We start from the raw sequence: 115,343 nt of genomic DNA, 5'->3' as shown, positions 1-115,343 counted from the left end.
TGAAGAATGTGAAATCGCCGACGAAATCGACGAGCCACTGGACGCACACACTGCGCGTGTCGAGATCGAAGTACGAGATGAAGAAAAGCGGTGCATTGCCGCTTCCATCGGCTGTCGCCGGAGGCGCCGGCGGACGCCCAGGGGGCGCGCCATGTCCAGAATGGACCAGGAGCCGGGGAGGAGAATGGACAATGCGCCCGGCAGCCGGGGAAAGAGTCGCCACTGTCACCGCCCGACTCTACCTCCACCTCCCAAGAGACGGGCAGATGCGTAACCACCCCATCTCATAGCGCGGAACCTTTACACACCCCGTCCCCTTCCGCCGATCATGTCCATCTCTTGAAGGTCGGGCCAAGACGCTCACCGTGCACTGGCGGTGACACACATGTTCACCGGGCGCGGCTCTCCACCGCCGGCCACGTGCTGCGGTGATCGGCGCCAGGTCGGCGGGTCGTGGTACGGCGATGCCGGCGCCGACTACGGCGCTCAAACCGGTGAACGCTCCTGGACGGCACACCAGGCAGTCCCTCTTCGGAGCGGCCGACCCTCCTGTCCGATCCAGCATGTATACGGCGTACACAGGGAGCGTATACGGTGTAGACATGACGGAAGGACAGACCGCGGGACGCATCGCGGCGGCGGCGCGGGCGATTCTGGTCGAGCGGGGGGCCGATGCCGTCAGCATGCGGCGGGTGGCCGAGGCCGCCGGCATCACGCCCATGGCGATCTACCGCCACTACCCGAACAGGGACGCGCTGCTGCGGGCCGTCGCCGAGACCTCTCTCCGTGACCTGGCCCAGCACTGGGGCGGGCGCAGCCGGGGAGACGACTGGGACGGCCGGATGTTCGGCCTGCTCGACGACTTCCTCGACTTCGCCCTCGGCACCCCGCACCTGTACACGTTTCTGATGACGGAGGAGCGGGACCAGGCCCGCCGCTTCCCCGAGGACTACCGCAGCGGCGACGCACCCCCGTTCAGCCAGATCGTCCGGGGCATCGAGGAAGGGATGCGCCTGGGAATCCTGCGGCCGGACGACCCCCTGGAGGTGACGCTGGCCCTCACCGCGCAGACCCAGGGCCTCGTCCAGCTCTATCTCGGCCGGCGCATCGGCATGTCAGAAGAGGACTTCCGCTCCCTGTGCGAGCGCTCAGCGAGAAGGATGCTCAATGGACTCACCTCTTAGCGCACCAGAGAACACCTCCCAGGAAGCCGCCCGAACGAGTCCGGAACGCGTAGACGCCGGTGGAGGGACGATCCGTTCCGCCTCCTCGGCGAGTGGCGCCTGGTCGTGGGCGGCCGCCGCGTGCTCGGCGGTGCTGCTGTACCTCGGCACCGGCCTGTCGCCCGTCGCGGCGCTGACATGGATCGCGCCCCTGCCGATCTTGCTGATCGCCCCGAGGGTGACCGCCCGCCGGGCCATGGCGCTCGCGTTCCTGGCCTACCTGGCCGGCAGCGCGAACAGCTGGGACTATTTCCTGCGCCCGCGCCCCTCCCTCGCCGTCCCGCTGCCCGCCGCCCTGAGCATCCTCATCGGCGGCTCGGTCCTGTTCGCGGTGGCGGTGCTGCTCTTCCGCGCCCTGCTCGTCCGGGGCCACGCCGTGCTCGCCACGCTGGCGGTCCCCGCCACCTGGGTCGGCGTGCTCTACCTCACCTCGCTGGCCAGCCCCTCGGGCGTCATGGGCACCCTGGCCACGACACAGGCCGACGTCACCACCGTGGTGCAGATCGCCTCGGTGACCGGGTTCTGGGGCGTCGAGTACCTGGTTCTGCTCGTGCCCGCCGCGATCGCCGCCTGTTCCGCCACCGGCATCCCCGTCATCGCACGGCTGCGCGCCGGGGCCGCAGGGCTGGTGATATCGGCCCTCGCACTCGGATACGGGACGTTCCGCCTGCACGACTCGCCCGCCGCCGCGAGCTCGCGACACGTCGTCGTCCTCGCCCGGGATCAGGGCCACTGGGCGACCGATGTCGCGACTCCGGAGGGGCGCGAGCTGGTCGCGGCCTACGCGGAGCGCATCGCGGGCCTTCCGGAGGGATCCGGGATCGTGGTGCTGCCCGAGGCGGGGTTCGCCGCCGACGACGCGAGCCTTCCCGCCCTCGTCGGCCCGATGGAACGGGCGGGCCGCGCCCGGGGGGCCGACATCGTGATCGGCCTGCTCCACACCACAGGGGGAGTCCGGTACAACTCCGCGCTCGCCGTCCCGGCGGGCGGCGGCGCCCCGGCCGAGTTCCACAGGTGGAACGCCGGGATGGATCAGGTGAGCCGGACCGGCCACGACCTCGCCTACCTGCCGGGCACCCCCTGGGCCGGGATGGTGGTCTGCGGGGACGTCAACTTCCCCCGCCCCACCCGCGACTACGCCGCCGCCGGGGCCCGGCTGCTGGCCGTCCCGGCCTCCGACGAGGACGTCGACGGCTGGCAGCACAGCCGTACGGCGCTGCTGCGCGGCGTGGAGAACGGCCTGGCCGTGGCCTGGTCCGACCAGCGCGGCGTGCCGATGATCTCCGACTCGTGGGGACGGGTGCGCGCCGAGACCAGGACCAGACCCGACGCCGGCCCCGACTCCTTCGCCATGGCCGCCGCCACCGTCCCCGCCGGCCCGGGAGCCACTCCCTACACCCGCTTCGGCGACTGGTTCCCCTGGCTCTGCCTCCTCACCACCCTCGCCGCCTCGCTCTTCGTCGTGGCCGCCAGGCTGCGTGAGAGGCCACAGCGGGCTTGACCTTGCCACCGGCGTCAACCTCTAGCATCGTCCGGTCCGGACGCCCCGGACCGCGTCGGACGCCGAGCGGCGATCGACTCGTTCCGCCCCTCCGGGAGTGACCTGTTGAGCACCTCGCCCACCGCCGACGACCGCGCATCACTGCTCGACCACGACCGCCGCTTCTTCGACGCCCTGGTCGCCGCCGACGTCACCGGATTGGCGTCCCTGCTGGCGGAGGACTTCGTCATGGTCGCCGTCGGCGACGGCGCCGTGGTGACCAGAGACGACCTGCTGACCGCGGTCTCGACCGGAGCGGTGCGGTTCCCGGTCATCGAGTCCTTCCCCGGCGAGGCCGTCGTCCGGCGCATCGGCGGCACCGGCATCGTCGTGGGCCGGACCGGGATGAGCTTCACCGGCCCGGACGGCGCCCCGTTCACCGCGGACAGCCGCTACACCCACGTCTTCACCACCACACCCACCGGCGGATGGCACCTCATGTCGGCCCAGGGAACCCAGATCAAGCCGCCCGTGGCGGGGTGACGCGGAAGGGACTGCGAACCCGCGCCTCCCCCCCATGGCCGGATCAGGCGAGTGCGGCGGCGCGTTCCTTGGCCGCCAGCAGCACCGTGAGAGCGGTGTCGAGCTCAGCGGGATCGATGCCCTCGAAGGCGGCGTCGGTGACCTCGCGCGAATGCGCGTACACGGTTGCGAAGTGGTCGTCGCCGGCTTCGGTCAGTTCCGCTGTAGCGGGGGAGTTCTCGGGCCGGTATGCGACGTGGCCCGCCGCGGCGGCGCGCTCGAGCACCCGGAGGGTGTCCGCCTCGGCCAGGTCCATGCGCTGGTCGAGCTCCTTGGCCACCTCGTCGATGGGCAAGGGAACGTCCTTCTCCTTCAGCAGGGTCAGGAGCATCTGGGTGGGGAAGTCGGAGTCGAGGTCCGCGAGGGCGCGACGGTGCAGCTTGCCGATCAGGCGCGCGGTCTCGCCGAGCGCGCGGCCGAAGCTGGGGCGCGATTGGGGGTTCACGGTCATCTGAGTCTCCTTGTGATGTGCCGGTCGAACGGGAAGGGATGGACCACAGCACTCGACCGCCCTTATGGGAGGCCTCATCATTGATCGCCCTAATGATGGTGTGACCAATGATGGTATGGCCAACACTACAGGACATTGATGGTGCTGCCAACATTCGGTTACGCTGGCGAGGTGAACAGCACCGCGAACCCGACCCCCGCCCGGCTGCGCACCCTTCCGAGCTGGGTGATCAATCAGACGGCGATCGCGGCCAATCGGCTGACCGACCGCGCACTGGCCGGCACGGGTTCCCGCCGGCACCACTTCGCGATGTTGGCGGCCCTGGACGAGCTCGGCCCGTCCAGCCAGGCCGAACTCGGTCGATGCACCGGGATCGACCGCAGCGACGTGGTGGCGGTGGTCACCGCGATGGCCGAGCGAGGATTTCTCGAGCAGCGTCCCGACCCGGCCCATGGCCGGCGCAATATCGTCACGCTCACTCCCGCGGGTAAGGACCACCTGGAAATGCTCAGCGCCCTCCTCGCCGACGCCCAGAACGAACTACTGCACGCCCTCTCCCCGGCGGAATCCAGAACGATCGTCGAGCTGCTCACGCGAGTCCTCGACAGCCGCTGACCGTCACGAGGACGCCGCGTCGCGCTCCGCGACGTCGCCGCTCCCCCGCTCGTATCTCACCTCGAACCAGACCGTGCGCCCGGCGTCGCCCTCGCACACGTCCCACCGCTGCGAGATGTGCTCGACGAGCATCAACCCTCGGCCGCCCTCTCCGAGCGTTTCGCCGCAGACGCGCGGCGCGGACCCGCCTCCGGCGTCCACCACGTCGACGTGGACGAAGTCATGGCGGTCGGCGATGGCGAGGGTCACCTTTCCACCGTTCCCGGAATCGGAATGGAGGATGGAATTGGTGACGACCTCGGACACCAGCAATGTGACGTCGTCAATGGCGGGATGAGCCTCACCGAGTTTCGCCCTGACGAACTCCCTGGCCTGTGACACCGACTCCGGGGAGCCGGCCAGTTCGATAACGCCCAACAGCCGGCCTGCCGCCATGCGCGAACACCTTTCCTGCGCCGGTAATGGACACGCGTCCTGAGGACTTCGCCGCACCAGAATGTCAACGCGCGGCTACCATCGGTAGTGAATTCGGCGCACACCCCAGGCACAGTAGGGGTGATCCAGGGGGTGAGGCGTCACCCCGAGTGCCATTCTCCCCGGGCAGGTGAATATGACATCCTCTAATGAGATAAATCCGCACGACTCCCCACGCGGTCTGTTCGTCTTCGAGCTGCGCCGGCACAGGACCGCCGCCGGCCTCACCCAGAAGCAGCTCGCGGACCGCATCGGATTCTCCGAGTCCATGGTCGCCATGATCGAGTCCCTCAAGCGAACGCCGTCCCAGCGCTTCGCCGAACTCTGCGACCAGGCCCTCGACCTCGACGGCGCCATGACCAGGCTCCACGCCGCCGCGACCTGGCACAAAGCCCCCGAACACTTTCGTCCCTGGCTGGAAGAAGAACAAGACGCCACAGCCCTCCACGGCTGGGAGCCGATGGTGGTCCCGGGGCTCTTCCAGACGGAGGCGTACGCGCGACTGATCCTTTCCGCGGAACCAGGAGTGACGCCGGAGGAGGTAGATGAACGCGTCGCGGGCCGTCTGCAACGACAAACCATTCTTCACCGCGACGATTCGCCCTTCGTCGCGATGCTGATCGACGAGTCGGTACTTCATCGCCCTATAGGGGATATGGAAGTGCGGCGCGAACAGCTAACGTACCTGCTTGAGATCGCCCAGCATCCCAAGGTGACGATCCAGGTTGTGCCGTACGCGGCGCAAGCACTCTGCGGGTTGCTCGGCGGGTTCATCATCGCCGAACGGCAAGGGACCTCATATGCCGCCTACGTGGAAGGGCAACCGAACGGGCGCGTCGTGGAAGACCGCCTCACGATCACCAAGCTGCTGCGTCGATACGACGCGTTCAGCTCCGAGGCCGTGCCGTTCAGACAGTCACTCAACCTCATTCAGGAAGTGGTGGACCAGAATGGTTGATCTCGAAAACGCTCGGTGGCGCAAGAGCACGCACAGCGGATCCGACGGCGGCAACTGTGTCGAGGTGGCATCGAACCTCACGAGCATCGTCGCCGTACGTGACACCAAGAACCCGTCCGGACCGGCATTGTTCTGCACACCCGATAACTGGTCGGCATTCCTGAGCGGCATCAAGCACGACGCGCCCGGCGTCTGAGCCCATGACAGGCTGCGCTCACGCGCCGTCGTGACGAGAGTCGGTCGTCCGAGGCGAAGACCAGGAGAGCCGGGGCCGTACGGCCCTCCTGGAGCCCCGCCGGTGATCAACCGGCCGACGCGACCACGAAGTAGTAGAACGTGACGAACATCGAGCGGTTGTCCGCCCGGTCGGCGCTGACCACTACCAACTGATGGAGTCCGGCGGCCGTGGGCGTCCAGGTCAGCGTGCCGGTGCCGTCGGGCCCGGCGTCCACCCGGCTCCACTGCTCGTCGTCCATCTTGTAGTAGTAACCGCCCACGTCCGCCACGCCGTTGGGCCTCATGGTGAACTGGCCGGGCACGCCCGGCCCGCCGACGGGGGTCGGGCCGCTGTAGGGGGTTCCCGCGACCGTGCCGGACCGTTCAGGCCTAGTGGTGTCCACCACGTACTCACACCACGGGCTCCACTCGCTGACCTGCTCGTAGGCGTCCTCCGTGCGCACCCGCCAACGGTACGCGCCGCCGTAGAACGACCTGTACACCGTGGGCGGCTCGTCCGCCTGGTCGAACGTCCCGGCCAGGCCCACGGGCGCGTCGATGTCCTCGTTCCAGTGCGATCGCTGGGCTTCGGCTGAGGAGACGTAGGTCCATGCCGCCGGCCGTAACGCGATCGTCGCTCTCGGAGTCCAGGCTTGCGCGGGCGCCACCACGAAGGGCACGATCATCACCGCGGCCGCCAATGCGCGCGCGAGCAGCCGAAATACCCCTGACCTCATGAAATTGTCCCCGTTTCTAATCTTCGGTCCCCAGAAGGCAGACTAGATCACCAAGTCCTTCGACATCAGACTCAAATTGCGGACGACCGGCCGTGAGGCTCGACCTATTTACACCGACGACAATGCGGGGTCATCGAACACCGCGTGATCGGCGGATAGGTCGAGGTCTCGTCGGGTGAGGGTGTCCGGAACGACTCAGGCGTCCGGGGAGGGACCAGAAGGTCCGGCGCGGCGGCGCCACCCCAGTCTTCCGGCGCCGCGACATTTCAGGGGAGAGCGCGCGGATTCCCTGACCCGCTCGCTGGTAGCGAATGGGCGCAGTCTTCCGAGCCGCGCCTGACATGGTGGGACGGTGGAGTGGAACACGCGAGCTCTCGACGTGCTGGCGGTGGGTAATCCCACCCCGCTGATTGACTTCCCGGTATCGGCGCCCGGGATCAGGCTGCTGCTGAAGGACGAGTCTGCGCAACCGACGGGGAGCCTGCGGCACCGGCACGCCAGGGCACTGTTCCGCCGGGCCGTACTCGACGGGTCGGTCACCGAGGGCGTGACCGTGGTAGAGGCGACCGGCGGCAACGCGGCCGTGGCCCAGGCGTGGTTCGCGCGGCGGCTCGGGCTGCCGTACATCGTGGTCATGCCGGGCGAGCGCAGCCAGGCGCGGGCGCGGCCGGTGGAGGAACTGGGCGGGGAATGCCGATTCGTGACGCCGCCGCTGGCGATCTACAACGCCGCTCGGGAGATCGACGGGCACTTCCTGGACCAGTTCGGGCGGACCGCGCCGCACGACCTGGCGGAGGAGCTGTTCGGGCAGGTGCGGCCGGACTGGGTGGTGACGGGCGCGAGCACCGGAGCGACCTCGGCCACCCTCGGCCAGTGGATCCGGGCCCATGGTGAGGACTGCCGGGTCGCGGTGGCGGATCCCGAGAATTCGGCCTACTTCCCAGGATGGACCCTCGACGTGCCCGACTACGGCACCGGGATGCCCTCGCGGATCGAGGGCATCGGACGCCCACGCGTAGAGCCCGCCTTCCGGCCCGACCTCGTGGACCTGGTCGTCCCCGTGCCCGACGCGGCCAGTGTGGCGGCGGCCCGGCACATCCGCGAGGTGACCGGGCTGCCAGTTGGCGCCTCCTCGGGCACCGCGTTGTGGGCGGCGCTGGAGCTGGTGGAGCGCATGCGGGCCAGGGGCGAGACCGGCACGGTGGTGTCGCTGATCGGCGACGCGGCCGATCGGCATCTGGCGACCTGTCACGACGACGGGTGGGCCGCCGGGAAAGGGCTGGACGTCGGACGGCACACGAGCACTCTGAGGCAGCGCACCAGCTTGTGACCTGCATCGGCGTGCGGCTTGTGGTGGGCGGACGAGCGGGGGTTGACGGCCTGCGTAGCCACCAACGTCGCCCTGGGTACCTGCTGTGGTCGGAGGTGCTATCTGAGCCGGTCGAGCATCTTCGGGTTGAGGTTCAGCATCGGGCGGCGGATGCAGGCGTGCTCGTGCTGGCATGGGGTGCCGTAGGGCCGGCCGCATGAGCCCAGCTCGACCTTGCGCTCGTCGAAGTGTTCCTCGGCTCCAAGCGCCCCGAGGTTCGGGTCAAGCCTTAAGCGCTGGTGCGGGAACGGGCGAGCCGGGACAGGGCGGCCTGGATGACTTCGGGGCCGTCGTCGTCGTGGGTGCGGCTGCGGGCGAAGAGCCACAGCGGCTCAGGGTAGTGGTACCGGTCCAGGTCGCCGGGGACCAGCAGGTGCAGGTCCACGAGGGACTCCAGCAGCGCGGCGGTGTGGCCGAGGGGCAGTTCGAGCACGGCCGCGGCGGCGGCGAGGGAGATCTCGGGCTCCTCCGCGACCGACAGCAGCCGGAACGCCCGGGCCTGCGCGGGTGAGAGCCGCTCCAGCACCGACGCGTACGGCCGCTCGATGGCCCGGCACTCCGCCGGGAGCACTGGCGAGCCAGGAGCGGGCCTGCCGATGCGCTGCCTGGCCTCGGCCATGCTCCATCCCGGCCGGGAGGCGATCCGCGCGCCGACGGCCTGCACGATCTGCGGCAGGCCGACGGTGCGCCTGGCCAGTTCGCGCACTTCGCCGGGCTCGGGCCGCACCCGGTCGGCGCCGATGATCCGTTCCAGCAACGCGACCGCGTCGTCCTCTTCCAGCCCGGCCAGCCGCAGCCAGTGGGCCGACGCCAGGTCGTACAGCCGCTGTCGCGCGGTGACCAGGACGGCGGGCCCGCCCGGGCCGGGCAGCAGCCGCCGCACCTGCTCGGCGTCGCGGGCGTCGTCCAGCACGACCAGCAGCCGGCGGCCGGTGGTGAGCGTCCGCCACAGCGCCATCCGCTCGCTGAACGACTCCGGCAGCCCCGTGTCCAGGACGCCGACGCCGCGCAGCAGCTCGGCCAGCGGCTCACCGGCGGTGCCGAGGTCGACGAACAGTTGACCGTCGGGGAAGTCCGCCGCGACCTCGTACCCGAGGTGCACGGCGAGGGCGGTCTTGCCGACGCCGGCGAGCCCTTCGACGCCGACCACCGGGACGCTGGCCCGGGACGGGGTGAGGGCGCCGGCCATCAGGGACCGTTCCTGATCACGACCGACGAAGTCCGGCAGGTCGGGCGGAAGCTGGGTGGGACCGCCGGGCGCGGCGACGGCGGACGGCGGCGCGGGAGCGGCGGGGGCGAGCAGCGCCGGGTCGGAGGCGAGGATGCGGCGCTGCATCTCCCGCAGGTCGGGGCCCGGATCCAGGCCGAGTTCGTCGGCGAGCAGCCGCCGCGCGTCCTCGAACACGGCGAGCGCGTCCGCCTGCCGGCCGGACCGGTAGAGCGCCAGCATCAGCAGCTCGCGCGGCCGTTCGCGCAGCGGCTGCTCCCCGATGACCTGCGCGAGCCCGGCGGTGGCCTCGGCGTGCCGACCGGAGTCGATGTCGGAGGCGGCCAGGTCCTCGATCGCCGTCAGCCGCAGTTGCTCCAGTCGTACGCGCTCGAACTCGGCGTAGTCGCCGTTGACACCGGCGAGCGGAGTGCCGTGCCACAGGCTCAGCGCCGCGCGTAGTGCGGTCGCCGCCGCGGGCGCGTCACCGGCCCGGCGGGCCTCCCTGGCGAGGCCGAGGTGCCGCTGGAACTCGGTGAGGTCCAGATCGCCGGTACGTAGCGCGTAGCCGCCGCCGACCGACTCGATCACCGCGGTCGGGTGGCCCGGGTCGAGCACCCGGCGCAGCCGTGAGACGTAGGAGCGGACGACGCCGATGGCGGCCCGGGGCGCCGCACCGCCCCAGATCGCGGCGATCAGCTGGTCGGGCAGGGCCGGCAGGCCGGTCTGCAGCAGGAGGATCGCGAGGATCGCCCGTTGCTGCGGGCTGCCCAGGTCGATCTCGTCGTCGCCGCGCCAGGCGCGCACCGGGCCGAGCACTTCGAAGCGCAGCCGCTCCCCCACCGATGACTCCCTCCAGCCGCTCCCCCTGGTCGTCACCGGCAACGACCTGCGGCAACCCGGTATTCCGCCTCAGCCGGCGCCGAGGAGGTCGGTGAAGGGGGTTGGCGCGAAGGGGTCGCGGACGTCGGGCGCGGCCCGGCGGCGGATCTCGGCGGCGAACTGGGCCGCGGCGCGGTCGATCCGGTGGGCCAGCAGGTCGGGTGCGGCGGCGCCGCCCCAGTCTTCCGGCGCCGCGAAGACCGACGTGGGCACGACCACGGCTCCCAGATAGGCGAACAGCGGCCGTACCGTGCTCTCCAGCACCAGCGAGTGGCGCGCGGTGCCGCCGGTCGCGCCGATCAGCACCGGCTTACCGTCCACCGCGTGGTCGTCCATCAGGTCGAGGACCTCGAAGAACGCCTTGAACAACGAGCTGTGGGAGGCGGCCAGCGTCGGGGTCACGGCGATCAGGCCGTCGGCCGCTGCGACCGTTTCCAGCGCGGTTCGCAGTTCTGGCTCCGGAAAGCCGCTGACCAGGTTGTCCACCAGGCCGTGCCCGTGCTCGCGCACCTCGATCACGCGCGTCTCGACCTGGTCTCCCCACTCGCGCAGCTCGCGCTCGGCCGAGGCGGCCAGCCGGTCGGCGAGAAGCCGGGTCGAGGAGGGGCGGCCGAGCCCGGCGGAGACGACGGCGATGGTGCGTCTCGTCGGCCCCGCGCTACCGTCGCCGGTCGGCCCTGTCACCGCTCCGCCGCTTTGTGCGGCTCGCGCGGCCACCGTTCGGTCCCTTTCGGCGGTCCACGCGCCCGTCGCCGCGCCGCCCTCACCGGCAGACGCGCTCACCGCTCCCCCGCCCTCACCGGTTGACGTGCTCATCGCTGCGCCGCCTTCAGGGACTCGTGCGTCGGAGCGTCCGGGATGTGTGCCGGTCGGAGGGACGCGAACTCCTTGCGGAGGACCGGAACGACCTCCTCGCCGAGGAACTCGATCTGGTCGAGGACCGCGTGGTGCGGCAGGCCCATGCCGTCCACGTTGAACAACTGCCGCTGGTAGTCGCCGAAGTCCTCCCGGAACCGGAGCGTCCGGTCGATGATCTCCTGCGGGCTGCCCACCGCCAGGGGCGTCTGCCGCATCGTCTCCTCCAGCGACGGCCCGTTGCCGTACGTCGGGGAGTTGTCGAAGAACGGCCGGAACTCGGCGATCGCGTCCTGCGACCTTCGCCGCATGTAGACCTGCCCGCCGAGTCCCACGATCGCCCGGTCGGCCGGCCCGTGCCCGTAATGCTCGAAGCGGGTGCGGTACAGCTCGATCATCCGGCGCGTGTGCTCCTTCGGCCAGAAGATGTTGTTGTGGAAGAACCCGTCGCCGTAGTACGCGGCCTGCTCCGCGATCTCGGGGCTGCGGATGGAGCCGTGCCAGACGAACGGCGGCACGCCGTCGAGCGGGCGCGGGGTCGAGGTGAACGACTGCAGCGGGGTGCGGAACCTGCCCTGCCAGTCGACCACGTCCTCGCGCCAGAGCCGGCGCAGCAGGGCGTAGTTCTCCACGGCGAGCGCGATGCCGTCGCGGATGTCCTTGCCGAACCACGGGTAGACCGGGCCGGTGTTGCCCCGGCCCATCATCAGGTCGACCCGGCCCTCCGCCAGGTGCTGGAGCGTGGCGAAGTCCTCGGCGATCTTCACGGGGTCGTTCGTGGTGATCAGCGTGGTCGACGTCGACAGCAGGATCCTGCTGGTGCGCGCCACGATGTAGCCGAGGATGGTGGTGGGCGAGGACGTCACGAACGGCGGATTGTGGTGCTCGCCCATCGCGAAGACGTCGAGACCCGCCTCCTCCGCCTTCAGCGCCGTCTCCACCATCCGCTTGATGCGCTCATGTTCGGTCGGTGCGCGCCCGGTGGCGGGATCGGGCGCGATGTCGCCGACCGTGAAGATGCCGAACTGCACGGCGATCACCTTTCAGGAGTAGGCCGTGACCGATGGTTCGGTCACGTCCCGATGAAAGCGCCGCGACGATGACAGCCGCTGCACGTCCGATTCACGCGCCCTGCACGCCCCGCGCGAAGCGCACCACCTGCAGGACCGCGTCACGCGAGATCATTTGCGGGACGTGCCGCGCATCGACCGCTGGGAGGCTCCGTGGATGAGGTGTCCGTCCGGGACATGACGGTGGAGGACGTCCCGGCGGTGTCGGCCGTCCGGGTCACCGGCTGGAAGACCGCGTACGCGGGGATGATCCCCCGCGAGTTCCTGGACCTGATGACCGTCGAGGCCGACAGCGAGTACCGCAGGAGCGCCTTCCGGAGCGACTCCCCGGTACAGAACCTCGTCGCGGAACGGGACGGGACGGTGGTGGGCTGGGCCGCGCTGGGCCCCTGCCGCGACGAGGGCTGCACGGCCCTGGACGGGGAGATCTACGCGCTGTACGCGTTGCCGGACGCGATCGGCACGGGCATCGGCCGCGCGCTGATGCGCGAACTGCTCGCCCGCGCCGACCGCGCCGGGTTCACCACCCTGCGCCTTTGGGTGCTGGAGGCCAACCGCCGCGCCCGCCGCTTCTACGAGCGCGCCGGCTTCCACGCCGACGGGGGACGGTCGCTGTGGAACATCGGCCGGACGTCGGTCCCCGAGGTCAGCTACATCCGCGATCTCGGCGACTCCGGCGCCCGGCCGGCAGCGGGCTGAGCCCTGTGTGACGGGCCGAACGCCAGGCCGGCCGAGCGGCACACGACCGGCTGAGCGGCACACGACCGGCTGAGCCCTGAAGAGCCGGCCGAACCCTGAACAACCGGCTGAGCCCCGCACACTCGGTTGAACGAAGCCCGGCCGGCCGAGCGCTACGCGGCGTGGCCCGCCCGCAGGAGGCCGTAGGTCACGGCCTGCTCGAGCGCCTGCCAGGAGGCCTCGATGATGTTCTCGTCCACGCCGACCGTCGCCCACTCGCCGCTGGCGTCGCTGGAGGTGACCAGGACGCGGGTGACGGCCCCGGTGCCGTGGGTGCCCTCGACGATGCGGACCTTGAAGTCGATCAGCTCCACCTCGGCCAGCTCGGGGTACAGCTTCTCCAGGGCCAGGCGGACGGCGCGGTCGAGCGCGTTGACCGGGCCGTTGCCCTCGCCGGTGGCGACGATGCGCTCGTCCTTGGCGTGCAGCTTGACCGTGGCCTCGCTGACCACGTCGCCGCCGGGGCGCCGTTCGACGATGACCCGCCAGGACTCGACGGTGAAGTGCCTGCGCCGCTCGCCGGTCACGGTGTCGCGCAGCAACAGCTCGAAGGAGGCGTCGGCGGCCTCGAAGGTGTGCCCGCGCGACTCCAGGTCCTTGACCCGGTCGACCAGTTCGCGCGACTGCTGGGAGGTGAGGTCGTAGCCGAGTTCCTTGCCCTTCAGCTCCACCGAGGCCCGCCCGGCCATGTCGGAGACGAGCATGCGCATGTCGTTGCCGACCTGGGAGGGGTCGATGTGCTGGTAGAGGTTCGGGTCGACCTTGATCGCGCTGGCGTGCAGCCCGGCCTTGTGCGCGAACGCCGAGACGCCGACGTAGGGCGCGTGGGAGTTGGGCGTGACGTTGGTGACCTCGGTGATCGCGTGGGCGATGCGGGTCATCTCGGCCAGGGACTCCCGGGGCACCAGGTCGAAGCCCCGCTTGAGCTGCAGGTTGCCGACGACGGTGAACAGGTTGGCGTTGCCGGAGCGCTCGCCGTACCCGTTGGCGCAGCCCTGGACGTGGGTGGCGCCCGCCCGCACGGCGGCCAGGGTGTTGGCGACGGCGCAGCCGGTGTCGTCGTGGCAGTGGATGCCGATGCGGGCGCCCGTGCCTGCCGCCTGGTGGACGACGTCGGCCAGTTCGTCGGGCAGCATGCCGCCGTTGGTGTCGCACAGCGCGATGACCGAGGCGCCGGCCTCGGCGGCGGTGCGCAGCACCTCCAGCGCGTAGGCCGGGTTGGAGTTGTAGCCGTCGAAGAAGTGCTCGGCGTCCAGGAAGACCCTCTGCCCCTCCGCGCGCAGGTGGGAGACCGTGTCGCGGATCATCGCGAGATTCTCCTGCAGGGTCGTGCGAAGGGCCAGTTCGACGTGCCGGTCGTGACTCTTGGCGACAAGGGTCACGACCGGCGCGCCGGATTCGCGCAAGGCGGCGACCAACGGGTCGTCGGCCGCCTTCACTCCGGCTCGGCGGGTCGCGCCGAACGCGGCGAGCTGCGCGTGCTTCAGGTCGAGCTCGGTCCGAGCCCGCCGGAAGAATTCGGTGTCCTTGGGGTTGGCCCCCGGCCAGCCGCCTTCGATGAAGCCGACGCCCAGGTCGTCCAGGTGGCGGGCCACGGCGAGCTTGTCGGCGACGGTGAGGGACAGCCCCTCCTGTTGCGCGCCGTCGCGCAGCGTCGTGTCGTACACATGGAAGCGGTCGTCGGCCATGGTTTGTCTCCTTCGCGGGGTGCCTTCTTGCGTTCGCCGCGCGCGATGTCCGCCGTCGGGCCCGGAAAGCCGGCCCAAACAAAAAGACCCCTCACGGACGTGAGAGGTCTGCGCGCCGGCGGTGTCCCTTTTCAGCCAGCGCGCCTGCTGATAATGAGCAGACCGTAGAACATGGTGCCCGTAGTCTGCCACATGCCGCCACCATATGGCACATCGATCTCACCATCCGGACGTCCGCCGTCACCGCCGCCCCGGCGGCCCCACCGCCATCCACAGGCGTCCTCGATTTCCGGCGGGCCGTAACCCATCCCCCTTACCCTAAGCGACGGCAAAGCGACGTTACGCAACCCACCTGGAGGGGATGATGCACCTATGGCCAAGGTCCTGGACAAACCACAGAAAGCCGACCCAGCGGACGATCAGGACGCGCGGACTGACGACTCCGCCCGAGAAGACCGGGAAGATTGGGAAAACAGGGAGACGAACCTCGTCGCGACTTCGGACACCCCACCCGATGTGGCCATCGAGCGGCTCGGCGACCATGCGGAGCTGGAGAGCATCTACTACGAGACCGGCGCCCGTCTCGAGAGCAGGCGCAAGGTCGAACTCGTCAACGGCCGGGTCGTGGTGAGAGAGGTGCCCACCGCCGAACACGCGAGGATCGTCTACCGGCTGCTCCTCCAGCTCATCCCCATGGTGACCGAGCGCGGCTGGGAGATCCTGCCCGACATCGCCATCTTCCTGGGCCCTCAGATGGACCGCTATCGTCCGGACGCCACGGTCGTGCCCGCCGATCCGCCGATGTGGCAGCCGGACGAGGTGTACGCCCACGCGACGCTTCTGGTCGCCGAGGTGGTGTCCAAGAGCAGCACGCACGACGACCACATCGTCAAGCCGGGCCAATGCGCGGTGGCGGGCGTGCCGGCGTATCTGGTGATCGACACCTTCGAGGGCAGGGCACGACTGCTCAGCCACCCCCACGAGGGTAGGTACGGGCAGGAGGTGTCAGTGGCGCTCGGGGAGCCTCTGGCGTTGCCGGAGCCCTGGCGGCTGACGATCGACACCGCCAAGCTCGTCGGCTGAACGGCAGGACCCGCCCGGCCGTGGCGGCCGGGCGGGCGATGGGTCAGCAGATCTTGTGGACCCAGTTGTGGGGGTCGGGGCGGGTGCCGTACTGGACGCCCATGAGTTCGTCGCGGAGTTGGAGGGTGAGCTTGCCGGGGGTGCCGTCGCCGACGGTCCAGCCGCCGTCGACGCCCTTGACCGAGCCGACCGGGGTGATGACGGCGGCCGTGCCGCAGGCGAAGACCTCGGTCAGCTCGCCGGACTCGCAGCCCGCGCGCCACTCGTCGATGGAGATCTTTCCCTCCTCGGCGGTCAGGCCGAGGTCGTCGGCCAGGGTGAGCAGCGAGTCGCGGGTGATGCCGGGCAGCAGCGTCCCGGTGAGGTCGGGGGTGAGCAGGCGGTCGCCGAAGACGAAGAACAGGTTCATCCCGCCCATCTCCTCGACGTAGCGGTGCTCGAAGGCGTCGAGCCAGACGACCTGGTCACAGCCGTTCTCGACGGCCTGCCGCTGCGCCACGAACGCGGCGGCGTAGTTGCCGCCGCACTTGGCGAACCCGGTGCCGCCGGGCGCGGCGCGGGTGTAGTCCTGCGACAGCCACACCGAGACCGGCTTGACGCCGCCGGAGAAGTACGCCCCGGCCGGCGAGGCGATCACCATGTACCTGTAGGTGCGGGAGGGGTAGTTCACCCCGAGCGCCGGCTGGGTCGCGATCATGAAGGGGCGCAGGTAGAGGCTGTGTCCCTCGGTGGTCGGCACCCAGTCGCGGTCGGTCTGCACCAGCAGTTCCAGCGACTCCACGAAGGTCTGCTCGGGCAGCTCGGGCATCGCCATGCGGGCGGCCGACCGGTTGAAGCGGGCCGCGTTGGCGTACGGGCGGAAGGCCACGATCGAGCCGCCGGACTGCCGGTAGGCCTTCAGCCCCTCGAACAGTTCCTGGGCGTAGTGGAACACCGAGGTGGCCGGGTCGAGCGTCAGCGGCCCGTACGGGGTGAGGCGTGCGTCGTGCCAGCCGCGTCCCTCGGTGAAGTCGATGGAGATCATGTGATCGGTGAAGGTCTGCCCGAAACCGGGGTCCGCCAGTACGCGCTCGCGCTCGGCCGGAGTGCGAGCGGCGCCGGAGAGCTGCACGTCGAAGCTGAGCTGTTGAGCGGTCGTCATGTCGGATCCTTCTCTGCTCTGTCGGTCGCGCCTGCATCCATTCTGCGACGGACCAGGTAACGGGAAACTACTGCATCAAATGGGCATACGGGAGTGTGTCGGTATGGCCTTGCCCCGGTGGCTCACCTGGTGCGCAGAACGCGAAAACGCGCACGGCGGCCCCGGGCGGGGGCCACCATGCGCGTCGGTCGGCGTAGGGCAGCCCCTCAGCCGGTTACTCGTGCGGTGATGTCGTCGCCGATCTCGCGAGTGGTGCGCGAGACCCAGTCGGCCTGGCGCTCGACGAGGTCGACGGCCACGGCCTGCTCGATGCGGGCGGCCTCGGCGGTCAGCCCGAGGTGGTCGAGCATCATGGCGACCGACAGGATCGCCGCCGTCGGGTCGGCCTTGCCCTGCCCGGCGATGTCGGGAGCGCTGCCGTGGACGGGCTCGAACATGCTGGGCGCCCAGGACGCCGTCCCGGGTGTCGCGGGGTTGACGTTGCCGCTGGCGGCCAGGCCGATGCCGCCCGCGACGGCCGCGCCGAGGTCGGTGAGGATGTCGCCGAACAGGTTGTCGGTGACGATGACGTCGAAGCGCTTGGGGTCGGTCACGAAGAACATGGACGCGGCGTCGACGTGGCAGTAGTCGGTGGTGATCTCGGGATACTCGGCGGAGACCCGCTCGACGACGCGGGCCCACAGATCGCCCGCGTAGGTCAGCACGTTGGTCTTGTGGACCAGCGTGAGCTTCTTGCGGGGACGGGTCATGGCCTTGTCGAAGGCGTAGCGCACGACGCGCTCGACGCCGAAGGCGGTGTTCAGGCTCTCCTGCGTGGCGATCTCCTGCGAGGTGCCGCGGCGCATGACGCCGCCGGCGCCGGCGTAGGGGCCCTCGGTGCCCTCGCGGACGACGATCATGTCGATGTCGTCGGGGCGGGCCTTGCCGAGCGGGGTCTCGACGCCGGGGAAGAGCTTGACCGGGCGCAGGTTGACGTAGTGGTCGAGCTCGAAGCGCAGCTTGAGCAGCAGCTCGCGCTCGAGGACGCCGGGCGGCACGCTCGGGTGACCGACGGCGCCCAGCAGGATGGCGTCGTACCCGCGCAGCTCGGCCAGGGTCTCCTCGGCCAGGATCTCGCCGGTGGCGTGGTAGTGGGCGGCGCCCAGCGCATAGGTGGTGGTCTCCACCTTCAGACCGAGGGCCTGGAGGACCTTCAGCCCTTCCGCGACCACTTCACCGCCGATGCCGTCTCCTGGGATGACGGCCAGACGGATGTCGTGAGAATCCCGCATGCACGTAGCCTACCGGTCCGTCTCGACGGCCGGGCACGTCATCTCACCGCTCGGACACGATCGGCGCGTCAGAGCGGGGGAACCTGGGCGACGGCTCGTTCGAAGACCAGGTCGCGGGCCGCGGTGAGGCCCACGGCCATCGCGCCGAGCAGCACCGCCTCCGTGCCGAGGTCGGACGCCTCGATCATGGGGACGCGCAGCGCCACCAGGTCGCGCAGGCAGTCGGTGACCGGGCCGATCAGCAAGTCGCCCGCCTGGACGCCGATGCCGCCGCCCAGCACGACGAGCTGGGGGTCGAGCACGGCGATCACCCCGGCCAGGGCGTGCGCGATGTGGTCGGCCTCGATGGCGACGACCCGGCGGGCGACCGGGTCGGCGGCCCGGGCGGCGTCGAAGACGTCCTTCGCGCTGGTCACGCCCTCCATGCCGAGCCGGGTGGCGAGCGCGACCACGCCGTCGGCGGACGCCACGGACTCCAGCATGCCCCTGCCGCGGTTGACCAGCGGGTCCCCCTCGCCGACCGGCATGTAGGAGATCTCGCCGGCGGCGCCCTGCGCGCCGCGGTAGAGCTTGCCGTCGATGACGACGCCCATGCCGATGCCGGTGCCGATCCAGACCAGGGCGAAGTGGTCGACCCCCTGGCCGAGGCCGTAGGCCCCCTCTCCGACGGCGGCGAGGTCGACGTCGTTCTCCACGACGTACGGCGCGTCGGCGGCGACGCCCGCCAGCAGTTCGATCGCTCCGGGCCGGTCCCAGCCGGGGAGGTTCGGGGCGAGCTGGAGCGAGCCGGTCTCCTTGTCGTGGATGCCGGGCGTGCCGAAGACCGTCAGCGTGATGTCCGCGAGCGCCGCGTCCGCCTCGTCGACCAGTTCGCGGGCCAGGCCGCCCAGCCAGGCGACGAGCTCGTCGGGGGTCTCGCCGCCTCTGCGGTGCTCGTCCCTGCGGGCTGCGATGTCGCCGACCAGGTCGGCCAGGGCCAGCCGGACGAACTCCCTTCCGACGTCGACGGCGAGGACCCAGCCGGCCTGCGGCCGGATCTCGTACAGCAGGGCGGCGCGCCCGGTGTTGCCGGCGCGCAGGCCCACGGGCCGTACCAGGCCGGCGCGTTCGAGATCGGTCAGGGCCATGGAGATCGTCGGCTTGGACAGCCCGGTGGCCTGCGCGAGCTCGGGCCGGGACACCTTGCCCAGCTTGAAGATCTCCGCGAAGACCGCGCGCTCGTTCATGACGCGCAGCACCGCTGTCGTGCTGGCCGTACCGCCGCTGCTCACCACGCCCCCAGATTGGCACAGGCCGCCTCGTGTCACGGTCGCGCGCAAGTTTGTTAAAGACCTTGCCAAACGCGGCCCGCGAAGTCCAGCATGCTGCCAAGAACTCCTCGAACCACCTGAGAGGCAAGCATGAGGGCGAAATGGTTCGCGGTCCCCCTGGTCGCGGCGGCACTGGCGACAGGCTGCGGCGCTTCCACCGGCACGACCACCTCAACCACCGGACAGGCCGGCACCGGCGGCGAGAACGGCGAGAAGGCCCCGACCATCGCGCTCTTCCTCCCCGAGTCCAAGACCACCCGGTACGAGTCCTTCGACCGGCCGCTGTTCGAGGCCAAGGTGAAGAGCCTGTGCCCCGACTGCCGGCTGCTGTACTCCAACGCCGACCAGGACGCCGCCAAGCAGCAGCAACAGGTCGAGGCGGCCCTCACCCAGGGCGCCGACGTGCTCGTGCTCGACGCGGTGGACGCCGCCGCGGTCGCACCCCTGGTCAACCAGGCCAAGCAGAAGAAGGTCCCGGTCATCGCCTACGACCGGCTGATCTCGGGCATCGGCTACGACTACTTCGTCTCCTTCGACAACGTGCGGGTGGGCGAGATGCAGGGCCAGGCCCTCCTGGACGCGCTCACCAAGAACGGCACGGCGGCCAAGGGCCAGATCGTCATGATCAACGGTGCGACCACCGACCCGAGCTCCGCCGACTACAAGAAGGGCGCCCACAACGTCCTGGACGGCAAGGTCAAGATCGGCCGGGAGTTCGACACCCCCGACTGGAGCCCCGACAAGGCCCAGCAGGAGATGGAGCAGGCCGTCACCGCCCTCGGCCGCGACCAGATCGTCGGCGTGCTGTCCGCCAACGACGGCATGGCGGGCGGCGCGATCGCCGCGATGAAGCGCGCCGGGTACAACCCGACGCCGCCCATCACCGGCCAGGACGCCGAACTGGCCGCCGTCCAGCGCATCCTCACCGGCGAGCAGTACATGACCATCTACCTCGACATCAGGAGCGAGGCGGAGAAGTCGGCCGAACTGGCGGTGGCGGTCGGCAGGGGCGAAAAGCCCGCCGCCGCGACCACGGTGAACAACGGCACCGCCGACATCCCCGCCTTCCTGCTCGACCCGATCGCGGTCACCGCGGACAAGGTGAAGGACACCATCGTGAAGGACGGCTTCTACAAGGCCGCGGACATCTGCAAGGGCGAGACGGCCGCCGCCTGCGCCAAGGCGGGCATCAGCTAGATGATCCGCGCGAAGGACATCTCCAAGCGGTACGGCGCGGTCCAGGCCCTGGAGGGCGTGAGCCTGGACCTGCGCCCGGGCGAGGTGGTGGCGCTCGTCGGCGACAACGGCGCGGGCAAGTCCACCCTGGTCAAGGCCATCTCCGGCGTCATCTCCCCCGACAGCGGTGAGATCACCATCGACGATCGCCCGGTCCGCGTCGGCAACCCGCACGACGCGCAGGCCATGGGCATCTCCACCGTCTACCAGGACCTCGCCCTCTGCGAGAACCTCGACGTCGTGGCCAACCTGTTCCTCGGCTCGGAGCGGCGGCGCTGGTCCGTGCTCGGCCACATCCGCATGGAACGGGCGGCCCGCGACCTGCTCACCCAGCTCGACGTGCGCATCCGCGACATCCGGGTGCCGGTCGCCATGCTGTCGGGCGGACAGCGCCAGTCGGTGGCGATCGCCCGCGCCCTGATCGGCGAGCCCCGGCTGGTCATCCTCGACGAGCCCACCGCCGCCCTCGGCGTCGAGCAGACCGCCCAGGTCCTCGGCCTGATCCGGCGGCTGCGCGACCGCGGGCTGGCCGTCCTGCTCATCTCGCACAACCTGGCCGACGTCCGTGCCGTCAGCGACCGCGTCGTCGTGCTGCGCCTCGGGCGCAACGCCGGGGAGTTCCGTACGGCCGACACCTCACAGGAGTCCATCGTGGCCGCCATCACCGGAGCCGCCGCATGAGCTCGACGACCGTGCGGCCCGCGCACAAGCCCTACAGCCCGAAGCGGGCCGTGGAACGGATGCGGCGCGGCGACCTCGGCGCCTGGCCCGTCGTCGGCGGCCTGATCGCGATCGCCGTCGTGTTCGGATCGCTGAACGAGCACTTCCTGTCACCGGAGAACCTGACCAACCTGGCCCTGCAGATGGCGGCCACCGGGACGATCTCGCTGGGCATCATCATGGTGCTGCTCCTCGGCGAGATCGACCTGGCCGCCGGCTCGGTGAGCGGCCTGTGCGCGGTCATCATGACCATCATGAACGTCCGGCAGGGCTGGAACCCGCTGCTCGCCATCGTGGTGGCGGTCGCGGCGGGCGCGGCCATCGGGCTGGTGCACGGCCTGCTGTTCACCAGGGTCCGGATGCCGTCCTTCGTGGTCACGCTGGCCGGGCTGATCGGATGGCAGGGGCTGCTGCTGTTCCTGCTCGGCGAGCGCGGCACCATCAACCTGCCCTTCGACGGATTCGTGGCGAAACTGAGCGACACGTGGCTGCCGCCGTGGCTCGCCTGGACGCTCGCCGTGGCGCTCGTCGGCGCCTACGGCGGCTCCCTGCTGCTCGGGCGGCGGCTCCGGATCGCCGCCGATCTGCCCGTCGGGCCCGCCTCCTGGGCGGTGGTGCGCGCCGGCCTGCTCGCCGTGGTGCTCGCGGCGGCGGTCATCGTGCTGCAGGCCGACCGGGGCGTGCCGTTGCTGCTGGTCATCTTCGCGGCGCTCGTGGTGATTCTGGACCTGGTGCTGCGGCACACCGCCTTCGGGCGCTGGATGTACGCCGTGGGCGGCAACCCCGAGGCGGCCCGGCGCGCGGGCATCAACGTGACCCGCATCCGCGTGCTCGCCTTCGTGCTGTCGGGAAGCCTCGCCGCGTTCGGCGGCATCCTGGCGGCCAGCCGCCTGTCGGCGGTCAACCAGAGTTCCGGCGGCAGCGACATGCTGCTGATGGCCATCGCGGCGGCCGTCATCGGCGGCACGTCTCTGTTCGGCGGGCGGGGACGGACCTACGCGGCGCTGCTCGGCATCCTGGTGATCCAGGCGATCACCAACGGCATGCTGCTGCTGAACCTCGACTCCTCGGTGCGCTACATGGTCACCGCGAGCGTCCTGGCCCTGGCCGTGGCGATCGACTCGCTGGCACGCCGCGGAAGCACCCCGTGAGCCGGCGGGTCCTGCTCGGCATCGACTTCGGCGGCACCAAGGTCGCCCTCGCCACCGCCTCGGCGGACGACGTCGACCGGCCGCTGCGCAAGGTGCGGCTGCCGACCCGGGGCGACGAGGGCGCCCAGCAGGTGCTGCGCAGGTCCCTCGACGCCGCCGCCGAACTCGCGGGCCGGTCGGGAACGCTCCAGGCGGTGGGGGTGTCCACGTTCGGGGTGATCAGGGGTGAGACGGTGCGGCTCGCGCCGACCGTGCCCGGCTGGGAGGGGCTGGAGCTTCCCCGGCTGCTCCGGGAGGAGTTCGGCGACACGCCGGTCGCGATCGACAACGACGTCAACGCGGCGGCCGCCGCGGAACTGCGCTGGGGCGCGCTCCGCGGCGTCGGAACGGGGCTCTACCTCAACCTCGGCACCGGCCTCGCGGCGGCGCTCGTGGTCGACGGGAGGGTGGCGCCGGGGGCGCACGGCGCGGCGGGCGAGATCGGGTACCTGCTCGGCGAGCCGGGGGACCCCGCGTTCAGCGAAGGCCACGCGCCGCTCGAGGAGATCATCTCAGGGCACGCGCTGGCGCGGCATGGAGCGGCGCTTCTGGGACGGCCGGTGAGCGCCGCCTCGCTCTTCGAGGCCGGCGACGATCCGGCGGTGCGGGCGCTGCTGGACAGGGCCGTCGCGGCACTGGCGATGGCGGTGGCCAACGTGTGCGTGGTGCTCGACCCCGAACGCGTGGTGGTCGGCGGCGGGCTGATGGGCGCGTCGCACCACATCATGCCCCGGCTGACGGCCGAGATCCGCCGGGCGGTCCCGTTCCCGCCCGAGATCACGGCGGCCAGGTTCGTCGACGACGCGCCGCTGTTCGGCGCGCTGGCGCTGGCGCTGACCGCGAGCGGCCGCTCGGTACGGGAAGACGCGAGCCGGCCGGGAGGGGCGTGACCGCTGGTCGTCCAGCGGGCCGTGGCGGTCTCCAGCGGGCCGCGGGTTTCTCCGGCGGGCTGCCGGTTCTCCAGCGAACCGTCAGTTCTCCGGCAGGCGGTCAGTTCTCCGGCAGGCCGCCGTTGTCGCGGCGGTCGAGCGCCGTCTGCACGGGGTCGGGCGTCTCGTCCTCGTGGCGGTGCTCTTCGGTGGTGGGATTGTTCCAGGGATACATGTCGTACATGGCACGTCTCGCTCGCTGGTGGGCATGCGCGCGTCGGCGCACGCGGTCGGATGGGTCGGACGGAACTTCGACGAATCTCGATGACCTCGGCGGAACCTCGACGGACCTCGACGGACCTCGACGGACCTCGACGGACCTCGGCGGAACCTCGATGAACACGGTGAAACAGCCGGATGGACTGGATCGACTGGATCGCGCGGATCTCGGATCGCGAACCCGCACTCCGGGCGGCTCCCCGCTCCGGGTCACGGAACGGAAGGGCCGCGGGTCTCACGGCCGGGCGAACGGCGGCATCACCGCGGCGGGTCGCCGGCCTGCCCTTATCAGGCCCCGCCGCGGCAGGCAAGGACTACGAGTACCTGGCGCGTCATCTCCGACCACGTTACCTGCCAGTAGCGAGCCTGTCTGCTAGGAAGACCTAGTATCTCGATATGTGAGACGACAAAGGCCCGCCACCCGGACGGGCGGCGGGCCTTCGGCCATCGCTCAGCGCGCGAAAAGGGGTGCCGGCCTCCCGCGGAACCGAGCCGGGAGGCGGCGGGGCGATCAGTCGGCGAGGTCCACCGTGCGGCCGCCCTCGGCGCCGATCTCCTGGGCGATCTGGTCGACGACCTCGGCCGGGATGGAGGAGTCCACGGTGAGCGCGATGAGCGCCCGCCCGCCCTTGGCGTCCCGCGAGACCTGCATGGAGGCGATGTTCACCTCGCGCTCGCCGAGGATCTTGCCCACGATGCCGACGATGCCCGGCCGGTCGGCGTAGGTGAAGAACGCGAGGTGCTCGGTCGGCTCGATCTCCATCTGGAAGCCGTTGACCTCGACGATCTTGGTGATCTGGCGCGGCCCGGACAGCGTGCCGGACACCGACACGGTGCGGCCGTCGGCCAGCACGCCCCTGACGGTGACGACGTTGCGCCAGTCGGGGCTCTCGTCGCTGGTCACCAGCTCGACCGTCACGCCGCGGTCCTTGGCGAGCAGCGGGGCGTTGACGTAGGTCACCGAGTCCTCGACCACGTCGGTGAACACGCCCTTCAGCGCGGCCAGCTCGAGCACCCGCACGTCATGGGCCGCGATCTCGCCGCGGATCTCGACGTCCAGGCGGGTGGCGACCTCGCCCGCGAGGGCGGTGAAGACCCGGCCGAGCTTCTCGGCGAGCGGCAGACCCGGCTTGACGTCCTCGGCGACGGCGCCGCCCTGGACGTTCACGGCGTCCGGGACGAACTCGCCGGCCAGCGCGAGCTTGACGCTGCGGGCGACCTGGGTGCCGGCCTTCTCCTGGGCCTCGTGGGTCGAGGCGCCGAGGTGCGGGGTCACCACGACGCTGTCGAGCTCGAACAGCGGGCTGTCGGTGCAGGGCTCCTTGGCGAACACGTCGATGCCGGCGCCGGCGACCCTGCCCTCCTTGATGGCGGCGTAGAGGGCGGCCTCGTCCACGATGCCGCCGCGGGCGACGTTGACGATGCGGACCGACGGCTTGACCGTGTGCAGCTCCCGGTCGCCGATGAGCCCGATGGTCTCCTTGGACTTGGGCAGGTGCACGGTGATGAAGTCGGCCTGCTTGAGCACCTCCTCCAGCGAGACCAGCCGCACGCCCATCTGCGCGGCGCGGGCCGGCTGCAGGTAGGGGTCGTAGGCGATCAGCTCGACGCCGAACGGGGCCAGGCGCTGCGCCACCAGCTGGCCGATGCGGCCCAGGCCGAGGATGCCCACGACCTTCTCGTCGAGCTCGACACCGGTGTACTTGGAGCGCTTCCACTCGCCGTTCTTCAGCGCGCCGTGCCCCTGGGCGACGTTGCGGGCGCTGGCGAGGATCAGGGCGACGGTGTGCTCGGCGGCGCTGGTGATGTTGGAGGTCGGCGCGTTGACGACCATGACACCGGCCTTGGTGGCGGCTTCCACGTCGACGTTGTCCAGGCCGACCCCGGCTCGGGCGACGACGCGCAGGCGGGGCGCGTGGGAGAGCGCCTCGGCGTCCACCTGGGTGGCACTGCGCACGATCAGCGCGTCCACCTCGGCGAGAGCGGGCAGGAACTGCGAGCGGTCGGCGCCGTCGGTGTGACGGACCTCGAAGTCCGCTCCGAGCACGGCCAGACCAGCTTCGGACAGCTCCTCTGCGACCAGGACGACGGGCTTGTTCACGGGTAGTCCTTTGGGAAGTGCGGATGCACGGACAAGGTTCGAGTCTATCCGGGCTTGTGAAAGCACTCACGAGCGTCCGCCATCCGAGACGCCTCGCCGCCCGCGGCCACACGGGCATCCAGGACGACCGACCACGATCGGGCCGCGCGGGGTCCGGAACGATCGGCCACACGAGATTCTGCGGCCGCCTGCGGCCGGCCCGGTAGGCCGCGGGAACCTTCTTGGCGCCATCGAGGCCAGAAACGTCCACTATGTGAGACGATTTCGCCGCCATCGACCGCTTCGCGAGGCACGCCGACCTGGGCGTTCTGTCCGGTATGCGAGGTTATTCGGCTCGGCCGAGCCGTCCAGCATGTGAGACGTGGGGCGCTTACCCACCTGCGCGGGATTCCACGCGCGAGCCGCCATCTTGGTATTGCTCACAACATTTCTTGACGATTAGGCTGATAAGCCGTGTCCTACTACCTATCGTTTGTCGTATGAGCATCGGGAACCCCGCTCTCGGAGAAGTGCTCGCGCAGCACGGCAGCCCGCACCGACTACTGGCGGCTCTTGCCGAGTGGGGCATCCTGGTGGCCGTGCGCCCCGACCGGTCCGTCGTGCTCGGCACGACGCAGGCCGGTGATCGCGTCCTGCTCGGGTACACCGGTCCGAGCACCTACGCACGGCACCGCGGCAACCACTCGTTGTCGGCGTGCGACGCCGACACCATCCTCGACATCCAGCGCGTCACCGGTGTGCGGGAGATCGTCATCGACGCGGCGGGACCGGCGGCGGCGGCCGTCCCCATCGAGGACCTTCAGCGCTATCTCGCCTCCACGCGGAGCGGCCAGCACGCGCCGGCCCTGTCCAGCGCGTCGCCCACGGCCTACGCCACCGGCGCGATGGCCACGGTGTCCCGCCACAGCACCGTGCCGAGCGCGCCGGCCTTCGGGCGGAACGAGACGCTGACCGCCCCCGTGGCGCAGAGCGCGCACGAGGCCCCCGCGAGGGCGTGGATCCCCGCTCCGCGCCCCCACCTGTCGGGGCCGATGCAGCAGGTCGATCCCGGGTACAAGCGGTGCGCCCATCCGATCCTGCCGGCGCTGCGCGTGGCGATCTCGGAGCTGCTGCGCGACTTCCCGCTGGTGCACCACGTCTGGATCTCCGAGGCCCGCACGGTCTCCGGCTCCTCGGGGATCATGCTGCACGTCAAGGTGCACACCCGTGACGCCGAGGACATCGTCCGCGACCTGCACCGCATGGTCCGCGCCCGGCTGCCGCAGCTGGCGGCCAGCGAGGCGCCGGTTCTCATGGCCCGCGTGGCGGACGCCAACACCGAACGCCGCATGATCGAGCTCGGCGCCCACGTCGTGTGCGCCGACGTCTCCGACTGCTGACCCCGGCCGCCACTGATCCCCGGCCACCGTCGAGCCCGGCCGCTGCCAATCCCCGGCCGCCGTTCCACGGCCGCCGTCGAGCCCGGCGCGGCCGGGGACGGGCGACCGCCCGCCGTCCCGTCCCCGCGCCGCGCTCTGACTCCGGTTCCTGACTTTCCGGCCCGGCCCGCGCCGCCTCCCGGAAGCCCCGAAACGACCGGGCCCGCCGCCTTGACCACGCCTCGGCGAAACGCCGGTCAAGGCCGAAGGGACGGTCCACGGGAGCCGGCGGACGACCCGGAGCCCGGACCGCCGGAACCCCCGGCCGAACGGTGTGGCGAAGGGCGCCGGACGGGACGGCGAGGACGACCGACGGGGCATGCGATGAACCGGTACGCGGACCGCCGAAGTGCCGCCCGGACGGTGTGACCGGGACGGCGCCGGAGGGCACGGCAGGGACGGCCCACGGGATGCCGGACGGGACGGCGAGGACCGCCGACGGGGTGGCGGCATGGCTGGCCGAGCGGGCCGGGCAGGGCAGGCGGGGTGGCGCCGCACGATCGTCACCGAGCTGCGGCCCGGGAGGGCTGGCGGCCAAACGCTTGCTGGTCTGTAATGGCGCAATGGTTCCTTCGACCACGGCGACTCCCGTCACGGCCGTCCCGCGAAGCGTCCGGCTCGGTTACGGTGTGGGCTCGTTCTGCACCGCCACCTTCAGCGCCATCCCCGGCCTGCTGCTGCTGTTCTACATGACCAACATCCTGGCGGTCCCGGCGCTGCTGGCCGGCGTCGTGGTCTTCGCCCCCAAGGCGTGGGACCTGGTCATCAACCCGCTGGTCGGCCAGTGGTCGGACCGCACCGTCTCCCGCTGGGGCCCGCGGCGGCCCTGGCTGCTGGCCGGCGCGGCGATCCTGCCGGCGGCCTTCGCGCTCACCTTCTCCGGCCCGCCGCTGACCGGCACCCCGGCGGCCCTGTTCGTCGGTGCCTTCTTCCTGCTGGCCGCCACCGGGTACGCGTTGTACGAGGTGCCGTTCAAGGCGATGCCCGCCGAGATGACCGGCGACTACCACGAGCGCACCTCGCTGCTGCAGTGGCGCATGATCTTCGTGGCGCTCGCCATCGCGCTGAGCGGCATCATCGCGCCCGCCATCGCGGCGCATTCGCTGGACGGCTACCGCACGATGGGCATCGCCTTCGGGGCGCTGCTGCTGCTGTCCATGCTGGCCTCCTTCTTCGGCACGGCCAAGGCACCGATGACCGGCGCCGTCGAGCCGGAGTCGAGCCTGCGCACCCAGCTCGCCGCGGCGCGGGCCAGCCGTCCGTTCATGTGGCTGCTCGGCCTGTCCAGCGCCCAGACGCTCGCGGCGGGGGTGATGCTGGCCGGCGCCCCGTACTTCGCCTCGTACATCGTCGAGGACGTCTCGGCCACCAGCACCCTGTTCGCCGCGCTGGTGGGGCCCATGCTGATCACCATGCCGCTGTGGGTGTGGGCGGCGCGCAAGATGGACAAGCGGGGCGCGATGCTCCTGGCCGGCGCGCTGTTCCTCGTCGGCGGCCTGGCGGTCGCTCTCACCCCGGTCTTCGGCGCGCTCTACGCCCACCTGGCGACGCTGGTGATCGGCGTCGGGTACGCCGGCCTGCAGCTCCTGCAGTTCTCCATGCTGGCCGACGTGATCGCCCACGACTCGGCACGCAGCGGCAAGCGCAGGGGCGGGGTGTTCACCGGCCTGTGGACGGCCGTGGAGAGCGCGGTGGCCGCGCTCGGCGCCGCGGTGGTGGGCGTGGTGCTCGCGGCGGGAGGCTTCGTCTCCTCCGACCCCGAGCACCCCGTCACCCAGCCCGGCAGCGCGCTCACCGCGATCATCCTGGCGCAGGCCGTCATCCCGGCCGTCATCGTCGGCCTCGGCATCTGGATGACGGTCAAGTACGACCTCACCGCCGACGACCTGGCCAAGGCCGACACCGCCGAGCCCGCCACCGCGGACGGCACCGCCTCCCGTGGCACCCTGGCCTGACCCGGCCTGCTGGTCGACGGCCCCTGCCCCGTGTGCGAGGGCAGCGGCCGCGGCCCTTGCGCCCCGCGCCCGGCGAGCCGGCCGCCTCAGGTCGTGCGGCGAGGCGGTGTGACCCGGGCTCGGGTGAACGCCGCGGCGACCAGACCCGCCAGCAGGGGCAGCGCGACCACCAGCGCGGCGATGGAGCCCCACGGAACGGTGATGGGGTTGTAGACCCGAACTCGGTGCGCGATGGACGTCGATTCCATGGCGGCCACGCCGAGGGACAGACCCGCGAGCGTGCCGGCGGCCATCCCCGTCACGGCCACGAACCACGCCTGCCCGAGCGTCACCAGCCGCCGCAGGCCGGGCGGCGCGCCCACCGCGCCGAGCGTGGCCAGGTCCGGCCGGGCGTCGGCCACGGCCAGGCCGGTGGCGGCGAACGTCCCGCCCAGGACCAGGACGACGGCCGTCCCCGCCAGGACCAGCAGCGTGACCTCCATCGGGTTCACCGGGCCCCGCTCGACGTAGACGTAGACGCCGGACCGCCATGCCTTTGCCAGGCTCTCGACCTTGTCCACCTCCTCCGGCGTCACCCGATGGCGGCCGGGGTCGACGACGAACCCCGCGAGCCGCGGCCGGAAGCCGAGCTCCGTCGCCGTCCGCGTCGGCACCAGGACGTTCGCGACGGCGGCGCGAACCGCGCGCACCTCGACGGCCGGCACGCTGACCTCTCGGGGCTCACCGCCGAGCACGCGCAGCCGCACCGCGCCCGCACGCACCGCGCCGGGCCGGAACACCAGGACCTTGCCCGCCGCCAGGGCGGCCGCCGCTCGGGGGTCGTCGCGGCCGGCGAGATAGCGTGCCAGGTCGGGCCCCCCGATGCGGGAGGCGTTGCCATCGTACGGGCTTCCGCACTCCGTCCTGATCGCGCAGTCGGCGAGCTGCATCCCGTAGGCGTCCACGTTGTCCGCGGGCCGGTACACCTCGGCCAGCGGCACTCCCGGCAGCGCGCTCCGCAACGCCGTGCGCACGCGTTCGGCCCGCTCGTCCGTCGGCTGGCCGATGTCGACCGTCAGTGCGCCGGCCACCTCCTGGGGGTGGTAGTCGTGCAGCCAGCGTGTCTCCGCGCTGGCCGCGGCGATCATGCACCCTGCCAATCCGGCCGTCGCGGCGGCCACGGCGGCGACCGCCGGGGCGGTACGTCCCCGGTTGCGCACCGCGTCCCGCGCGGCCAGCCGGAACGGCAGCGGCAGGCGGGCGGCGAGCCGGCCCGCGACCCGCACCAGCCATGGGGTGAGCAGGACGAGCCCCACCATCGTGCAGAGCGCTCCGGTCGCGAGGCTGAGGTCGCTCAGCAACGAGATGACGCGGCGGTTCGCTCTCCAACCAAGAGTGATCACGAAGCCGGCTGCGACGAGCGCGAGGCCGGCCAGAGGAAGGCCGTTCCGGACGCGGGCCTGCGCCGGCCGCCCGGCCAGCGCCGCGACGACGTCGGCGCGGGCGGCCCGGCGGGCGGGCACCACCGCGGCCGCCACCGCGCTGCCCAGGCCGAGCACCGCGACCGCGGCGACATAGCGGATCGGCACCTCGTACGGCCCGGCGACGGCGCCGTTCACGCTCTCCAGGATCGGGACGGCGGCGCGTGCGACGGCGAGCCCCGCCGCCACGCCGAGCACCGTGGCGACACCGCCGAGCACGAACCCGTCGGCGAGCACGATGGACCGCAGGTGGCGGGCGGAGCCGCCCTGCGCGGCGACCAGCGCCAGCTCGCGGCGGCGGCGCCGGATGCCCACCGCGAACGCGGGACCGGCCAGCAGGACGATCTCCAGCACCACCATCGTCACGACCAGCCCGCCGACGGCCAGGTCCACGGGTCTCATCCTCGGAGCCGACCGGATGCGCCATGAAGTCCCGGAATCCCTGCCGGTCACCACGGCGCGCGAGGTCACCGACAACCCCTCGGCGTTCAACCGCCGCACGTCCTTCCATCGCACGGGCCCCGGCGTGTCCACCAGCCATTCGACCGCTCGCTCGCGCGCCTCGGGCGCGGGGAGCGTGACAACCACGTCGAGGTCGAGGCGGTCGGCGTCGTCCACGATCCCGACGACCGGATGGTCGGTGGCCGAGCCGGACAGCCGGATGCGCGACCCGAGCGGAGCGCCGTGCCGGGCGAGCCAGGAGGACACCACGACTTCGTCCGGGTTCGCGGGGAACCGCCCCTGCCGGAGCGGATAGAGACCCCGAGTCAGCGGGTCACGCAGGTCGAGCTCGACCACCCTGGTGGGGTCGAGAGCAGGGCCCGTGTAGAGCTCCCGTCCGGGCGTGATCGGCACAATGCGGCTGCCCGGAGGCAGCAGTGCGGCCAGCCGGTCCGTCGTCACCGGCCGCGCCTTCTGCGCCGCCCGCGGATCCTTGAGTGTCCAGAATTGCCCCGTATCGTCCTGCTGCACCGGCCGGCCCGGCGCCCTGGCGACGATCCGCGCGTCCGACGTGCCCAGGTCGCGGTCCAGCCGCTCCTGAGGGGTCAGGTCGAAGGTCGCGAGGAGGACGGCCATCGCCGTGACCGCCAGGACGGGCAAGCCGATCATGATGACGACCAGGGCGCTCCTGCCCTTGAACCGCCGGGCGTCCCGCCAGGACAGCCGCAGGGCCGCTCGCAGCCCGCTCACGCGCGACCTCGTCCGTCTGCCGCTCCCGCGATCACCGGCCGTGCCCCCGCCGGCGCCGCCCTGTCCGGCCACGCGATCACCCCCGCCCGGCACGTTCGCACGGTCATCGCCACCGGGCGCCTTCGCCGGGTCACCCCCGTCCGGCCTGACCACGCCGTCTCCGCCGCCCCGCGCGTTCACGCGGTCACCGCCGCGGTGCTGTCGGCGATCACGCCGTCGCGCAGGAAGACGACGCGGTCGGCCCAGGCGGCCAGGCGGGGTTCGTGGGTGACCAGCAAGACGGCGGCGCCGGCGTCGCAGCGGGCGCGTAACAGGGCCAGGATGTCCTCGCCGGTCGCCGAGTCGAGGGCGCCGGTCGGTTCGTCGGCGAGCAGCAGCCGCCGCTCCCCCACCAGCGCGCGGGCGATGGCCACCCGCTGGCGCTGCCCGCCGGAGATCTCGTCGGGAAAGCGGTCGGAGACCTCGGCCACGCCCACCTCGCCGAGCACCGCCACCGCTTCCTGCCTGGCCTGGCGGGCGCGGACGCCGTCCAGCTCGCGCGGCAGCATGACGTTCTCGGCGGCGGTCAGCGAGGGGATCAGGTTGAGGTCCTGGAAGACGTACCCGACGTGCCGCCGTCGCAGGCGCGCCAGTTCACGGGCCGACAGCGCGCCGAGGTCGGCGCCCTCGACGGTGACGTCACCGGCCGTCGGGCGGTCCAGGCCGCCGGCGACGTTGAGCAGGGTGGACTTGCCCGATCCGGACGGACCCATCACCGCGACCAGCTCACCGGGGGCGACCTCCAGGCTCACGTCTCTGAGGGCGTGCACGGCTCCGGCGCCCTTGCCGTGGATGCGCGCCACGCCGGTGAGGCGGACGACGCGGTCAGTCGTCATTGGTGGTCTCCTGAGAAGTGGCGGGTACGGCCTCGATGGTCTCCGGGGGACCGGCGGACACGACCGTTTCCCGTGATGTGGCGAGCACGGCCTCGCAGTGGTCGAGCCAGCGCTGCTCGGCCTCGGCCTGGAAGATCATGGAGTCGAGCACCAGCCGCTGCGCGGCCCCGGTCACGGCGCGCTTGGCACGGGTGAGCTCCTGCAGGGCGCGCATGGTGGCGGTGCGCTGGGTCTGGACGACCCGCCGGACGTCGGCCGCGGGCGCGGTGACCGCCATCGCCAGCTTGATCACCAGCTCGTCCCTGGGCCGGTCGGCCTGGGCGATGGGGGTGGCGAACCACCGGTCCAGCTCCGACCGGCCCTTGTCGGTGAGCGCGTACACGACGCGTCCCTGGTCGTCCTGCTCGCCCGGCGCCACCATCCCGTCGCGCTCCATGCGCGAGAGCGTCGTGTAGACCTGGCCGATGTTGAGCGGCCAGGTCGCCCCCGTGGACGCCTCGAACTCGGCGCGCAGTTGGTAGCCGTACCTCGGCCCCTGTGACAGGAGGGCGAGCAGACCGTGCCTGATGGACATGAATACTGAGTATGCATACTCAGTATGCCCGCCGCAACAGATCCCGCATAATCTGGACACCTCACCGTTGCCAGCCTGATACTCGGGACATGAGCTCGACGCACCCGCCTGTGCGCGCCTCCGATGGGGACCGCGATCGCGCCATCAACGAGCTCCGCGATCACGCCCTCGAGGGTCAGATCTCGCACGACACCTTCCTCGGACGGGTCGACCGCGCGCTACGGGCCCGCAGCCAGGTCGAGCTCACCGATCTGGTCTCCGACCTTCCGCCGTCCGGGCGGTGGCGCCGCCGGTTGACCGAGGCCGTGGCCTCGGTGTCCGACCTGACCACGCGCATCGAGACGGCCTGGCGCCGCCCCCGGCTGCCCCGGCTGGCGCTCCCCGTCGACAGCCGCACCCGCTACGTCGTGGGCCGCGGCTCGGAGTGCGACCTGGTGCTGACCGACCTGACGGTCTCGCGCGTGCACGCCGAGCTGCGCCGCGAGACCGAGTCGTGGCTGCTGGTCGACCTCGGGTCGCTCAACGGCACGCGGCTTAACGGCTGGCGCCTGGTCGGCCCGGCCCGCGTCCGTGAAGGCGACGAGATCTCCTTCGGCGAGTGCGCCTTCGTCCTCGCCCCCCCGGTGGCCTGACCTCCTTCGTTCACCGACCGGCGCCGCGCTGCGGGCGGCGCCCGGACACCGAGGCCGAAGGCCGCATCGACCGATCACGGCCCGAAGGAAACGGGCGAGTCTCCAGAGACCCGCCCGTCCGTCCGTTCTCCGGACCATCAGTAAGCGACTCGTTACCGCGTGCCCGCCTCGCGGGCGTCTGCTACCGTGACCGGCATGAAGCGCGCTGGTTCGACGACGACGCCGAGGAGTGTCCCGGCGCGCTGACAGCTGACTCTTAGTCCGAAGCCCCGGGGCGAGTGCCCCGGGGCTTCGCCGTGTGGTCACCCGCCTCGACACCCGCGAGGAGACCACGATGCAGATGCACGACCACCGCAGACTCGGCCGAGAGCTCGGCCTGTTCGACACCGACCCGCTGATCGGCGCGGGGCTGCCGTACTGGCTTCCGGACGGCGCGGCCGTGCGGCACGCCCTGGAGGAGTACATCCGCGGCGCCGAGCGCCGGGCCGGCTACCGGCACGTCTACTCCCCCGTGCTGGGCAAGAGGGAGCTGTACGAGATCTCCGGGCACTGGTCCCACTACAGCGACGACATGTTCCCTCCGATGGACCTGGGGGGCGAGCAGGTCGTGCTGCGGCCGAGCCTGTGCCCGCACCACGCTCTGATCTACCGCTCCCGGGGGCGCAGCTATCGCGACCTGCCGCTGCGGATGGCCGAGCTGGGCGGCATGTACCGCTCGGAGCTGTCAGGGGTGCTGGGCGGGCTCACCCGCGTCCGGGCGATCCAGCTGAACGACGCGCACATCTTCTGCACCCTGGACCAGGTCGAGGAGGAGGCCGCGGCGGCGCTGGCGATGATCGTCAGGGCCTACCGCGCCCTCGGCATCCGCCCGGCCCGCTATCGGCTGTCCCTGCCCGGGCCGGGCGGCAAGTACGTCGCGGGCGCCGAGCTGTGGCGGCGCTCCACCGACCTGCTCGTCGGCGCGCTTTCGGCCTCCGGGCTGGACTACGAGGCCGTCGAGGGCGAGGCGGCGTTCTACGGCCCCAAGATCGACGTCCAGGTCGCCGACGGCGCCGGCCGTGAGTCCACCCTGTCGACCGTCCAGGTCGACTTCCACCAGCCCGAGCGGTTCGACCTGCACTACGTCGGCCCGGACGGCGCCCGGCACCGGCCGGTCATGGTGCACCGCAGCATCATCGGCAGCGTGGAGCGGGCCGTCGCCCATCTCATCGAGGTGCACGGCGGCGCCTTCCCCGCCTGGCTCGCCCCCACTCAGCTCACCGTCCTGCCGGTGTCGGAGGCCGAGGCGTCCCGCGCCGCCGGACTGCTGCGCCGCTGCGCCGAGCTGGGGCTGCGCGCCGAGGTCGCCGGGCCCGAGCACGGCAGCCTGGGAGCCCGCGTCCGGGCCGCCCGGCTGGTGCCCTACCACCTGGTGATCGGCGCCAGGGAGGCCGCCCGCGACGAGGTCGCCCCGCGCCTGCGGGACGGGCGCCGCCTGGACGCGCTGCCCGCCGCCGAGATGCTCGCCCGGGTGCGCGCCCTGGTCGAGGCGCACAGCACCGATCTGTGGGACGACGCCGCCGCCCCGGACGACCAGGGCGTCCGCCCCTGACACACCGGCGCCGACCGTCCAGGCTGCGGCGCCGGGTTGCGAGGATATGAGATCACCGGTCGGACATACGTAGGTTTCCGTATTGTCGGCCGGAGCGGTGTTGTCGATGATCCCCCCAGGCCGAGCCCTCATGGAGGCACCCCGTGCACAGACGTAGACAACTCACCACATTGCTGGCAGCCGCCGCCCTGACGGCCACGCTGACGCAGGCGACCGGAGGCGCGCCCGCGAGCGCGGCCGACCCCGCGCCCGGCGTGGCCGACCTCACCAAGGACATCGACCAGGTCCTCAGCGCGTCCAACCTGGTGGTGGCCCGCGCCGGGGTGGTGGTCAAGAGCGCCGCGACGGGCGAGCAGCTCTACGCGCAGGACGCCGGGAAGGTCTTCCTGCCCGCCTCCAACACCAAGCTGCTCACCTCGGCCGCCGCCGTGGACACCCTGGGCCTGGACTACCGCTTCACCACCAGCGTGCTCGGCACGGGCCGAAAGGCGGGGTCGGCCCTCACCGGCGACCTCTATCTCAAGGGCACCGGCGACCCGACCATGCTCGCCGCCGACTACGACGCGCTGGCGGCGAAGGTCGCCGGCGCCGGCGTGAAGCTCGTGACGGGCCGGCTGGTCGCCGACGACACCTGGTTCGACGACGTGCGGCTCGGCACCGACTGGGCCTGGGACGACGAGCCGTACTACTACGCGGCCCAGATCTCGGCGCTCACCGCCGCACCCGACACCGACTACGACGCGGGCTCGGTGATCGTCTCGGTGGCACCCGGCGCCGCGGCAGGCGCGCCCGCCAAGGTGACCACGACACCCGAGACCGACTACGTCAAGATCGAGAATCACGCCACGACCGGCGCCGAGACCGACGTCGTGGTGAACCGCGTGCACGGCACCAACACCATCGTGATCACCGGCACCGTCGCCGGCGCCTACGACGAGTGGGTGGCCGTCAACGACCCCACCGGGTACGCCGCCTCGCTGTTCCGCAAGGCGCTCGCCAAGCACGGCGTACGCCTGCTCGGCCCGACCACGCGCGGCGCCGCGCCCGAGGGGGCCAAGGCTCTGGCCACCCGCGAGTCGATGCCGCTCTCCCAGCTCCTGGTGCCGTTCCTCAAGCTCAGCAACAACATGCACGCCGAGATCCTGACCAAGGCGATGGGCCGCAAGGTCTCCGGCAAGGGCACCTGGGACGCCGGGCTCGCGGTCACCACCGCCTTCGCCAAGGCCAACCGCGTCAAGAACGTGCGCCTGCGCGACGGCTCGGGCCTGTCGCGGCTGGACGGGGTCACCCCCGGCGAGCTGACCGACTACCTCATCGCGCTGCGCGCCAAGCCGTGGTTCACCACCTGGTACGACGCCCTGCCGATCGCCGGCAACGCCGACCGCTTCACCGGCGGCACGCTGCGCAGCCGCATGGCGGGCACCGCGGCGGCGAACAACGTGCACGCCAAGACCGGCTCGCTCACCAGCGTCTCGGGCCTGTCGGGCTATGTGACCAGCGCCGACGGCGAGCCGCTGGTGTTCTCGATCATCACCAACAACTACCTGACCGGCAACCCCAAGCCGGCCGTCGAGGACGCCATCGCCGTACGCCTCGCGCAGTTCAAGCGCGACACTCCCGTCGACACCCCCGCCCAGCTCAGAACCGCCACCCCCGCCTCCCCCGACGACCCCGCCCGCGAATGCTCCTGGCTCAAGCCCACCCCCTGCTGACCGGCCCGTGACCTCGGGCCCGGCTTCGACGAGCCGGGCCCGAAGGCAGGCGTCCGCGAGCGCCCGAGGGGGATTTCCGGGCGCCCCACGCGGCATGATCAAGAACCACGTCCGGAGAACCAGGCCGAACTGCATGTTCCGCGCCATGTGACCGGCCGGGTGACCGTCCGTGCGCCTAGGTCGAGGTTCGGGCCGGTGAGGTCAGCAGCGGCCGCGACGGGTGGGGCTGTAGACCGGGCGGTTCGCGGCGACGACCCACGCCTCGGTCATGTAGGTGAACTTGTTGCCTCTCTTGCAGTTGGCGTAGAGCGTCCGAGGGCCAGGCCCGCGCCAGGTGATGTACTTGATGGTCTGCCAGCCCCATGCGCGCTTGCGCATCAGGTTGGTGCCGAAGAGCACGCCGCGGCAGCCGGGCGCCCAGACGGTGGCGGCGATCTTGCCGGGACGCACCTCGGGGCGGTACATGTGCAGGCATGCCGCGGCCCGTCCCATCGCCTCCGCGGCGGCGGCGGTCTCCTTGCCGCGGGCGGCCTGGACGGCGGTGCTCTGGAACGCCTGGGCGGCGGTCGAGCTCAGGGGAACCGAGGAGGTGGCCGCCTGGACCGTCGGCGCGGCGGTGATCGTGCCGGCCACCAGGACGGCGCCGAGCGCGACGCTTCTTGCAACGTGCATTGCGTGAGTCCTTCCGCTGAGGTGTCTCGCCTGGATCGGCCAGGCACAGCCAGCTCACCTGGGCGGAAAGGTGTCCAACAAGCGGCGCAACACTATTGGACGCAATTGACTGATCTCGTACGGCGGGCGTAAGACGCAAGAGGTCCAGCCGATTGCCACGCTCTCCGACGTCAGGAAGGTGATCTTCAGATGGGCGATGCGGTGACCTCGCCTCCGCCGGACCCGGCAACCGCAAGCACCCCCGGAGAATTCGTCGACGCGCTCGATCGGCTCAGGCTCTGGGCGGGACGGCCCTCACTGCGCCGGCTGCGCCATCTGGCCGGCCGCTCGACCACCCCCGACGGCCAGCAGGTGGACGCCCTGCCGCCGAGCACCGTGTCCTACACGCTCAATGGACGGGGCCTGCCCGGCCTGCCGCGACTGGCCTTCGTCGAGGCCTACATAACGGCGTGCCTCACCGCCTGCGACCTGCCGTCCGAGCAGATCGAGGAGCAGGTCGCGCGCTGGCAGGACGCCTGGCGGCGGCTTGCCACCCCGGGCGACCTCGAGCCCGCCGCCCAAGAGGCCGAGGGAGCGACATCCCAGCCCCACTCCCCAGACCAGGCGTCCTCCCGGGCGGGCCGCACCCGCCTCATGCTGGCCGGCCTGGCCGGGCTCGCGGCCGGCGCGCTGATCGCCACGGTGGTGACCCTGTTCCTGCGGCCCGCCGCCGGGCAGGGCATCCCCCTGGTTCGCGGTGAGGATCCCAACCGATGCGACTCGCCCTACGTCTGCTTCTACGATCACGGTCAGACCGGCCGGTTCCGCGACGTCACCGACGAGTACCAGCCGCTCAACGACAGCCGCGACACCTCGGCCATGGCCAACCCGCGCAAGGACGACGTGGTGTGGCTGCGCTGGGAGGACGGCCACACCGAGTGCACGCTGCCCTTCGCGACCTACCGCCTGGCCCCGAAAGTGGCCGACATCCGCATCAGCCGCGACTACCACTGCCCTTCGCAGACCGGCGAACGCCGCGCCGTCCTCGACCCCGCCGCGGTCGTGCCGGCCCCCCTGCCTCCCTGCTACGCCACCACCCCGCCCCGACCGCAGGCAGGTGACTCCCCGACCCCGACCTAAGGCCGAGGGCCTCGTTAAGGGCGAGGCCAGGATGTTGCTGCTCGTGCTGGACGCGCGGGGGATCACGCTGTCCGAGGACCAGCGAGACGAGATCCTCGAGTGCTCCGACCCTGTGCGGATCGAGAAATGGGGACGACGCGCCGCCACCATCGGCTCCGTCGACGAACTGTTCGCCTGAGACTCCCAGAACGACAGATCGCCCGAGCCGGTGGACGGCTCGGGCGATCGTTCGTCGGTGTGCGGGTTACTTCTCCTTGAGCCAGCTCATCATCGGGCGGAGCTTGGCGCCGGTCTGCTCGATGGGGTGCTGGGACAGCTCCTCGCGGTACTTGCGGAAGTTGCCCTGGCCGCCGTCGAACTCCTCGACCAGCTCGCGGGCGAAGGCGCCCGACTGGACCTCGCCCAGGATGCGCTGCATCTCCTTCTTGGTCTCGGAGGTGACGACGCGCGGGCCGCGGGTGTAGCCGCCGAACTCCGCGGTGTCGGACACCGACCAGTACATCTTGGAGATGCCGCCCTCGTACATGAGGTCGACGATGAGCTTCATCTCGTGCAGGCACTCGAAGTAGGCGACCTCGGGCTGGTAGCCCGCCTCGACCAGCGTCTCGAACCCGACCTTGATCAGCTCGGAGACGCCGCCGCACAGCACGGCCTGCTCGCCGAACAGGTCGGTCTCGGTCTCCTCGGTGAAGGTGGTCTTCAGCGCGCCGGCGCGGGTGCCGCCGATGCCCTTGGCGTAGGACAGCGCGAGCGGCCAGGCGTTGCCGGTCGCGTCACGCTCGACGGCGACCAGCACCGGAACGCCGCGGCCGGCGGTGAACTGGCGGCGCACCAGGTGGCCGGGGCCCTTGGGGGCGACCATCGCCACGTCGACGCCCTCGGGCGCCTCGATCAGGCCGTAGCGGATGTTGAGGCCGTGGCCGAAGAACAGGGCGTCGCCCTCGACGAGGTTCGGCGCGACGTGCTCGGCGTACAGGTGACGCTGGATGTGGTCCGGCGCGAGGATCATGATGAGGTCGGCCTCCTCGGCCGCCTCCCCCGGGGTGACGACGCGCAGGCCGTCGTTCTCGGCCTTCTCGCGGCTCTTGGAGCCCTCGGGCAGGCCCACTCGCACGTCTACGCCGGAGTCGCGCAGCGACAGCGCGTGGGCGTGGCCCTGGCTGCCGTAGCCCAGCACCGCCACGTGCCGGCCCTGGATGACCGACAGGTCGGCGTCGTCGTCGTAGAAGATCTCAGTCACTAGCTTGCCTCTCATGGATTCTTACGGCTCGCGCCCGCAGGGCTCACGCGCTGCGGTCCAGGGCCCTGAGCGAGCGGTCGGTGATGGAACGGGCGCCGCGGCCGATGGCCACCATGCCCGACTGGACGAGCTCTTTGATGCCGAACGGCTCCAGCACCCTGATGAAGGCGTCGAGCTTGTCCGGAGTGCCGGTGACTTCGATGGTCACCGCGTCCGTGGCCACGTCCACGCAGCGGGCGCGGAACAGCTGCACCAGTTCTAGCACGTTGGAACGGGTGTCGGCGTCCGCGCGGACCTTGATGAGCGTGAGCTCCCGCTGCACGGACTGGGAGGGGTCGAGCTCCACGATCTTGATCACGTTGACCAGCTTGTTGAGCTGCTTGGTGACCTGCTCCAGCGGCAGCTCGGCGACGTTGACGACGATGGTCATGCGCGAGACGTCGTCGTGCTCGGTCGGCCCGACCGCCAGGGAGTCGATGTTGAAGCCGCGCCGGCTGAACAGCGCGGCGACCCGGGCCAGGACACCGGGCTTGTTCTCGACGAGAACCGACAGCGTGTGGCGGCTCATGCGTTCCCTCCTGCGAAACCGGTGGATGGTCCGTGGGCCCGTGCGCTCATGACTGCTCCTCGTTGTCCCACACGGGAGCCAGGTCGCGAGCGAACTTGATCTCGTCGTTGCTGGTTCCGGCGGCGACCATGGGCCACACCATCGCGTCCGGGTGCACGACGAAGTCGATGACCACGGGCACGTCGTTGATCTCCATGGCCTTGCGGATCGTCGCGTCGACGTCCTCGGGACGCTCGCACCGCAGTCCCACGCAACCATAGGCGTCGGCCAGCTTGACGAAGTCGGGGATGCGGCGCGGCGACTGCAGGTCGGTGTTGGAGTAGCGCTCGTTGTAGAACAGCGTCTGCCACTGACGGACCATGCCGAGGTTGCCGTTGTTGATCACGGCCACCTTGATCGGCACCCCTTCGAGCGCGCAGGTGGCGAGCTCCTGGTTGGTCATTTGGAAGCAACCGTCGCCGTCGATCGCCCACACCGTGGCCTCGGGCTGCCCCATCTTGGCGCCCATCGCCGCCGGCACCGCGAAGCCCATCGTGCCCGCGCCGCCGGAGTTGATGAACGTGCCCGGGTTCTCGTAGCCGATGAACTGGGCGGCCCACATCTGGTGCTGGCCGACGCCGGCCACGTAGTAGGCGTCCGGCCCGACCAGCGCGCTGAGCCGCTCGACGACGTACTGCGGCGCGAGCGAGCCGTCGTCCGGCGTGTCGTACCCCAGCGGATAGGTCTTGCGGTAGCCGTCGAGCACCGCCCACCAGGCGGTGTAGTCGCCGGAGCGGCCCTCGGCCTGCTCGTGCTTGATGGCGCCGAGCAGGTCGGCGAGCACCTCGCGGCAGTCGCCCACGATCGGGACGTCCGCGTGGCGGTTCTTGGAGATCTCGGCCGGGTCGATGTCGGCGTGGATGATCTTGGCGTGCGGGGCGAAGGTCTCCAGCCGGCCGGTCACCCGGTCGTCGAAGCGCGTGCCGAGCGCGATGAGCAGGTCACTGCGCTGCAGGGCGCCCACGGCGGCGACCGTGCCGTGCATGCCCGGCATGCCCAGGTGCAGGTCGTGGCTGTCGGGGAAGGTGCCCCTGGCCATGAGGGTGGTGATCACGGGGATGCCGGTCAGTTCGGCCAGTTGCAGCAGCTCGGCCGAGGCACGGGCCTTGTGCACGCCGCCGCCGACGTACAGCACCGGCCGCTTGGCCTCGGCCATGAGGCGCGCGGCCTCTCTGATCTGCTTGGAGTGCGGCCGGGTCACCGGGCGGTAGCCCGGCAGGCGCATGACGGGCGGCCAGGAGAAGGCGGTCGTGGCCTGCAGGGCGTCCTTGGAGATGTCGACCAGGACGGGGCCGGGCCGGCCCGTCGAGGCGATGTGGAAGGCCTCGGCGATGGTGCGGGGAATGTCATCGGCGTCGGTGACCAGGAAGTTGTGCTTGGTGATCGGCATGGTGATGCCGGAGATGTCGGCCTCCTGGAAGGCGTCCGTGCCGATCAGCGGCGCCGCGACCTGCCCGGTGATCGCCACGATGGGCACCGAGTCCATGTACGCGTCGGCGATGGCGGTCACCAGGTTCGTGGCGCCCGGTCCGCTGGTCGCCATGCAGACTCCGACCCGGCCGGTCGCCTGGGCGTACCCCTCTGCGGCGTGGCCCGCGCCCTGCTCGTGGCGTACGAGGACGTGCCTGACCTTGGTGGAGTCGTAGAGCGGGTCGTAGGCGGGCAGGATCGCGCCGCCCGGGATCCCGAACACCGTGTCGACCCCGACCTGCTCCAGCGCCCTGACGAGGGCCTGCGCACCTGTCATCTCTTCGGTCATCGGCTCGTTTCCTTGCGTGGCTGAGCTTGGCTGTGGCCATAAAAAATGCCCCGCTCGCCGGAGAGGCGATGCTGGGGCTGCGCGCAGGCTGGGGACTCTTCGTCAGCGACCCGCGCGCCGGCGAAGTACTACACCGTCAAGCCGAGGCTGCTGCAGCCCGGCAATCGAGTCCCCAGTGATACGCATGCGGCAACCATAGCCCCTGACACGTCGCAGGTGTCAAATCTCCGGACACAAGTCTCACAATATGGGATGAGCTTGCCTATCCCCTCAGGCGGTCTCCTGGAGAGGGGACAGGCTGGTGCGCATGAGGGAGTCGACGCCGCGGGCGGCCATGGGGCGGGCGACCAGGTAGCCCTGACCTCGGGTGCAGCCCATCTCGCGGAGCAGTTCGAGCTGCTCGGGGCGCTCGATGCCCTCCGCCACCACGATGAGGCCGAGGTCGTGGCCGAGCCGGACGATGGTGCGGGTGAGCAGCGTCAGCGTCTCGTCGCGTCCCAGACCGGACACGAACGACGGGTCGATCTTGATCATGTCGACGGGAAGCTGCCGCAGGAACGCCAGCGAGGCGTACCCGGTGCCGAAGTCGTCGATCGCGAGCCGCACGCCGAGGGCGCGCAGCTCCGACAGCCGGCTGATGATCTCGTCGGCGTCCTCGACGAGCATCTCCTCGATCACCTCGAGGGTCAGGGCGCTCGCGGGCAGACCGCTCTCGGCCAGGGCCGCCTCGACCGTCTCGACGAACCGCGGCGCGGTGATCTGGCGGCTGGACAGGTTGAGCGACAGCCCGATGTCCCAGGACGAGGCCCGCCAGGCGGCCACCTCGCGGCACGCCTCGCGCAGGATCCACTCGCTGAGCGGGACGATCAGCCCGGTGTCCTCGGCGGCGCCCAGGAACTGATGCGGCGGGACGAGCGTGCTGCCCCGCCACCAGCGCACCAGGGCCTCGACCGCGGTCACCCGGGAGGTCGCGAGGTCCACCACGGGCTGGTACTCGATGGCGAACTGGCCGGCCAGCAGCGCCCGCTGAAGGTCGGCGGCCAGCTCCAGGCGGCGTACGACGTCGGCGTGCATGTGGGCGGCGAACACCTCGACGCGGCGGCCGCCGAGCTCCTTGGCCCGCGTCGTGGCCACGTCGGAGTTGCGGATGAGGTCGCCGGCCGGGACGCCGTCCTCGGCGAAGGCGACCCCGACGCTGGCCGTCAGCGCGATGTCGCGGTCGGCCACCCGGAAGGGCTCGGAGGACACCGCGCGCACCAGCCGTTCGGCCAGATCGATGGCCGACTGGGCGTCGGCCGTGCCCGAGCCGGTCGACGGGCCCGAGCCGCCGGACTCCAGCAGCACCGCGAACTCGTCTCCGCCCCAGCGGGCGAGGGTGTCATCGGAGTGGACGGCCGCGCGCAGCCGCCGGGCGGCCTGGCTCAGCAGGTAGTCGCCGCCGGCGTGCCCCACCGAGTCGTTGACGCCGGTGAAGCCGTCGAGGTCGATGAACACCACCGCCGTGGTGCCACCGCCCCTGCGCGCCAGCACCTCGCGGGTGCGCTCCTCGAAGTAGGCGCGGTTGGGCAGGCCGGTCACCCCGTCGTGGAAGGTGAGGTGGGCGACCTGGTTGCGCAGTGCCACCTGGTCGCTGACGTCCCGCGTGGAGATCAGGACGAGGTCCTCCCCCTCGCTGGGGTGACGGGCGGCGACGGACTCGGCCGGCCGCCAGGTGCCGTCGGCGGCGCGGACGCGGCAGGCGACCCGGCACGCGCTCTGCCGTTCCAGGGGCGGTTCCTCTTCGGTCGTCAGGGACCTCAACGCCGCCTGAACGCCGGGGGCGTCCTCGGAGTGGACGTAGTCGAAGATCGAGCGTCCGATCAGATCGCGGGGCTGGTAGCCGTACAGGGCCTCGACCCCGGCGCCCATCTCGCGCATGACGCCGTCGGTGTCGCAGACCAGGACCATGTCACCGGCGCTCTCGGCCAGGTGGATGAGCCGGCGCTCGCTGGAGTCCAGACTGCCGCGCATGCTCGCGGTCTCCACGGCCAGCACGAACACCTTGGCCAGCAGCACGACCACGACCGAGCCGACCACGAAGGGCAGAACGGCCACCGGCCGGTCGGGGCCCTGGGTGATCACGCGGACGAGCAGCACGACGGTGGCGACGGCGGCCAGGACGAGCGGCGCCCCCTCCACGATGGCGGAGGACGGCGCCCGCACCGGGCGGGTGCGGGCTCGGCTCGCCCACGGGGCGGCGGCCAGCAGCAGATAGGCGATCGGCGCCACCAGGCCTGCGGCCGGCGGAAGAGCGCCGCCGACGGTCACGCGGGCCATCGCCGTGGCCAACTCCTGCACGGTGACCGTCGCGAGCACGGCCAGCGCGGCCAGGCCCACCCGGCGCCCGGCCGAGCGCGACGCCAGCGCGGCCGGGGCCACGGCGCACGTCGCCAGCAGGCAGACCACGGGCGCGGCGAGCGTGCTCGGCTCGTCGGACCTCGCGTACAGCGGAGCCAGAAGCACGACCCAGCCGATGGTGAACAGCGACGCGGCGCTGATGTAGGCGCTGGTGGCGTACTGGAGCAGCGACCTGCCGTACGCCCGGCGCCGCGCCGTGCGGCCGCAGCCGATCGCGAGCAGCACCCCGCCCGCGATGAGCAGGACGTCGGCGAAGGTCAGCATGAACGGCGTGCCCTCGGCGAGCGGGCGCACCCCAACCCCGGCCAGCCAGGCGGCCGTGCCGGAGGCGAGCCAGCGCCAGGCGGACGACTGGTGGCGCCAGCCCGGCGCGACGCGGACGGCCGCCACCAGGAGTGAGACGGCGGCGATGAGGCCGGCCACCACCCCGGCCACCGCGGTGACCGTCGCGGCGGCGGCGTCGACGAGGAGGGCAGCCGTGAGGCCCACCGCGCCGAGACCGGCGGCGGCGGTCAACGGGACCCTTGGGTCACGAAGGCCGTTCAACGTCGTCGCCCATGCGGCTCATCCCTGTCACGTGGCCAGTGTCGCGCCCGCCCGGTGTCGGAGGAGGCGACAACCGCTCAGTCGTCACCGATCTGATAACCGCCTTGCTCGCTGTCAGGAACGGTGGCGCGGTGAGACTCACCGTACGCATCGGAGGTCACGAGGCAGCCACGGCTTGGGTTTGCTTTCCTATCGTTACGAGTCAGAAACGAGAGTCAAGCCGTTCAGTACGACCCCGTGATCACGTTGTTCAGCGGTTCCCCGGACAGATATCTCAGCATCTGAGATCGCATGAGTTTCAGCGTCCGCCGCAGCGACGCCGGGGTGCTGCCCGCCACGTGCGGGGTGATGAAGACCCCCGGCGCCGTCCACAGCGGGTGGTCCTTGGGCAGAGGCTCGGGGTCGGTCACGTCCAGGGCGGCCCTGAGCCGGCCGGCGGCGAGCTCGGCGACGAGCGCGTCGGTGTCCACCACCGAGCCGCGCGCGGCGTTCACCAGCACCGCCCCGTCCTTCATCATGGCGAGGAAGGCGGCGTCCACCATGCGCGCGGTGTCCGGGGTCTGCGGCACCAGCAGCACCACGACGTCGGCCTCGGGCAGCAACCGCGGCAGCTCGTCCTCGCCGTGCACGCCGTCGCGCGCGGTGCGCGCCACCCGCACGACCTCCACCTCGAACCCGTCCAGGCGGCGTTCCAGCGCCTGGCCGATCGAGCCGTACCCGATGATGAGCACGGTGGCGTCGGCCAGCACGCCGGTGTGGTGGTAGGTCCACTCCCCGCGCTGCTGGGCGCCGGCGAAGGCCGGGAAGTCGCGCAGCACGGAGATCATCGCGCCGACCGCCCACTCGGCGGTGCCCGCGTCGTGGACGCCCCGCGCGTTGCACAGGATCACGCCGTCGGGCAGGTGGGGACGGTAGGTCTCGACGCCGGCCGTCACCGTCTGCAGCAGGCGCAGCTTGGGCATCCGGCCGAGCAGTTCGGCGGTCGTGCGGGGCGGGATGAGCGGGGGGATCCACACCTCGACGTCCTCGGCGTTCTCGGGCGGCCGCTCGCCTCCGTCGTACAGGACGCATTCCACATCCGGCAGATCGGTCAAGACATCGACGATGGCCTGCGAGGGAGCCCAAATCTTCATGACCATCAACCCTAACGACCCCCCGCCGGGGGCGGGAACCTCGCCTGCGGGACGTCAGTATGGAGTGACGGAGGAGGTTCTTGATGCCCGACGGATCACCGCACGCCGGCACCGCACGCGACCACCGGCACCCCACCCCGCCCATCCCCCCGCCCGTTGCTTCGCCCGCCCCGCCCATCCCCCCGCTCGTCTCTTCGCGCACCTCGCCCACCCCGCCTGTCCGTCCGCCCGCACCCGCCGTCGCCCGGACCGCGCCGGCCGCCCGCCCGCTCCCACCGGCCGGCCCGAGGACGGCGCCCCCCGCGCCGGTCCTGAGCAGGGCGCACGCGGTGCGGCGGGTGCTCGCCGCCGCGACCGCCGCCGTGCTGCTGGCGGGGTGCGCGCCCGGGAAGGCGGAGCGCGCGGACGGCGACGGCTCCTCCGTCCCGCCGACCGGCGCCGCGCCTGCGACTCCGTCCTCCGGCGCGGCCCCGTCCTCCGGCGCGACGGAGTCCCCCGCCAAGGTGGCGACCCCCGGCACCCCTCGCACGCTCGTGGGAGGTCTGGCCGTGCCCTGGGCCATCGCCTTCCTGCCCGGCGGCGACGCTCTGGTCACCGAGCGCGGCTCCCCGCGGCTGCTGCGCGTGTCCCCCTCCGGCGAGGTGAGCGAAGCCGGGGTGATCGAAGGCGTGTCCCCGAGCGGGGAGGGCGGCTCGCTCGGCGTCGCCGTCTCCCCCCGGTTCGCGCAGGACCACTACGTCTTCGTCTACTACACGGCCGCCACCGAGAACCGCATCGTGCGCTACCGCTACCAGAACCGCCTGAGCGACCCGGTGACGATCCTCAGCGGCATCCCCAAGGGCGCCATCCACAACGGCGGGCGGCTCGCGTTCGGGCCCGACGGGTACTTGTACGCCACGACCGGCGAGACCGGCGAGCGTCCCCTGGCCCAGGCGCTCGGCACGCTGGGCGGCAAGATCCTGCGGATGACCGTCGACGGCAAGCCCGCACCGGGCAACCCGTTCGCGAACGTGATCTGGAGCTACGGGCACCGCAACGTCCAAGGCGTCGCCTGGGACCCGGACGAGCGCATGTACGCCTCGGAGTTCGGCCAGAACACCTATGACGAGGTCAATCTGATCAAGAAGGGCGGGAACTACGGCTGGCCGGGGGTCGAGGGCTTCGGCGGCGGAGACGGTTACACCGACCCGCTGCTCACCTGGTCTCCCGCCGAGGCATCGCCCTCGGGGATGGCCTACGCGAAGGGCTCCCTGTGGATCGCCGCCCTGCGTGGGACGCGGCTGTGGCAGGTGCCGGTGATCGGCATCGGCCGCGTGGGCAAGCCCATCGCCCACTACACGGGAAAGTACGGCCGCCTGCGCGCCGTGGCCGCCACCCCCGACGGCTCCTCGCTCTATGTCAGCACCAGCAACAAGGACGGCCACGCCCCTTCCACAGGCGGCGAGGACCGCATCCTGGTCATCCCGCTCCGCTGACCCGGAACCTCCGCTGACCCGGAACCTCCGCGGACCGGAGCCCGGCCCTGGCCTCTCCCGGCCGGAGCCCGGCCCCGGCTTATCCCTGCCGGACCCTTGCTTCTCCCTGCGGGAGTCCGGCCCGGCCTGTGCGGGGACGGGCCTGAGCCCGGCGCCGGTGGGCCCGAGATGGACGCCCCGGGTCAGGATGGCCTCACCAGGCCGGAGCCGCTCCTGGCGACGATGCCGGTGGACGGCGTCAGCCGCTTCCGGTCGCTCCCGCGGCGCCGGTCCCCTTGCCGTCGTTCCCGCTGCCGCTCGACCGGCCGTTCCCGTTCCCGTTCCCGTTCCCGTTGTTGCCGTTCCCGTTCCCGTTGTTGCCATTGCCGTTGTTGCCGTTGCCATTGCCGTTCGGGTTGGCGTTGCCGTTGGGCGTGGTGTTCTTGTGGCCGTTCCCGTTCCCGTTCGGGTTGGCGTTGACGTTCGGCGTGGTGTTCTTGTGGCCGTTGCCGTTGTTGTCGGAGGTGACGGGCGTGCTGGGCTCCGACTGCTTCTTGCCGCCGTTGCGGCGCTGCTTGGCCGAGCCGTCGGGGTCCTGACCGGAGGGCTGCGACTGGACGGTGGAGTCGTTCTGCCGTTCGGGACCGCTCGGCTGCTCCGGCCGGCAGATCACCTTCGGCGCGGCCTCGTACACCGTCGTCCGCGGACGGTCCTCCTTGACGATCTTGCCGTCCTTGTGGAAGACCCGGGTGACCGTGACGGTGTAGCCGGGGATGCCCTCCATGGGGATGCAGTCGGGATCGGTGACGGTCCTGGTCTCCGGCTGGCCGGGGTTGGCGCGCTGCGAGGTCTCGATGGCGATGCGGTCGTACTTCCTGGTGCTCCACAGCGACACCGTCAGCGCCGTGCCGGTGTAGGACGCCTTGACCAGCACGCCGTACTCGGTGACGTTGCGCCACCGCAGGTCCTCGTCGGGGTAGTTCACCGACGCCTCGCGGCCCATCGGGTACCGCGTCACGTAGAACGGATAGGGGGTGCGGGCGACCTCCTCCATCCCGGCGAGGAAGGCCGCGTCGTACAGGGTCGTCGCGAACTGCGACATGCCGCCGCCCGTCGCGATGACCAGGCGGTCGCCCCCGACGGACTGGGCACGGACGAAGCCGCGGGTGGCCGGGTCGCCGATGGCCTCGTTCAGCGAGAAGACCTGCCCCGGCCGCACGATCATGCCGTCCACCAGGTCGGCCGCCTTGTGGATGTTGGTCACCCTGGCGGCGCAGCACGGGTAGGTCGTGGTGGACTGCGCGATCTGCTCCTTCACCCCGAGCCTCACGGCCTCCGCGTCGCTGAGCGCGGGCTCGGTGATGGCCAGGGACACCGGGATGGTGCGCGCCCCGCCGACGGTGATCACCTTGCCCACCGCGTCGGCCAGTTTGGCGCTGTCGACCCCCTTGCCCGTACGGGCGTGCACCAGCTTGGGCCGCTGGTTCTCGATGACGAACCCGGCCTCGCGAGGCGCCGCGGCCATGCCGACCAGCTTGGTCTCCAGCCCGGCGACCGCCTTGTGCGCGTCGAAGACGGGGCGGACGACGCCGGCCTGGTCGGGGGTGAAGGTCAGGTGGGCGGCGATCAGCTTGGGGGTGAGGTGGGCGCGCCTGCCGCCGTTGACCAGCGTGATCGGCTCGGCCACCGCGCGCCGGGCGACCGCGAGCGCCCCGTCGAAGGCCTGGATGCCCGCCTTGGGCTGGACGAGGTCCACCGACAGCGGCACCGGGGACGGGGCGTCCAGGAACGCCCGCCTGATCGCCTTGGCGGTGGCCGCCTCATCCAGGACCTGCCCTTCCTTGGGGGTGCGCAGCTCCGGCGTGGTGCCGTTGTAGACGATCGCGCCCTCCTGGGCGGGACGGCCGACGTCGGCGGCGATCCGGCGGAGGCGGTCGGCGAACTTGGTCTGGTTGAGCGAGATGCGCAGCGGCAGCTCGCGTTCGCCGGTGAAGGACTGCCAGACGGCGATGGGGCTGGGGAAGCCGGTCTCGGCGTCGGCGATCGTGGCGTCGACGTCGATCGTGAGCCCGGCGTCGCGCGGGTCCAGCACTCCGACGCGCCGCCCGTCCAGCATGAGGACGAGGGGCTGCTGGTCGTTGCCGTCGAACCGCTCGTGCAGGCGGTCGAGCGCCTGGGTGGCGTTCATGCCGCCGATGCGCACGTCTTTGACGTGCGTTCCCGGCGGCACCTTCCCCCAGATCAACGTGGCGGGGACACCGTAGCCGAGCAGGAAGAGGAGTGTGAGCGCTCCCACGGCCAGCAGGACGCGCCGCAGCCCATGCCGCCGCACGGACGGTTCAGGGTCGTGCAGGTCCGCCGGCTCGGGCTTGGGCTCGTCCTCCGGGCGGCGCACCCGCACGCCGGCCGTCATCGGCCACGGCTCGGGCGGGCCGGCGGGCGGCGGCAGGGTCACCGGCGGGCTGGAAGGAGCACCCGACGGCGGCGGGGTGTTGACGAAGATCTCGGGAGACACGCCGGGCGGCAGCGGTGAGACCCCGCGCGGCAGCTTCCTGCGCGTTCCGGACGCGTGGCCTGTGGTGGGGTTCTTCTGCTCGCCGGTGTCCTTGGCGAGTTGCCGGTCGGCCGGAAGCGCGACGGGTGAGTCAGGCCGGACCGCCGCGAACGGGTCGGGAGGCGGGTCGATGGACGCTCCGGCGTTCCGCACGCCTCCGTCCTCCTCCCACTCCGTACCGAATCCCCCGCATCACCCTAAACCAACACCACTCACAAATTCTTCAACATCGCTGGATGAATCCAGTCCCAGGTATGAGCAACTTATAGGTGAAAAGCGTACTAAGTACGGAAGCTAGGTTCGCCTCACATAAGGCGGACGGGTCTCGCGGACCATTTCCGCGAGACCCACACGCACACCGACGGACGGTTCGGTGCCTACTCGGAAACGCCGAGCTTCTCCAGGATCAGCTCACGGGCACGGCCGGCGTCCGCCTTGCCGCGGCTGGCCTTCATCACGCCGCCCACCAGCGCGCCCACCGCGGCGATCTTGCCCGAGCGCACCTTGTCGGCCGCGTCGGCGTTGGCGGACAGCACCTGGTCGATGATCGAGGACAGCTCGCCCTCGTCGCTGACGATGCGCAGGCCGCGGGCCTCGACCACCTCGTCCGGGGAGCCCTCGCCGGCCAGCACGCCCTCGAGCACCTGCCGGGCCAGCTTGTCGTTCAGCGCGCCGGAGGCCACCAGCTCGACCACCCGGGCGATCTGCTCCGGCGTGATCGGCAGCTCGGCCAGGGGCGTGCCGGACTCGTTGGCGCGCCGCGCCAGCTCGCCCATCCACCACTTGCGCGCGTCGGCCGCGGGCACCCCCGCCTTGACGGTCGCCTCGACCAGGCCGAAGGCGTCGGCGTTGTACATGGCCGCCATGTCCAGGTCGGAGACGCCCCACTCGGCCTGCAGCCGCCTGCGCCGCGCCGTGGGCAGCTCGGGGAGCTCGGCGCGCAGTTCGGCGACCCACTCGGGGCTCGGCGCGATGGGCAGCAGGTCGGGCTCGGGGAAGTAGCGGTAGTCCTGCGCCTCCTCCTTGGACCGGCCAGAGGTGGTGGCGCCGGTGTCCTCGTGGAAGTGGCGGGTCTCCTGGACGATCTTGCCGCCGTCGGCGAGGATCGCCGCCTGCCGCTCGATCTCACCGCGCACCGCCCGCTCGACGCTGCGCAGCGAGTTGACGTTCTTGGTCTCGGTGCGGGTGCCCCACTCGCCGGCGCCGCGCGGCATCAGCGAGACGTTCACGTCGCACCGCAGGGAGCCTTCCTCCATGCGGACGTCGGACACGCCGAGCGTGCGCATGACCTCGCGCAGTTCGGTCACGTACGCGCGGGCGACCTCGGGCGCGAGCTTCTCGGTGCCCGGGATGGGCTTGGTGACGATCTCGACCAGCGGGATGCCGGCGCGGTTGTAGTCGACGATCGAGTAGTCGGCGCCGTGGATGCGGCCGGTCGCGCCGCCCACGTGCGTGGACTTGCCGGTGTCCTCCTCCAGGTGGACCCGCTCGATCTCGATGCGGACGGTCTCGCCGCCCACCTCGACGTCGAGGTAGCCGTTGCTGCACAGCGGCTCGTCGTACTGGCTGATCTGGTAGTTCTTCGGCATATCCGGATAAAAGTAATTCTTCCGGGCGAAGCGGCACCATTCAGCGATCGTGCAGTTCAGCGCCAGGCCGATGCGGATCGTCGACTCGATTGCCTTGTCGTTGGCCACGGGGAGCGCGCCGGGCAGCGCCAGGCACACCGGGCAGACGTGGGTGTTGGGCGGCGCGCCGAAGGCGGTGGAGCACCCGCAGAACATCTTCGACGCCGTGCCGAGTTCGACGTGGGTCTCAAGACCCAGCACCGGCTCGAAACGCTCCAGCGCCTCGTCGAACGGCATGACGGAGTGGGTGGTGGTCACAGGGACGGAGCCTCCTTCAGCAGCGGGCCGCCCCAGCGGTCCTCAAAGGCCTTCTCGACGGCGGCGCCCACCCGGTAGCAACGGTCGTCGCCGAGCACGGGGGCCATGATCTGCAGGCCGACCGGCATGCCGTCCTCGTCGGCCAGACCGCAGGGCACCGAGATGGCGGCGTTGCCCGACAGGTTGGCCGGGATCGTGCACAGGTCGGCGAGGTACATCGCCATCGGGTCGTCGGCGCGCTCGCCGATCGGGAAGGCGGTGGTGGGCGTGGTCGGCGAGACCAGGACGTCCACCTGGTGGAAGGCCGCCTCGAAGTCGCGCGCGATGAGCGTGCGGACCTTCTGCGCCGAGCCGTAGTAGGCGTCGTAGTACCCGCTGGACAGCGCGTAGGTGCCGAGCATGATGCGCCGCTTGACCTCGGGGCCGAACCCGGCGGCGCGGGTGAGCGCCATGACCTCCTCGGCGCTGCGGGTGCCGTCGTCGCCGACCCGCAGCCCATAGCGCATGCCGTCGAACCTGGCCAGGTTGGACGAGCACTCGGAGGGGGCGATCAGGTAGTAGGCCGGGAGGGCGTAGCCGAAACTCGGGCAGGAGACCTCGACGATCTTGGCGCCGAGGGACTCGAGCAGGTCGACGGCCTCGCGGAAGCGGGCGATCACGCCCGGCTGGTAGCCCTCGCCGCCGAACTCCTTGACCACGCCGACGCGCAGGCCGGCGACGTCGCCGCGGCGGGCGGCCTCGACGACCGGCGGCACCTCCTCGTGGATGGAGGTGGAGTCCATGCTGTCGTGGCCGGAGAAGGCCTCGTGCAGCAGCGCGGCGTCGAGCACGTTGCGCGCGAACGGGCCGGGGGTGTCCAGCGAGGAGGCGAAGGCGATCAACCCGTACCGCGAGGAGCCGCCGTAGGTGGGCTTCATGCCGACGATGCCCGTGACGGCCGCCGGCTGGCGGATCGAGCCGCCGGTGTCGGTGCCGGTCGACAGGGGCGCCTGGTAGGAGGCGACGGCCGCGCTGGAGCCGCCCGAGGAGCCGCCGGGGATGCGGCCGAGATCCCAGGGGTTGCGCGTCGGGCCGTAGGCGGAGTTCTCGGTGGAGGAGCCCATCGCGAACTCGTCGAGGTTGGTCTTGCCCAGGATGACCAGGCCCGCCTCGCGCAGCCGCGCGGTGACGGTGGCGTCGTAGGGCGGGCGGTAGCCCTCGAGGATCTTGGACCCGGCCGTGGTGGGCATGTCCTTGGTGGTGAAGACGTCCTTGTGCGCGATCGGCACGCCCGCGAGCGGCCCGAGGGGCTCGCCGGCGGCGCGGCGTTCGTCCACCGAACGGGCCTGCGCCAGCGCCGACTCGGTCGCCACGTGCAGGAAGGCGTTGACCTGCGGGTCGACCTCGGCGATGCGGTCGAGGTGGGCCTGGGTGACCTCGACGGCCGAGACCTCGCCGGAGGCGATCAGGGCGCCCAGCTCGGCGGCGGTCTTGCGGGTCAGGCTCATGCCTCCTCCCCGAGGATGCGCGGGACGCGGAAGCGGTCGTCCTCGACCGCCGGGGCGGCCGCCAGGGCCTCCTCGGGGGTCAGGCACCGGCGCACCTCGTCGGGACGGTAGACGTTCGTGAGCGGCAACGCGTGCGACGACGGCGGGATGTCGTCGGTGGCGACCTCGGAGACGCGCGCGACCGCGCCGATGATGTCATCGAGCTGGGTGGCGTAGTGGTCGAGCTCGTCATCGGACAGCGCCAGCCGGGACAGCCGGGCGAGGTGCGCGACCTCGTCGCGGGTTATGGCGGACATGAGTCGTTAACCCGTTTCATGGATGGCAATCGGACAGTGTCATCCTAGGGCGCGTGACCGAACGTGGCCGAACCATTAAGCATGGTTCTCCGGGCCATGACCGCCGGTGATCACCGGTCCGGCGGCCCCGGGCCCTACAGGGCCGTGACCCCGCGCGTGCCGCAGCGGCCGTAGGACGGCGCGCCCACCCGCTCGCCCAGCCAGTCGGTCATCTCCCCCGCCGGCATCGGCTCGGCGAACCGCCACCCCTGGGCGGCGTCGCAGCCCATGTCCTGCAGGCGCTGGGCCACCTCGTCGCTCTCGACGCCCTCGGCCACCGACCGCAGCCCGAGCGAGCGCACCAGGTCGACGATCGAGCGGACGATGCGCTCGTCGTCCACGGTCTTGCCGAGCCGCTGCACGAACGAGCCGTCGATCTTGACCTCGCACACCGGCAGCCGCTGGAGGCGCACCAGCGAGGAGTACCCGGTGCCGAAGTCGTCCAGGGCCAGCGGGATGCCGAGCTCCACCAGGGCGTGCACCGAGTCGGCGGTGTAGGCCTGGTCGGTCATCAGGATGCGCTCGGTCACCTCGAGCTGGATGGCGCGCGGCGGCAGGCCCAGGCGGTCGAGTCCGGCTTCGATCAGGTCGGGCAGGGTCGCGTCGAGCAGGTCGCGGGCCGACACGTTGACCGACACGGGCACCTGGATGCCCGCGTGCCACCAGTGGGCCGCCTGCTCCATCGCGGTGTCGATGACGTACTGGGTGATCTGCCGCATCAGGTACGACTGCTCGGCCAGCGGGATGAAGTCGTCGGGCAGGATCGGGCCGCGCTCGGGATGCCACCACCGCAGCAGCGCCTCGACGCCCTCCACCATGCCCGAGGCGAGGCCGACCTTGGGCTGGTAATGCAGCTCCAGTTCGCCGCGGCCGATGGCGCGGCGCAGGTCGCCGAGCAGGTTCAGCCGCTCGGGCGAGTTGCGGTCCTTCTCGGCCAGGTAGACCTCGACGCCGGTGCGGCCCTCCTTGGCGAAGTACATCGCGACGTCGGAGCGCTGCAGCAGCAGCTCGAAGTCGGGGGCGTGGTCGGGGTACAGCGCGATGCCGATCGAGGCGTCCAGGTCGAAGGTCATGCCTTCCAGCCGGACCGGTTCGGTGAGCGCCACCCGCAGCCGCGCCGCCACCTCGCGAGCGGCCGTGGCGTCACGGACCGTCGGCAGAAGCACGGCGAACTCGTCCCCGCCGAGCCGCGCGACGACGTCGCCCGGCCGCACGCTGTGGGTGAGGCGGTGCGCGACGATCTGCAGCAGCCGGTCGCCGACCGGGTGCCCGAGGGTGTCGTTGACCTCCTTGAACCGGTCGAGGTCGAGCAGCAGCAGGCCGACCCGGACGTCCTCGCGGGCCTCGGCCAGCGCCTCCTCGGTGCGCACGATCAGCAGCTTGCGGTTGGGCAGGGACGTCAGCCCGTCGTGCATGGCCTGGTGGTCGCGGCGCACCGACAGCGAGGCGGTGAAGTACAGGGCGGCGAGGGGCGCGACGAACAGCGGGGTCAGCGCCGGGGAGCGGCTCATGACGACCACGACCAGCGGGGCGAGCCCGAGGAGCGCGGCGTAGACCAGGCTCTGGTGGCCGATGCTCGTGCGGATCACCCGCGGCAGCGACCGGCGCTCGTGCAGCGCCACCGCCCCGCAGACCAGCAGCCCGCGCACCACGAAGTACGCCACCGCCGCGAGCGCGACCGCGGCGATGTCGGTGCCCTCCGGCACCCAGGGCGCCGCCGGGTGGGGATGGTGGCCGAACGCGGCGAGCACCACGGCCGCCCCCGTCGTGGCCAGGGTCACCTGGGAGACGTTGAACAGCACCCGGTGCCAGGCTCTGCGGTGGACCAGGCCGCTGACGACCAGCGCCAGGGCGTGGATCAGCACGGCCACCGACAGCCCGTGGTAGAGCAGCACGGCGAAGGTGAACAGCGTCGAGGTGGCCGTGCCCCCGGCCAGGCGCGAGGAGGAGACCACGATCGGCCGGAGCTCTCCGAGCACGACCAGGACGATGAGCACCCAGAACAGCGAGGTTCGCGCCAGGTCGGCGAGATCGCCGAGGCCGAGCCTGATCTCGGCGGTGAGCAGCGCCGCCAGGCCCGTGGCGACGACCCCCGTGAGATAGGTCCACAGCGGGGAGAAGGGACGCGGCGGCGTGTCCCTCGTGTCGGATGGATCCGTCATAAGCAAGTAAACCCCCAAGAGGTCACTATGGGAGGGTACGACCTCTGGGCCACTTCGCGAAACCGGTTGGGCACGTTCCGTTACCGGTTATTTCCGGCATACGGCGGTTCTGCTTCGTCTGCGGCATGGATGCCGGATGACTGAAACCTAATGAAATAATCTTCTAGGGGTATTTTTCCAGGATCGATGCCGTCATGCAGCGGAGATCGTCCGGCCGGCGACCGGCGGGAACCGGTTCGATCCCCCCGTCGGTCCTCCCCGGACCGGCCGCCGAACTTCCGCCGGACAGGTCACCCTCCGAGTACGGGCGCCGGCGACAATGGGCGAAGGCCCGCCACCGGTGCGGTGACGGGCCTTCGGGAAGCGGACCCTCTCCGGGATCGGCCGGACGGGTTCGCTGGTCGGGCCGTGCCGTATGGCCTGGCCGGCCGGCCCTGGACGGACGCGCGCGCCCGCGGCGCGGCGTCAGTACCGGAAGCGCTGCAGCCCGTCGGCCCAGGGGTTGACCACGTACCCGGTCCGGCTCGCCGGGTCCAGGTACAGCCCCTGCCTGCTGTCCGGGCTGATGTTCGACGTGGCGATGGTCGAGTTGACCAGGTTCACCACCGGGTGCCGTGCCAGGACCTTCCCGGTGTCCGGCTCGATGACGGTGATCTCGCTCAGGGCGTTGTTGTCCCCGGTCGTGCCCGCCTCGTACAGGTGCGCGATCACCGCGACATGGTTGAGGTCGTCCAGCGCCGCCCACGCCGGGCCGTGGGTGCCGAGGTCCGCGGGCGCCGGGCCGGTGAGCGTGGCCTGGTCGGCGACCGTCCAGGTGCTCGTCGGGAACTGCCCGCGGTCGGGCGTCGAGGCGCCGGCGAGCATGTACACCTTGGCGCCCTTGCCGTCGGGGTAGAACCCGGCGGTGCATCGCGGCGCGTCGATGATCGGCGTGACCGTGCGGGCGTCCAGGTCCGCCCGGACCGTCCAGAACGGCACCCGCGTGTTGAGGCAGGGGCCCTGCGTGCCGGAGGTGGCGGCGAAGACGGCGCCGGTGGCCGCGTCGATCGACACGCTGCGGAAGGTGCGTCCGAGGTTCGCCGGGTTCAGCGGGATGGGCGTGCCAACCTTCCCCGTCGCCATGTCCACCGGCCACAGCTCGGCCAGGCCCGACCGGGCGTCGAAGGTCGTCACGGCCGCCCGGTGGCGCACCCGGTCCACGGCGCCGCCCTCCAGGAGGGTCATCTCGCCGTGGGTGTCGTCCTGGAGCGTGGTCGCGAGAACGCGCTTGCCGGTCGCGGTGTCGCGCACGTCGAGCTGCGGCGCCGCCGCGGCGTCGAACGGCCTGCGGGCGATCAGCGTGTGGCCGGTCGCCGGGTCCGAGCCCACGACCGACTGCGTCTGCGTGCCGCCGGACTCGCTCAGCAGCGGCGCACCGAGCTTGCCGTCGATGAGCGAGTACGGCGTCGTGGCCGAGGTCCTCACATGGGTCCCGCCGTCGTCGCCCTCGGCGAACTCGTCGGTGGCGATGAGCGCCGTCCGGCCGGTGACGTCGAAGTTCTCCAGCGCCCCCGTGACCGGTTCGCCGTCGCGGTACTCCAGGAACGACGTCGGGGACGCCTGTCCGACCGGACGGCCGCCCCGGGTCGCCAGCACGCGCACCGGGTACTGCGTGCCGGTGGTCAGGCGCAGGGCGTTCAGGTCCAGCACCGTGGTGCCCTTGGCGGACGGCAGCGCCCGCACCAGCGTGGAGGCGTGGTCGACGCCGTTGTCGTCCGGGCCGCTGCCGTTCTGGTTGGTCGCGGTGTTCAGCGACCCGTACAGGGTCGGGCCGGGGGTGAGGAACTCCACGGCCGCGCCGTCGGCGCCGCGCACGTCCTTGACGTCCCAGGACACCTTGAGCTTCGGCGCGGCCAGCGTGACCAGGGCCGAGTGGCCCTGCTCGCCGTCGCCGCCGGTCAGCAGGGGCGCCTGCGGGCGCTGGTCCGCGCCCTCGCCGACGCGCACCGCGCGGAAGTCGCCCCACACGGCGCCGCCGTTCAGGCTGACGCCGACGCCGTAGATCCCGGCGCCGCCGGCCGCGAAGGCCGAGGCTGGGATCGTCACCGAGCCCTTGCGCCCGGCGAGCGGGGTGCTCCAGTGGGCGCGGAACTTGTCGGTCGTGGACAGGGGCGTCCAGTGGCCGACGGAGGACAGCACCAGCGTGGCGTCGGACAGGTCGCGGGTGCGGGACAGGTCGTACTGCACGGTCAAAGGCTTGCCCAGGGCGATCGATCCCGGCACGACCGGCGCGGGCGCCCCCGTGCGGGTGCCGTCGGAGGCGGAGAAGGTGAGGCTCCGCGAGACGGCGGCGACGGGCTTGCCGTGGCGCAGCGCCTCGAACACCACCGGCACGGTCCGCTCGCCGTCGGCGGCCACCGGCAGCCCCGCCGCGGTGAGAAGCTCCTCGGGGAGCACCCGCAGGCTCGGCCCGGCGGCGGCGATCCGCCCACGGTCACCGACGCGCAGCCGGTAGGTCAGATCGGCGTCGCCGCCGGTCATGTCGAGCCCGAAGGTGATCGGCGAGGTCGCGTTCTGGCCGGACGACTCGCCCCAGAAGTCCGCCGGGCCGGTCAGGTCCAGGTGGGCGGGGTCGGTGGCCTCGACGAACGAGGAGGTGACGTCCGTGGCGATGAGCTGCCGGTGCGCGACGGACAGGCGCAGCGCGGCGGTGGGGATGCGGTGAGAGCCGCCGAGCACCTTCTCCACGGCGGCGGTCACGTCAAGCTGCGGCCCCACGTGCAGCTCCTGGTCGGCCTGCGGCGGCTGGGCCACCGGGCGGCCGGTGGAGATGAGCAGGTCGCGGACCTCCCGCGGGCTGAGCTTCTGGCCGGTGGCCCGCGCGGCCGACAGGACGTTCGCCGCCGCCGCGGCGATCATCGGCGCGGAGGCGGACGTGCCGCCGTTCAGCGTGACCTGCGGCCCGTCGGGGGAATGGAACAGCGTCGGCAGGTTGTCGCCGGGCGCCGCCAGGTCCACCCGGCTGCCGAACCCGGAAGAGTAGCTCGCCGCGCCGTTGTACCGCGTCGTCGGGTAGGTGGCGGTGCGGACGTCCGCCGAGGTGAGGGTGTCGTCGACCGTGGTGCCGCCCGCCGAGATCACGCCGGTGTCGCGCACGAGCGTGGGAGTGCCGGTCGCGGCGACGTCGTCGAGCGTCGTCTGCGCGGAGGCGCTGCGGGTGAGCTCGGTCGGGGTGCTGCCGCCGTCCGGGCCGATCGAGACGGGCAGGCCCAGGCGCGTGCCGTCGTTGGAGGAGACGACCACGACGATGCCCGAGTCCACGATCTCGCGCAGCGTCCGGCGGATCTGCGGGTCCTCCTCCAGCCAGCGGGAGGGGAAGCCGATGGACCCGTCGGTGCCGAAGCCCAGACTGGCGGTGATCACGGTCGGCCGCGGGCGCTGGGCCGCCGCCGCGCGAAGGGCCGCGTCGATGCCCCTGCTGGAGGGCTCCTGCGGGATGACCAGGCGGTAGTCGGCGCCGGGCGCGATGCCGAGCAGGTCGGTCGGCCCGCTGCCGGTCGCCTCGGGACGCTGCCGGTCGTGCGGGAGGGGCGCCATCATGCTGAAGTCCATGAGGACCTCGCCGAGGTAGGGGTCCTGGCCCTCGATCGCGCCGGTCGGGTCGAGACGGCCGTCGTTGTCGGCGGTGTAGGCGGGGATCAGCGGGAGCGAGGGGTAGTCGAGGTAGCGCTGCCCGTCCTTGACGACGGACGTCGGGCCGTAGGCGCGCACGTAGTCGTCGCCCGCGTCGGCCATCGCCTGGTCGGTGAGGTCGCCCAGGGATACGTTCGTGATGATCTGCCCCTTGCCGGGCAGCGCGTGCAGGTAGGTCGCGAAGTGCTGGAAGGCGCCGACCGCGTTGACGCCACCGGCGTTCAGATACGACTGGAACGAGGTCGTCAGCCCCTCGTTGGCAGGCACGGCACTCGGCGCCGCCGCGGTCGGAGCCGCGTCCGGGCCCGGCGTCGCGTCCGGGCTCGCATCCGGGGCCGCGTCCGGGGCCGTCTTCGGGGTCGCGGACCGCGCGGCGGGGTGGCCGAGCGCGGACAGGGCGGCGCGGGGGATGGCCACCGCGCCGTAGTTCATGGCGCGCGGGCGCACCGCGGAGGTCGCCAGGCCGGACGGCGCGCCGACGGTGTAGGGGGTCAGCCGGGCGGCGTCGGCCCGGCGCTGCAGGCCGGCGGCGGTCGGGGTGAGCGGCACGCCCAGGCCGGTGCGGCCGGAGTTCTGCGGCACCGGGAAGACCCGGTTCCTGCCCGCCTTGTCGGTGAGGCTGCCGGTGCCGTCGTCGGTCCAGCGGACGACCGACCCGTCGGCCAGCGTGACGGAGTGCGCCGCACCGTCCGTCCCGGGCCCCTCCTCGGCCAGCGCGGCGGGCGTGCCTGACGCCAGCAACGCGGTGGCCAGCAACGCGGCGGCCGCTGTGGCGGCTGAGACGCGCCTGAAACCTGCGGACATTCTCGTCCCTTCGGGGGGTGTTACTACCAGGTAAAATGTCGCTTTTGCACCAATCGACATGATCACCCTGGCGGCGCTCCCACTCCTGAGCAAGCCCTTGCACCTGCCACTTAGCGCAACTGCCCATGTGAGACGCCCAGCCCGTGGACCGCCTTCCACGGAGACGGGACCAGTCCGACCATCACCGCCGCCGCGCCCCCGCGCACCAGACGTCCCTCGGATCGGTTCGGTCGGAGGCGGATTCGGGGAGAGGGGCGGCGGGTCGTACGATCGACGCCACGCGCACGCTTCGAGGAGTGACCCGATGGACCCGTCCCCCGGCGCGTCCTGGGCCGCCACCGGCCTGACGCCCCTGGCCGGGCAGGTTCTCGAATACCTGGTCGGCCATCCGGACTCCGGTGAGAGGACCGTCGCGGCGGCGGTCGGCGCGACGGCCGAGGACACCCGCCTCACCCTGGCGTCCCTGGAGGCCGACCTGCTGGCGGTGCGCGTCGACGGCACACCGGCCGGGGCCGGCGTGGAGGGGCCGCCCTCGCGCTGGCGCGCGAGCCCGCCGCGCTCCTCGCTCGGGTCGCTGCTGGCCCGCAGACGCCAGGACCTGGCCCGCGCCGAGCTGTACACGGAACGGCTGCACGAGCTTTACCGGGCCGCGGCGCACCGCTACGTCGACTCCGACCTGTTCGAGGTCCTGGAGACCCCCGCCGAGGTCGCGACCCGCTACGCGCACCTGCTCAGGACCGCCCGCGAGGAGGTGCTGCACCTGGCCAAGCCGCCCTACGTGACCTCCGTCCCCGTCCCCCGCGACGGGGAGGGACGTCCCGGTCCGGCGGCCGAGCTGGTCTGGGGGGAGGAGGTCAGGCTGCGGTCGGTGTACGACAGCGACGGGTTCACCGACGCGGTGTCACTGGAGACCGCGCTGCGCGGCACCTCCCGGGGAGGGGAACTGCGGCTGGCCCCGGACGTGCCGATGAAGCTGGCGGTGTTCGACCGCACCGCGGCGATCATGCCTCTGGGCGGGGCCGACCCGGCCGGCGGTTCGCTCGTGGTGCACTCGCCGCCGCTGCTGGAGGTGCTGACCGCCCTGTTCGAGAACATCTGGCACCGCGCCGTCCCGGTCTCCCTCGGCCCCCACCCTCCCGCCCCGGACGACCGAACCTCCCCTGCGGCCGACCGGGCGGCCGTCCGGGCCTCCGCCCTGGGCGGCCCGGACGAGCGGACCCGCGAGATCCTGCTCCTGCTGTCGGCGGGGATGAAGGACGAGGCGGTCGCGCGGGTGCTTCACCTGAGCCGCCGGACGGTCCAGAAGCACATCAGCGACGCCGCCAAGACGCTGGGGGCGAGGACGCGCTTCCAGATCGCCCTCCTCGCCCGCGACCGCGGCTGGCTCCACCCCGGCCAGGACACCTGACCGGCGAACGGCCACCGTGCCAGTGCGGTGACCACATACGTTCACCGGGCGCGGCTCTCCACCTCCGGCCACACCTGGTGCGGTGACCACATACGTTCACCGGGCACGGCTCTCCACCCCGGCCATGTGCTGCAGTGATCGGCGCCGGGTCGGCGGGTCGTGGTACGGCGATGCCGGCGCCTGCCACGGCGCCCGAGCCGGTGAACGTTCGTGGACGGCGCGCTAGGCGCCGGCCGTCTCCGCGGCCTCGACGGCGGGAACGATCTCGTCGGCGGTGGCGTCGGCAGTGGCCTGGTCGGCGTCGGCGGGGGCTTCGGAGCCGGTGTCCGGCTCTTTCGGGGGACGGACGGCGTCGGGGCCCTGGGCGAGGAGGGTCTCGAAGGCCGCCTCGTCCAGGATCTGGACGCCCAGTTTGGCGGCCTTGTCGTACTTGGAGCCGGCGTTCTCACCGGCGACCAGGAAGTCGGTCTTCTTGGAGACCGAGCTGGTCACCTTGCCGCCGCGCGCCTGGATGGCCTCCCCCGCCTCGTCCCGGCTGTATCCGGCCAGCGTGCCGGTGACCACCAGCGTGAGGCCGGCGAGGGTCTGCGGGCCCTCGACGGCCGGGGGCTCGTCCTCCATGCGGACGCCCGCCGCCTTCCAGCGCACGACGATCTCGCGGTGCCAGTCTTCGGCGTACCACTCCTGGATGGAGGCGGCGATGGTCGGGCCGACGCCCTCGACGGCGGCGAGCTCCTCCTCGGAGGCGCCGAAGATGCGCTCGAGGGACAGGAACGCCGCGGCCAGGGCCTGCGCCGCCGTCGGGCCGACGTGCCGGATGGACAGCGCGACCAGCACCCGCCACAGCGGCCGGTCCTTGGCGACCTGGAGCTGGGACAGCATGTGCTCGGCGTTCTTGCTCGGCTCGCCGTTCATGTTGGCGAAGAAGGTGACGACCTTCGGCTCGCCGGTCTCGGGGTCGGTCTTGGGCAGGCCGGTGTCCTGGTCGCGGACCACCGACTTGATCGGCAGCAGGCGCTCGATGGTGAGATCGAACAGGTCGGCCTCGGTGCGCACCGGCGGCTCCTGCGGCGGCAGCGGGGCGGTGAGCGCGGTCGCGGCGACGTACCCCAGGCCCTCGATGTCGAAGGCCCCGCGGCCGGCGGCGAAGAAGATGCGCTCGCGCAGCTGCGCCGGGCAGGACTGGGCGTTGGGGCAGCGGATGTCGACGTCCGCCTCCTTCATCCGCCGCAGCTCGGTGCCGCACTCGGGGCAGTGGGTGGGCATGACGAACTCGCGCTCGCCACCGTCACGCAGGGCGGCCACGGGGCCGACGATCTCGGGGATGACGTCGCCCGCCTTGCGCAGCACCACGGTGTCGCCGATGAGCACGCCCTTGCGCGCGACCTCGGAGGCGTTGTGCAGCGTGGCCCGCTCGACGGTGGACCCGGCGACGACCACCGGCTTCATCACCCCGTACGGCGTGACCCTGCCGGTGCGTCCCACGCCGACCTGGATGTCCAGCAGCTTGGTGTTGACCTCTTCGGGCGGGTACTTGAACGCGATCGCCCACCGGGGGGCGCGGGAGGTGGAGCCGAGCTGGCGCTGCGCCTCGATGCGGTCGACCTTGACCACCACGCCGTCGATCTCGTACACCGGGTCGTGGCGATGCTCCCGGTAGTACTCGATGAAGTCGTTGATCTCGGTGAGGCTCTCGACGACCTTGTAGGTGTCGGCGACCGGCAGCCCGAACGCGCCGAGCCGCTCGTAGATCGCCGACTGGGCCTCCGGGCGCGGGGAGCCGCCCTCCCAGACGCCGACGCCGTGGCAGATCATGGACAGGTCGCGTTGCGCGGTGATGCGCGGGTCCTTCTGCCGCAGCGAGCCGGCGCCGGAGTTGCGCGGGTTGGCGAACGGCGGCTTGCCCGCCGCGACGAGCTGCTCGTTCAGCTTGTGGAAGCCCTCGACCGAGAGGTAGACCTCGCCCCGGACCTCCAGCCGGTCGGGGATGCCGTCCCCGGTGAGGCGGTGCGGGATGTTCTTGATCGTCCGGACGTTGGCGGTGACGTCGTCGCCCACCCGGCCGTCGCCCCGGGTCGCGCCGCGCACCAGCCGGCCCTTCTCGTACACCAGGTCTATGGCCAGGCCGTCGATCTTCAGTTCGCACAGGTAGGGGCCGGGATCGGCCTCCAGCAGCCGTTCGGCCCTGGCCTGCCAGCCCGCGAGGTCGGCGTCGTTGAAGGCGTTGTCCAGGCTCTCCAGCCGCCGCGGGTGCTGGACCGGGGTGAAGTCGGAGGAGATGGGCGCGCCGACCTTCTGCGTCGGGGAGTCGGGCGTGCGCAGGGAGGGATGCGCCTCCTCCAGCTCGCGCAGCTCGCGCATCCACGCGTCGTACTCGCCGTCGCTCACGGTCGGCGCGTCGAGCACGTGGTAGCGCCAGTTGGCCTCCTCGGCCAGCTCGGCCAGCTCGGCGTGGCGCTCCAGTGCGCTCACGGGCACGCCCTCGACCTCGGCAGCCATGCCGTCTCCCCTCATCGTTCAGCCCCAAGGAGAACGCTACGGGCTACGAAGAGTGCTCGCGCCCTCGCACAGACGTCCTACCAGGGGAATCATTACTCCTACCATGTCACCCACCACCGACATTTCCCCACGAAATGGACTCCCCTGCCAGCCCCCTGATGCGATGACCGCGCACCTCCACCGAACGCGGCTCTCCATCCGCCGTGTGCCGCGTGGCTCAGCCGCCCTGGGCCCAGACGCCTTCCCAGTGGGAGCACTTGCCGGTGACGCGGGTGGCGGTGCCCCGGCAGACCTTCGCCAAGGAGCTCAGCATGTGTCCCGCGTCGACGCGGAAGGCGCGCGGCGCCGACCGCGAGCAGTTCTTGACCGTCGCGGTGCGATACCCGCCCTGGCCGGTCAGCCACTTGATCTTCAGCCACGAGCACGTGCGCGCGCCGCCCGCGTCGTACAGGTTCCCGGTGATCCGCAGGCCGGATTTGGTGGTGCGGATCTCGCCCTTGGCCCACCCCTTGGCGTCGGTGGAGGCCGTCGGCCCCCACGACCACTTCTCCGCCGCCGCGCTCCGCCCCTCGGCCGTCCCCTGAACCCCGGCCTCCGCCGAGGTGGCTTGAGCTGAGGTGGTCTGAGCCGAGGTGGCCTGAGCCGACGCGATCCCCTGACCTGCCGCGGAGGCCGGAGTGGCGGAGAGCCCGAGTCCCAGGGTCGCGCCGGCGGTGAGCCCGAGCAGTACGTGAAGTCCGCTACGCATGTCGTTCCTTCTCTTGCGTGTGGCGATGGTCGTTGCCCATCAAGAGATAGACGGCGCCGCTTGCACCGGACTTGCCCCCACTTGCGACCGGCTGTCCCCCGCTGTTCCGGCGTCCACCTCGCACGAGTCCCCTTCCAGGAGCCGGCCGCAGAATGCCGTTCGGGCGGCCACTCGCACGAACCGGAACGCGGGCCCCCGTGGCGGCCGGGCTCCTGCCGTCGAAGGTCAGCCGCGCTCTTCCTCCGGGTCCTCGCGCAGGACGCGGGCCGCCTCCCGGCAGCGGGCCAGGGCGGCGCGGGCGTAGGCGGGAGAGGCTCCGGCCAGGCCGCACGCCGGTGTGAGGACCACCTGCTCGGCGAGTCGCGCGGGGGTGAAGCCGAGCCGTCCCCACAGTTCCAGCGCCGGCTTGGCGACGACGCCGAGATCCGGCAACCGGACGTCGGTGCCCGGGACCACGCCGAGGAACAGCGCCGTGCCGGCCTCGATCGCCTCGCCGATGCGGTCCTCGTCGCGGCGCCGCAGCAGGCTCGCGTCCAGGGAGATCCCTCGGGCCCCGGCGGTGCGCAGCACTTCCAGCGGCACCCCGGGCGCGCAGCAGTGCACGATCGTGAAGGTCTCGGCGGGCAGGACCACGCCCAGCCGGTCGGCGGCGACCGGGGCCTCGACGGCGGCCAGCCGCCCGAAGCCCGAGGCGGTCGGCACGGTGCCCGCGAGAACGGCCGGCAGGCCGGGCTCGTCCACCTGCACCAGCACCTCGGCCCCCGGCACCCGCCTGCGGACGTCGTCCAGATGAAGCGCCAGCCCCTCGGCCAGCGACTCCGACAGATCGCGCACGGCCCCCGGGTCGGCGAGGATCTTGTCCCCGTGGCGCAGCTCCACGGCGGCCGCGAGCGTCCACGGCCCGCACACCTGGATCTTCAGGCGGCCCTCGAAGCCCAGCGCGATCTCTTCCAGGGCGTCCAGGTCACGGGTCAGATGGTCCCTCGCCCTGCGGATGTCGCGGCCCGGGCGGTCGGCGACGCGCCATCCGGACGGGCGGACCTCGACCGGCATGTCGACCAGCAGTGACGCCGTGCGCCCGATCATGTCGGCGCCCACGCCGCGGCCGGGCAGCTCGGGCAGGTAAGGCAGGCCGGGAAGCTCCCCGAACACCATGCGCAGCGTCTCGACGTGGTCTTCGCCGGGGTGGGACCCGACGCCCGTCGCGCTCGCCGCATCCCACGGAAACTCGCTCACACCGCGCAAGCTTAGGGACTGCGCGAAGGCCGTGGACTCATCGGAGCCGAGAGATCGTCCGAAAGAGCGGTGGGCGCGCTTCCGGACCGCTGATCGGGCAGGTCCATGATGGAGGGATGAAGCTCACCAAACACGGTCACGCGTGCGTCCGCCTGGAGAAGGACGGCTCGACGCTGGTCATCGACCCCGGCGGCCTCACCGAGGAGTCGGCGCTCGACGGAGCCGACGCCGTCCTCATCACGCACGAGCACTTCGACCACCTGGACGCCAAGCGTCTGGCGGCCCTGCGCCCCGACGTGCGAATCTGGACCTGCGCCGCCGCCGCCCAGCAGCTCGAAGGGCTGAGCGCGAAGGTGAACGTCGTCGGCGAGGGCGACTCCTTCACGGCCGCCGGATTCTCGGTGGGGGTCCTCGGCCGCGAGCACGCGCGCATCGCCTTCGATATGCCCGTCGTGCAGAACGTCGGCTTTCTCGTCGACGACGAGGTCTTCCACCCCGGGGACGCCTTCACGCTGCCCGGCAGGCCCGTCGGCACCCTGCTCACCCCGACCAGCGGCCCGTGGCTGAAGGCCATGGAGATGGTGGACTACCTGCGGGAGGTCGCGCCGCGGCGGGCGTACTCCATCCACGACGGCCTCTACAACGACATCGGTCTCATGCTGGTGGACAACATCTTCTCCCGCCGGGCCCAGGCCCAGGAGGCGGACTTCCGCCGCCTAGCGACCGGCGAGAGCGTCGACCTGCCCGGCTGACCCCGAGGGCGGTCAGCAGGACGAGGCGATGGTAGCCGAGCCGAGGGCGGTCAGCAGGACGAGGCGATGGTGGCCGAGCCCAGGACGGTGTCGCCGTCGTAGAGGACGGCCGCCTGGCCCGCGGCCACGCCGGTCGCGGGAGCGTCCAGCTCGATGTGCAGGGCGTCGCCGGACACCTGGGCGCGGCAGCCGTACACCTCGCCGTGGGCACGGAGCTGCACCTGGCAGGCCAGCGGCTCGTGCGGCGCGGCGATGGGGCCGTTCCAGACCGGGCGCTCGGCGTCGATCGAGGTGACCGCCAGCGAGGAGCGGGGGCCGACCGTCACCGTGTTGGACACCGGCTCGATCGACAGCACGTAGCGCGGGCGGCCGTCGGGCGTCGGCCGGTCGAGGTGCAGGCCCTTGCGCTGGCCGACGGTGAAGCCGTACGCGCCGGCGTGGGTGCCGAGGACGGCGCCGGACTCGTCGACGATCGGGCCGGTCTCGGCGCCGAGCCGCTCGGCCAGGAAGCCCCGGGTGTCGCCGTCGGCGATGAAGCAGATGTCGTGGCTGTCGGGCTTGTCGGCCACCGTGAGACCGCGGGCGGCGGCCTCCTCGCGCACCTCGGCCTTGGTGGAGCCGCCCAGGGGAAAGATGGCGTGCGAGAGCTGCTCGCGGGTGAGGACGGCCAGCACGTACGACTGGTCCTTGCCGGAGTCGACGCTGCGGCGCAGCACACCGTCGGACAGGCGGGCATGGTGGCCGGTCGCGACCGCGTCGAACCCGAGCGCGAGCGCGCGGTCGAGCACGGCCTCGAACTTGATCTTCTCGTTGCAGCGCAGGCACGGGTTGGGCGTGCGTCCGGCGGCGTACTCGCTGACGAAGTCCTCCACGACGTCGCGGTGGAACCGCTCGGCCATGTCCCAGACGTAGAAGGGGATGCCGATCACGTCGGCGGCGCGCCGGGCGTCCCGGGCGTCCTCCAGCGTGCAGCAGCCCCGCGCGCCGGTGCGGTAGGACTGCGGGTTGGCCGACAGAGCGAGGTGGACGCCCGTCACGTCATGGCCGGCCTCGGCGATGCGGGCGGCCGCCACCGCGGAGTCGACGCCGCCGGACATGGCGGCAAGCACACGAAGACTCATAACACCCCCGAGGTTACCCGCCCCCCGGCCCCGAACGGCTGCCGCCGCCCACTTCGCCCCCTCCGCTCGCCCGGGACCGGGTGGTGGGGCTGCGCGGATCTTGGATGAGGGCTCACGTTCGCGTTCAGGGCGTACACCTGGGAGGATCCAGGGCCATGGGACTGTTCGGGCGCAAGAAGGAGCCGGGTGGGCCTGCCGAGGCGATCACCGGCTTCTGGGCGTGGTGGGCCGATGCGCGGCCGAAGGTCGAGACGCTGCTGGACGCGGGCGACCGCGAGGCCCTCGCCGCCGAGGTCGCCCCGGCGGTCGCCGCGCTGAGTCCCGAGCTGACGTGGGACATCACCCCGGGCCGCGCCGCGCTGCACGCGCTGATCGTCTCCTCGGGCGGCGACCCCGAGCTGCGCCCGCTGGCGCACCGCTGGGCGCTCGCCGCGCCGCCGACGGACGCGCTGTGGGAGTTCCTGCCCTCGCGCCCGGCCCGCGCGGACGCCGCCGCCCTCACCTTGGAGGTGGCGGGCCGCGAGTTCGCGCTGGGCGAGCTGGTGCTCGGGCTGCGGGTGCCCAACGGCGCCACGCGCATCGACATCGCCGCCTTCCACCCGCTGTTCCCCGACCTCGACGACGAGACGCGCATGGAGGCCGCGCTGCTGGCCCTCGACTGGCTGCTCGGCGAGGACGAGGTCGCCCGCTGGGTGGGCGACATCACCGCCGCCACGTTCCAGCCCATCGACGCCGTGGCCGCCGTCCACCTGCCGGCCGTGGTGGCCGACCTGGCCTCGGAGTTCGAGCAGGAGCAGTGGGTCCTGCTGGAGGGCCAGACCGGCGACGGGGCACGCCTGATCGCCGCCGCCCGCCATCCTCTGCGCCCGGTCGACCATCCGCTGCTCGACCAGCACATCGCGATCACACTGCCGTACGCCGAGTCCGACGAGGACGGCCTGCCGGACGGCGGGTCGGCGGCGGCGCTCCGCGAGTTCGAGGAGCGCCTCGCGGCCCTTCTCGACCGGCTCGGCGACGCGGCCCTGCTGGTCGTGCACGTGAGCGCGCAGGGCTCCCGGGTGCTGCACGTCTACGCCGACCCCGCCGCCGAGGTCCCCGCGCAGGTCGACAAGCTCGTCTCCACCTGGCAGGAGGGCCGCCCCGACCTCGCCATCGCCGAGGACCCCGGCTGGATCGCCATCTCCCCCTTCCTGAGCTGACGCCTCGGTGGGCCCGGCCGGCGTCAAGGGGCCGGGTGGGCGCGCAGGGCCTTGGCTATCCAGTCGTGGGCGATGGTCTGCGGGTGTGGCCAGGGAGTGCCCTGGATCGTGGCGACCAGTTGCCAGTGGCGGACGGCGCGCGGGTCGTGCTCCTCGTACCCGCGAGACAGTGAGCCGCGGAACTCCGGCCCGTCGCCCGCCGCGCCGTGCATCCCGCTCAGCAGGATGACGACCCGGGCGAGCACCGGCCCCGCCTCGGCGGACTCCGGCTCCACGCCCTTCTCCACGGCCGCCAGGACCGTCTCGGCGATCTCCTCGTTGGCCCGGCACCAGCTCTCGAACCGCTCGTCCCCGGACCGGTCGCGCCGCTCCCAGAAGCCGGTGTCGTCGCGCCGCAGGACGGCCCGGTAGTCCTCGTCCGAGAGCAGTTCGGCCAGTTCCAGCCACGCGTCGAGTTGTTCGATGGTCGGCTCGGGCGGCAGATCGGGCACCATGGCCTCGCGCAGCCCGGTGAGCCATTGCTCGCGGGCGCGGCTGCCGCCGCCGACCTCGCCGACGAAGGCGTCCATCAGCGCCTCGCGCTCGGCGGCTCCGAGGCGGCCGAGCGTGTTGAGCCGGCGCAGGTCGGTCTCGGAGGGCTCGCCGCGCTCCAGGGTCGCCCGCAGGACGGCCCGGGTGCGCTGGAGCGCCTTGAGCTGAGTCTCCACGGTGCGGAGCTGGAGGGCGAGCACCTGACGCAGGTCGCGCTCGCCCAGGTCGCGGATCGTCGCCAGGTCGACGCCGACGTCGCGGAGCGTGCGGATGAGCTCGAGCCTGGCCAGGTCCTCCTCGCCGTACAGGCGGTACCCGGCGGCCGTGCGCTCGCGCTCGGGCAGGACACCGACGTCGGAGTAGAAGCGGATGGTCTTAACCGGCAGGCCGGACAGCCGGGCGACCTGCCCGATGGTGTAGCCGTCGTGTCGGGGCTCCATGGCTCGGCTCCATCGTGTCCTGCGGGCGGAAAATCCCATTGAGTCTCCAGTTACTGGACACTTTACCTTTTCCGGCATGGCGAAGAACAAGATCACCAGAGTCGTGAAGATCCAGCTCAGAGCGGGTGAGGCGGGGCCGGCGACCGTCGGCAAGGACCTCGGCCCGCTGGGGATCAACCTGATGGACTTCTGCCGGCGCTACAACGCCGCGACCGAGTCCCAGCGCGGATTCGTGGTGCCCGCCGAGGTGACCGTGTACGAGGACAGGTCGTTCGACCTGGTCACCAAGATGCCCACCACCGCCTCGCTCCTGCGCAGAGCGGCGGGCCTGGACGGCGGCAGCCCCCGCCCCGGGCACCAGACCGCCGCCACCATCACCCGCGACCAGCTCCGCGAGGTAGCCCGCGTGAAGCTCCCCGACCTCAACACCACCGACCTCGACCAGGCCGAAAAGATCATCACCGGCACCGCCCGCTCCATGGGCATCCAGGTAAAGGAGTGACCGCCAACGCCCGCCGTCCAAGACCGTCGACCCGCCCACCACCGCGCCGCCCAAGCCCGGCGGGGCCGAACTCCGCGACGCACCCGCACACTCACGCGGTGGTGCCCGCCGGCCGGGACCCGATACCGGTCACTGGGCGGGGGTGGGGCCGGGCTCGGCCGGGGCGAGGCGTCGGCGGCGGGGGACGACGGTGCCGCGCTTGCGGGCCAGGCGGATGAACAGCCAGGTCACCAGCAGGCCGGCGGCCACCGTCACCAGGCTCGCCTCGGGGCCGAAGTCGCCGCCGGTCAGCGCCGCCGGGCCCGACGTCAGACCGTCCAGCAGCCCCTCCGAGCCGGTCTTGCCCGAGACGTCGGTGCCGAAGATCCCGGCCTCGGTGTAGTTCCAGGCGAAGTGCAGGCCGATCGGCAGCCAGAGCGTGCGGGTGGCGGCGTAGGCGGCGGCGAGCATCCAGCCGGCCTCGATGCCGATGGCGAGCGCCCCCCACAGGGTGGCGTGCGGGTTGATGATGTGCATCAGGCCGAACACCAGGCCGGTCAGGACGAGCGCCCCCCAGGTGCCGAGGCGCTCCTCGATGATCCGGAACAGCACGCCCCGGAACATCACCTCCTCCGTCACGGCCGCGGCGGCCGTGACGCCGATCAGCGTCACCGCGCCGCCGACCGAACCCCAGCCGTTGACCCGGTAGCCACCGAACAGGGCGATCAGCAGGATGACCGCCGTGAACATCGCCGCACCGATCAGCAATCCCCGGCCGAGCGAGGCGGCGGCTCCCTCTCTGGCCACCTCCACGGCGTCGCGGTGCTCGGTCCACCGCACCACCTTCGCGTACGTCGGCAGGGCGAGCAGGGCCGTCGCGACGCCGGCGATCAGCGCGAGCACGGCGTTCCCCTGCACCGCGCCCACCAGCAGGCTGCCGAGGAAGGCCACCGCCGCGACGGCTCCCAGTTGCTTCAACAGACGCACGACGACTCCTTGCGGGTTTCCCGCGGCCCGGCGCCGCGCGTGCCGAGAACGCTATGGATTCGCGGCTCCGGAATCGTCACCGCCCAGTGGACACCTCCCCGTAGCTCGCACGGGGGACAAGGCGACCGGCCGTCCGTCCTCCGGCGACGCAGAGTCGCCGGAACCCTCGAAACCCTCCGTACGCCCGGGGAGCACCCGGGCGATCGGCGATCACGCCGCTCGAATTGCCGAAGTACCTGCTTCCGCGCGTACTAGATCGATAAGATCGCGCAAAAGTTACTAAAGGTACTCGGGGGACGAAAGTGGCGCTCAGTCGGCGTGAAGTGTTCAAGGTGGGCGCCGGGCTGATGCCCGCGATCGCGCTGTCCGGATCGCCGGCGTACGCGGCGGGCGCGCCCACCGTGACGGCCACGGGCACCGCGCCCTCGCAGCTGGCCGCCCTCGACACCGTGATGAAGACCTACATCAAAGAGCGGAACATCCCCTGCGCCCAGCTCGCCGCGGTCAAGAACGGCAAGCTCGTCCTGGCCCGGGGATACCGCTACAGCAGCGACACGGCCGTCCCTGCCGTGCAGCCGACCTCGCTGTTCCGGATCGCGAGTCTCAGCAAGAACATCACCGCCGCGGCGGTCCTGCGGCTGGCCCAGGACGGCAAGGTGTCGCTCGGAGCGAAGGTGGCCGACCTCCTCGGCCTGCCGACCACGACCGACCCGCGGCTGAAGAACGTCACCCTGTGGCGCCTGATGCAGCACACCGGCGGCTGGGACCGCGACATCTCCGGCGACTACCTGATGGCCGATCGGACCATCGCCGCCAAGCTCGGCATGCCGCTACCGGTCGGCAAGAGCGACATCGTCGCCTACGCCGGCGGCCGGCCGCTGGACTTCGCCCCGGGCGCCCGGATGGCCTACAGCAACTACGGCTACCTGCTGCTCGGCCTGGTCGTCGAGAAGGTGTCGGGGCAGAGCTACGAGTCGTACGTGAAGCAGAAGCTGCTCGCCCCCGCCGGCGTCACCCGGATGCGGCTCGGCCGCGGCCTGAGGTCGCAGGCCGCGGCGGGCGAGGTGCCGTACTACTCGCAGTACACCTCCAAGACCGTCCTGGACGACTCGGGAGCCGTCGTGCCCGCGCCGTACGGCGGCTTCAACATGGGAAACCACGCCGCCAACGGCGGCTGGCTGGCCTCGGCGGTCGACCTGGTCAGGTGGGCCCGGGTCTTCGACGCCGCCGGGCCGGTGCTGAACGCCACCTCGATCAGCCGGGCGTTCGCCAAGCCGGAGATCGGCGTCAGCGCGGACGGCTCCTGGTACGGGTGCGGCTGGTACGTGCGCCAGGTGACGGGCCACCTCAACACCTGGCACAACGGCAGCCTGCCCGGCACCTACACCTACCTGGCCCGGCTGCAGCAGGGCTTCACCTACGCCGCCGTCTGCGACCAGCGCGAGGAGACCGGCACTCCGGACTACGACGTGCTCAGCTCCCGGATGAACACCGCCTGGAACGGCGTCAGCACGTGGCCGACCGGCGACCTGTTCCCCAAGTACCTCTGACCCGGGCGGCACCGGCGCTCGCTCGCCGCGCCGGAGCTCCTCCGGCGATGACCTCCCCAGCAATACGAGCTGGAACGACGCCAGGCTCGGTGGCCGACGAACCACACCGGGCTCCCTAGCCGCCGTCCGGCGTTCCGGCCGCCCATCCCCGCACCGACTCCCCTGAGGTCGCAATCATGAAAAAGCTCTACTACGCGGCACACACCTACATGATCCTCGGCGTGGTCAGCGGTCTGTACTACCGCGAACTCACGAAGATGAACGACTTCACGGGCGACACCCAACTCGGGGTGGTGCACACCCACCTGCTCGCCCTCGGAATGCTCTTCTACCTCGTCGTGCTGGCGCTTGAGAAGTTGTTCACCCTGTCGGCGAGCAAGCTCTTCAACTGGTCCTTCTGGGTCTACAACGCGGGTCTCGCGCTGACCGTCCTCATGATGATCATCCACGGCACCCAGACGGTCCTCGGCGCCAAGACCAGCGCGGCGATCTCCGGCATCGCCGGACTGGGGCACATCGTGCTGACCGTGGGCCTGATCCTCTTCTTCGTCAACCTGGGCAAGCGGATCCCCGCGACGAGCGGCACGAGCTGATCACCCGCCCGGGCGGCGTACAGCCCCGGGCGGGCGGACGGACCGGCAGGAAGTGTCAGGTCAGGCCGGCGCGGCGGGCGCGTTCGACGGCGGGGGCGATGACCTGGGCCAGCTCTTCCACGTCGGCGGCGGTGGAGGTGTGGCCGAGGGAGAAGCGCAGCGAACCGCGCGCCCGTACGGCGTCGGCGCCCATGGCGAGCAGCACGTGGGAGGGCTGGGCGACCCCGGCGGAGCAGGCCGAGCCGGTCGAGCACTCGACTCCCTTGGCGTCCAGCAGCATCAGCAGCGCGTCGCCCTCGCACCCCGGGAAGGAGAAGTGGGCGTTGCCCGGCAGGCGCTCGTCGGGATGCCCGTTGAGCACCACGTCCGGCACCGCCGCGCGGACGCGGGCGATCAGCTCGTCGCGCAGGGCGCGCAGCCGGGCGGCCTCGGCCTCCCGCCGCTGGACGGCGACCCGCACGGCGGTCGCGAAACCGGTGATCGAGGCGGCGTCCAGCGTGCCGGAACGGACGTCGCGCTCCTGGCCACCACCGTGGAGCACGGGAACCGGGTCCACACCGCGGGCGAGCAGCAGGGCGCCGGAGCCGACCGGGCCGCCGACCTTGTGCCCCGAGATCGTCATCGCGTCCACGCCGGACGCGGAGAACGACACCGGCAACTGCCCCACGGCCTGCACGGCGTCGGTGTGGAAGGGGATGCCGTACTCGTGGGCGATCGCCACGAGCTCCTGGATCGGCTGGACGGTGCCGACCTCGTTGTTGGCCCACATCACGCTGACCAGGGCCACCCGTTCGGGAGCCTCCTCGATGGCGGCGCGCAGCGTCTCGGGGTGGACGCGGCCGTACTCGTCGACCGCGAGCGGCTCCACGGAGGCGCCCTGGTGCTCGGCCAGCCAGTGGGCGGGGTCGAGGGCGGCGTGGTGCTCGACGGCGCTGATCAGCAGGCGGTCGGCGCCGTGGGAGGCGCGGCGCGCCCAGAACAGGCCCTTGATGGCGAGGTTGTCGGCCTCGGTGCCCCCGGAGGTGAACACGACCTCGCTGGGCCGCGCGCCGAGCGCGCCGGCGATGGCCTCGCGCGACTCCTCGACGACCCTGCGGGTGCGGCGGCCCGCCGCGTGGAGGGACGAGGCGTTGCCGACGCGGGCGAGCTGCGCCGTCATCGCATCGACGGCCTCAGGAAGCATCGGCGTGGTCGCCGCGTGGTCTAGGTAAGCCATGGCGTACTCCAGCGTAACCCAGTTCGCGCACTGTACCGTCCAGCCGGTATAGTTACGGGCGTGCGGAAAGACGAGCTTTTGAACGCGGCGGAAGACCTGCTGGCCGACCAGGGGGCCGGGTGCCTCACGCTGTCGGCCGTGGCAGAGCGGGCCGGCGTGAGCAAGGGCGGTCTTCTGTACCATTTCGCCACCAAAGAAGCCCTGATCAAGGCCCTGATCGAGCGCCTCATCGCCGATTTCGACGAACTGGTCGCCGCCCAGGGCCAGGCCTCCTACACCCGGTCCTACCTGGCGGCCACCCTGGCGGCCATCCGCACCGGGCGCCTGCGTCGCTGGGCGGTGGTCACCGGCGCCGCCGGCGACCCGCAGTTGCTGGCCCCGCTGCGCGAGGCCATGTGCCGCTGGCACCGCGAGGGCATGCAGACCGAGGCAGACCCGATGGCGGCGCAGATCGTCCGCCTCACCTGCGAAGGGCTGTGGGACGTGGCGACCCATGACCCCGGCATCTACGACGAGGCCCAGTACGAGGAACTGCACCGGCGCCTGCTGGCCCTGCTGTCGCCCTTATGATCGGGCCACGCCGCTCGCGACACGCGCAGGAGCCCGTCAGCCTGTGAGGGAGCCCGTCAGCCTGTGAGCCTGTGAGGGGCCCGTCAGCCTGTAAGCGCCCTTGCCGGCCGCCCGCCGGACATGGGCCCTTCAGCATGCCCGTCCCTCTGTCTTGGCTCCGCATCCGACGCTCCCTCGCCTGACGGCATGGGAACCCCCACCGCACTCCGACCCTGCCGGACTTCGGCCGCCGCGGCGCTTCGATCCACCGACTACCATCCGGTCGCCGCGCCCTGACCTTGTCAGCGTCCGTCCGCTCACCGCGCCGACCTGTCGCCATCTGTGCGGTCACCGCGCTGCGGCCCCAACGCCATCCTTTCGTTCCCGCGCTCTTACCTGGGCGCTATCCGTCCGGCCCGCTCTCTGAGTTGGGCGCCATCCGTCCGGTCACCGCGCTTCGACCCACCGGCATCCATCCGTGAGGTCGCCGCGCTTCGACCAACGCCATGCGTTCGGTCGCCGGCGCGCTTCCGCCCGCCGGCGTCCCTTCGATCGCGGACGTCCGTCCTGCCCCGTCTCCTGCCCCCCTCGGCGTCGACCGCCGTGCCTGAGGCCGCGACCGGCGCTCGTCCGCGCGCCCCGTCCACACCTGTGGACACCAACGTGAAAGGAACTTGTGTTGACCCCCGTTCTGAGGGTGGCCCGCGTGCGGGCGATCCTCACCTTCGTCCTGGCCGGCCTGATGTGCGGCACGTTCACCGTGCGCATCCCCGCGCTGGCCGAGAAACTCGGCATATCCGAGGCCTCGGTCGGCGTCGCCCTCCTCGCATGGGGGCTCGGAGCCCTGGTGACCATGCAGTCCATGCGGGGCGTGATGGCACGGGTGGGCAGCCGTGTCGTCCTGCGGGCCGGAGCCCCGCTCACCGCGGCGACGCTCGCCGGGGTGGCCTTCGCGCCCTCCCTGCCGTGGCTGGTCGCCGCGACCGCGCTGTTCGGCATGGCCTTCGGCGCGGTGGACGTCGCGATGAACGCGCAGGGCTCCGCGGTCGAGCAGGCGTACGGGCGCCCGCTGATGAACGGCATGCATGCCGGATGGTGCGTGGGCGCCGGGTCGGCCGGCCTGCTCGGCACCCTCGCGATCTTCTTCGGGGTTTCCTTCACCGCCAACCTGCTCGCGGTGGCGATCGTCTCGGCGCCGATGGCCTACCTGCTCAGCCGCGGCTTCCTCCCGGACGGAGCCGTCCCGGCGGACCGGCAGTCCCCTGCGAAGTCCGCCACCTCCGGGAGCTCCACACACCCCGCCGCCTCTGAGAGCTCCACACACCCCGCCGCCTCCGGCCGTGGCAAGGCTCGGACGCGGATGCCCCGAGTGGTCTACCTGCTCGGCGCGATCGCGTTCGGCGCGTTCATGGTCGAGGGCGCGGTCGCCGACTGGAACGGACTGTTCCTGCGGAACGTCATCGGCGCGCCCGAGGCCGTCGCCGCCCTCGGCTACCCGATCTTCGAGGCGGGCATGCTGATCGCCCGGCTCATCGGCGACCGGCTGCGCGCGGGCCTCGGCGCCCGCCGGCTGATCGCCGCCTCCGGCCTCGGCACGGCCGCCGCCTTCACGGTGGTGATCACGACCTCCTCACCGGTGGTCGCCGTCGCCGGGATGGCACTCGTGGGGATCAGCGTCGCCGCGATCTCCCCGATCGCGCTCTCGCTCGCCGGCACCGCCACTCCCACCCCCGGCCCGGCGATCGCCCAGACCGGCGCGATGGGGTACGCCGGTCTGCTCCTCGGCCCGGTCGTGATCGGCTTCCTGTCGCACGCCATGACACTGCGCTTCGCCCTCGGCGTCGCCGCCGTCCTCGGCGTCTCGATCGCGGTGGCGGCCCGCTTCCTGCCCCGCACCCGCTCCCTCCGGGACGCCACCACCACCGCCGAGCCCCGGCCCTCCGCCCTGCGCGCCGCGGCCCCCAAGCGCACCCCCGAACCCGAGCCCCTGGACCTGGTCGCCTGACACCGAACGCCCACCGCCCTCTCAGAACCACAAGGGCGGTGGGCGTCAGGTCCGGCCATGTCAGCGAACCGGAGTCGCAGCCCCGCCGCGCCGTGAGCCTTGCCGGCCCGCGCTACAAGCTCGCACGGACCCGGAGCCGCGTACAGCCGGAAATCCGATTCGGGTAAGGAACTATCGGCGATACTTCCCATTTACCTTGTTTCGGATCTGCAATTTCCGGGTGACGCCGGGTTTACCAGAAGCAGAACGTGTACGATCCTCGCGATGCCGATGTCGACCGCGGGTAAATGCCGCACCTCAGGGTCAACTCTGTCGCGACGGAGATCGTCTTGGTAGACCAAACGTCATTGTTCGCCCCCGATCTCCAGAGTCGTCCGACCAAGCCGCCGGGCAGCGAATACCAGCGCATGCGGGTGCTCATCACCGTGAAGGCCGCCCCGAACCCGTCGGAAACGTACGGGGAGACCGTATGCGTCGCCGCATTACGTCTTGATCTAGATCAACCAGGCTGGATCAGGCTTTATCCCATCAATTATCGCGACCTGGACGACAGCCGAAAGTTCAACAAGTACGACATAGTCACGTTGCAGGCCAAGCCCAGCCCCAATGATCCACGAGCCGAAAGCTGGCGACCACGTGCGGACAGCTTCATCGTCGAAAACCACCTTGATGGCTGGGCGAGACGGATGTCCTACCTTGACGACTACATCGAAAGCTCGATGTGCGAACTGATCGCAGCCGTACGGCGACAGCCCTCTGCTCGATCATTGGCGGCGATCCGTCCCGAGAAGGTGCTTGACCTGATCATCCGGCCGCATCCTGGGTGGACCACCGCCGAGCAGAGGAAGATCGATCAGTACGTCCGGCAACTGGGATTGTTCGAATCGACATCCCGGACGGCTCTTCAAGCCCCCCGTTTCAAGGCCTGGTACCGCTACCGCTGCGGGTCTTCCACCTGCAGGGCCCATGAGCAGGGCGTCTACGACTGGGAGCTCGTGGCCTTGCAGCGTCGCCTGAAGGGTCGTGACGATGACACGGTCAAGCGGGCCATCCAGGAGAAGTTCTGGGACATGATGTGCGCCCCTGACCGCGACACCATCTTCTATGTAGGCAACCAGCAGGCGCACCCGCAGAGCTTCATCGTGCTGGGTGTCGTCTACCCGCGGAGGCTCACGCGGAAAGGGGGTAGGTGAACCGCTCACCGAGGGCCGACAGTACGAGATCTCGGTGGCAACGGCGCTGGTCGGCTTCGAAGCACATCACTGCGACACGCCGCAGACGGCATGCCTCGACGATGCGTTCCAAGCACTCCTGCGTTTCCGAGGTCGAAAGCCCGGCCGAGTAGACATCGCGGGCGGTGCTCAGCTCGCCGGGGCTGCCGCCGAACCCCGCCCTGTTCCATTTCGGATTGCCCAGGTGCCGCATGTGCTCGTAGCCGATGCCGGCTTCGGCGAGGGCTTCGCCCAGGGCGGTCTTGCTGAACCCTCGCTTACGGGAGATGGGCGTCAGGCGGACGTCGACCAACAGCTCCACGCCTTCGCGACGCAGCATCTCGATGAACTCAGGAAGATCGCGGCCTTCGTATCCCACGCCGATCGCCCGCGCGCTCTGTTCCATCACCGGCATGATCTCAAGCCTTCCATACAACGCCCATCACTGTTCGATGGACTCGCCGGGAGGGTGCGGAAGGGCGCCGTCCTCTCGGCCGATGGACGAGGGGGCGGCGCCCGGGGTCGGTGGGGGGTTACTTGCGCTTGTCGACTTCTTCGGTGAGTTGGGGGACGATCTGGTGCAGGTCACCCACAACGCCGAAGTCCGCCAGCTCGAAGATCGGGGCCTCGGGGTCCTTGTTGATCGCGATGATGGTCTTGGCGGTCTGCATGCCGGCCCGGTGCTGGATGGCGCCGGAGATGCCCGCCGCGATGTAGAGCTGCGGGGCGACCGTCTTGCCCGTCTGCCCGACCTGGAACTGGTGCGGGTACCACCCGGCGTCGGTCGCGGCGCGCGAGGCGCCGACGGCGGCGCCGAGGGCGTCGGCCAGCTTCTCGATGACCGCGAAGTTCTCGGCCGAGCCGACGCCGCGTCCGCCGGAGACCACGATGGCGGCCTCGGTGAGCTCGGGGCGGGCGCCCTTCTCCTGCTTGACCCGCTCGACGACCTTGGCGGCCTTGTCGGCCTCCGACAGCGTCACCGTGACCTGCTCCTCGGCCGCCGCTCCCGTGGAAGCCTCGGGGGTGGTGGCGTTGGGGCGCACCGCGAAGATCGGGGTGCCCTTGGTGACCCGGGAGTGGACGTTGACGCCGCCGCCGAAGATGGACTGCTCGGCGACCGGGCCGTCGGCCAGGCCGACCGCGTCGGTGATGATGCCGGAGTCGGTGCGGATCGCCAGGCGGCCCGCCACCTCCTTGCCCTCGGCCGTGGCGGCCACCAGCACCGCCGCCGGGGCGGCGGAGGAGACGAGCTGGGCGAGCAGCGCCGTCTTGGGGGCCACGACGTGGTCGGACACCTCCGCGGAGTCGGCGATGTAGACCTTGTCGGCGCCGTACTCGGCCAGCCGCGCCTTGGCGTCGGCGGAGTAGCCGGGGCCGGCCCAGACCGCCGACGGCGAGCCGAGCGTGCGCGCGAGCGTCAGCAGTTCGAGGGTGACCTTCTTGACCTCACCCTCGACGTGCTCGACGAGAACCAGAATCTCAGCCATCGACTCGCCCCTCAGATGAACTTCTTCGACGCGAGGAAGTCGGCGGCCTTGGAGCCGCCGTCGCCCTCGTCCTTGACGATGGTGCCGGCCGCGCGCGGCGGGGCCGCGGAGAAGTCCGCCACCTCGCTCCAGGCGGCGGCGAGGCCGACCTGTGCGGCGTCGATCTCGGCGTCGGCGACGCCGAAGGTCTGCACCGGCTTCTTCTTCGCGGCCATGATGCCCTTGAAGGACGGGTACCGCGGCTCGTTGATCTTCTCGACGACCGAGACGACGGCGGGCAGCGAGGCCTGCACCTTGTCGTAGCCGTAGTCGGTGACGCGCTCGATTGTGACCGCGGAGCCCTCGACGTCGACCTTGCGGGCGAAGGTGAGCTGCGGCGCGCCGAGGCGCTCGGCCAGCATGGCGGCCAGCACGCCCATGCGCGCGTCGGTGGACTCCGAGCCGAGGATGACCAGGTCGAACCCGATCTTCTTCAGCGTCTGGGCCAGGGCGTAGGAGGTGGACAGCGCGTCCGAGCCGTGCAGCGCGTCGTCGACCAGGTGAACGGCCTTGTCGGCGCCCATGGCCAGGGCCTTGCGGATGGTGTCGGAGGCCTTGGCGGGCCCCATGGTGAGCACCGTCACCTCGCCGCCGTGCGCCTCCTTGATCTTGAGGGCCTCTTCGACGGCATACTCGCACAGCTCGTTGATGACCCCATCGGCGGCGTCACGGTCGAGCGTGTTGTCCTTGTCACTCAGCTTGCGCTCGGTCGCCGTGTCGGGGACCTGCTTCACGCAGACGACGATGTTCATGGCCGGTGGCCGACCTCCCGTTTCACGAGGCGCCACCGCATCGCTGGGCTGGCGCCGATTGATCGGCACGTGCGCGCGGGGGTACGCACACGTCGTACGCGCCGCTCCGGTGACGGGCACCGGAGCCGCGATCAGATTGTCATGCTCCCGGGAACGCCGTGACGCCGGGTGGGCCAGGACGATCTCCGTGTCGGAAGCGCATCCCTTTCCTCCCTCAATGTACCCGCAAGTAGTTACTCGTCAGTAGCTTAGCCGCGTACCCGCAGCGTACGACACCTGGGGGCCCGCACGACGAGGCCTTCCCACCCTACCGAACTATATTCCAGTGCATTGTCCGACCCGCCCCGCGCGACGCGTCCACCGACGCCGGGACGTCCCGGGCCGATCACACGTCCCGCGGGGCCGGCGCGCCCCCCTCGGGCGATCACCCGGCGAAGGCCACCGTCAGCAGAACGAACAGCACGGTGCCCAGGGCCAGCAACAGCGTGAACGGGCTGAACAGCGCGATCAGCGCCGCGTACAACCCGGCGGTGCCGGCCCCGCTGACCAGGGCGAACACCACGCGCCCTCGCGCCCTGGACACCGCGCCGGCGCCCGCGTCGACCAGCACGCCGACGCCGTAGGCCGAAAGGACCAGCAGCGACAGCTCGGGGACGTACTGGTGGACGGCCGCGGCGACCAGCCCGGACACGACGCCCGACCCGGCCACCCACCTCCGGCGCACCTTCTCGCGGTGGCGGGTCCGCGCGTCGTCCACCTGACCGGCCGTCTCGCGGCTGCGCGGCCGCCACTCCTGCGTCGGCGGCTCCGGGGCCGCCGCGCGGCGCGGACGCCCGGCCGGTAACGGCGGCGGGGCCGCGACGCCCAGCCTGGCGCACAGCGCGGCGGCCTCAGGACGTGCGGAGGGGTCGCGCCGCAGGCATTCCCGCAGCAGCGGCACCAGCCAGGCCGGCGCCTCGGCGAGGTCGGGGTCGTGGTGCACGACGCGGTAGGCCACCGCCGGCGGCGGCCCGGTCCCGTACGGCTGGCGCCCCGAGGCGGCGTAGGCGACCGTGGCCCCCCAGGCGAAGACGTCGGCCGCGGGCCCGGCCTCCCCGCCTTCCAGGACCTCCGGCGCCAGGTACCCGGGAGTGCCGAGCACGGCCCCCGACGCCGTCACCGACGCCGAGTCCAGCGCGCAGGCGATGCCGAAGTCGATGACGTGCGGCTCGCCGTCGGCCAGGATGACGTTCGCCGGTTTCAGGTCGCGGTGCACGACCCCGGCGGCGTGGACGGCCGCCAGCGCCTCGGCCAGCCCCCGCGCCAGCCGCGTCAGCTCCTCACCGCGCAGCGGCCCGCCCGCGGCGAGCACGGCGCCGAGCGACCTGCCCTGCACGTACCGGGTGACCAGGTAGGGGCGCGATCCGGTGAGATCGGCGTCCAGCACCTCCGCCAGGTGCGGCCCGCGCACCAGGCGCATGGTCTCCACCTCACGGGCCAGCCGCGCCAGGGCCTGCTCGTCGGCCGCCACGTGCGGGTGGAGCACCTTGACCGCCACCGTGCGGCCCTCGGGGTCCAGCGCCAGATGGACCTCACCGAACCCGCCCGCGCCCAGGCGCGACAGCAGGTGGTACGGCCCCAGCCGACCAGCGGTGCTCATGCCACTCCTTCCGGCCGGCCCGGCCCGTCGTCGCCCCCGGCGCGGTCACCTGCCCCAGAAGGCCAGGAACCCCAGGCCGAGGTCGTTCATCAGGTCCTTGACCAGACCGCCGATGAGGCCGGTGGCGGTGCTCCTGGCCTGTTCGCTGAGCGCGTCGATGGCGTGCGAGGGCGCCTGCCACGGGATCCACGAGGGGACGGCGGACATCGCGGCCACCACGGTGAAGAACGCCAGCGTGCCCACGATGATCGTCGCGACCATGCCCGCGCCCGGGCTGCGGATGGCGGCGGTCAGCGTGCGGGCAACGGCCTTGCGGGGCTTGCCGCCGCCCGGCAGCAGGAACAGGCCGCCGACGAAGGCCGCCGCTCCGTAGGAGGCGGCGGTGTCGGTGCCCATGCCGCCCGCGAAGTGCAGCCCGCCCCAGACGCACAGGGCGAACATCACCGTCAGCGGCGTGACCAGCACCGTGGTCAGAGTGGCGCGGATCAGCGCCCACGGCGTGCCGAGCACGGCGAGCAGCGGGTCGCTGGCCGAGCCGCCCCGGATGGAGCGGCGCTCGGCCAGGTCGCTCCAGAGGTGCTCGCCGACCCGCAGGCAGAGCACCACGACGACCATGAAGACGCACATCAGGACGGGCAGCAGGCGCGCGCCGGCCACGGCCACGGCCAGCAGCAGGGCGGCGAGCACGGGATGCCCGGCCCGGTAGGGCGGGCGCTCGGGGCGCCGCTCGTCGCCGCGCGGGCCGGCCTCAGGACCGTACGGGCCGGGGCCCTGCGCGGGCGGGTACGCCCGCGGGGGCTGAGTGGGCGGCGGCGCGCTGCCCCGCGTGGGCGCCGGATAGGCCGGCGGGGGCGGCCCGGCCACCCGCTGGTCGGGATAGGGCACCGGCGCGTACTGGCCGGGCGGGGCGTACGGCGCCGGAGGGTACCCCTGGGCGGGCGGGGGCGGCGCGTACGCGGCCGGGGCGGCGGGCGGCGGCGCCCCGGCGCGCCCGCGCCTGCGCTCGCGTTCGGGCTCGGCGTACCGGACCGGCGGCAGCAGGTCGGAGTAGCTGTCCTCGGAGGCCGGCTTGGTGCGCTTGGTCGGCGTCGTGCCGTCGGAGCGCTCGCCGGCGCCGAGAACGGCGGTGCCGTCGCCGTTCAGCACGTGCGTGGCGTCCGGCGCGCCGCCGGCCGCGCGAGCGTCGGCGTCCAGCACGCGGGTGCCGTCGGGCAGCCGGCCGTTGACCTGCGCGCCGTCCAGCCGGCGGGTGTGCCCCGGCGGCACCGCGGACTCCCGCAGGGCCGTGACGCTCGGGTCCAGCGACCTGGCCATCGCCAGCAGGCGCTGGGCGTCCGGCCGCTCGGCGGCGTTCACGGCGAAGGCCGCGCGCAGCCAGCCGCGCAGCCACGGCGGCGCCTGGTCGATGTTGGCCCGGCCCTCCATGATGTTGTAGCAGACCGATTCGAACGAGCCCGTGCCGAACGGCGGCTTGCCGGTGGCCCCGAAGAAGACGGTGGCGGCCAGGGCGTGCACGTCGGCCGCCTGGGTGATCTCGTCGTCTCTGATGATCTCGGGCGCCAGGTAGCCGGGCGTGCCGACGAACATGCCGGTCTGGGTGAGCCGGGTGGCGTTGACCAGGTGGGCGATGCCGAAGTCGATGACCAGCGGGTCGCCGCCGACCAGCATGACGTTGGCCGGCTTGAAGTCGCGGTGGATGACGTCGCCGGCGTGGATGGCGATCAGCGCCTCCGACAGGCCCCGCGCCAGCCGTACGACCTCGTGCGCCGGCAGGGGGCCGTCGGTCAGGACGGTCTCCTCCAGCGTCCGCCCGGGGGCGAACCGGGTGACGATGTACGGCGTCGCGCCGGTCAGCTCGGCGTCCAGGACCTCGGCCACGCGCGGGCTGCGCACCCGGCGCATGGTCTCGACCTCGCGCGTGAGCCGGTCGCGCGCCTTGAGGTCGGCCGCGACGTGCGGGTGCAGGACCTTGACGGCGACCTGCCTGCCCTCCTCGTCCAGGCCGAGGTGGACCACCCCCATCCCGCCCTCGCCGAGCCGGCGGAGCAGCCGGTACGGCCCCAATCTGTCGAGCGTCTCCGGCACGGTTTCCCCCGTCATCCTGTGTTTGTCCGAAGCTCTTGCAAGCGGCGCAGCCAGGTGTCCACGTCCACAGGACTCCAGACTGCATCGCCCATGGGCCGGACGAGCGTGGCGACCGCGTAAAGGGCCACGAGCACGGCCACGACCCCGAGTGCCAAGGTCAGCGCCGTGGCGGCGCCCTTGGCCGGGAACGCGGCGGCGAGCGTCCTGCCCAGCTGACGGCCCGGCCCCTCCACACCCGGGCCCGCGCAGATGATCCAGAGCGAGACGGCCACCCCCCAGCTCAGGGCGGTGCCCGGGGGGATGCCGTCGACCAGGAAGGTGAGCACCAGCGTCACGGGCACGCCCAGAATGAGGGCGTAGGGCAGCAGGGCCAGCGTGACGCCGGCCGACTTCACCAGCGCCCCCGGCCGGCCGAGCACGCGCAGCACGTCACCGGCGGCGGCCGCGGCGGGCCGCCGGGACGCGAACGCCGGCTGGGCGATGTCGGCGGCCCTGAGCAGCACGGCGACCGGGACCACCAGCACCGTCACCACGACCGGCAGCACGACGGCCGCGCCGACCGCGATGATCAGCGCGAGCACGCCCGCCACGGTGTACACCGCGGAGCGGGGCGTGCCGTCGACGCCGATGCCCTGCCGGCCGAAGTCGGGCGTGGCCTCGGGCGGCAGGTGGACGGTCGGCACGTAGGGCGCGGGCGCCGACTGGGCCTGCGCCGGGTGGCGGATGTGCGGCGTCTGCTCGAAGAGCTCGGGAGACTGCTCGAACAGGGCCTGGTGGTAGGGCCTCCCGCTGGTCGGGCCGTGGCCGCCGGGACCCGGGTGGCCGGGCGAGGCGTGCCCGCCCGGCACGGCGAACCCGGAAGACCCCTGGCCACCGTGGCCGCCGTGCATGCCCTGACCACCCTGGGCGCCGTGAGTGCCCTGACCGCCGTGACCACCGTGGGCTCCCTGACCGCCCTGGACGCCCGGCGCCGGGAAGCCCGGCGCTCCCCGGGAACCGGCGGCCGAGCCGTGGCGTCCCTGGGGACCGTGCGAACCGGCGCCAGTGGGTGCCTGCGAGCCGGTGGACCCGGGCAGCGGGACCGCTCCGGGAAGGGCCGAGACCCCGGGCGTGGCGCCCGGCTCGGCGCGGTAGGTCTTGGCCTTGGCGTCGAGGTCGCCGAGCTCGTCGGGACGCACCCGCCTGGTGGGCACCTCGCCCTGGTCGAGCGGCGCGGGACGGCCGCCCTCCCAGGGGCGGGACCCCGACGGCGGGGCGTACCGGGTGGGGATCTCGCCTTCACCCCGGCCGCCGTCCGCCGGGGACGGCCCGCCGCCGGCGAGATCGGGCCCGGGCCCGCCGCCGGACGGGCCCGCGCCCGGCGCGGCGGCGCCGCGGTCGAAGGCGATGCCGGCCTGGCGCAGCTCTTCCCCGGTCACCCGCACGGTCGGCCATGGGTCGCCCACGGCGGGGGCCTGCGGCGCGTCGCCGAGCAGCGAGACGAACTCCTCGGCGGGGGCGCCGCCGGGGCGGGCCTGCCCCGCGCCGGGACGCGACCCGGCGGCGCCGGTGCGCGGGTCGGCGGCCGTGCGCGGGTCGGCGGCGGGGAACCCGGCGTACGGCGTGGCCACGCCGGGCGGCGCCTCGGGCGGGACCGTGCCAGGACGGGCACCAGAGGCCGCCGCGGCCGGAGACGCCTCGGGGGCGCCGGTGCGCGCGCCCGACGCCGCGCCGGGCACGACGCCCGGCACCGCACCGGGCAGCGCGCCGGGTGGGACCGCGCCGAGGCGCGGGTCGGCGGCCGGGGAGAGCCCTGCCGCCGACGGCTGGGCGGGGAGCGGTTCCGGGTGGGACAGCGAGGTGCCGGTAACCGGCATGCCCGACATATCGGGAACGGTGCGGATGTCGTCGGGCACCCGCGCGCGTCCCTGCGGCGCACGCGGCGGCACCAGGCGCGAGAGCTGCGCGGCGAGCTCGGCGGCCTTCGGCCGCTTGGCCGGGTCGCGGTTGAAGGCGGCGCGCAGCAGGGGACGGACAACGGCCGGGGCCGCCTCGACGTTGGCCCGCCCGGCGGTGATGTTGTAGAAGACCATCTCCAGCGTGCCCTTGCCGAACGGCGGCGCGCCCGTGGCGGCGTACAGCATCGTTCCGGCCCACGCGTGGACGTCGACCTCCGGACCCGCCTCGTGGCCCTCGATGATCTCGGGCGCGAGGTAGCCCGGGGTGCCGATGAACATGCCCGTCTGGGTGAGCCGGGTGGCGTCGACCGCCTGGGCGATGCCGAAGTCGATGAGAACGGGCTCGCCGTCGAGCATGAGCACGTTGCCGGGCTTGAGGTCGCGGTGGATGACGCCGGCGGCGTGCACGGCCGTGAGCGCCTCGGCCACGCCCTGGGCCAGCCTCAGCAGCGGGCCGACCTCCAGCGGGCCGTCCTGCTTGACCGTGTCGTCCAGCGGCCTGCCCGGCACGTAACGCGTCACGATGTAGGGACGGCTGCCGGTCACGTCGGCGTCGAGCACCTCGGCGATGTGGCTGCTGCGCACCCGCCGCATGGTCTCGACCTCGCGCGCGAGCCTGCGGCGCGCGACGTCGTCCCCGGTGACCTCGGCACGGAGCACCTTGACGGCGACCTGCCTGCCCTGGGAGTCGAGCGCGAGATGCACCACGCCCATGCCGCCTTCGCCGAGCCGCCGGAGCAGCCGGTAGGGGCCCAATCGGTCGTCATGATTCATCTGATCTCCGGCGGTGCCCCGGCAGTGGTGACCGGAGGGAAGCGCCTTGCTCCAATTGTCACGGTTCGCTCACTTTGTGCAATGCCCATACCGAAAAAGTCCGGCCGGCGAATCATGGCATGCCACACCGACGGATCCGCGCGGCGCGAACCCGCGCGCCATCGCGGCTGGCAACCCCCGTCGCCGGCCGGGCGGCCGGCGGTCTCGGGGAGGCGCCCGCCGGACTCTTCCTTGAGCCCGGCGCGGAGACCAGAGCGCTGCGCGCGCTCGCGGCCGTTGACGGCACGTAGCACCATACCGGCTTAAACCCCGCCCATGAGAGGAACCAAGAGGCCACATTCCCGGTAGTACAACGGCTGAACCGGGCCCAAGGGTTTCCAAAATCGGGAAACTCCTGTGACCCGTGTGCGCCGGAGCGATCACTGTGCGCGTCATGGCGGGGTGTGCGCGCGCCGCACGAGGACCCCGGCGCCCGCAGGTCACTGGGCGAGCGCGACCACCTCGGCGGTCTTGAGTCGGGCCAGCGCCTCGCCCGAGAGCGCCAGCTTGGAGCCCCTGATGCCGCTGCCGATGACCAGCAGCGGACGCCGCGCGACCTCGGCGTCCACCAGGACGGGCCAGTCGCCGGGCAGGCCGAGCGGCGTGATGCCGCCGTACTCCATGCCCGACAGCGCCACGGCCTCCTGCTGCGGGGCGAAGGACGTCTTGCGGGCGTCCAGATGGCGGCGCACGACGCCGTTCACGTCGGCGCGCATCGTCGCCAGCACCATCACCGCCGCGTACCGCGTCTCACCTCCGCGCTTGGCCGCGACGATCACGCAGTTCGCCGACTCCTCCGGCGCCACGCCGTACCGCTCGCAGAACGCGGCGGTGTCGGCCAGCGCCGGGTCGATGGGCGCCACCGACACCTCACCGGCCACCCCGGAGGCCCCCTCGGAGGCCATCTCGGAGGTCATGGCCCCGATGGCGCGCGCGACCGGATCGGCGAGCAGATCGGGCCGGTCGCCGGCGGGCACCCATTCGAGCGTGCCCAGTTTCATGGGTCATGCCTCCTTCAGGACGCGGTGATGGAGTTCGGTCACCACCTTACGGGCGGACTCGAAGGCTCCCGCCTGCCAGGCGATCAGATGGGTGAGCCAGTCCCCGGCGAAGTACACCCGCCCGGCGGGACGCAGCAGCGCCCGCTGCCCCGAAGGCGAGGACCAGCGCACCCACGCGCCCTCGATGTGCGGCTGCCGCGCCCAGGAGACCGACACACTGGACAGCAGGTCCTGACCGTACTTGCGGCCGTGGATCTTGCGGCCTTGGGTGAGGGCCCTGCGCAGTCGCTCCCGATGGGTCAGCGCACTGTAGACGTCGGCGTCGGCGCCGGTGTTGTAGTAGCCCACCACCAGCCCGCGCCGCTCGTGGAACCCGTGGGAGGGGTACCAGATGTGGCCGACGTCCAGGTCGGTCTCGGTGGCGCCGCCGTACACGCGGTCCTCGATCTCCCACCAGCGCCGGCCGTACTCCAGGCCGAGCTTGCCCGCCGCCATCGGCACCGCGCCGGTCAGGGCCGTCTTGACCTCCGCGCCGAGGTTGCCGGGGATGCGGGCCAGCACGTGCGGCGGCAGCGCCGCGACGCAGTACTGCGCCCGCAGCGGCGCGCCGCCCTCCACCGCGACCTCGACGCCGTCGGGGGTGTTGGTGATGCGGGTGACCCGGACACCGGTCCTGATGCGCGCCGCCCCGACCCGCCCGGCCAGCGCGCGGACGATCGCGTCCATGCCGCCCACCGGCTGGAACATCGGCATGGCCTGCTCGTATCCGGCGTCCATCGTCAGGACGCGGCCGAGCCCCTGGCTCAGCACCTCGGTCAGCGCGGGGACGGCGCCCAGCTCGGCGCCCGGCCCCACCCCAGGGTTGACCCGGAAGCCGCGGCGCTCGCCCCCGGTGTAGGCGTGCGAGGGGCCGATGTCCCCGAAATGGGAGAGGAAGTCCAGCAGCCGCTCCTTGTCGGCGCGGGTGAGCCGGGCGTCCAGCGCGCCGGCGTCGGTCGCCTTGGCCAGCAGCTCGGAGATGTACCCGTAGGCGTCGGCACGGGCCGTGCGGGCGCGGACGGGCGCCTTCATGCCGTCGGTCAGGACGTAGGCGGCGGAGTTGGTGTTGACGAACACCTCCAGCGGGACGCCCAGCTCGCGGCAGTAGTCGAGCGTGACCATCCACTGCGCGATGCGCGCGGGACCGGCGTTGAAGTACGTGCTCTCCCCGAACCCCACCCGCTGGAGTTCCCCGGCCTGCCCCGCTCCCCCCTGGAGCGGCAGCTCGGCGACGGTGTCGCCGCCGCGCAGGGTGAGGCTGCGCCCGCCCACCCGGTCGCGGGCCTCCAGCACCGTGCACTCGTACCCGGCCTTGCCCAGCTCGTACGCGCAGGCCAGGCCGGCGACGCCCGCGCCCAGCACCAGCACCGACGCCGGGCGGCCGCCGCGTAACGCGAAGTCCGAGCGCTGCGGCGGGACGTACGGCGACGGCGCGGCGGACCCGCCGGCCAAGGGCACGGGGGCCGTCTCCTTGGACGGGGCCAGGCCGAGCACGCCCATGGCGGCGTACATGGCTCCCGCTCCGCCCGCGGCGCCGATGCCGACCAGCAGCGACCGCCGCGTCAGGCCGTCCCCGCCGCGCGACTCCGGTGACCCGCCGTCCCGCAACCCCGACGGCCCGCCGTCCCGCGGCCCAGGTGGCAGGCCGTCCCGCGGCCCAGGTGGCAGGCCGTCCCGCGGCCCAGGTGGCAGGCCGTCGCGCGACCCCGACGGCACGCCGCCTCGCGGTCCAGGTGGCACGCCGTCACCGTGTCCCGGCGGCCCGTCCTCCTGTGGCCGCGGTGACCCGTCTTCGCCCACCGGCTCAGCCGTACACGCCGCTGCCGCAGGCCACCTGGCCCGCGATCATGGCGAAGATGCCGAGCAGCGCCATGATGTCCCGGAAGTCCTCCGTGGTGAACTCGGTGTGCCGGGGGCCGGCCGCGCGCACGCCGGGAATGAGCGAGCAGCCGGCGGCGATGGCCGTGGAGTTCCACTCGACGCCGAGGGTGTACGGCGAATCCACCACGTGCGGGCGGAAGTCGCTCAGCCGGTTCAGGGCCCGCGCGGTGGCCTCCCGGATCAGCGCCTGGGCGACGCTGGGCGGCAGCAGCTCGGCGGCGAACCTGTCCACGCCCTTCTTGACCGCGACCGTCTCGACGTCGCCGAGCAGCTCGCGCGCCTCGGCACAGACCGCCTCGTCCCCGGTGACCAGCGCCACCGGCACGCCGAGGAACCCGGCGAACCCGGCCACCAGCCGCGTCTCGCCGCACACCTCGCCGTTGAGGTAGACGTTCTGGATCTCCTTGCCCATCCAGGTGTGGTTGAGCACGCCGTGCTGGACCCCGGCGCGGGCGTGGTAGCCGGCGAAGCAGGCGGCCTGGAAGTCGGCGGTCAGCCCCTGGGCCATGCGCATCGGCTTGCCCGGGCCGCGGAGCAGCGTGGCCCGCGGGTCCAGCAGGTCCACCCGGAGGTTCTTGGTCGAGCCGTGGGCGTCGTTCACGGTCACCGCCGTCGCGCCCGCCTCGTGGGCGCCGGCGATCACCGCGTTGGCGTCCGCGGTCATCAGCTCGCAGCCGCGTTCGTAGCCGCGGCCTCCGGCGTGCATCTCCTCGGGGTCGGTGAGCCCGGTCACGCCTTCCATGTCGACCGACACGTAGACCTTCATCGCCCTCCCCAGCTCTCTACCCGCTTGACGTCGTCCGCGTCCATGAAACCGAAGTCACGCTCCATGACGGCCGCGATCGCTCCGCGCCAGCGCGCGGGGATCTCCTCGACGGCCGGAGGGTAGCACCGCTCCAGCCAGGCGGTGGACTCGGGTGTGGCCCTGAGATATCCGGCCGCGCGGGCGAAAGGCGTGTCGTCGATGTTCGGGATGTGCGCGCACCCGTACTCGATCATCTCCTGGCCGCCGTACGGCGGGGGCTGCTGCCACTTGCGCGCCACCGGCCGGTCGGCGGTGATCGCCGTGCTCATCGGACGGCGCTCGATCGCGGCCTGGATCAGCTCCTTGTACAGGCACTTCCCGCACCGCCCGCACGGGCCCGCGCCGTCGCCGCGCAGGCACCAGCGCACCTGGTCGCGCAGCTCGGAGCCCAGCGCGACGCGCATCGTCATCGCCTCGCTGATGCCGCCGACCGGCAGGACCAGCGACAGGCCCGCGGCGGCGAACAGCCGGCCCCACGGGCCGTGGCCGGACCACATCGGGTTGTCCGGGGTGTACCGGTGCACGTACCGGCCGCCGCCCAGCCACCGGGAGCCGATCTCGTAGCCCAGGGCGACGCCGCCGAGGTCCATGGCGTCGGCCAGCAGGACGGCGCCCGCCATCACGGCATGGTGCTCGGGGTAGCCCGGGCGGGGCGAGCGCAGCAGGAACTCCAGGTCGGACTCGACGATCGTCACGTCCCTGCCGGTGTCGTTCGCCAGCGCGGCCAGCACGTCCGACCGGTAGTGCGTCCAGCGGTTCGGGACGCGGGGATGGCCGACCCTGCGGAAGTGGATCAGGGGCGCGTCCGGCAGGATCGCGGCCACGGCCGCCGAGTCGGCGCCCCCGCTGTAGGAGATCGCCAGCCGGTCACCGGCCGCACGCGGCGGCCCCCCGCCCACCGGCCCGGCCTCGACGCCCCAGCCGCTCTCGAACGCCGCCGCCAACTCGGCCGAGATCGGCCGGTCGAACACCACCCTGTGCCGCGTCCACGGCGCCGCCACCGTCCACGCGGCCAGCGCCAGCAGATCGGGATGCACCTCCCCCGGCGGCGTTCCCGCGCCGGACGAACCCGCTCCCGACGACCCGGCCCCGGACGGGCCCGCGTCGCCCGCACGGGCTGGAAGGCGCACATGGCAGGTGTCGGTGGCCAGCTCCACCGGGTGCCCGTCGGTGACCGTCCCAGCGAGGTCCTCGCGGGCGTCCAGCCGCATGCGCAGCCGCCACAGTCCCCCGTCCAGGGCCGTCCACGCGACCCTCACGACGCCACCTCACCGCTCCCCAGGCCCGCGTCCGGGACCGTACAGGCACTCCTCACGATGCCGCCTCGCTTCCCGGGCCCCCGTCCGGGGCCGTCCAGGCGCCCCTTCACGATGCCGCCTCGCCGCTCCTCAGGCCGTCCACGGCCTGCCAGAGCCGGACCTCCTCCTGCAGCAGGTGGTCGACGGCCGAGGCGGTCTCGGTGGCCAGCCGGTGGGCGTCCTCGACCTTCGCGGTCAGGGCCGCGCCCGGCGTCCCCGCCGTCGTGGCTGCGCGCTTGACCTCGCGGCGAAGCTGCTCGACCTCGCGCCGCAGCCCTTCCATCTCCCTCTTGAGCGCCTGGACCTCCCACAGGGCGTCCCGGACGTCCTGCCGGTGGTCGGCCCGCGTCACATAACGGGCATCCAACCGGCCGACGACGGCGCGCCGGAGCCGCAGCGGCGCCAGGACACGCATCACGAACCCAGCCATGACCGGTCACCTTAACGGCAAAGCCTGATCTACCCGAATCCCATAGATGACCGTTACATCACGTTTCCTGACAACCCACGCTGACTCGGCACCCAGGCGTCCGACACGCCTCAGAAGCCACCGCACAACAGATCAACAGCGTCATCACGCACCGCACTTGACTGATGGCATTCCGTGACGTGCCCTCGCTTATACATGACACTCTCAATCTGATGTTCCGTGACCGGCCGCAGTTCGCGCTGGAGATCCTGCGCGATCAATTCGGCGTCGACGTGCCGAACAGCGCGTCGGCGTATCTGGCGCCCGGCGACTTCAACGACCGTCCCTCACGCGACTCCCAAGCCGACACGGTGATCCTCGTGGGGCCGCCGCGAGACCCCACACACGGCGTCATCGTGGAGATCCAACAGGAGGTCGAAGAATCCAAACGCCGCGGCCTGGCCCGCTACGCGGCGGCCCTGTGGCTCCAGCTCGACTGCCCGGTCACCGTTCTGGTGATCTGCAACAAGGCGAAGGTCGCCCGCTGGATGGCCCGGCCGATCACCACCAGCCTCGACGCCTACGAGCTCACGCCCAAGGTGTTCGGCCCCGACCTCACTCCCGTCATCACCGATGCCAAGCAGGCGCGGGAGCATCCGGAGCTGGCGGCGCTCTCGGTGATGGTGCACGGCGAACAGCCGCTCGTCGCGTCGGCCTTCATGACCGCGCTGGAGAACGTCGACCCCGAACACGCTCCGCAATACTATGAATACGCACACCGACTGGCCTCTGAGGCCGTGCGGCGCACCCTGGAGGAGATCATGAAGGACACCACCTGGCCCGTCTACAGCCCCTTCGCCAAAGAGCACTACGGCAAGGGCCTCGAAGCGGGCAAAAAGGAAGCACGGGTCGAAGAGAGGGGCAACGCGGTGCTGACAAACCTCAAGGCTCGCGGCGTCCACGTCTCCGACGACGTCCACGAGCGCATCACCACCTGCACCGACCTCTCCCTGCTCAGCACCTGGATGCTGCGCAGCGCCACTGCCACCACCACGGACGAACTGTTCACCGACGACTGAGCGTTGTACCGAGCGTTCCGGCCCTTGTGCCCGGCCTCCGAATCGAGTCGTCGTGGTCGTCCGCCGGCCGCGTGAGCGTCGCGAGGGTGAAGGCAGGGCCGTCTCGGGCCTGTGGGGCCCGGGTCACCGTGCTGTCCGGCCCGGCGTCACGACTCGGCGGCCGGGCCGTCGGCGGAGGGCAGTGGGATCCATTTGTGGGACCAGGCGATCATGGCTTCGAGCACCGGGGCCAGGTCGCGGCCCTTCTCGGTGAGGTGGTACTCGACCTGCACCGGAGTGGTCGGCAGGACCACGCGCTCGACCAGGCCCTCGACCTCCAGGGTGCGCAGCCGGGCGGCCAGCATGGTGTCGCTGATCCCGGGCACCGCCTCTCTGATCTGGGCGTACCGGCTGTGGCCGGTGAAGATGACCCGGAGGACGGCGCCGGTCCAGCGGGCGCCGATCAGTTCGACGGCGATGTGGAACCGTGCGCAGACCTTGTGGATCTCGGTCGTGGCCGTCATGGTTGGCTCCTCATGCGGGCAGGCTCTCGCGGAGCGGCCGCAGGGCGTCGCTCACGCGCCTCAACTCGTCGAACATGGCCTTCGCCGAGGAGACCATGAGGTCGTTCGGGGAGAGGCTACCGTCCTCGCCCACGAACTGCTGGACGAAGGGGATCGCGACCGCTTCGACCACGGGCGTCATCTTGAGGGTCGTGACGACCTGCTTGATCATCTGAGCGGCGCGGAGCCCGCCGGAGACCCCTCCGTAGCTGACGATGCCGACCGGCTTGTAGGCCCACTCGTGGAACAGGTAGTCGATGGCGTTCTTCAGCGGGGCGCTGTAGCCGTAGTTGTACTCCGGCATGACGAAGACGAAGGCGTCGGCCCCGTCCACCTTGGCGCTCCAGTCCAAGGTGTGCTGGTTGAGGTAGTTGCGCAGCCTCGGGTGGTGCGGCTCGTCCATGAAGGGCAGGCCCAGCTCCGCGAGGTCGACCACCTCCACCTCGTCGAACGCGCCCTGCGCCCTGGCCTCCTGCTCGATCCACCGCGCCACGGGAATCCCCGCACGGTTGGGCCGGGTGCTCGCCACCAGAATCTGCAACTTCGCCATGACCATCTCCTCACCAGCGGACTCGGACCTCTCAGACCTTGCCCGCCGCCGCATTCGGCTAAGCATTTCTTAGCCGCTACGGATAACTGAGCACCTCACCTCCTTATTCCGGATCCGCTGAAGAGCCATCGATCCCCCGCGCGCCGTGCAACGAGCCGTGCTCGGTCGCGGCGGCGGCGCGTTCCATGAGCAGGGTGCGCTCACGGGTCGTCGGTGCCAGGCCCGCCGCCCGTTCGAGCTCCTCGGCCGCCTCGGCCGACCGGCCGAGGCGCAGCAGGACGTCGCCGCGCACGGCGCCGAGCAGGTGGTAACGCGCCATCCGCGCATCCTGCCGGACGGCGTCGAGCGCCTTCAGCGCCACCTCGGGCCCGTCCGCGTGCAGCAGCGCGACCGCGCGGTTGAGCTCCACCACGGGCGAGGGGGCGAGCTGGGCGAGAGCGTCGTACAGCGCGACGACGGCCTCCCAGTCGGTCTCCTCGAACCGCCGGGCGCGGGCGTGGCAGGCGGCGATGGCCGCCTGCAGGGTGTAGGGCCCGAGCGCGCCGCCGGCCGTCTTGGCGCGAGCGAGCGAGGCCAGCCCGTGCGCCACCAGCGTCCGGTCCCAGCGGGAGCGGTCCTGGTGCTGAAGCAGCACCGGCTCGCCGCGCGGGCCGGTGCGGGCACGGAAGCGGGACGCCTGCAGCTCCATCAACGCCACCAGCCCGTGCACCTCCGGCTCGCGCGGCAATAGGCCGGCCAGGATGCGGCCGAGACGCATGGCCTCCTCCGCGAGGTCCCGGCGGACCCACTCCTCACCCGACGTGCCCGAGTAGCCCTCGTTGAAGATGAGGTAGACGACCTCCAGAACGGCCGACAGCCGGGCCGGCAGTTCGTCGTCGCCGGGCACCTCGAACGGCACCCGCGCCTCGGTCAGCGTGCGCTTCGCACGGGTGATCCGCTGCCCCATGGTCGCGGCCGGGGCCAGGAACGCGCGGGCGACCTCCTCGGTGCTGAGCCCGCCGACCAGGCGCAGCGCCAGCGCCGCGCGCGACTCGCGGGACAGGACCGGGTGGCAGGCGACGAAGACCAGCGACAACAGTTCGGCGTCCGCGGCCTCGCCGGGCGGCGGAGCAGGAGCCAGGAGGTCGGCCGCGACCTGGGCGTACTTCTGGTCCCGCACCCGCTCGCGCCGGATGAGGTCGATCGCCCGGCGTCTGGCCGTGGTGGTCAGCCAGGCGCCCGGGTTGTCCGGGACGCCCAGCCGCGGCCACTGTTCCAGGGCGCACGCGAACGCCTCCTGGGCGATGTCCTCGGCCAGCCCGACGTCCCGGACCACCCTGGCGAGATGGGCCACCAGGCGCGCGGACTCCATGCGCCACACCGCCTCGACCGTGCGCCGGGCGTCCATCACGACCCTTCCCCGAGCGAGCGCCGCGCGTGCACCGCGTCCCTCCCCGGACTCCGGCCGGCGCCCTCAGCCCCGCGTCTCCGCGGCCGGGAAGTCCTCCTCGTCGTAGTACGGGCGCACCTCCAGGACCTCCCGCCTGCCGCTGCCGGGGTCGCTCGGGCACTGCCGGGCCCACTCGACGGCCTCCTCCAGGGAGCTGACCTGCCAGACCCAGTAGCCGACGATGATCTCCTTGGATTCGGTGAACGGACCGTCCACCACCGAGGTCGTGCCGCCCTCGAAGACGACCTGCGCCCCGTCGGAACTCGGCCGCAGGCCCCCGCCGTCGAGCATGATGCCCGCCTTCACGAGCTTCTCGTTGTAGGCGCCCATCTCCGCCATCATCTCCGGCGTCGGAACGATCGCGCTCTCGTCCGCTCCGCTCACCTTGATCATGACCATGACCCTCATGACTTCTCCTCCGTCGGCCGCCGCCCGGCCGTCGTGCCGGGTGGTCTTCTCACATGGACGTCGAACGGGCGAGCGGCCTTTTCTACATGAACGGAGAATTCGGCGCGAACAAATCGCCTCAGCGGAGGGTGCCGCTGGTCATGCCGGCGGGTTCCTCCGGGACGGCGATGAGGCCGAGCTCCGCCGGAGAGGACATCAGCGGGTGGGAGGGGACGACCCGGACGGTGTAGCCGAACGCGCCGGTGCGGTCGAGGGGGACCACGCCGGTGTAGGCGGCCTTGCCGTCGTCGCCGACCGGCCCGGCGGTGAGGGGGATGTACGACGGCGCGAGGAGCTGGTCGTGCACGCCGACCTTGCCGTAGGCCGCCTCGACGCTGACGTCGTCCGGGGACAGATCGCCCAGGGCGATGGTGGCGCGCACCTCCATCGACGCGCCCAGCTCCGGGGTGTCCCCGATGCCCGACGCCTCGATGTGCTCGACGCGCACGCCCGGCCAGGCGCGGGTGACGCGCAGCTTCCAGGCCGCGAACTCGCGGGCCTTGGCGTGCTCGCCCTTGGACAGCTCGCGGGCCGACCCGGCCGCCGGGGTGTAGAGGTCGACGACGTAGTCGCGCAGCATGCGCCCGGCCAGGACCTTCGGGCCCAGGGAGCTGAGGGTGTGCTTGACCATGTCGAGCCAGCGGCGCGGGTGGGAGTCGCCGGCCCGGTCGTAGAAGCGGTCGGCCACCTCGCGCTCGATGAGGTCGTACAGCGCGCCGGCCTCCAGCTCGTCGCGGCGGTCGTGGTCCTCGACGCCGTCGGCGGTCGGGATCGCCCAGCCGTTGAGGCCGTCGAACCACTCGTCCCACCAGCCGTCCCTGATGGACAGGTTCAGGCCGCCGTTGAGCGCGGCCTTCATCCCGCTGGTGCCGCAGGCCTCCAGGGGGCGCAGCGGGTTGTTCATCCACACGTCGCAGCCCTGGACCATGAGCTGCCCGAGCGCCATGTCGTAGTCGGGCAGGAAGACGATGCGGTGGCGCACGTCCTCGCGGTCGGCGAACTTGACGATCTGCTGGATGAGCCTCTTGCCGCCCTCGTCGGCGGGGTGCGCCTTGCCGGCGATGACGATCTGGACGGGCTTTTCCGGGTCCAGCAGCAGCTGCTTGAGCCGGTCGGCGTCCTTGAGCATGAGGGTGAGTCGCTTGTAGGAGGGCACCCGGCGGGCGAAGCCGAAGGTCAGCACGTCCGGGTCCAGGGCCTCGTCGATCCACCCGAGCTCCGCGGTGGAGGCGCCGCGGGCGCGCCAGGAGGCGCGGAGCCGCTCGCGGGCGGCCTCGACGAGCCGGCGGCGGAGCCGGCCGCGGATGGCCCAGATGTCCTCGTCGGAGAGCTTCTGAACGCCCTCCCATCCCTGGGCGATCTCGACCAGCGAGGGCAGTTCCTTGCCGGCCAGCTCCATCACCTCGCGCGCGACCCACGTGGGGGCGTGCACGCCGTTGGTGATCGAGCCGATGGGGACGTCGTCGAGGTCGAACCCCGGCCACAGGCCCTGGAACATGCCGCGGCTGACGTCGCCGTGCAGCTCGGAGACGCCGTTGACCCGCTGCGCGAGCCGCATGCCCATGACGGCCATGTTGAAGACCTGCTCGCCGCCCTCGGGGCCGTCGGGCTCGGCGCCGAGCGCGAGGATGCGCTCGACCGGCACGGTCGGCCATGCGTTGTCGCCGCCGAACTGCTTGCCGATCATGTCGGCGGGGAAGCGGTCGATGCCGGCGGGCACCGGCGTGTGCGTGGTGAACACGGTGCCGGCGCGGACGGCCTCCAGCGCCTCGTCGAACGACAGCCGGTGCTCGGTGAGCTCGCGGATGCGCTCGAGGCCGAGGAACCCGGCGTGGCCCTCGTTGGTGTGGAAGACCTCCGGCGCGGGGTGGCCGGTGACGCGGCAGTACGCGCGCAGGGCCCGAACGCCGCCGATGCCGAGCAGCAGCTCCTGCATGAGCCGGTGGTCGGTGCCGCCGCCGTACAGCCGGTCGGTGACGTCGCGGGCGGCGTTGTCGTTCTCGGCCACGTCGGAGTCGAGCAGCAGCAGCGGGACGCGCCCGACCTGGGCGACCCAGATCTGCGCGTGCAGCGCGCGGCCCTCGGGCAGCGGGATGACGACGCGGGCGGGCGTGCCGTCCTCCTCCTTCAGCAGGCTGAGGGGCAGGCCGCCGGGGTCCAGGCTCGGGTAGTGCTCCTGCTGCCAGCCCTCGGCGGACAGGGACTGGGTGAAGTAGCCGTGCCGGTAGAGGAGCCCGACGCCCAGGATGGGCACGCCCAGGTCGCTGGCGGCCTTCAGGTGGTCGCCGGCCAGGATGCCGAGACCCCCTGAGTACTGCGGGAGCGCGGCGGCGATGCCGTACTCGGGCGAGAAGTATCCGATGGCCGCCGGGGCGTCCGGCAGGGTCTGGTACCACCGGGGCGCGGTCATGTACTCGCGCAGGTCGTCGGCGGCGTCGGCCAGCTTGCGGAGGAACCTGCGATCACGGGCCAGCTCGGCCAGCCGGTCAGCCTCCACCGCTCCGAGCAGCGCGACCGGGTCGTGCCCGACGCGTTGCCAGGTGTCGGGGTCCACCTCGGCGAACAGGTCCATGGTCTCGGGATGCCATGACCAGCGCAGGTTGTGGACGAGCTCGCCGAGTGCGGCGAGCTCCGCGGGAAGAACGGTACGGACGGTGAATCTGCGGATTGCTCTCACTGGCCAGACCCTAGTTACTCAGCGCCACGACGCGCGACCGGAACACTCTTGTGCGCCTACCAGATCTCATGCGTTTCTGCTCTCACCGCTACCCAAGCGGCTCAAACCTCACTAAAGCGGACTCGTCACAGTGATCTCAACTTGATCATGTCTTGATCATGTACGACCGATGACCGAAGGCGGAGACCAGGTCCGACAGCGGGAGACACAAGCCCCCCAAGTATCCCCTGACTTCCCTCAAGCAGGCTTGAAGCGCGACTATGGGGGCAGTCCCATGTAAGAGCCACACCACCGCCTGCCAGCCCCGGGACGACGGTCGTCGTCTCGGGGTGTGATGCATCATGCCCGCCCATAGCCGGCGTCCGCCGGCGACGACCTAAAAAGCAAGATCCTCCTGCCCTCACAATTCCCGGCGGCGCCCGGCGCGTCGCCGCTACCTTGAGACGCGATGATCGGACGAATCCCAATCCAGGACATCCAACCTGTCGTCGACTGCGGGCAGTGGCCCGCGAAGGCGGCGGCCGGCGAGACCTTCGAGATCAGCGCCACCGTGTTCCGCGAGGGGCACGACGCCGTGGCCGCCGGGGTCGTGCTGACCGACCCGCAGGGCACGCGCGGGCGCCTGCTCGCCATGCGCGAGGTCGCCCCGGGCACCGACCGCTGGGCCGTCGAGGTGACGGCGCCGACCGAGGGCGAGTGGCAGTACCGCGTCGAGGCATGGAGCGACCCGATCGCCACCTGGCTGCACGACGCCGGCATCAAGATCCCCCGCGGCATCGACACCGATCTCATGTGCGAGGAGGGGGCGCGCCTGTTCGAGCGCGCCGCCAAGGCCGTGCGCCAGGCGGGCTGCGACAGGTGCGCCCACCGGGCCATCCTGCAGAACGTGGCCGACCAACTGCGCGACGACGACCTCGACCCGCGGGCGAGGCTGGCGGTGGCGCAGCTCCCCGAGACGGCGGCCGTGCTGGCCCAGCACCCGCTGCGCGACCTGGTCACCCGGGGGCCGAGGCACCGGCTGCGGGTCGACCGCAGGCGGGCGCTGTACGGCTCGTGGTACGAGCTGTTCCCCCGCTCCGAGGGCGCGGTCCTCGACGAGGGCGCCGTCCCCAAGTCGGGCAACTTCCGCACCGCGGCCGAGCGGCTGCCGTCGGTCGCGGGCATGGGCTTCGACGTGGTCTACCTGCCGCCGGTCCACCCGATCGGCGAGACGTTCCGCAAAGGGCGCAACAACACCCTGCACCCCGACCCGCACGACGTCGGCTCCCCCTGGGCCATCGGGTCGGAGGACGGCGGCCACGACGCGCTCCACCCCGATCTCGGCACGCTGGAGGACTTCGACGCGTTCGTGTCGCGTGCCCGCGAGCTCGGCCTGGAGGTGGCGCTCGACCTGGCCCTGCAGTGCTCCCCCGACCACCCGTGGGTCAAGGAGCACCCCGAGTGGTTCACCGTCAGGGCGGACGGGTCGATCGCCTACGCCGAGAACCCGCCGAAGAAGTACCAGGACATCTATCCGCTGAACTTCGACAAGGACCCCGAGGGCATCTACGCCGAGGTGCTGCGGGTGGTGCGCCACTGGACGGCGCACGGCGTGCGCATCTTCCGCGTGGACAACCCGCACACCAAGCCGGTGGGGTTCTGGGAGCGGCTGCTGGCCGACGTCCACGCCACCGACCCGGACGTGCTGTTCCTGGCCGAGGCGTTCACCCGTCCCGCCATGCTCCAGACGCTGGCCAAGATCGGCTTCCACCAGTCGTACACCTACTACACGTGGAAGAACTCCAAGGCCGACCTCGAGAGCTACCTGACCGAGCTCTCGCACGAGACGTCGCACTTCCTGCGCCCGAACCTGTTCGTCAACACTCCGGATATCCTGCACGAGTACCTGCAGAACGGGGGGGTCCCGGCGTTCAAGATCAGGGCCGTCCTGGCGGCGCTGGCGTCGCCCACGTGGGGGGTCTACGCGGGCTACGAGCTCGCGGAGAACGTCCCGGTACGACCGGGCAGCGAGGAGTATCTCAACAGCGAGAAATTCGAGCTGAGGCCGCGCGACTGGGCCGCCGCGGAACGCGAGGGCCGGAGCCTGGCTCCCTTCATCACAACCCTCAATTTGTTCAGAAGAGCACACCCGGCGGTTCAGGAACTGCGTAACCTACGGTTCCACAACGTCGACCACCCGGACATGGTCTGCTTTTCCAAGCGGCTGCCCGGAGCTTATGACGCGTCCACACGAAGGCACGGCATAGGCGATGTGGTCGTGGTGGTGGTCAACCTCGACCCACACAACACCCACGAGGCGACGGTCTGGCTGGACATGCCTGCCATCGGCCTCGATTGGGGCGCCGAATTCGTCGTGGACGATGAGCTCTCGGGCGAGTCGTACCGCTGGCGGCATGCCAATTACGTGCGCCTCGATCCGCACATCAACCCAGCCCACGTCCTCACACTGCGAGCGACGCCGGCCAGTCAGCCGTAGGCACTGGCGAAGGCGGCGGAAAGCGCGCATAAGCACAGCGGGGAGTCCACAGGTGAGCTTGACGCCTCAGCCCGTTCCGAATACCTTCACACACGAAAAGCCGCGCGACCCGCACTGGTACAAGCGCGCCGTCTTCTACGAGGTCCTCATCCGGGGATTCGCGGACAGCAACGGCGACGGCACCGGTGACATCCGCGGGCTCATCAGCAAGCTGGATTATCTCCAGTGGCTCGGCGTCGACTGCCTGTGGCTCCTGCCACTCTACGAATCCCCCCTCAAAGACGGCGGATACGACATTTCCGACTTTATGAAGATTCTCCCGGACTTCGGTGACCTGGGAGACTTCATCAAGCTCGTGGACGAGGCACACAAACGCGGCATGCGGGTCATCGCCGACCTCGTCATGAACCACACCAGCGACCAGCACCCCTGGTTCCAGGCGTCCCGGCACGACCCCACCGGCCCGTTCGGCGACTTCTACGTGTGGTCGGACAACAACGAGGAGTACAGCGACGCCCGCATCATCTTCATCGACACCGAGACCTCCAACTGGACCTACGACCCGGTGCGCGGGCAGTACTACTGGCACCGGTTCTTCCACCACCAGCCGGACCTCAACTACGAGAACCCGGCGGTTCAGGACGCCATGGTCGAGGTCCTGAACTTCTGGCTGGACCTCGGCATCGACGGCTTCCGCCTGGACGCCGTGCCCTACCTGTTCGAGCAGGAGGGCACCAACTGCGAGAACCTCCCGCAGACCCACGCCTACCTGAAGCGCATCAGGAAGGAGGTGGACGCGCTCTACCCCGACCGCGTGCTGCTCGCCGAGGCCAACCAGTGGCCCGCCGACGTCGTGGAGTACTTCGGCGACCCGGTGACCGGCGGCGACGAGTGCCACATGGCCTTCCACTTCCCGCTGATGCCGCGCATCTTCATGGCCGTCCGCCGCGAGACGCGCTACCCCATCTCCGAGATCATGGCCCAGACCCCGAAGATCCCCGACCACTGCCAGTGGGGCATCTTCCTGCGCAACCACGACGAGCTCACCCTGGAGATGGTGACCGACGAAGAGCGCGACTACATGTACACCGAGTACGCCAAGGACCCGCGGATGCGCGCCAACGTCGGCATCCGCCGCCGCCTGGCGCCGCTGCTGGAGAACGACCGCAACCAGATCGAGCTGTTCACCGCCCTGCTCATGAGCCTGCCCGGCAGCCCCGTGCTGTACTACGGCGACGAGATCGGCATGGGCGACAACATCTGGCTCGGCGACCGCGACGGCGTCCGCACCCCCATGCAGTGGACCCCCGACCGCAACGCGGGCTTCTCCGACTGCGACCCCGGCCGGCTCTACCTGCCGGTGATCATGGACCCGATCTACGGGTACCAGGCGCTCAACGTCGAGGCGCAGCAGAAGAACCCCGGCTCGCTGCTGCACTTCACCAAGAAGATGATCGAGATCCGCAAGCGCCACCACGTCTTCGGTCTCGGCGAGTTCACCGAGCTCAACTCCTCCAACCCCAGCGTCCTCGCCTTCGTCCGCGAGCTGGGCGACGACCGGGTGCTGTGCGTCAACAACCTGTCCCGCTTCCCCCAGCCCGTCGAGCTGGATCTGCGCCGGTTCGAGGGCGTCACCCCCGTGGAGTGCACCGGAGGGGTGCCATTTCCCCCAATTGGCGAACTTCCGTATCTTTTGACGCTCCCCGGGCATGGGTTCTATTGGTTCACCCTTCCACCCACGAGCGCAGCAACCGAGGAGACGTGAGACATACTCTCGAAGAGCTGCTTGCCGGCTGGATCACCCATCAGCGGTGGTTCGCCGGCAAGGGCCGCGCGATCACCGAACTGGCCGTCGAGGCCGCCACCACGTTGCCCCTTCGTGGTCCTGCAGAATCCTTCCACAGTGATGTGGCGGGGTCCTGCGGGACCACGGACCGCCGCAGACCGCCGACCGACGACCGCGTCACCGTGCGCCACCTCGTCATCACCGTCCGCCAGGACGCGCGCACCGACCGCTACCAACTCTTGATCGGCTTCCGCCCCGAATTGCCGCAGCGACTCAAGCACGTCGCCATCGGCGAGACGCCCGACGGCCACGCCTACGACGCCGTGCACGACGCCGAGGTCACCGGCCTGCTGCTGTCCGGCATCGCCTCCGGCGCCGACATCGGCGGCCTGCGGTTCCGCCACATGCCCGGCATCGAGATCGACACCGCCCTCCGCAGCCTGGTGCTCGGCGCCGAGCAGTCCAACACCTCCCTGGTGTTCGGCGACGCCTACATCTGCAAGCTGTTCCGCAAGATCGTCCCTGGGGTGAACCCGGAGCTGGAAGTGGTCTCCGCCCTCGCCGAGCGCGGGTCGCCGAACATCGCAAGGCCTTACGGGTGGATCGAGACCGACATCGGCGGGGAGAACACCACGCTGGCCTTCACCCAGGAGTTCCTGCCCACCGCCAGCGACGGGTGGGCCCTGGCCCTCACCAGCGTGCGCGACCTCTACGGGTCGCTGCCCGGCACCACCGCGGCCGAGGCCGGGGGCGACTTCGCCGCCGAGTCCACCCGGCTCGGCATGGCCACCGCCCACCTGCACAAGGAGCTGGCCGCCGCCTTCACCACCAGCACGGTGGAGGCGCCCGAGGTCAAACGCATGGTCGAGGGGTTCAGGCGGCGCCTGGAGGCCGCCATCTCCGAGGTGCCCGGCCTGGCGGAGCACGCCGGCGTCGCCCACGAGGCGTTCGACCGGCTGGCCGACACCGGACGGCCCATCACCGTGCAGCGAGTGCACGGCGACTACCACCTGGGCCAGGTCATGCGCACGCCCGGCGAGTGGGTCGTGCTGGACTTCGAGGGCGAGCCTGGGCAGCCGCTCCAGGAGCGCCGGGCCCTGGACTCTCCGCTCAGGGACGTCGCCGGCATGCTCCGCTCGTTCGACTACGCCGCGCGCCACCTGCTGGCCGACCACCCCGAGGCCAAGGAACTGGAGCCGCTGGCCGCGGAGTGGGCACAGCGCAACCGCGCGGCGTTCATCGCCGGATACTCGGCGGGCGGCGGGCGCATCCACGGCGACGACGCGGTGCTGCTGCGCGCGCTGGAGCTGAGCAAGGCCGCCTACGAGGTGGTCTACGAGGCGCGCAACCGGCCGTCCTGGCTGCCGATCCCCCTGGCCGCCTTCAGCCACGACCTGGGCTGAGTCGGCCACGACCTGGGCCGACCCGGCCACAACCTGGGTTGACGGCGCTCGCGAGGCGGCGTGTGCGTCCTCACGTTGGATACCATGGGCGACCGGACATTGACGGACGGTGAGAGAGTGGGCTGATGAGGCGACGGCGGCTCGCGATCCCCGTCGTGTTCGGCGTCCTGGTGTCCGGCATGTGCGTGTTCGCGCTGACCGTCCGGACGGGCGAGGAGCGCGGAGGGACGCGGCGCACGCCCCCGGCGGCCGGCGGGCCGACCGAGGCGGGGCGGCCCGAGCGCGCCGCCACCGGAGCCGATGACGAGGTGAGCGCGCGCAGCCGCGCGGCCGCCCGCGCCCGGCGCGGCGGCGCGGCGGCCGCCCCCGGCCTCCCCTTCACCGGCGACCCGCGCGACGGCGGCCATCCGGCGGCCCCCACCCCCTCCGAGCAGGTGCGCGCGACGCGGTTCCTGCTCGCCGACCCCCCGCTGGCCGCCGTCGTCGGCAGGGCCTACGCCGAGGCGGCGCACCGTCCGCTCTCGTCGGCCGCCGACCTGCGGGTGCGGTCGCTGGTCTTCCGCCGATTCGGGTGCGAGACCCGCCGTTGCCTGCAACTGTTCGTGTGGTTCCCGAACGGCGAGGAGCTCGACATCGGTCGCGTCGTCGTGGACATGGCCTCCGGAGGCGTCCGCGTGCTGAAGTGGTGAGCACGCGCGGGTCCGCATGCTGGAGCGGTGAGCGCGCGAAGGCGTCCGCGTGCTGAAGTGGTGAGCACGCGAGGGGTCCGCGTGCTCGGATGGTGACGCCGCGCGGCCAAGGCGTCCCCTCACCCGGGGGCGGTGAGGCCGTTCCGGGCTTGCCGAACCGTGCGTTCGCCGTTCCCGCGGTGTGATCCGCCCGACATCATGGGTTGGTGGGACGATCTGGGGCAGGGTTAGCTCAATAACACCAATCACGGTGCCGAGGAGCAGTGAGCGAGCTGATGAACGCGGATCTTGACTTGAACCGGCTGGCCGGCGGCGCGCACCATGATCCGCATGCGATCCTTGGCGCGCACCTCACCCCCGAGGGCCTCACCGTCCGGGCGCTCAAGCCGCTGGCGGAGAAGGTCGAGCTGCTGCTGGATGACGCCGCGCACGAGATGAGCCACGTCGAGCACGGGGTGTTCGCGGCGACGCTGCCGGGGGTGGACAAGATCCCGCCCTACCGGTTGCGGGTCACCTACGCCGGCGCGGAGCCGCACGAGGCGGGCGACCCGTACCGCCACTGGCCCACGCTGGGCGAGGTCGATCTGCACCTGATCGGCGAGGGCCGGCACGAGCGCCTGTGGGAGGTCCTCGGCGCCCGCGTCATGCGGCACGACGACGAGGACGGCACCGCCTTCGCCGTCTGGGCGCCCAACGCGCGCGGCGTGCGGGTCGAGGGCGGGTTCAACCACTGGAACGGCGCGGCGCACCCGATGCGGTCGCTCGGCGGGTCGGGCGTGTGGGAGCTGTTCATCCCCGGGGTCGGCGAAGGAGAGCACTACAAGTTCTCCATCCTCGGCGCCGACTCGGTGTGGCGGTCCAAGGCCGACCCGATGGCCCGCCGCACGGAACAGTCGCCCGCCACCGCCTCCATCGTCGACTCCTCCGCCTACGCCTGGCAGGACGACCAGTGGATGCGCCGGCGCGCCGAGCGGGACGCGCTGGCCTCCCCGATGAGCACCTACGAGGTCCACCTGGGCTCCTGGCGCCCCGGCCTGAGCTACGAAGAGCTGGCGACCCAGCTCGTGGAGTACGTGCGGGACATGGGCTTCACCCACGTGGAGCTGCTGCCGGTCGCGGAGCACCCCTTCGGCGGTTCGTGGGGGTACCAGGTCACCTCCTACTACGCGCCCACCTCGCGGTTCGGCGGCCCCGACGAGTTCCGCCACCTGGTCGACCGGCTGCACCAGGCCGGCATCGGCGTGCTGCTCGACTGGGTGCCCGCCCACTTCCCCATGGACGAATGGGCGCTGGCCCGTTTCGACGGCACCCCCCTGTACGAGCACTCCGACCCGCGGCGCGGCACCCACCCCGAGTGGGGGACGTTCATCTTCGACTTCGGACGGCGCGAGGTGCGCAACTTCCTGGTCGCCAACGCGGTCTACTGGCTCAAGGAGTTCCACATCGACGGGCTGCGCGTGGACGCGGTCGCCTCGATGCTCTATCTGGACTACTCCCGCCGCGAGGGCGAGTGGACGCCGAACATCTACGGCGGCCGGGAGAACCTCGACGCCGTGGAGTTCCTCAAGGAGATGAACGCGGTGGCCTACCGCGAGGCGCCCGGCATCGTCACCATCGCCGAGGAGTCCACGGCCTGGCCGGGGGTCTCCCGTCCCGTGCACCTGGGCGGGCTGGGGTTCGGGTTCAAGTGGAACATGGGCTGGATGCACGACACCCTGGCCTACCTGCACCACGAGCCGGTGTTCCGGCAGTACCACCACCACCAGATGACCTTCTCGCTGATGTACGCCTACTCGGAGAACTTCGTGCTGCCGCTGTCGCACGACGAGGTGGTGCACGGCAAGGGGTCGCTCATCGGCAAGATGCCCGGCGACGAGTGGCAGCGCTTCGCCAACCTGCGGGCCCTGTTCGCGTTCATGTGGGCCCATCCCGGCAAGAAGCTGCTGTTCATGGGCGGCGAGTTCGGCCAGGGCTCGGAGTGGTCGGAGGAGCGCGGCCTGGACTGGTGGGTGCTGGACTTCGAGCCGCACCAGGGCGTCCAGCGGCTGGTCCGCGACCTCAACCGCCTGTACGCCGACTCTCCGGCGCTGTACTCCCAGGACCACTCGCCGTCGGGGTTCCAGTGGATCGACGCCGACGACGCCTCCGGCAACGTGTTCTCCTTCGTGCGCCACGGCGCCGACGGCTCGATGGTGGCCTGCGTGGTCAACTTCTCCGGTCAGCCGCACCACGAGTACACCCTTGGCCTGCCGGCCGCCGGCCTGTGGGAAGAAGTGATCAACACCGACGCCTACCAGTACAACGGCAGCGGAGTCGGCAACCTCGGGTCGGTCGAGGCCGTCGAGCGGCCCTGGCACGGGCTGCCGTACTCCACGAGCCTGCGGCTGCCGCCGCTCGGCGCCCTGTACCTGCGCCACCCCGGCACCCGCGAGGCCGGCCCCGCCGCGGCCCTTCCGGCCGCCGAGCACGACGACCCCGCGACGGCCCTCCCCGCCGCCGAGGACGCGGCCCCGGCTGACGGCCCGTCCGCTGACAGCCCGTCCGCTGACGGCCCGTCCGCTGACAGCGCGCCCGCTCACCGCGCGCCCGCCGACGGCCTTCCCGCCGCCGGGGACGCCCTGACCGGCGCGGCGCCTCAGAGCGGCACGGCCGCGGACGGCGAGGAGCGGCCGCCGGCGTGAACCGATGGGAAAGCGTGCGCCTCTTCCCCGGAAACGTCGCCTAGGGTGTCGCTATGGACGCGACAAAGTCGATCATGGACACCGTCGACAGGTTCCGGCAGCGGCGCACGGCTCCCCTGGTTCTCGAGCTCGACCTGACCGAGGGGCTCACCGAAGGGCCACCCGCCGATCCGCTCAGCGCCGTGCTGTCGATGCGCAAGACGCGCCTGGCCGACGTCCTGTCCGGTCTGCGCCGCGCGCGCAGGGACCCGCGCGTCAAGGCCCTGGTCGTCAAGATCGGCGGACGGCCCATCGGGCTCGCCATGGTCCAAGAGCTGCGCACGGCCGTCGTGCGGCTGCGGGCGGCGGGCAAGCTGACCGTGGCCTTCGCCGAGACCTTCGGCGAGTTCGGCGCGGGCACCGTGCCCTACTACCTGGCCAGCGCCTTCGAGAAGGTCTACCTCCAGCCGTCCGGCGACGTCGGCCTGACCGGCATCTCGCTGGAGCAGCGCTTCGTGAAGAACGCGCTGTCGAAGATCGGCGTCGACTACCAGATCGGCCAGCGGCACGAGTACAAGACCGCGGCGAACATGTTCACCCAGGACCACATGACCGACGCGCACCGCGAGTCCACGGGGCGCATCGCCGAGTCGGTCATCGAGCAGATCGTCGCAGGCATCGCCGAGGGGCGCGGCCTGGCCCCCGAGCGGGTCCGCGAGCTCGTCGACCAGGGCCCGTTCATCGGCGCCGAGGCGGTCCAGGCGGGCCTGGTCGACCGGCTCGCCTACCGCGACGAGGTCTACGACGAGGTCCGCTCCGAAGGCGACCTGCTGCTGTACGTCTCGCGGTACGCCAAGGGCGCCATCGCCAAGAAGCTCCCGCACCCGGGCGAGCGCGTCGTCGCGCTGATCCACGGCAGCGGGCAGATCCGGCTGGGCCGCAGCGGGCGCAGCCCGCTCGGCGGCGGGGGTGCCATGGGCTGCGACACGATCGCCGCCGCCTTCCGCGCCGCCCGCCGCGACGACGCCGTCAAGGCGGTCGTCTTCCGCGTCGACAGCCCCGGCGGGTCGTACGTCGCCTCGGACGTGGTCTGGCGCGAGGTCGTCCTCACCCGCAAGGCCGGCAAGCCGGTCATCATCTCGATGGGCGACCTGGCCGCGTCGGGCGGCTACTTCGTCTCGATGGCCGCCGACGTGATCGTCGCCCAGCCGGGCACGCTGACCGGCTCCATCGGCGTGTTCGGCGGCAAGCCCGCCGTCGGCGAGCTGCTCGGCCGCCTCGGCGTCACCTCCGAGTCGGTGGACGTCGGCGCGAACTCCGGCATGTTCTCGCCCAGCCGCGCCTTCTCCGAGCCGCAGTGGGAGCGGGTCAACGCCTGGCTCGACCGCATCTACGAGGACTTCGTGGGCAAGGTCGCCGAGGGCAGGGGCTTCGACCGCGACCGGGCCCACGATCTGGCCCGCGGCCGGGTGTGGACCGGCGCCGACGCCTTCGGCAGGGGCCTGGTGGACGAGCTCGGCGGCCTGGAGGACGCGCTGGCGATCGCCCGCAGCCGGGCCGGCCTGCCGAAGGACGCCACGGTGCGCCCCTATCCGCGCATGCATCCGCTCGAACGGCTGCGGCCGGCGGAATCCAGCGAGGACAGGGCCGCGGCGCTCGGCCAGGTGCGCCTGGAGGCCTGGGGCCCGCTCGCCCGGGTGGCCGCCGAGCTCGGCCTGCCCGCGTACGGGCCGCTCATGCTGCCCGGCACGTGGACGATCCGCTAGCGCGGCGCCCCGCGCCACCGTCCGCCCGGCCGCTCTGGTGGCCCGGCGGCGGGCGCCGCTAGGCTGGTCAACCTGGTTGTCTGCCATTGAGCGAGGTCGTCCATCGTGTCCACGAACCCGCCGGGCTACGAGCTTCCCCTCCGGTTGTTCCTGGGGTTTCGCACCATCATCGACGAGGTGCACGCCGAGCTGGCCCGGCAGGGGCATCCTGACGTGCGCCCGCTGCACGGGTTCGTCATGCAGGCCATCGGCACGCACGGCACGACGGCCGCCGAGCTCGGCCGAAGGCTCGGGGTCTCCAAGCAGGCGGCGGGCAAGACGGTCGACACGCTGGAGCGCGTCGGGTACGTCGAGCGCGGCTCGGACCCGCACGACGCCCGGCGCAAGGTAGTGCGGCTCACCGAGCGGGGGGTGGACAGCCTCGTGCGGTCGGCCCGCATCTTCGACGACATCCGGGCGCGGTGGGCCCAGGTCCTCGGCGAGGACCGCCTGCGCGCCCTGGAGGCCGACCTGCGGGAGGTCACCCCGGCCGACGTCTTCCGCCTGGACGTCCCGGGCTGGTTCGGCGGCTTCGACTGACCGACCGTCACCGGCCCGCCCGCGACCTCCGGGGGCCGGATCCATCGAACTCCGGCAAACGGCTCTGCTAGCGGATAATCCGGTACGGAACGACATCGTTATGCTGGAGGAATGACCGCCATGGCTCCCGCACCCACCACACCGGACCTGTCGTTCCTGCTGGACCACACCAGCCATGTGCTGCGCACGCGGATGGCGGCGGCCCTGTCCGAGATCGGACTCACGGCGCGTATGCACTGCGTGCTGGTGCACGCCGTCGAGGAGGAGCGGACGCAGGCCGAGCTGGCCGAGATCGGCGACATGGACAAGACCACGATGGTCGTCACCGTGGACGCCCTGGAGAAGGCCGGCCTGGCCGAGCGGCGCCCCTCCAGCAAGGACCGCCGGGCCCGCATCATCGCGGTCACCGAGGAGGGGGCGAAGGTCGCGGCACTCAGTCAGCGCATCGTCGACCGCGTCCACCAAACGGCGCTCGCGGGCCTGTCGAAGGACGAGCGGGAGCTGTTCCTGCGGGTGATGAACCGCCTGGCCACCGACGAACTGGCCACTCCGGCGGACAATCCGCAGCCGGTGCGGCGGGCGCGTCAGCGGGCAAGTTAGATCCGTCAGGGATCGTCTATAACAAAACCATCTGCTACGGTCTCTCTTGTCGTCTCATCCGACAGGAGAGAACCCATGTCCGCCACCTCCCCCTCGCACGCCGGCCCGTCCCCCTCGCACTCCGGCCCGCCCGCCGCGGAGCCGCCGCCCCCGGCCCGGCCCCGTTCCCGGTGGATCGCCCTCGGGGTGATCGCCACGGCGACGCTGATGACCATCCTCGACGGCAGCATCGTGACCGTGGCCATGCCCGCCATCCAGACCGACCTGGGCTTCTCCCCCGCCGGGCTGAGCTGGGTCGTCAACGCCTACCTGATCGCCTTCGGCAGCCTGCTGCTGCTCGCCGGCCGGCTCGGCGATCTGGCCGGCCGCAGGCGCGTGTTCCTGGCGGGGACCGCGGTGTTCACCGCCGCCTCGGTGCTCGCGGGCGTCGCCGCCGACCCCACCACGCTGATCGTCGCCCGATTCCTGCAGGGCGCGGGCAGCGCCATGGCCGCCGCGGTCGGGCTCGGCATCCTGGTGACGCTGTTCACCGAGCCGGCCGAGCGGGCGAAGGCCATCGCCGTGTTCAGCTTCACCGGCGCCGCCGGCGCGTCCATCGGTGCGGTGCTCGGCGGCCTGCTCACCGACGCCCTCACCTGGCACTGGATCTTCTTCGTCAACCTGCCCATCGGCGTGGCCGCCCTGGCGGTCGCCGTGCCCGTCCTGCCCCGCGACCGCGGGCTCGGCCTGCCGGCCGGGGCCGACGTCGCCGGCGCGCTCCTGGTGACCTCGGGGCTCATGCTCGGCATCCACACCGTCGTCCAAATCGAGACGCGGGGGTGGACCTCGCCGGCCACCCTCGGGTTCGGCGCCCTGTCGGTCGCGCTGCTCGCCGGGTTCCTCCTGCGCCAGGCGACCGCGCGGACCCCCCTCATGCCGCTGCGCGTGCTGCGGTCGCGGAACGTCTCGGGGGCCAACATCGTCCAGATGCTGATGGTCGCCGCGCTGTTCGCCTTCCAGGTCCTGACCGCGCTCTACACGCAGAAGGTGCTCGGGTACGGCGCGACCGCCACCGGCCTGGCGATGCTCCCCGCGGCGACCGCCATCGGCGCGGTGTCCCTCGGCATCTCGGCCCGGCTGTACGCCCGGTTCGGGGAGCGGGACGTGCTGCTGGTGGGCATCGCGCTCCTGATCGCGCAGCTCGTGCTGCTGGCCCGGGTCCCCGTGCACGCGAACTACGTGACCGACCTGCTCCCGCCGATGCTGCTGGCCTCCGGCTTCGGGCTGGCGATCCCGGCGCTGACCACGCTCGGCATGTCCGGCTCCGGTGAGCGGGACGCCGGGCTGGCCTCCGGGCTGTTCAACACCACCCAGCAGATCGGCATGGCGCTCGGCGTCGCCGTGCTGTCCACACTGGCCGCCTCCCGCACCGAGGGCCTCTCCGCGCACGGGGCGAGCCCGGCCGCGGCGCTGACCGGCGGCTACCGGCTGGCCTTCGCCGTCGGCGCCGGCCTGCTGACCGCGGCCTTCCTCGTCGCCCTGGTGGTGCTGCCCCGCCGGCCCCGCACTCCCGCCCGCGAGACCGGCAACGACCCGGCCGGAGCACGCGGCGAGGATCAGGTCAGCGCGCGGTAGCGCCCGCGCAGCCGCACCAGCGGCGGCAGCGCCGGGGCCACGTAGTCGACCCCCAGCACCTGGGCGAGGAAGAGCGTGTGGTCGCCGCCGGGGATCACCCGGGCGGTCTCGGCCTCGAGGGCGCCCACGCCGCCGTCGATGACGAAGGCCCCGGTGTGGCGGCCGCGGTGGTGCGGCGTCCCGGCGAGCAGCAGGCGCGCGCTCGGACGCCCGGGCGTGGCGAACCGGCTGGCCATCACCGCCTGGTCGCCGGAGAGCAGGGTCGCCGCCCAGCGGTCCTGGCGCAGCAGCACCTCGCACAGGTACCCGGTGGAGGCCAGGCTGAGCAGCACCATGGGCGGGTCGGCCGACAGCGAGGTGAACGTCGTCACCGTCGTGCCGATGTCGTCCCGCTCGTCCCGCACGGTGACCACCACGACCCCGGCGGCCAGCTGCCGCATCGCCTCCACGAACTCGTTCATGGCCCCCACTCCTACCACCGATCACCGACCCCCCGGCGCCCCGACCGCGCCCGACCCACACCGACCGGCCGGCCTCGGCCCACTCGGTCACGCCCAGCCCGCGGTGGGGACGGCGGGTCATACCCTGCGGGGTATCGCCGCGGGCACGGCGGCTCGGATACAACGGGGCGGTGAGCACGACGATGGAGGACACGCGGTTCGGCGAGGAGCTACGGCGCTGGCGCGAGCGCCGCAGGGTGAGCCAGCTCGAGCTCGCCATCAGCGCGGGCACCACACAGCGCCACCTCAGCTACATGGAGCGGGGCCGCTCGATGCCCGGCCGCACCATGGTCGTGCGGCTGGCCGAGTCGCTCGGCCTGTCGCCGCGCGAGCGCAACGGCCTGCTGCTCACCGCCGGATACGCGCCCGTCTTCCCCGAGTCGCGCCTGGACGAGCCGCTGCTGCGCCCGGTGCTCGACGCCCTGACCGGCGTCCTGGACGGCCACCTGCCCTACCCGGCGGTGGTCCTGCGCCCGTACGGGGAGGTGGTGGCGGCCAACAGCGCCATAGCCGTGCTCACCGAGGGGGCCTCGCCGGAGCTGCTCCGTCCGCCGGTCAACGTGCTGCGGCTGGCCCTGCACCCCGACGGCATGGCCCCGCGCGTGCGCAACCTCGCGGCCTGGGGCCGGCACATCATCGAGAACCTGAGTGCCATGGCCGCCAGGAGCCCCGACGCGCGGCTGGAGGGGTTCATCGCAGAATTGTCCGGCTACGTCCCCGCGGCCGACCCGGGGCCCGACCACCTGGGCTTCTCCGTGCCGCTGCGCCTGTGGTCGCCGGAGGGCGAGCTGCGCCTGCTCACCACGATCACCTCCTTCGCCACGGCCGTCGACGTCACCCTGGCCGAGCTGCACC

General features: G+C 71.8%; 93 protein-coding genes (2 of these 93 running past the window's edge). 41 read left to right on the top strand and 52 right to left on the bottom strand.

Annotation, left to right across the window (positions count from 1 at the left end; translation table 11 throughout):
* Window positions 1–229, bottom strand: the 5' portion of a protein-coding gene (locus ABZT47_RS26440; RefSeq protein WP_354847416.1) for a hypothetical protein. Its footprint begins 380 nt before the window's first position; the window shows 229 of its 609 coding nt (coding positions 1–229); its start codon is at window positions 227–229; the stop codon falls past the left edge of the window.
* 373 nt (window positions 230–602) lie between these two features.
* On the opposite strand from ABZT47_RS26440, the gene ABZT47_RS26435 reads away from it, so the two are divergent.
* The 3 genes from ABZT47_RS26435 to ABZT47_RS26425 all read left to right on the top strand — a co-directional run bounded on the left by ABZT47_RS26435 (window position 603) and on the right by ABZT47_RS26425 (window position 3,246).
* Window positions 603–1,184, top strand: a complete 582-nt coding sequence (locus ABZT47_RS26435) for a TetR/AcrR family transcriptional regulator (protein ID WP_354847413.1) — start codon at window positions 603–605, stop codon at window positions 1,182–1,184.
* Window positions 1,168–2,724 (top strand): nitrilase-related carbon-nitrogen hydrolase, encoded by a 1,557-nt coding sequence (locus ABZT47_RS26430; protein WP_354847410.1) that lies wholly within the window; start codon window positions 1,168–1,170, stop codon window positions 2,722–2,724. The genes ABZT47_RS26435 and ABZT47_RS26430 overlap by 17 nt, the downstream gene beginning before the upstream one ends.
* A 105-nt stretch (window positions 2,725–2,829) precedes the next feature.
* Window positions 2,830–3,246 carry a nuclear transport factor 2 family protein gene (locus ABZT47_RS26425; RefSeq protein ID WP_354847407.1) on the top strand — a complete coding sequence of 139 codons (417 nt, stop codon included), beginning with the start codon at window positions 2,830–2,832 and terminating at the stop codon, window positions 3,244–3,246.
* 43 nt (window positions 3,247–3,289) lie between these two features.
* Here the strand turns inward: ABZT47_RS26425 and ABZT47_RS26420 are convergent, their stop codons facing one another.
* Complete coding sequence (locus ABZT47_RS26420) at window positions 3,290–3,736, bottom strand: hypothetical protein (protein ID WP_354847404.1); 447 nt, start codon at window positions 3,734–3,736, stop codon at window positions 3,290–3,292.
* A gap of 171 nt (window positions 3,737–3,907) precedes the next feature.
* Here ABZT47_RS26420 and ABZT47_RS26415 point away from each other — a divergent pair, with 171 nt between their 5' ends.
* Complete coding sequence (locus ABZT47_RS26415) at window positions 3,908–4,351, top strand: MarR family winged helix-turn-helix transcriptional regulator (protein WP_354847401.1); 444 nt, start codon at window positions 3,908–3,910, stop codon at window positions 4,349–4,351.
* Between the two features lie 3 nt (window positions 4,352–4,354).
* On the opposite strand, the gene ABZT47_RS26410 is transcribed toward ABZT47_RS26415, so the two are convergent.
* The gene (locus ABZT47_RS26410; RefSeq protein ID WP_354847398.1) at window positions 4,355–4,786 is read right to left on the bottom strand and encodes an ATP-binding protein; all 432 of its coding nucleotides are present in this window, start codon (window positions 4,784–4,786) and stop codon (window positions 4,355–4,357) included.
* Between the two features lie 175 nt (window positions 4,787–4,961).
* Here ABZT47_RS26410 and ABZT47_RS26405 point away from each other — a divergent pair, with 175 nt between their 5' ends.
* Window positions 4,962–5,783, top strand: coding sequence for a helix-turn-helix transcriptional regulator (locus ABZT47_RS26405; protein ID WP_354847539.1), 822 nt, complete (start codon window positions 4,962–4,964; stop codon window positions 5,781–5,783).
* The gene (locus tag ABZT47_RS26400; RefSeq protein ID WP_354847395.1) at window positions 5,776–5,979 is read left to right on the top strand and encodes a DUF397 domain-containing protein; all 204 of its coding nucleotides are present in this window, start codon (window positions 5,776–5,778) and stop codon (window positions 5,977–5,979) included. The genes ABZT47_RS26405 and ABZT47_RS26400 overlap by 8 nt, the downstream gene beginning before the upstream one ends.
* Window positions 5,980–6,085: 106 nt before the next feature.
* Here the strand turns inward: ABZT47_RS26400 and ABZT47_RS26395 are convergent, their stop codons facing one another.
* Window positions 6,086–6,736, bottom strand: coding sequence for a hypothetical protein (locus tag ABZT47_RS26395; RefSeq protein WP_354847392.1), 651 nt, complete (start codon window positions 6,734–6,736; stop codon window positions 6,086–6,088).
* Window positions 6,737–7,088: 352 nt separating this feature from the next.
* On the opposite strand from ABZT47_RS26395, the gene ABZT47_RS26390 reads away from it, so the two are divergent.
* Window positions 7,089–8,066, top strand: a complete 978-nt coding sequence (locus ABZT47_RS26390) for a pyridoxal-phosphate dependent enzyme (RefSeq protein WP_354847389.1) — start codon at window positions 7,089–7,091, stop codon at window positions 8,064–8,066.
* A 268-nt stretch (window positions 8,067–8,334) separates the two neighbouring features.
* Here ABZT47_RS26390 and ABZT47_RS26385 read toward each other — a convergent pair whose 3' ends face one another.
* The 3 genes from ABZT47_RS26385 to ABZT47_RS26375 form a co-directional block, all read right to left on the bottom strand.
* Window positions 8,335–10,155, bottom strand: coding sequence for a BTAD domain-containing putative transcriptional regulator (locus ABZT47_RS26385; RefSeq protein ID WP_354847386.1), 1,821 nt, complete (start codon window positions 10,153–10,155; stop codon window positions 8,335–8,337).
* 69 nt (window positions 10,156–10,224) lie between these two features.
* Window positions 10,225–10,878, bottom strand: a complete 654-nt coding sequence (locus ABZT47_RS26380) for an FMN reductase (protein WP_354847383.1) — start codon at window positions 10,876–10,878, stop codon at window positions 10,225–10,227.
* Between the two features lie 128 nt (window positions 10,879–11,006).
* Window positions 11,007–12,080, bottom strand: a complete 1,074-nt coding sequence (locus ABZT47_RS26375) for an LLM class flavin-dependent oxidoreductase (protein ID WP_354847380.1) — start codon at window positions 12,078–12,080, stop codon at window positions 11,007–11,009.
* Window positions 12,081–12,272: 192 nt separating this feature from the next.
* Between ABZT47_RS26375 and ABZT47_RS26370 the strand changes: the two genes are divergently transcribed.
* The gene (locus tag ABZT47_RS26370) at window positions 12,273–12,818 is read left to right on the top strand and encodes a GNAT family N-acetyltransferase (protein WP_354847377.1); all 546 of its coding nucleotides are present in this window, start codon (window positions 12,273–12,275) and stop codon (window positions 12,816–12,818) included.
* A gap of 152 nt (window positions 12,819–12,970) precedes the next feature.
* Here the strand turns inward: ABZT47_RS26370 and cimA are convergent, their stop codons facing one another.
* Window positions 12,971–14,545: a citramalate synthase gene (gene cimA, locus ABZT47_RS26365; RefSeq protein WP_354847374.1), complete on the bottom strand. Its 1,575-nt coding sequence runs from the start codon at window positions 14,543–14,545 to the stop codon at window positions 12,971–12,973.
* Between the two features lie 516 nt (window positions 14,546–15,061).
* Here cimA and ABZT47_RS26360 point away from each other — a divergent pair.
* Window positions 15,062–15,628, top strand: coding sequence for a Uma2 family endonuclease (locus ABZT47_RS26360; RefSeq protein WP_354847371.1), 567 nt, complete (start codon window positions 15,062–15,064; stop codon window positions 15,626–15,628).
* A gap of 43 nt (window positions 15,629–15,671) precedes the next feature.
* On the opposite strand, the gene ABZT47_RS26355 is transcribed toward ABZT47_RS26360, so the two are convergent.
* The 3 genes from ABZT47_RS26355 to ABZT47_RS26345 all read right to left on the bottom strand — a co-directional run bounded on the left by ABZT47_RS26355 (window position 15,672) and on the right by ABZT47_RS26345 (window position 19,314).
* On the bottom strand, window positions 15,672–16,769 hold the full coding sequence (locus ABZT47_RS26355; RefSeq protein WP_354847368.1) for a branched-chain amino acid aminotransferase: 1,098 nt from the start codon (window positions 16,767–16,769) through the stop codon (window positions 15,672–15,674).
* A 206-nt stretch (window positions 16,770–16,975) separates the two neighbouring features.
* Window positions 16,976–18,040, bottom strand: coding sequence for a 3-isopropylmalate dehydrogenase (locus ABZT47_RS26350; protein ID WP_354847364.1), 1,065 nt, complete (start codon window positions 18,038–18,040; stop codon window positions 16,976–16,978).
* Window positions 18,041–18,108: 68 nt separating this feature from the next.
* A complete protein-coding gene (locus ABZT47_RS26345) occupies window positions 18,109–19,314 on the bottom strand; it encodes an ROK family protein (protein ID WP_354847361.1) in 1,206 nt (401 codons plus the stop codon).
* A 126-nt stretch (window positions 19,315–19,440) separates the two neighbouring features.
* On the opposite strand from ABZT47_RS26345, the gene ABZT47_RS26340 reads away from it, so the two are divergent.
* From ABZT47_RS26340 to ABZT47_RS26325, 4 genes are read left to right on the top strand one after another with little or no spacing between them, the layout of a single operon-like run.
* On the top strand, window positions 19,441–20,547 hold the full coding sequence (locus tag ABZT47_RS26340; RefSeq protein WP_354847358.1) for a substrate-binding domain-containing protein: 1,107 nt from the start codon (window positions 19,441–19,443) through the stop codon (window positions 20,545–20,547).
* Entirely contained in the window at window positions 20,548–21,267 is a 720-nt protein-coding gene (locus ABZT47_RS26335; protein ID WP_354847355.1) for an ATP-binding cassette domain-containing protein, read from the top strand.
* The gene (locus ABZT47_RS26330; RefSeq protein WP_354847352.1) at window positions 21,264–22,457 is read left to right on the top strand and encodes a sugar ABC transporter permease; all 1,194 of its coding nucleotides are present in this window, start codon (window positions 21,264–21,266) and stop codon (window positions 22,455–22,457) included. The genes ABZT47_RS26335 and ABZT47_RS26330 overlap by 4 nt, the downstream gene beginning before the upstream one ends.
* The gene (locus ABZT47_RS26325) at window positions 22,454–23,386 is read left to right on the top strand and encodes an ROK family protein (protein ID WP_354847349.1); all 933 of its coding nucleotides are present in this window, start codon (window positions 22,454–22,456) and stop codon (window positions 23,384–23,386) included. Before ABZT47_RS26330 ends, ABZT47_RS26325 begins: the two co-directional genes overlap by 4 nt.
* A gap of 100 nt (window positions 23,387–23,486) precedes the next feature.
* On the opposite strand, the gene ABZT47_RS26320 is transcribed toward ABZT47_RS26325, so the two are convergent.
* The gene (locus ABZT47_RS26320) at window positions 23,487–23,609 is read right to left on the bottom strand and encodes a hypothetical protein (protein WP_354847347.1); all 123 of its coding nucleotides are present in this window, start codon (window positions 23,607–23,609) and stop codon (window positions 23,487–23,489) included.
* Window positions 23,610–24,155: 546 nt separating this feature from the next.
* Window positions 24,156–25,745: a phosphoglycerate dehydrogenase gene (gene serA / locus ABZT47_RS26315; RefSeq protein ID WP_354847344.1), complete on the bottom strand. Its 1,590-nt coding sequence runs from the start codon at window positions 25,743–25,745 to the stop codon at window positions 24,156–24,158.
* Window positions 25,746–26,224: 479 nt separating this feature from the next.
* On the opposite strand from serA, the gene ABZT47_RS26310 reads away from it, so the two are divergent.
* Together ABZT47_RS26310 and ABZT47_RS26305 are read left to right on the top strand one after the other, a co-directional pair.
* Window positions 26,225–27,124, top strand: coding sequence for a hypothetical protein (locus ABZT47_RS26310; protein WP_354847341.1), 900 nt, complete (start codon window positions 26,225–26,227; stop codon window positions 27,122–27,124).
* A gap of 602 nt (window positions 27,125–27,726) precedes the next feature.
* Window positions 27,727–29,118 carry an MFS transporter gene (locus ABZT47_RS26305; RefSeq protein WP_354847339.1) on the top strand — a complete coding sequence of 464 codons (1,392 nt, stop codon included), beginning with the start codon at window positions 27,727–27,729 and terminating at the stop codon, window positions 29,116–29,118.
* 86 nt (window positions 29,119–29,204) lie between these two features.
* On the opposite strand, the gene ABZT47_RS26300 is transcribed toward ABZT47_RS26305, so the two are convergent.
* From ABZT47_RS26300 to ABZT47_RS26290, 3 genes are all read right to left on the bottom strand, one after another.
* Window positions 29,205–31,769, bottom strand: a complete 2,565-nt coding sequence (locus ABZT47_RS26300; protein ID WP_354847336.1) for an ABC transporter permease — start codon at window positions 31,767–31,769, stop codon at window positions 29,205–29,207.
* Between the two features lie 176 nt (window positions 31,770–31,945).
* Entirely contained in the window at window positions 31,946–32,644 is a 699-nt protein-coding gene (locus tag ABZT47_RS26295; RefSeq protein ID WP_354847333.1) for an ABC transporter ATP-binding protein, read from the bottom strand.
* A complete protein-coding gene (locus ABZT47_RS26290; RefSeq protein WP_354847329.1) occupies window positions 32,634–33,218 on the bottom strand; it encodes a PadR family transcriptional regulator in 585 nt (194 codons plus the stop codon). The genes ABZT47_RS26295 and ABZT47_RS26290 overlap by 11 nt, the downstream gene beginning before the upstream one ends.
* An 89-nt stretch (window positions 33,219–33,307) precedes the next feature.
* Between ABZT47_RS26290 and ABZT47_RS26285 the strand changes: the two genes are divergently transcribed.
* From ABZT47_RS26285 to dacB, 3 genes are all read left to right on the top strand, one after another.
* The gene (locus ABZT47_RS26285) at window positions 33,308–33,850 is read left to right on the top strand and encodes a DUF1707 and FHA domain-containing protein (protein ID WP_354847326.1); all 543 of its coding nucleotides are present in this window, start codon (window positions 33,308–33,310) and stop codon (window positions 33,848–33,850) included.
* Between the two features lie 298 nt (window positions 33,851–34,148).
* Window positions 34,149–35,441, top strand: a complete 1,293-nt coding sequence (thrS, locus tag ABZT47_RS26280; protein ID WP_354847323.1) for a threonine--tRNA ligase — start codon at window positions 34,149–34,151, stop codon at window positions 35,439–35,441.
* Window positions 35,442–35,584: 143 nt separating this feature from the next.
* Entirely contained in the window at window positions 35,585–37,153 is a 1,569-nt protein-coding gene (gene dacB / locus ABZT47_RS26275; protein WP_354847321.1) for a D-alanyl-D-alanine carboxypeptidase/D-alanyl-D-alanine-endopeptidase, read from the top strand.
* A 201-nt stretch (window positions 37,154–37,354) separates the two neighbouring features.
* Here dacB and ABZT47_RS26270 read toward each other — a convergent pair whose 3' ends face one another.
* A complete protein-coding gene (locus ABZT47_RS26270) occupies window positions 37,355–37,825 on the bottom strand; it encodes a hypothetical protein (RefSeq protein ID WP_354847318.1) in 471 nt (156 codons plus the stop codon).
* Window positions 37,826–38,014: 189 nt separating this feature from the next.
* Between ABZT47_RS26270 and ABZT47_RS26265 the strand changes: the two genes are divergently transcribed.
* Both ABZT47_RS26265 and ABZT47_RS26260 read left to right on the top strand, forming a co-directional pair.
* Window positions 38,015–38,944: a hypothetical protein gene (locus ABZT47_RS26265; protein WP_354847316.1), complete on the top strand. Its 930-nt coding sequence runs from the start codon at window positions 38,015–38,017 to the stop codon at window positions 38,942–38,944.
* A 31-nt stretch (window positions 38,945–38,975) separates the two neighbouring features.
* Window positions 38,976–39,122 (top strand): hypothetical protein, encoded by a 147-nt coding sequence (locus ABZT47_RS26260; protein WP_354847313.1) that lies wholly within the window; start codon window positions 38,976–38,978, stop codon window positions 39,120–39,122.
* A 66-nt stretch (window positions 39,123–39,188) separates the two neighbouring features.
* Here ABZT47_RS26260 and ilvC read toward each other — a convergent pair whose 3' ends face one another.
* From ilvC to ABZT47_RS26235, 5 genes are all read right to left on the bottom strand, one after another.
* Window positions 39,189–40,199, bottom strand: coding sequence for a ketol-acid reductoisomerase (gene ilvC, locus ABZT47_RS26255; RefSeq protein ID WP_354847311.1), 1,011 nt, complete (start codon window positions 40,197–40,199; stop codon window positions 39,189–39,191).
* Window positions 40,200–40,227: 28 nt separating this feature from the next.
* Complete coding sequence (gene ilvN, locus ABZT47_RS26250; protein WP_354847308.1) at window positions 40,228–40,752, bottom strand: acetolactate synthase small subunit; 525 nt, start codon at window positions 40,750–40,752, stop codon at window positions 40,228–40,230.
* A 46-nt stretch (window positions 40,753–40,798) separates the two neighbouring features.
* Window positions 40,799–42,637, bottom strand: a complete 1,839-nt coding sequence (locus ABZT47_RS26245) for an acetolactate synthase large subunit (protein WP_354847536.1) — start codon at window positions 42,635–42,637, stop codon at window positions 40,799–40,801.
* A gap of 183 nt (window positions 42,638–42,820) precedes the next feature.
* Complete coding sequence (locus ABZT47_RS26240; protein ID WP_354847306.1) at window positions 42,821–45,463, bottom strand: EAL domain-containing protein; 2,643 nt, start codon at window positions 45,461–45,463, stop codon at window positions 42,821–42,823.
* Between the two features lie 254 nt (window positions 45,464–45,717).
* Window positions 45,718–46,587 (bottom strand): 2-hydroxyacid dehydrogenase, encoded by an 870-nt coding sequence (locus tag ABZT47_RS26235; protein ID WP_354847303.1) that lies wholly within the window; start codon window positions 46,585–46,587, stop codon window positions 45,718–45,720.
* 122 nt (window positions 46,588–46,709) lie between these two features.
* Between ABZT47_RS26235 and ABZT47_RS26230 the strand changes: the two genes are divergently transcribed.
* Window positions 46,710–48,101, top strand: coding sequence for a PQQ-dependent sugar dehydrogenase (locus ABZT47_RS26230; protein ID WP_354847299.1), 1,392 nt, complete (start codon window positions 46,710–46,712; stop codon window positions 48,099–48,101).
* A gap of 238 nt (window positions 48,102–48,339) precedes the next feature.
* Here the strand turns inward: ABZT47_RS26230 and ABZT47_RS26225 are convergent, their stop codons facing one another.
* The 6 genes from ABZT47_RS26225 to ABZT47_RS26200 all read right to left on the bottom strand — a co-directional run bounded on the left by ABZT47_RS26225 (window position 48,340) and on the right by ABZT47_RS26200 (window position 60,980).
* Window positions 48,340–50,787, bottom strand: a complete 2,448-nt coding sequence (locus tag ABZT47_RS26225; protein WP_354847296.1) for a VanW family protein — start codon at window positions 50,785–50,787, stop codon at window positions 48,340–48,342.
* Window positions 50,788–51,011: 224 nt separating this feature from the next.
* On the bottom strand, window positions 51,012–52,520 hold the full coding sequence (gene gatB / locus ABZT47_RS26220; protein ID WP_354847294.1) for an Asp-tRNA(Asn)/Glu-tRNA(Gln) amidotransferase subunit GatB: 1,509 nt from the start codon (window positions 52,518–52,520) through the stop codon (window positions 51,012–51,014).
* Window positions 52,517–54,007 (bottom strand): Asp-tRNA(Asn)/Glu-tRNA(Gln) amidotransferase subunit GatA, encoded by a 1,491-nt coding sequence (gene gatA / locus ABZT47_RS26215; protein ID WP_354847290.1) that lies wholly within the window; start codon window positions 54,005–54,007, stop codon window positions 52,517–52,519. Before gatA ends, gatB begins: the two co-directional genes overlap by 4 nt.
* Window positions 54,004–54,303 (bottom strand): Asp-tRNA(Asn)/Glu-tRNA(Gln) amidotransferase subunit GatC, encoded by a 300-nt coding sequence (gene gatC / locus ABZT47_RS26210; RefSeq protein ID WP_354847287.1) that lies wholly within the window; start codon window positions 54,301–54,303, stop codon window positions 54,004–54,006. The genes gatA and gatC overlap by 4 nt, the downstream gene beginning before the upstream one ends.
* A 134-nt stretch (window positions 54,304–54,437) precedes the next feature.
* Complete coding sequence (locus ABZT47_RS26205) at window positions 54,438–56,504, bottom strand: EAL domain-containing protein (protein ID WP_354847284.1); 2,067 nt, start codon at window positions 56,502–56,504, stop codon at window positions 54,438–54,440.
* Window positions 56,505–56,969: 465 nt separating this feature from the next.
* Window positions 56,970–60,980 carry a S8 family serine peptidase gene (locus tag ABZT47_RS26200; RefSeq protein ID WP_354847280.1) on the bottom strand — a complete coding sequence of 1,337 codons (4,011 nt, stop codon included), beginning with the start codon at window positions 60,978–60,980 and terminating at the stop codon, window positions 56,970–56,972.
* A 304-nt stretch (window positions 60,981–61,284) separates the two neighbouring features.
* On the opposite strand from ABZT47_RS26200, the gene ABZT47_RS26195 reads away from it, so the two are divergent.
* Window positions 61,285–62,388: a helix-turn-helix transcriptional regulator gene (locus tag ABZT47_RS26195; protein WP_354847278.1), complete on the top strand. Its 1,104-nt coding sequence runs from the start codon at window positions 61,285–61,287 to the stop codon at window positions 62,386–62,388.
* A 222-nt stretch (window positions 62,389–62,610) separates the two neighbouring features.
* Here the strand turns inward: ABZT47_RS26195 and ligA are convergent, their stop codons facing one another.
* From ligA to ABZT47_RS26180, 3 genes are all read right to left on the bottom strand, one after another.
* Window positions 62,611–64,887 (bottom strand): NAD-dependent DNA ligase LigA, encoded by a 2,277-nt coding sequence (gene ligA / locus ABZT47_RS26190; RefSeq protein WP_354847275.1) that lies wholly within the window; start codon window positions 64,885–64,887, stop codon window positions 62,611–62,613.
* A 217-nt stretch (window positions 64,888–65,104) separates the two neighbouring features.
* A complete protein-coding gene (locus tag ABZT47_RS26185; protein ID WP_354847273.1) occupies window positions 65,105–65,635 on the bottom strand; it encodes a hypothetical protein in 531 nt (176 codons plus the stop codon).
* 225 nt (window positions 65,636–65,860) lie between these two features.
* Complete coding sequence (locus tag ABZT47_RS26180) at window positions 65,861–66,871, bottom strand: methionine synthase (protein WP_354847269.1); 1,011 nt, start codon at window positions 66,869–66,871, stop codon at window positions 65,861–65,863.
* A 116-nt stretch (window positions 66,872–66,987) separates the two neighbouring features.
* On the opposite strand from ABZT47_RS26180, the gene ABZT47_RS26175 reads away from it, so the two are divergent.
* The gene (locus ABZT47_RS26175; RefSeq protein ID WP_354847266.1) at window positions 66,988–67,623 is read left to right on the top strand and encodes an MBL fold metallo-hydrolase; all 636 of its coding nucleotides are present in this window, start codon (window positions 66,988–66,990) and stop codon (window positions 67,621–67,623) included.
* 50 nt (window positions 67,624–67,673) lie between these two features.
* Here the strand turns inward: ABZT47_RS26175 and mnmA are convergent, their stop codons facing one another.
* Window positions 67,674–68,744, bottom strand: a complete 1,071-nt coding sequence (gene mnmA, locus ABZT47_RS26170; protein ID WP_354847263.1) for a tRNA 2-thiouridine(34) synthase MnmA — start codon at window positions 68,742–68,744, stop codon at window positions 67,674–67,676.
* A gap of 155 nt (window positions 68,745–68,899) precedes the next feature.
* Here mnmA and ABZT47_RS26165 point away from each other — a divergent pair, with 155 nt between their 5' ends.
* Complete coding sequence (locus ABZT47_RS26165; protein WP_354847260.1) at window positions 68,900–69,943, top strand: DUF695 domain-containing protein; 1,044 nt, start codon at window positions 68,900–68,902, stop codon at window positions 69,941–69,943.
* A gap of 23 nt (window positions 69,944–69,966) precedes the next feature.
* Here the strand turns inward: ABZT47_RS26165 and ABZT47_RS26160 are convergent, their stop codons facing one another.
* On the bottom strand, window positions 69,967–70,914 hold the full coding sequence (locus ABZT47_RS26160; RefSeq protein WP_354847258.1) for a MerR family transcriptional regulator: 948 nt from the start codon (window positions 70,912–70,914) through the stop codon (window positions 69,967–69,969).
* Between the two features lie 76 nt (window positions 70,915–70,990).
* Between ABZT47_RS26160 and rplK the strand changes: the two genes are divergently transcribed.
* Window positions 70,991–71,416, top strand: a complete 426-nt coding sequence (rplK, locus tag ABZT47_RS26155) for a 50S ribosomal protein L11 (RefSeq protein WP_354847255.1) — start codon at window positions 70,991–70,993, stop codon at window positions 71,414–71,416.
* Between the two features lie 129 nt (window positions 71,417–71,545).
* On the opposite strand, the gene ABZT47_RS26150 is transcribed toward rplK, so the two are convergent.
* A complete protein-coding gene (locus ABZT47_RS26150) occupies window positions 71,546–72,382 on the bottom strand; it encodes a type II CAAX endopeptidase family protein (protein WP_354847252.1) in 837 nt (278 codons plus the stop codon).
* 302 nt (window positions 72,383–72,684) lie between these two features.
* On the opposite strand from ABZT47_RS26150, the gene ABZT47_RS26145 reads away from it, so the two are divergent.
* Together ABZT47_RS26145 and ABZT47_RS26140 are read left to right on the top strand one after the other, a co-directional pair.
* Window positions 72,685–73,932, top strand: coding sequence for a serine hydrolase domain-containing protein (locus ABZT47_RS26145; protein ID WP_354847249.1), 1,248 nt, complete (start codon window positions 72,685–72,687; stop codon window positions 73,930–73,932).
* 176 nt (window positions 73,933–74,108) lie between these two features.
* On the top strand, window positions 74,109–74,525 hold the full coding sequence (locus ABZT47_RS26140) for a DUF2871 domain-containing protein (RefSeq protein WP_354847246.1): 417 nt from the start codon (window positions 74,109–74,111) through the stop codon (window positions 74,523–74,525).
* Between the two features lie 55 nt (window positions 74,526–74,580).
* On the opposite strand, the gene ABZT47_RS26135 is transcribed toward ABZT47_RS26140, so the two are convergent.
* Window positions 74,581–75,741, bottom strand: coding sequence for a cysteine desulfurase family protein (locus tag ABZT47_RS26135; protein ID WP_354847242.1), 1,161 nt, complete (start codon window positions 75,739–75,741; stop codon window positions 74,581–74,583).
* A 60-nt stretch (window positions 75,742–75,801) separates the two neighbouring features.
* On the opposite strand from ABZT47_RS26135, the gene ABZT47_RS26130 reads away from it, so the two are divergent.
* From ABZT47_RS26130 to ABZT47_RS26120, 3 genes are all read left to right on the top strand, one after another.
* The gene (locus tag ABZT47_RS26130; protein ID WP_354847239.1) at window positions 75,802–76,311 is read left to right on the top strand and encodes a TetR/AcrR family transcriptional regulator; all 510 of its coding nucleotides are present in this window, start codon (window positions 75,802–75,804) and stop codon (window positions 76,309–76,311) included.
* Window positions 76,312–76,969: 658 nt separating this feature from the next.
* The gene (locus ABZT47_RS26125) at window positions 76,970–78,295 is read left to right on the top strand and encodes an MFS transporter (protein WP_354847236.1); all 1,326 of its coding nucleotides are present in this window, start codon (window positions 76,970–76,972) and stop codon (window positions 78,293–78,295) included.
* A gap of 287 nt (window positions 78,296–78,582) precedes the next feature.
* Complete coding sequence (locus tag ABZT47_RS26120; RefSeq protein ID WP_354847233.1) at window positions 78,583–79,488, top strand: hypothetical protein; 906 nt, start codon at window positions 78,583–78,585, stop codon at window positions 79,486–79,488.
* Here the strand turns inward: ABZT47_RS26120 and ABZT47_RS26115 are convergent.
* The 11 genes from ABZT47_RS26115 to ABZT47_RS26065 all read right to left on the bottom strand — a co-directional run bounded on the left by ABZT47_RS26115 (window position 79,466) and on the right by ABZT47_RS26065 (window position 93,712).
* Window positions 79,466–79,921: a DUF488 domain-containing protein gene (locus ABZT47_RS26115; protein ID WP_354847230.1), complete on the bottom strand. Its 456-nt coding sequence runs from the start codon at window positions 79,919–79,921 to the stop codon at window positions 79,466–79,468. The genes ABZT47_RS26120 and ABZT47_RS26115 overlap by 23 nt on opposite strands.
* 118 nt (window positions 79,922–80,039) lie before the next feature.
* Entirely contained in the window at window positions 80,040–80,993 is a 954-nt protein-coding gene (locus tag ABZT47_RS26110; protein ID WP_354847228.1) for an electron transfer flavoprotein subunit alpha/FixB family protein, read from the bottom strand.
* A gap of 11 nt (window positions 80,994–81,004) precedes the next feature.
* The gene (locus ABZT47_RS26105; RefSeq protein ID WP_354847226.1) at window positions 81,005–81,784 is read right to left on the bottom strand and encodes an electron transfer flavoprotein subunit beta/FixA family protein; all 780 of its coding nucleotides are present in this window, start codon (window positions 81,782–81,784) and stop codon (window positions 81,005–81,007) included.
* A 424-nt stretch (window positions 81,785–82,208) separates the two neighbouring features.
* Window positions 82,209–83,423 carry a serine/threonine-protein kinase gene (locus ABZT47_RS26100; RefSeq protein ID WP_354847223.1) on the bottom strand — a complete coding sequence of 405 codons (1,215 nt, stop codon included), beginning with the start codon at window positions 83,421–83,423 and terminating at the stop codon, window positions 82,209–82,211.
* Window positions 83,424–83,468: 45 nt separating this feature from the next.
* Window positions 83,469–85,523 carry a protein kinase gene (locus ABZT47_RS26095; RefSeq protein WP_354847220.1) on the bottom strand — a complete coding sequence of 685 codons (2,055 nt, stop codon included), beginning with the start codon at window positions 85,521–85,523 and terminating at the stop codon, window positions 83,469–83,471.
* Window positions 85,520–88,219, bottom strand: coding sequence for a protein kinase (locus ABZT47_RS26090; protein WP_354847218.1), 2,700 nt, complete (start codon window positions 88,217–88,219; stop codon window positions 85,520–85,522). The genes ABZT47_RS26095 and ABZT47_RS26090 overlap by 4 nt, the downstream gene beginning before the upstream one ends.
* Window positions 88,220–88,698: 479 nt before the next feature.
* Window positions 88,699–89,259, bottom strand: coding sequence for a YbaK/EbsC family protein (locus ABZT47_RS26085; RefSeq protein WP_354847214.1), 561 nt, complete (start codon window positions 89,257–89,259; stop codon window positions 88,699–88,701).
* A 3-nt stretch (window positions 89,260–89,262) separates the two neighbouring features.
* Window positions 89,263–91,038 carry an FAD-dependent oxidoreductase gene (locus ABZT47_RS26080; RefSeq protein WP_354847212.1) on the bottom strand — a complete coding sequence of 592 codons (1,776 nt, stop codon included), beginning with the start codon at window positions 91,036–91,038 and terminating at the stop codon, window positions 89,263–89,265.
* Between the two features lie 64 nt (window positions 91,039–91,102).
* Window positions 91,103–91,945, bottom strand: coding sequence for a M55 family metallopeptidase (locus ABZT47_RS26075; RefSeq protein WP_354847209.1), 843 nt, complete (start codon window positions 91,943–91,945; stop codon window positions 91,103–91,105).
* A complete protein-coding gene (locus ABZT47_RS26070) occupies window positions 91,942–93,243 on the bottom strand; it encodes a DUF6395 domain-containing protein (protein WP_354847206.1) in 1,302 nt (433 codons plus the stop codon). The genes ABZT47_RS26075 and ABZT47_RS26070 overlap by 4 nt, the downstream gene beginning before the upstream one ends.
* 106 nt (window positions 93,244–93,349) lie before the next feature.
* The gene (locus ABZT47_RS26065; RefSeq protein ID WP_354847203.1) at window positions 93,350–93,712 is read right to left on the bottom strand and encodes a hypothetical protein; all 363 of its coding nucleotides are present in this window, start codon (window positions 93,710–93,712) and stop codon (window positions 93,350–93,352) included.
* Between the two features lie 164 nt (window positions 93,713–93,876).
* Here ABZT47_RS26065 and ABZT47_RS26060 point away from each other — a divergent pair, with 164 nt between their 5' ends.
* On the top strand, window positions 93,877–94,770 hold the full coding sequence (locus tag ABZT47_RS26060) for a hypothetical protein (protein ID WP_354847199.1): 894 nt from the start codon (window positions 93,877–93,879) through the stop codon (window positions 94,768–94,770).
* Window positions 94,771–94,916: 146 nt separating this feature from the next.
* Here the strand turns inward: ABZT47_RS26060 and ABZT47_RS26055 are convergent, their stop codons facing one another.
* The 5 genes from ABZT47_RS26055 to glgP form a co-directional block, all read right to left on the bottom strand.
* The gene (locus ABZT47_RS26055) at window positions 94,917–95,273 is read right to left on the bottom strand and encodes a winged helix-turn-helix transcriptional regulator (RefSeq protein WP_354847196.1); all 357 of its coding nucleotides are present in this window, start codon (window positions 95,271–95,273) and stop codon (window positions 94,917–94,919) included.
* A gap of 10 nt (window positions 95,274–95,283) precedes the next feature.
* Entirely contained in the window at window positions 95,284–95,862 is a 579-nt protein-coding gene (locus tag ABZT47_RS26050; RefSeq protein WP_354847193.1) for an NAD(P)H-dependent oxidoreductase, read from the bottom strand.
* A gap of 103 nt (window positions 95,863–95,965) precedes the next feature.
* Entirely contained in the window at window positions 95,966–97,249 is a 1,284-nt protein-coding gene (locus ABZT47_RS26045; RefSeq protein ID WP_354847533.1) for an RNA polymerase sigma factor, read from the bottom strand.
* Window positions 97,250–97,315: 66 nt separating this feature from the next.
* On the bottom strand, window positions 97,316–97,699 hold the full coding sequence (locus ABZT47_RS26040; protein WP_354847190.1) for a YciI family protein: 384 nt from the start codon (window positions 97,697–97,699) through the stop codon (window positions 97,316–97,318).
* 118 nt (window positions 97,700–97,817) lie between these two features.
* Complete coding sequence (glgP, locus tag ABZT47_RS26035) at window positions 97,818–100,415, bottom strand: alpha-glucan family phosphorylase (protein ID WP_354847187.1); 2,598 nt, start codon at window positions 100,413–100,415, stop codon at window positions 97,818–97,820.
* A gap of 448 nt (window positions 100,416–100,863) precedes the next feature.
* Here glgP and ABZT47_RS26030 point away from each other — a divergent pair, with 448 nt between their 5' ends.
* From ABZT47_RS26030 to ABZT47_RS25990, 9 genes are all read left to right on the top strand, one after another.
* Window positions 100,864–102,891, top strand: a complete 2,028-nt coding sequence (locus ABZT47_RS26030; RefSeq protein WP_354847185.1) for an alpha-1,4-glucan--maltose-1-phosphate maltosyltransferase — start codon at window positions 100,864–100,866, stop codon at window positions 102,889–102,891.
* A gap of 52 nt (window positions 102,892–102,943) precedes the next feature.
* Window positions 102,944–104,656 (top strand): maltose alpha-D-glucosyltransferase, encoded by a 1,713-nt coding sequence (treS, locus tag ABZT47_RS26025; RefSeq protein WP_354847182.1) that lies wholly within the window; start codon window positions 102,944–102,946, stop codon window positions 104,654–104,656.
* Window positions 104,653–106,080 carry an aminoglycoside phosphotransferase gene (locus ABZT47_RS26020; protein WP_354847179.1) on the top strand — a complete coding sequence of 476 codons (1,428 nt, stop codon included), beginning with the start codon at window positions 104,653–104,655 and terminating at the stop codon, window positions 106,078–106,080. The genes treS and ABZT47_RS26020 overlap by 4 nt, the downstream gene beginning before the upstream one ends.
* Before the next feature lie 125 nt (window positions 106,081–106,205).
* Entirely contained in the window at window positions 106,206–106,769 is a 564-nt protein-coding gene (locus ABZT47_RS26015) for a hypothetical protein (RefSeq protein WP_354847176.1), read from the top strand.
* Window positions 106,770–107,044: 275 nt separating this feature from the next.
* Window positions 107,045–109,450: a 1,4-alpha-glucan branching protein GlgB gene (glgB, locus tag ABZT47_RS26010; RefSeq protein WP_354847530.1), complete on the top strand. Its 2,406-nt coding sequence runs from the start codon at window positions 107,045–107,047 to the stop codon at window positions 109,448–109,450.
* Between the two features lie 53 nt (window positions 109,451–109,503).
* Window positions 109,504–111,195, top strand: coding sequence for a S49 family peptidase (locus tag ABZT47_RS26005; RefSeq protein WP_354847174.1), 1,692 nt, complete (start codon window positions 109,504–109,506; stop codon window positions 111,193–111,195).
* Window positions 111,196–111,300: 105 nt separating this feature from the next.
* Window positions 111,301–111,774, top strand: a complete 474-nt coding sequence (locus ABZT47_RS26000; protein ID WP_354847171.1) for a MarR family winged helix-turn-helix transcriptional regulator — start codon at window positions 111,301–111,303, stop codon at window positions 111,772–111,774.
* A 111-nt stretch (window positions 111,775–111,885) separates the two neighbouring features.
* The gene (locus tag ABZT47_RS25995; protein WP_354847168.1) at window positions 111,886–112,374 is read left to right on the top strand and encodes a MarR family transcriptional regulator; all 489 of its coding nucleotides are present in this window, start codon (window positions 111,886–111,888) and stop codon (window positions 112,372–112,374) included.
* A 75-nt stretch (window positions 112,375–112,449) separates the two neighbouring features.
* On the top strand, window positions 112,450–113,988 hold the full coding sequence (locus tag ABZT47_RS25990) for an MFS transporter (RefSeq protein WP_354847166.1): 1,539 nt from the start codon (window positions 112,450–112,452) through the stop codon (window positions 113,986–113,988).
* Here the strand turns inward: ABZT47_RS25990 and ABZT47_RS25985 are convergent.
* Window positions 113,970–114,449: a flavin reductase family protein gene (locus tag ABZT47_RS25985; protein ID WP_354847163.1), complete on the bottom strand. Its 480-nt coding sequence runs from the start codon at window positions 114,447–114,449 to the stop codon at window positions 113,970–113,972. The two genes, ABZT47_RS25990 and ABZT47_RS25985, sit on opposite strands and share 19 nt — an antisense overlap.
* Window positions 114,450–114,619: 170 nt before the next feature.
* Between ABZT47_RS25985 and ABZT47_RS25980 the strand changes: the two genes are divergently transcribed.
* Window positions 114,620–115,343, top strand: partial view of a helix-turn-helix domain-containing protein gene (locus ABZT47_RS25980; protein WP_354847160.1) — the 5' portion only. Its footprint extends 68 nt past the window's final position; only the first 724 of its 792 coding nucleotides appear in the window; its start codon is at window positions 114,620–114,622; the stop codon falls past the right edge of the window.

It is taken from the genome of Sphaerisporangium sp. NPDC005289, assembly GCF_040607455.1.
Taxonomy (GTDB): domain Bacteria; phylum Actinomycetota; class Actinomycetes; order Streptosporangiales; family Streptosporangiaceae; genus Sphaerisporangium; species Sphaerisporangium rhizosphaerae.
The sequence above is the reverse complement of the archived record's forward strand: the minus strand, read 5'-3'. Positions and strand labels throughout refer to the sequence as shown.

What these genes read in the sequence shown, in the direction of transcription:
- ilvC (WP_354847311.1), bottom strand. Translation starts at nt 40,199, where the DNA reads ATGAGAGGCAAGCTAGTGACTGAGATCTTCTACGACGACGACGCCGAC.
- ABZT47_RS26055 (WP_354847196.1), bottom strand. Translation starts at nt 95,273, where the DNA reads ATGACGGCCACGACCGAGATCCACAAGGTCTGCGCACGGTTCCACATC.
- ABZT47_RS26295 (WP_354847333.1), bottom strand. Translation starts at nt 32,644, where the DNA reads ATGACGACTGACCGCGTCGTCCGCCTCACCGGCGTGGCGCGCATCCAC.
- ABZT47_RS26310 (WP_354847341.1), top strand. Translation starts at nt 26,225, where the DNA reads ATGAGCATCGGGAACCCCGCTCTCGGAGAAGTGCTCGCGCAGCACGGC.
- ABZT47_RS26005 (WP_354847174.1), top strand. Translation starts at nt 109,504, where the DNA reads ATGGACGCGACAAAGTCGATCATGGACACCGTCGACAGGTTCCGGCAG.
- gatC (WP_354847287.1), bottom strand. Translation starts at nt 54,303, where the DNA reads ATGTCCGCCATAACCCGCGACGAGGTCGCGCACCTCGCCCGGCTGTCC.
- mnmA (WP_354847263.1), bottom strand. Translation starts at nt 68,744, where the DNA reads ATGAGTCTTCGTGTGCTTGCCGCCATGTCCGGCGGCGTCGACTCCGCG.
- ABZT47_RS26405 (WP_354847539.1), top strand. Translation starts at nt 4,962, where the DNA reads ATGACATCCTCTAATGAGATAAATCCGCACGACTCCCCACGCGGTCTG.
- ligA (WP_354847275.1), bottom strand. Translation starts at nt 64,887, where the DNA reads ATGGCTGCCGAGGTCGAGGGCGTGCCCGTGAGCGCACTGGAGCGCCAC.
- ABZT47_RS26105 (WP_354847226.1), bottom strand. Translation starts at nt 81,784, where the DNA reads ATGAACATCGTCGTCTGCGTGAAGCAGGTCCCCGACACGGCGACCGAG.
- ilvN (WP_354847308.1), bottom strand. Translation starts at nt 40,752, where the DNA reads ATGAGCCGCCACACGCTGTCGGTTCTCGTCGAGAACAAGCCCGGTGTC.
- cimA (WP_354847374.1), bottom strand. Translation starts at nt 14,545, where the DNA reads ATGGCCGACGACCGCTTCCATGTGTACGACACGACGCTGCGCGACGGC.
- ABZT47_RS26335 (WP_354847355.1), top strand. Translation starts at nt 20,548, where the DNA reads ATGATCCGCGCGAAGGACATCTCCAAGCGGTACGGCGCGGTCCAGGCC.
- ABZT47_RS26195 (WP_354847278.1), top strand. Translation starts at nt 61,285, where the DNA reads ATGGACCCGTCCCCCGGCGCGTCCTGGGCCGCCACCGGCCTGACGCCC.
- ABZT47_RS26330 (WP_354847352.1), top strand. Translation starts at nt 21,264, where the DNA reads ATGAGCTCGACGACCGTGCGGCCCGCGCACAAGCCCTACAGCCCGAAG.
- ABZT47_RS26340 (WP_354847358.1), top strand. Translation starts at nt 19,441, where the DNA reads ATGAGGGCGAAATGGTTCGCGGTCCCCCTGGTCGCGGCGGCACTGGCG.
- ABZT47_RS25995 (WP_354847168.1), top strand. Translation starts at nt 111,886, where the DNA reads ATGACCGCCATGGCTCCCGCACCCACCACACCGGACCTGTCGTTCCTG.
- glgB (WP_354847530.1), top strand. Translation starts at nt 107,045, where the DNA reads ATGAACGCGGATCTTGACTTGAACCGGCTGGCCGGCGGCGCGCACCAT.
- ABZT47_RS26085 (WP_354847214.1), bottom strand. Translation starts at nt 89,259, where the DNA reads ATGAAACTGGGCACGCTCGAATGGGTGCCCGCCGGCGACCGGCCCGAT.
- ABZT47_RS25990 (WP_354847166.1), top strand. Translation starts at nt 112,450, where the DNA reads ATGTCCGCCACCTCCCCCTCGCACGCCGGCCCGTCCCCCTCGCACTCC.
- ABZT47_RS26040 (WP_354847190.1), bottom strand. Translation starts at nt 97,699, where the DNA reads ATGAGGGTCATGGTCATGATCAAGGTGAGCGGAGCGGACGAGAGCGCG.
- ABZT47_RS26075 (WP_354847209.1), bottom strand. Translation starts at nt 91,945, where the DNA reads ATGAAGGTCTACGTGTCGGTCGACATGGAAGGCGTGACCGGGCTCACC.
- ABZT47_RS26435 (WP_354847413.1), top strand. Translation starts at nt 603, where the DNA reads ATGACGGAAGGACAGACCGCGGGACGCATCGCGGCGGCGGCGCGGGCG.
- ABZT47_RS26410 (WP_354847398.1), bottom strand. Translation starts at nt 4,786, where the DNA reads ATGGCGGCAGGCCGGCTGTTGGGCGTTATCGAACTGGCCGGCTCCCCG.
- ABZT47_RS26400 (WP_354847395.1), top strand. Translation starts at nt 5,776, where the DNA reads ATGGTTGATCTCGAAAACGCTCGGTGGCGCAAGAGCACGCACAGCGGA.
- ABZT47_RS26290 (WP_354847329.1), bottom strand. Translation starts at nt 33,218, where the DNA reads ATGTCCATCAGGCACGGTCTGCTCGCCCTCCTGTCACAGGGGCCGAGG.
- gatA (WP_354847290.1), bottom strand. Translation starts at nt 54,007, where the DNA reads ATGAGCCTGACCCGCAAGACCGCCGCCGAGCTGGGCGCCCTGATCGCC.
- rplK (WP_354847255.1), top strand. Translation starts at nt 70,991, where the DNA reads ATGGCGAAGAACAAGATCACCAGAGTCGTGAAGATCCAGCTCAGAGCG.
- ABZT47_RS26420 (WP_354847404.1), bottom strand. Translation starts at nt 3,736, where the DNA reads ATGACCGTGAACCCCCAATCGCGCCCCAGCTTCGGCCGCGCGCTCGGC.
- ABZT47_RS26065 (WP_354847203.1), bottom strand. Translation starts at nt 93,712, where the DNA reads ATGGCTGGGTTCGTGATGCGTGTCCTGGCGCCGCTGCGGCTCCGGCGC.
- ABZT47_RS26030 (WP_354847185.1), top strand. Translation starts at nt 100,864, where the DNA reads ATGATCGGACGAATCCCAATCCAGGACATCCAACCTGTCGTCGACTGC.
- ABZT47_RS26355 (WP_354847368.1), bottom strand. Translation starts at nt 16,769, where the DNA reads ATGACGACCGCTCAACAGCTCAGCTTCGACGTGCAGCTCTCCGGCGCC.
- ABZT47_RS26285 (WP_354847326.1), top strand. Translation starts at nt 33,308, where the DNA reads ATGAGCTCGACGCACCCGCCTGTGCGCGCCTCCGATGGGGACCGCGAT.
- ABZT47_RS26350 (WP_354847364.1), bottom strand. Translation starts at nt 18,040, where the DNA reads ATGCGGGATTCTCACGACATCCGTCTGGCCGTCATCCCAGGAGACGGC.
- ABZT47_RS26060 (WP_354847199.1), top strand. Translation starts at nt 93,877, where the DNA reads ATGGCATTCCGTGACGTGCCCTCGCTTATACATGACACTCTCAATCTG.
- ABZT47_RS26185 (WP_354847273.1), bottom strand. Translation starts at nt 65,635, where the DNA reads ATGCGTAGCGGACTTCACGTACTGCTCGGGCTCACCGCCGGCGCGACC.
- ABZT47_RS26270 (WP_354847318.1), bottom strand. Translation starts at nt 37,825, where the DNA reads ATGCACGTTGCAAGAAGCGTCGCGCTCGGCGCCGTCCTGGTGGCCGGC.
- ABZT47_RS26110 (WP_354847228.1), bottom strand. Translation starts at nt 80,993, where the DNA reads ATGGCTGAGATTCTGGTTCTCGTCGAGCACGTCGAGGGTGAGGTCAAG.
- ABZT47_RS26100 (WP_354847223.1), bottom strand. Translation starts at nt 83,423, where the DNA reads ATGAGCACCGCTGGTCGGCTGGGGCCGTACCACCTGCTGTCGCGCCTG.
- ABZT47_RS26175 (WP_354847266.1), top strand. Translation starts at nt 66,988, where the DNA reads ATGAAGCTCACCAAACACGGTCACGCGTGCGTCCGCCTGGAGAAGGAC.
- ABZT47_RS26045 (WP_354847533.1), bottom strand. Translation starts at nt 97,249, where the DNA reads ATGGACGCCCGGCGCACGGTCGAGGCGGTGTGGCGCATGGAGTCCGCG.
- ABZT47_RS26090 (WP_354847218.1), bottom strand. Translation starts at nt 88,219, where the DNA reads ATGAATCATGACGACCGATTGGGCCCCTACCGGCTGCTCCGGCGGCTC.
- ABZT47_RS26165 (WP_354847260.1), top strand. Translation starts at nt 68,900, where the DNA reads ATGGGACTGTTCGGGCGCAAGAAGGAGCCGGGTGGGCCTGCCGAGGCG.
- ABZT47_RS26200 (WP_354847280.1), bottom strand. Translation starts at nt 60,980, where the DNA reads ATGTCCGCAGGTTTCAGGCGCGTCTCAGCCGCCACAGCGGCCGCCGCG.
- ABZT47_RS26260 (WP_354847313.1), top strand. Translation starts at nt 38,976, where the DNA reads ATGTTGCTGCTCGTGCTGGACGCGCGGGGGATCACGCTGTCCGAGGAC.
- ABZT47_RS26265 (WP_354847316.1), top strand. Translation starts at nt 38,015, where the DNA reads ATGGGCGATGCGGTGACCTCGCCTCCGCCGGACCCGGCAACCGCAAGC.
- ABZT47_RS25985 (WP_354847163.1), bottom strand. Translation starts at nt 114,449, where the DNA reads ATGAACGAGTTCGTGGAGGCGATGCGGCAGCTGGCCGCCGGGGTCGTG.
- ABZT47_RS26430 (WP_354847410.1), top strand. Translation starts at nt 1,168, where the DNA reads ATGGACTCACCTCTTAGCGCACCAGAGAACACCTCCCAGGAAGCCGCC.
- ABZT47_RS26050 (WP_354847193.1), bottom strand. Translation starts at nt 95,862, where the DNA reads ATGGCGAAGTTGCAGATTCTGGTGGCGAGCACCCGGCCCAACCGTGCG.
- ABZT47_RS26015 (WP_354847176.1), top strand. Translation starts at nt 106,206, where the DNA reads ATGAGGCGACGGCGGCTCGCGATCCCCGTCGTGTTCGGCGTCCTGGTG.
- ABZT47_RS26320 (WP_354847347.1), bottom strand. Translation starts at nt 23,609, where the DNA reads ATGTACGACATGTATCCCTGGAACAATCCCACCACCGAAGAGCACCGC.
- ABZT47_RS26305 (WP_354847339.1), top strand. Translation starts at nt 27,727, where the DNA reads ATGGTTCCTTCGACCACGGCGACTCCCGTCACGGCCGTCCCGCGAAGC.
- ABZT47_RS26205 (WP_354847284.1), bottom strand. Translation starts at nt 56,504, where the DNA reads ATGACGGATCCATCCGACACGAGGGACACGCCGCCGCGTCCCTTCTCC.
- ABZT47_RS26115 (WP_354847230.1), bottom strand. Translation starts at nt 79,921, where the DNA reads ATGCCGGTGATGGAACAGAGCGCGCGGGCGATCGGCGTGGGATACGAA.
- ABZT47_RS26140 (WP_354847246.1), top strand. Translation starts at nt 74,109, where the DNA reads ATGAAAAAGCTCTACTACGCGGCACACACCTACATGATCCTCGGCGTG.
- ABZT47_RS26095 (WP_354847220.1), bottom strand. Translation starts at nt 85,523, where the DNA reads ATGACGGGGGAAACCGTGCCGGAGACGCTCGACAGATTGGGGCCGTAC.
- ABZT47_RS26135 (WP_354847242.1), bottom strand. Translation starts at nt 75,741, where the DNA reads ATGGCTTACCTAGACCACGCGGCGACCACGCCGATGCTTCCTGAGGCC.
- ABZT47_RS26120 (WP_354847233.1), top strand. Translation starts at nt 78,583, where the DNA reads ATGCCGCACCTCAGGGTCAACTCTGTCGCGACGGAGATCGTCTTGGTA.
- ABZT47_RS26160 (WP_354847258.1), bottom strand. Translation starts at nt 70,914, where the DNA reads ATGGAGCCCCGACACGACGGCTACACCATCGGGCAGGTCGCCCGGCTG.
- ABZT47_RS26230 (WP_354847299.1), top strand. Translation starts at nt 46,710, where the DNA reads ATGCCCGACGGATCACCGCACGCCGGCACCGCACGCGACCACCGGCAC.
- ABZT47_RS26395 (WP_354847392.1), bottom strand. Translation starts at nt 6,736, where the DNA reads ATGAGGTCAGGGGTATTTCGGCTGCTCGCGCGCGCATTGGCGGCCGCG.